Origin of the sequence: Planococcus beijingensis, from assembly GCF_016820615.1 — a bacterium.
Taxonomy (GTDB): Bacteria; Bacillota; Bacilli; order Bacillales_A; family Planococcaceae; genus Planococcus; species Planococcus notacanthi.
The window spans coordinates 284,827-400,169 of the sequence record NZ_JADHDZ010000001.1; the positions used below are offsets into that span (position 1 = coordinate 284,827).

Annotated in this window: 91 protein-coding genes and 2 pseudogenes; 83 read left to right on the plus strand and 10 right to left on the minus strand. The window is 44.3% G+C overall.

What is annotated here, in order from left to right; genetic code table 11:
- Window positions 1-169 precede the first annotated feature (169 nt).
- The 25 genes from prfA (at window position 170) to fabZ (ending at window position 22,221) form a co-directional block, all read left to right on the plus strand.
- Window positions 170-1,249 (plus strand): peptide chain release factor 1, encoded by a 1,080-nt coding sequence (gene prfA / locus IRE19_RS01430; RefSeq protein ID WP_191713548.1) that lies wholly within the window; start codon window positions 170-172, stop codon window positions 1,247-1,249.
- Window positions 1,236-2,093: a peptide chain release factor N(5)-glutamine methyltransferase gene (gene prmC / locus IRE19_RS01435; protein WP_203339058.1), complete on the plus strand. Its 858-nt coding sequence runs from the start codon at window positions 1,236-1,238 to the stop codon at window positions 2,091-2,093. The genes prfA and prmC overlap by 14 nt, the downstream gene beginning before the upstream one ends.
- A gap of 89 nt (window positions 2,094-2,182) precedes the next feature.
- On the plus strand, window positions 2,183-3,175 hold the full coding sequence (locus tag IRE19_RS01440; protein ID WP_203339059.1) for an L-threonylcarbamoyladenylate synthase: 993 nt from the start codon (window positions 2,183-2,185) through the stop codon (window positions 3,173-3,175).
- Between the two features lie 21 nt (window positions 3,176-3,196).
- A complete protein-coding gene (locus IRE19_RS01445; protein WP_203339060.1) occupies window positions 3,197-3,625 on the plus strand; it encodes a low molecular weight protein arginine phosphatase in 429 nt (142 codons plus the stop codon).
- Between the two features lie 150 nt (window positions 3,626-3,775).
- Window positions 3,776-4,213, plus strand: a complete 438-nt coding sequence (gene rpiB, locus IRE19_RS01450; RefSeq protein WP_191713552.1) for a ribose 5-phosphate isomerase B — start codon at window positions 3,776-3,778, stop codon at window positions 4,211-4,213.
- Between the two features lie 12 nt (window positions 4,214-4,225).
- Complete coding sequence (locus IRE19_RS01455; RefSeq protein ID WP_203339061.1) at window positions 4,226-4,810, plus strand: TIGR01440 family protein; 585 nt, start codon at window positions 4,226-4,228, stop codon at window positions 4,808-4,810.
- Entirely contained in the window at window positions 4,797-6,032 is a 1,236-nt protein-coding gene (gene glyA, locus IRE19_RS01460; RefSeq protein WP_191713554.1) for a serine hydroxymethyltransferase, read from the plus strand. Before IRE19_RS01455 ends, glyA begins: the two co-directional genes overlap by 14 nt.
- A gap of 111 nt (window positions 6,033-6,143) precedes the next feature.
- Window positions 6,144-8,318, plus strand: a complete 2,175-nt coding sequence (locus IRE19_RS01465) for an EAL domain-containing protein (protein ID WP_203339062.1) — start codon at window positions 6,144-6,146, stop codon at window positions 8,316-8,318.
- Between the two features lie 240 nt (window positions 8,319-8,558).
- Window positions 8,559-9,188: a uracil phosphoribosyltransferase gene (gene upp / locus IRE19_RS01470; protein WP_191713556.1), complete on the plus strand. Its 630-nt coding sequence runs from the start codon at window positions 8,559-8,561 to the stop codon at window positions 9,186-9,188.
- A gap of 19 nt (window positions 9,189-9,207) precedes the next feature.
- The gene (wecB, locus tag IRE19_RS01475; RefSeq protein WP_284700297.1) at window positions 9,208-10,326 is read left to right on the plus strand and encodes a non-hydrolyzing UDP-N-acetylglucosamine 2-epimerase; all 1,119 of its coding nucleotides are present in this window, start codon (window positions 9,208-9,210) and stop codon (window positions 10,324-10,326) included.
- 237 nt (window positions 10,327-10,563) lie between these two features.
- On the plus strand, window positions 10,564-10,785 hold the full coding sequence (locus tag IRE19_RS01480) for an AtpZ/AtpI family protein (protein ID WP_142827136.1): 222 nt from the start codon (window positions 10,564-10,566) through the stop codon (window positions 10,783-10,785).
- A gap of 3 nt (window positions 10,786-10,788) precedes the next feature.
- Window positions 10,789-11,160, plus strand: a complete 372-nt coding sequence (locus IRE19_RS01485; protein WP_191713557.1) for an ATP synthase subunit I — start codon at window positions 10,789-10,791, stop codon at window positions 11,158-11,160.
- 27 nt (window positions 11,161-11,187) lie between these two features.
- Entirely contained in the window at window positions 11,188-11,898 is a 711-nt protein-coding gene (gene atpB, locus IRE19_RS01490) for a F0F1 ATP synthase subunit A (protein ID WP_191713558.1), read from the plus strand.
- Between the two features lie 57 nt (window positions 11,899-11,955).
- Window positions 11,956-12,180: a F0F1 ATP synthase subunit C gene (gene atpE / locus IRE19_RS01495; RefSeq protein ID WP_006829234.1), complete on the plus strand. Its 225-nt coding sequence runs from the start codon at window positions 11,956-11,958 to the stop codon at window positions 12,178-12,180.
- 161 nt (window positions 12,181-12,341) lie between these two features.
- On the plus strand, window positions 12,342-12,863 hold the full coding sequence (gene atpF / locus IRE19_RS01500) for a F0F1 ATP synthase subunit B (RefSeq protein WP_191713559.1): 522 nt from the start codon (window positions 12,342-12,344) through the stop codon (window positions 12,861-12,863).
- Window positions 12,860-13,390: a F0F1 ATP synthase subunit delta gene (locus IRE19_RS01505; RefSeq protein ID WP_191713560.1), complete on the plus strand. Its 531-nt coding sequence runs from the start codon at window positions 12,860-12,862 to the stop codon at window positions 13,388-13,390. Before atpF ends, IRE19_RS01505 begins: the two co-directional genes overlap by 4 nt.
- A 27-nt stretch (window positions 13,391-13,417) precedes the next feature.
- On the plus strand, window positions 13,418-14,926 hold the full coding sequence (atpA, locus tag IRE19_RS01510) for a F0F1 ATP synthase subunit alpha (RefSeq protein ID WP_191713561.1): 1,509 nt from the start codon (window positions 13,418-13,420) through the stop codon (window positions 14,924-14,926).
- A 172-nt stretch (window positions 14,927-15,098) separates the two neighbouring features.
- Window positions 15,099-15,956: an ATP synthase F1 subunit gamma gene (gene atpG / locus IRE19_RS01515; RefSeq protein ID WP_191713562.1), complete on the plus strand. Its 858-nt coding sequence runs from the start codon at window positions 15,099-15,101 to the stop codon at window positions 15,954-15,956.
- Between the two features lie 107 nt (window positions 15,957-16,063).
- The gene (atpD, locus tag IRE19_RS01520; protein ID WP_191713563.1) at window positions 16,064-17,479 is read left to right on the plus strand and encodes a F0F1 ATP synthase subunit beta; all 1,416 of its coding nucleotides are present in this window, start codon (window positions 16,064-16,066) and stop codon (window positions 17,477-17,479) included.
- A 24-nt stretch (window positions 17,480-17,503) separates the two neighbouring features.
- Window positions 17,504-17,908: a F0F1 ATP synthase subunit epsilon gene (locus tag IRE19_RS01525; RefSeq protein ID WP_191713564.1), complete on the plus strand. Its 405-nt coding sequence runs from the start codon at window positions 17,504-17,506 to the stop codon at window positions 17,906-17,908.
- Window positions 17,909-18,325: 417 nt separating this feature from the next.
- Entirely contained in the window at window positions 18,326-18,559 is a 234-nt protein-coding gene (locus IRE19_RS01530; protein WP_203339063.1) for a DUF1146 family protein, read from the plus strand.
- 350 nt (window positions 18,560-18,909) lie between these two features.
- Entirely contained in the window at window positions 18,910-20,208 is a 1,299-nt protein-coding gene (gene murA, locus IRE19_RS01535) for a UDP-N-acetylglucosamine 1-carboxyvinyltransferase (protein ID WP_191713566.1), read from the plus strand.
- Between the two features lie 195 nt (window positions 20,209-20,403).
- Complete coding sequence (locus IRE19_RS01540) at window positions 20,404-21,438, plus strand: rod shape-determining protein (RefSeq protein WP_284700298.1); 1,035 nt, start codon at window positions 20,404-20,406, stop codon at window positions 21,436-21,438.
- A gap of 68 nt (window positions 21,439-21,506) precedes the next feature.
- Window positions 21,507-21,767: a DNA-directed RNA polymerase subunit beta gene (locus IRE19_RS01545; protein WP_191713568.1), complete on the plus strand. Its 261-nt coding sequence runs from the start codon at window positions 21,507-21,509 to the stop codon at window positions 21,765-21,767.
- Window positions 21,768-21,783: 16 nt separating this feature from the next.
- Window positions 21,784-22,221 (plus strand): 3-hydroxyacyl-ACP dehydratase FabZ, encoded by a 438-nt coding sequence (gene fabZ / locus IRE19_RS01550; RefSeq protein ID WP_191713569.1) that lies wholly within the window; start codon window positions 21,784-21,786, stop codon window positions 22,219-22,221.
- Window positions 22,222-22,336: 115 nt separating this feature from the next.
- Here fabZ and IRE19_RS01555 read toward each other — a convergent pair whose 3' ends face one another.
- Window positions 22,337-22,774, minus strand: coding sequence for a YwpF family protein (locus tag IRE19_RS01555; protein ID WP_191713570.1), 438 nt, complete (start codon window positions 22,772-22,774; stop codon window positions 22,337-22,339).
- 292 nt (window positions 22,775-23,066) lie between these two features.
- On the opposite strand from IRE19_RS01555, the gene IRE19_RS01560 reads away from it, so the two are divergent.
- Window positions 23,067-23,477: a single-stranded DNA-binding protein gene (locus tag IRE19_RS01560; RefSeq protein ID WP_203339065.1), complete on the plus strand. Its 411-nt coding sequence runs from the start codon at window positions 23,067-23,069 to the stop codon at window positions 23,475-23,477.
- Window positions 23,478-23,502: 25 nt separating this feature from the next.
- Window positions 23,503-23,646, plus strand: coding sequence for a hypothetical protein (locus IRE19_RS01565; RefSeq protein WP_191713572.1), 144 nt, complete (start codon window positions 23,503-23,505; stop codon window positions 23,644-23,646).
- Between the two features lie 480 nt (window positions 23,647-24,126).
- Here the strand turns inward: IRE19_RS01565 and IRE19_RS01570 are convergent, their stop codons facing one another.
- The gene (locus IRE19_RS01570) at window positions 24,127-26,850 is read right to left on the minus strand and encodes a DEAD/DEAH box helicase (RefSeq protein WP_203339066.1); all 2,724 of its coding nucleotides are present in this window, start codon (window positions 26,848-26,850) and stop codon (window positions 24,127-24,129) included.
- Window positions 26,847-28,379 carry a hypothetical protein gene (locus IRE19_RS01575; protein ID WP_203339067.1) on the minus strand — a complete coding sequence of 511 codons (1,533 nt, stop codon included), beginning with the start codon at window positions 28,377-28,379 and terminating at the stop codon, window positions 26,847-26,849. Before IRE19_RS01575 ends, IRE19_RS01570 begins: the two co-directional genes overlap by 4 nt.
- Before the next feature lie 197 nt (window positions 28,380-28,576).
- On the opposite strand from IRE19_RS01575, the gene IRE19_RS01580 reads away from it, so the two are divergent.
- The 16 genes from IRE19_RS01580 to IRE19_RS01655 all read left to right on the plus strand — a co-directional run bounded on the left by IRE19_RS01580 (window position 28,577) and on the right by IRE19_RS01655 (window position 46,984).
- Window positions 28,577-28,948, plus strand: coding sequence for a hypothetical protein (locus IRE19_RS01580; protein ID WP_203339068.1), 372 nt, complete (start codon window positions 28,577-28,579; stop codon window positions 28,946-28,948).
- Window positions 28,949-29,307: 359 nt separating this feature from the next.
- Window positions 29,308-29,778: a transcriptional regulator gene (locus IRE19_RS01585; RefSeq protein ID WP_203339069.1), complete on the plus strand. Its 471-nt coding sequence runs from the start codon at window positions 29,308-29,310 to the stop codon at window positions 29,776-29,778.
- Between the two features lie 508 nt (window positions 29,779-30,286).
- Window positions 30,287-31,111 carry a M55 family metallopeptidase gene (locus IRE19_RS01590; RefSeq protein ID WP_203339070.1) on the plus strand — a complete coding sequence of 275 codons (825 nt, stop codon included), beginning with the start codon at window positions 30,287-30,289 and terminating at the stop codon, window positions 31,109-31,111.
- 79 nt (window positions 31,112-31,190) lie between these two features.
- A complete protein-coding gene (locus IRE19_RS01595) occupies window positions 31,191-32,114 on the plus strand; it encodes a S66 peptidase family protein (RefSeq protein WP_203339071.1) in 924 nt (307 codons plus the stop codon).
- A 27-nt stretch (window positions 32,115-32,141) separates the two neighbouring features.
- On the plus strand, window positions 32,142-33,080 hold the full coding sequence (locus IRE19_RS01600) for a C40 family peptidase (protein ID WP_203339072.1): 939 nt from the start codon (window positions 32,142-32,144) through the stop codon (window positions 33,078-33,080).
- 151 nt (window positions 33,081-33,231) lie between these two features.
- Complete coding sequence (locus IRE19_RS01605; protein ID WP_225218304.1) at window positions 33,232-33,462, plus strand: DUF2187 family protein; 231 nt, start codon at window positions 33,232-33,234, stop codon at window positions 33,460-33,462.
- Between the two features lie 777 nt (window positions 33,463-34,239).
- Entirely contained in the window at window positions 34,240-34,932 is a 693-nt protein-coding gene (locus tag IRE19_RS01610; RefSeq protein WP_238943029.1) for a hypothetical protein, read from the plus strand.
- Window positions 34,925-36,223 carry an efflux RND transporter periplasmic adaptor subunit gene (locus IRE19_RS01615; RefSeq protein ID WP_203339073.1) on the plus strand — a complete coding sequence of 433 codons (1,299 nt, stop codon included), beginning with the start codon at window positions 34,925-34,927 and terminating at the stop codon, window positions 36,221-36,223. The genes IRE19_RS01610 and IRE19_RS01615 overlap by 8 nt, the downstream gene beginning before the upstream one ends.
- A 137-nt stretch (window positions 36,224-36,360) precedes the next feature.
- Window positions 36,361-36,630 (plus strand): YhdT family protein, encoded by a 270-nt coding sequence (locus tag IRE19_RS01620; RefSeq protein WP_203339680.1) that lies wholly within the window; start codon window positions 36,361-36,363, stop codon window positions 36,628-36,630.
- The gene (gene panF, locus IRE19_RS01625; RefSeq protein ID WP_203339074.1) at window positions 36,627-38,087 is read left to right on the plus strand and encodes a sodium/pantothenate symporter; all 1,461 of its coding nucleotides are present in this window, start codon (window positions 36,627-36,629) and stop codon (window positions 38,085-38,087) included. Before IRE19_RS01620 ends, panF begins: the two co-directional genes overlap by 4 nt.
- An 80-nt stretch (window positions 38,088-38,167) precedes the next feature.
- On the plus strand, window positions 38,168-39,082 hold the full coding sequence (locus IRE19_RS01630) for an EamA family transporter (protein ID WP_203339075.1): 915 nt from the start codon (window positions 38,168-38,170) through the stop codon (window positions 39,080-39,082).
- Between the two features lie 120 nt (window positions 39,083-39,202).
- A complete protein-coding gene (locus tag IRE19_RS01635) occupies window positions 39,203-40,816 on the plus strand; it encodes a M20/M25/M40 family metallo-hydrolase (protein WP_203339076.1) in 1,614 nt (537 codons plus the stop codon).
- Between the two features lie 793 nt (window positions 40,817-41,609).
- Window positions 41,610-42,566, plus strand: a complete 957-nt coding sequence (locus IRE19_RS01640) for a nuclease-related domain-containing protein (protein ID WP_203339077.1) — start codon at window positions 41,610-41,612, stop codon at window positions 42,564-42,566.
- A 407-nt stretch (window positions 42,567-42,973) separates the two neighbouring features.
- A complete protein-coding gene (locus tag IRE19_RS01645; protein ID WP_191713585.1) occupies window positions 42,974-44,065 on the plus strand; it encodes an amidohydrolase in 1,092 nt (363 codons plus the stop codon).
- Between the two features lie 196 nt (window positions 44,066-44,261).
- The gene (locus tag IRE19_RS01650) at window positions 44,262-45,680 is read left to right on the plus strand and encodes an alanine/glycine:cation symporter family protein (RefSeq protein WP_203339078.1); all 1,419 of its coding nucleotides are present in this window, start codon (window positions 44,262-44,264) and stop codon (window positions 45,678-45,680) included.
- Window positions 45,681-45,946: 266 nt separating this feature from the next.
- Window positions 45,947-46,984 (plus strand): C40 family peptidase, encoded by a 1,038-nt coding sequence (locus tag IRE19_RS01655; RefSeq protein ID WP_290187193.1) that lies wholly within the window; start codon window positions 45,947-45,949, stop codon window positions 46,982-46,984.
- A gap of 1,118 nt (window positions 46,985-48,102) precedes the next feature.
- Here the strand turns inward: IRE19_RS01655 and IRE19_RS01660 are convergent.
- Window positions 48,103-49,755, minus strand: coding sequence for a S8 family peptidase (locus tag IRE19_RS01660; protein WP_203339079.1), 1,653 nt, complete (start codon window positions 49,753-49,755; stop codon window positions 48,103-48,105).
- Window positions 49,756-49,833: 78 nt separating this feature from the next.
- Window positions 49,834-51,225, minus strand: coding sequence for an N-acetylmuramoyl-L-alanine amidase (locus IRE19_RS01665; RefSeq protein ID WP_203339080.1), 1,392 nt, complete (start codon window positions 51,223-51,225; stop codon window positions 49,834-49,836).
- 428 nt (window positions 51,226-51,653) lie between these two features.
- On the opposite strand from IRE19_RS01665, the gene IRE19_RS01670 reads away from it, so the two are divergent.
- The 5 genes from IRE19_RS01670 to csaB all read left to right on the plus strand — a co-directional run bounded on the left by IRE19_RS01670 (window position 51,654) and on the right by csaB (window position 59,070).
- Window positions 51,654-53,627 carry an S-layer homology domain-containing protein gene (locus tag IRE19_RS01670; protein WP_203339081.1) on the plus strand — a complete coding sequence of 658 codons (1,974 nt, stop codon included), beginning with the start codon at window positions 51,654-51,656 and terminating at the stop codon, window positions 53,625-53,627.
- A gap of 115 nt (window positions 53,628-53,742) precedes the next feature.
- A complete protein-coding gene (locus IRE19_RS01675) occupies window positions 53,743-54,480 on the plus strand; it encodes a WecB/TagA/CpsF family glycosyltransferase (RefSeq protein WP_203339082.1) in 738 nt (245 codons plus the stop codon).
- A complete protein-coding gene (locus tag IRE19_RS01680; protein WP_203339083.1) occupies window positions 54,477-56,036 on the plus strand; it encodes a putative polysaccharide biosynthesis protein in 1,560 nt (519 codons plus the stop codon). The genes IRE19_RS01675 and IRE19_RS01680 overlap by 4 nt, the downstream gene beginning before the upstream one ends.
- 47 nt (window positions 56,037-56,083) lie before the next feature.
- Complete coding sequence (locus tag IRE19_RS01685; protein ID WP_203339084.1) at window positions 56,084-57,952, plus strand: DUF5693 family protein; 1,869 nt, start codon at window positions 56,084-56,086, stop codon at window positions 57,950-57,952.
- The gene (gene csaB / locus IRE19_RS01690) at window positions 57,949-59,070 is read left to right on the plus strand and encodes a polysaccharide pyruvyl transferase CsaB (RefSeq protein WP_203339085.1); all 1,122 of its coding nucleotides are present in this window, start codon (window positions 57,949-57,951) and stop codon (window positions 59,068-59,070) included. Before IRE19_RS01685 ends, csaB begins: the two co-directional genes overlap by 4 nt.
- 505 nt (window positions 59,071-59,575) lie before the next feature.
- Here csaB and IRE19_RS01695 read toward each other — a convergent pair.
- Window positions 59,576-60,718 (minus strand): acyltransferase, encoded by a 1,143-nt coding sequence (locus tag IRE19_RS01695; protein ID WP_203339086.1) that lies wholly within the window; start codon window positions 60,716-60,718, stop codon window positions 59,576-59,578.
- A gap of 304 nt (window positions 60,719-61,022) precedes the next feature.
- On the opposite strand from IRE19_RS01695, the gene IRE19_RS01700 reads away from it, so the two are divergent.
- The 7 genes from IRE19_RS01700 to IRE19_RS01730 all read left to right on the plus strand — a co-directional run bounded on the left by IRE19_RS01700 (window position 61,023) and on the right by IRE19_RS01730 (window position 79,730).
- Entirely contained in the window at window positions 61,023-63,185 is a 2,163-nt protein-coding gene (locus tag IRE19_RS01700) for a 5'-nucleotidase C-terminal domain-containing protein (RefSeq protein ID WP_203339087.1), read from the plus strand.
- A 164-nt stretch (window positions 63,186-63,349) separates the two neighbouring features.
- The gene (locus IRE19_RS01705) at window positions 63,350-66,844 is read left to right on the plus strand and encodes a DUF8508 domain-containing protein (RefSeq protein WP_203339088.1); all 3,495 of its coding nucleotides are present in this window, start codon (window positions 63,350-63,352) and stop codon (window positions 66,842-66,844) included.
- A gap of 874 nt (window positions 66,845-67,718) precedes the next feature.
- Window positions 67,719-71,996, plus strand: a complete 4,278-nt coding sequence (locus tag IRE19_RS01710; protein ID WP_203339089.1) for a S8 family serine peptidase — start codon at window positions 67,719-67,721, stop codon at window positions 71,994-71,996.
- Window positions 71,997-72,707: 711 nt separating this feature from the next.
- Entirely contained in the window at window positions 72,708-76,367 is a 3,660-nt protein-coding gene (locus tag IRE19_RS01715; RefSeq protein WP_203339090.1) for a S8 family serine peptidase, read from the plus strand.
- A 252-nt stretch (window positions 76,368-76,619) separates the two neighbouring features.
- Window positions 76,620-77,225: a transposase gene (locus IRE19_RS01720; protein WP_203339091.1), complete on the plus strand. Its 606-nt coding sequence runs from the start codon at window positions 76,620-76,622 to the stop codon at window positions 77,223-77,225.
- Between the two features lie 25 nt (window positions 77,226-77,250).
- A complete protein-coding gene (locus tag IRE19_RS01725; RefSeq protein WP_203339092.1) occupies window positions 77,251-78,318 on the plus strand; it encodes a hypothetical protein in 1,068 nt (355 codons plus the stop codon).
- Window positions 78,319-78,560: 242 nt separating this feature from the next.
- On the plus strand, window positions 78,561-79,730 hold the full coding sequence (locus IRE19_RS01730; RefSeq protein ID WP_203339093.1) for a S1C family serine protease: 1,170 nt from the start codon (window positions 78,561-78,563) through the stop codon (window positions 79,728-79,730).
- 826 nt (window positions 79,731-80,556) lie between these two features.
- On the opposite strand, the gene IRE19_RS01735 is transcribed toward IRE19_RS01730, so the two are convergent.
- A complete protein-coding gene (locus tag IRE19_RS01735; protein WP_203339094.1) occupies window positions 80,557-81,303 on the minus strand; it encodes a C40 family peptidase in 747 nt (248 codons plus the stop codon).
- A gap of 520 nt (window positions 81,304-81,823) precedes the next feature.
- On the opposite strand from IRE19_RS01735, the gene IRE19_RS01740 reads away from it, so the two are divergent.
- Together IRE19_RS01740 and IRE19_RS01745 are read left to right on the plus strand one after the other, a co-directional pair.
- A complete protein-coding gene (locus IRE19_RS01740; RefSeq protein WP_203339095.1) occupies window positions 81,824-82,783 on the plus strand; it encodes a patatin-like phospholipase family protein in 960 nt (319 codons plus the stop codon).
- Between the two features lie 148 nt (window positions 82,784-82,931).
- Window positions 82,932-83,957: an acyltransferase gene (locus IRE19_RS01745; RefSeq protein WP_203339096.1), complete on the plus strand. Its 1,026-nt coding sequence runs from the start codon at window positions 82,932-82,934 to the stop codon at window positions 83,955-83,957.
- 103 nt (window positions 83,958-84,060) lie between these two features.
- Here IRE19_RS01745 and IRE19_RS01750 read toward each other — a convergent pair whose 3' ends face one another.
- On the minus strand, window positions 84,061-84,222 hold the full coding sequence (locus IRE19_RS01750) for a hypothetical protein (RefSeq protein WP_203339097.1): 162 nt from the start codon (window positions 84,220-84,222) through the stop codon (window positions 84,061-84,063).
- A 916-nt stretch (window positions 84,223-85,138) separates the two neighbouring features.
- On the opposite strand from IRE19_RS01750, the gene IRE19_RS01755 reads away from it, so the two are divergent.
- The 4 genes from IRE19_RS01755 to IRE19_RS01770 all read left to right on the plus strand — a co-directional run bounded on the left by IRE19_RS01755 (window position 85,139) and on the right by IRE19_RS01770 (window position 91,028).
- A complete protein-coding gene (locus IRE19_RS01755) occupies window positions 85,139-87,124 on the plus strand; it encodes a bifunctional 2',3'-cyclic-nucleotide 2'-phosphodiesterase/3'-nucleotidase (protein ID WP_203339098.1) in 1,986 nt (661 codons plus the stop codon).
- Between the two features lie 1,311 nt (window positions 87,125-88,435).
- Entirely contained in the window at window positions 88,436-89,398 is a 963-nt protein-coding gene (locus IRE19_RS01760; protein ID WP_203339099.1) for a GDP-mannose 4,6-dehydratase, read from the plus strand.
- A gap of 28 nt (window positions 89,399-89,426) precedes the next feature.
- Entirely contained in the window at window positions 89,427-90,587 is a 1,161-nt protein-coding gene (locus IRE19_RS01765) for a glycosyltransferase (protein ID WP_203339100.1), read from the plus strand.
- Window positions 90,588-90,788: 201 nt separating this feature from the next.
- On the plus strand, window positions 90,789-91,028 hold the full coding sequence (locus tag IRE19_RS01770) for a hypothetical protein (protein ID WP_203339101.1): 240 nt from the start codon (window positions 90,789-90,791) through the stop codon (window positions 91,026-91,028).
- Between the two features lie 602 nt (window positions 91,029-91,630).
- On the opposite strand, the gene IRE19_RS01775 is transcribed toward IRE19_RS01770, so the two are convergent.
- Together IRE19_RS01775 and IRE19_RS01780 are read right to left on the minus strand one after the other, a co-directional pair.
- Window positions 91,631-92,554 carry an LCP family glycopolymer transferase gene (locus tag IRE19_RS01775; protein WP_203339102.1) on the minus strand — a complete coding sequence of 308 codons (924 nt, stop codon included), beginning with the start codon at window positions 92,552-92,554 and terminating at the stop codon, window positions 91,631-91,633.
- A 15-nt stretch (window positions 92,555-92,569) separates the two neighbouring features.
- A complete protein-coding gene (locus IRE19_RS01780) occupies window positions 92,570-93,364 on the minus strand; it encodes an SGNH/GDSL hydrolase family protein (protein WP_203339103.1) in 795 nt (264 codons plus the stop codon).
- A 180-nt stretch (window positions 93,365-93,544) separates the two neighbouring features.
- On the opposite strand from IRE19_RS01780, the gene IRE19_RS01785 reads away from it, so the two are divergent.
- The 22 genes and pseudogenes from IRE19_RS01785 (at window position 93,545) to IRE19_RS01885 (ending at window position 115,288) form a co-directional block, all read left to right on the plus strand.
- On the plus strand, window positions 93,545-94,270 hold the full coding sequence (locus IRE19_RS01785; RefSeq protein WP_203339104.1) for a YveK family protein: 726 nt from the start codon (window positions 93,545-93,547) through the stop codon (window positions 94,268-94,270).
- A gap of 4 nt (window positions 94,271-94,274) precedes the next feature.
- Window positions 94,275-94,976, plus strand: coding sequence for a CpsD/CapB family tyrosine-protein kinase (locus IRE19_RS01790; RefSeq protein ID WP_203339105.1), 702 nt, complete (start codon window positions 94,275-94,277; stop codon window positions 94,974-94,976).
- Between the two features lie 49 nt (window positions 94,977-95,025).
- Window positions 95,026-95,793 carry a tyrosine-protein phosphatase gene (locus IRE19_RS01795; RefSeq protein ID WP_203339106.1) on the plus strand — a complete coding sequence of 256 codons (768 nt, stop codon included), beginning with the start codon at window positions 95,026-95,028 and terminating at the stop codon, window positions 95,791-95,793.
- A gap of 125 nt (window positions 95,794-95,918) precedes the next feature.
- Window positions 95,919-97,754, plus strand: coding sequence for a polysaccharide biosynthesis protein (locus IRE19_RS01800; RefSeq protein WP_203339107.1), 1,836 nt, complete (start codon window positions 95,919-95,921; stop codon window positions 97,752-97,754).
- 49 nt (window positions 97,755-97,803) lie between these two features.
- Window positions 97,804-98,484, plus strand: coding sequence for a PIG-L deacetylase family protein (locus tag IRE19_RS01805; RefSeq protein ID WP_203339108.1), 681 nt, complete (start codon window positions 97,804-97,806; stop codon window positions 98,482-98,484).
- A 19-nt stretch (window positions 98,485-98,503) separates the two neighbouring features.
- Entirely contained in the window at window positions 98,504-99,346 is an 843-nt protein-coding gene (locus IRE19_RS01810; RefSeq protein ID WP_203339109.1) for a formyltransferase family protein, read from the plus strand.
- A complete protein-coding gene (locus tag IRE19_RS01815) occupies window positions 99,339-99,938 on the plus strand; it encodes a sugar transferase (protein WP_203339110.1) in 600 nt (199 codons plus the stop codon). The genes IRE19_RS01810 and IRE19_RS01815 overlap by 8 nt, the downstream gene beginning before the upstream one ends.
- A gap of 1 nt (window position 99,939) precedes the next feature.
- On the plus strand, window positions 99,940-100,821 hold the full coding sequence (locus IRE19_RS01820; RefSeq protein WP_203339111.1) for an NAD-dependent epimerase/dehydratase family protein: 882 nt from the start codon (window positions 99,940-99,942) through the stop codon (window positions 100,819-100,821).
- On the plus strand, window positions 100,808-102,037 hold the full coding sequence (locus tag IRE19_RS01825; RefSeq protein ID WP_238943030.1) for a glycosyltransferase family 4 protein: 1,230 nt from the start codon (window positions 100,808-100,810) through the stop codon (window positions 102,035-102,037). The genes IRE19_RS01820 and IRE19_RS01825 overlap by 14 nt, the downstream gene beginning before the upstream one ends.
- 23 nt (window positions 102,038-102,060) lie before the next feature.
- Window positions 102,061-103,086, plus strand: a complete 1,026-nt coding sequence (locus IRE19_RS01830) for a polysaccharide biosynthesis protein (RefSeq protein WP_203339112.1) — start codon at window positions 102,061-102,063, stop codon at window positions 103,084-103,086.
- Window positions 103,083-104,195: a polysaccharide biosynthesis C-terminal domain-containing protein gene (locus IRE19_RS01835; protein WP_203339113.1), complete on the plus strand. Its 1,113-nt coding sequence runs from the start codon at window positions 103,083-103,085 to the stop codon at window positions 104,193-104,195. Before IRE19_RS01830 ends, IRE19_RS01835 begins: the two co-directional genes overlap by 4 nt.
- A 2-nt stretch (window positions 104,196-104,197) precedes the next feature.
- Window positions 104,198-105,322: a non-hydrolyzing UDP-N-acetylglucosamine 2-epimerase gene (wecB, locus tag IRE19_RS01840; protein WP_203339114.1), complete on the plus strand. Its 1,125-nt coding sequence runs from the start codon at window positions 104,198-104,200 to the stop codon at window positions 105,320-105,322.
- Between the two features lies 1 nt (window position 105,323).
- Entirely contained in the window at window positions 105,324-106,442 is a 1,119-nt protein-coding gene (locus tag IRE19_RS01845) for a glycosyltransferase family 4 protein (RefSeq protein ID WP_203339115.1), read from the plus strand.
- Window positions 106,443-106,507: 65 nt separating this feature from the next.
- A pseudogene (locus IRE19_RS18550) lies at window positions 106,508-106,789 on the plus strand (acyltransferase); the annotation flags it as partial.
- Window positions 106,790-106,819: 30 nt separating this feature from the next.
- Window positions 106,820-106,954: pseudogene (locus IRE19_RS18555) on the plus strand (DapH/DapD/GlmU-related protein); the annotation flags it as partial.
- A 35-nt stretch (window positions 106,955-106,989) separates the two neighbouring features.
- Window positions 106,990-108,180, plus strand: a complete 1,191-nt coding sequence (locus IRE19_RS01855) for a glycosyltransferase (RefSeq protein ID WP_203339116.1) — start codon at window positions 106,990-106,992, stop codon at window positions 108,178-108,180.
- 32 nt (window positions 108,181-108,212) lie between these two features.
- Entirely contained in the window at window positions 108,213-109,382 is a 1,170-nt protein-coding gene (locus tag IRE19_RS01860; RefSeq protein WP_203339117.1) for a glycosyltransferase, read from the plus strand.
- Entirely contained in the window at window positions 109,358-110,680 is a 1,323-nt protein-coding gene (locus IRE19_RS01865; RefSeq protein ID WP_203339118.1) for a hypothetical protein, read from the plus strand. Before IRE19_RS01860 ends, IRE19_RS01865 begins: the two co-directional genes overlap by 25 nt.
- Entirely contained in the window at window positions 110,677-111,894 is a 1,218-nt protein-coding gene (locus tag IRE19_RS01870) for a lipopolysaccharide biosynthesis protein (protein ID WP_203339119.1), read from the plus strand. Before IRE19_RS01865 ends, IRE19_RS01870 begins: the two co-directional genes overlap by 4 nt.
- A gap of 13 nt (window positions 111,895-111,907) precedes the next feature.
- Window positions 111,908-112,831: a glycosyltransferase family 2 protein gene (locus tag IRE19_RS01875; RefSeq protein WP_203339120.1), complete on the plus strand. Its 924-nt coding sequence runs from the start codon at window positions 111,908-111,910 to the stop codon at window positions 112,829-112,831.
- A gap of 74 nt (window positions 112,832-112,905) precedes the next feature.
- Window positions 112,906-114,282: a UDP-glucose dehydrogenase family protein gene (locus tag IRE19_RS01880; protein WP_203339121.1), complete on the plus strand. Its 1,377-nt coding sequence runs from the start codon at window positions 112,906-112,908 to the stop codon at window positions 114,280-114,282.
- A complete protein-coding gene (locus tag IRE19_RS01885; protein ID WP_203339122.1) occupies window positions 114,257-115,288 on the plus strand; it encodes an SDR family NAD(P)-dependent oxidoreductase in 1,032 nt (343 codons plus the stop codon). The genes IRE19_RS01880 and IRE19_RS01885 overlap by 26 nt, the downstream gene beginning before the upstream one ends.
- Window positions 115,289-115,343: the final 55 nt, after the last annotated feature.

Here is a 115,343-nt window from a genome sequence, read left to right on the forward strand (position 1 = left end):
ACCAGCTACGCTATCCTGTGGAGTCTCCGCTGGGTTGCTCCATATCTGAAATATACGGATGACAAAGTATAGCTGCTTATTAAAATCTTTAACCAATCAAGCGAACAGCAATGATGAAGTTTCAATCCAACACAAAAACAACACAAAATTAGAACTCGAGGTGACACCTATGTTTGATCGATTACAATCAGTAGAAGATAGATATGACCGTTTGAACGAATTGCTGAGCGATCCCGATATCGTCAGCGATACCAATAAACTGCGTGAGTATTCCAAGGAACAATCGGATCTGCAGGAAACGGTTGAAGCCTATCGTGAATACAAAGATTTGACAACTCAATTGGCTGAAGCAAAAGCCATGTTCGACGATAAGATGGACGCCGACATGCGCGAAATGGTCAAGGAAGAAGTCAGCGAATTGGAAGAACAGATTTCAGTGATTGAAGAGCGCCTTCATAAGCTGTTGATTCCGAAAGATCCCAATGATGATAAAAACGTTATTATGGAAATCCGTGGAGCAGCTGGCGGAGATGAAGCCGCGTTATTTGCAGGTGACCTTTACCGCATGTACACCCGTTTTGCCGAAACGAACGGCTGGAAAGTCCAAGTGCTGGATTCGAACCCGACCGGACTTGGCGGATTCAAGGAAATCGTCTTTATGATTACAGGGAAAGGCGCTTATTCGAAATTGAAATATGAAAACGGAGCACACCGTGTACAACGGGTGCCGGAAACAGAATCGGGCGGGCGGATCCACACCTCGACCGCAACGGTGGCTTGTTTGCCGGAAGTTGAAGAAGTGGAAATCGATATCCATGAGAATGATATCCGGACTGACACATATGCATCTTCAGGCGCCGGCGGACAATCGGTTAACACCACGATGTCAGCTGTCCGTTTGACGCACATTCCGACCAACACTGTGGTTACCTGCCAGGATGAAAAATCACAGATCAAAAACAAAGCCAGTGCCATGAAAGTATTGCGTGCACGCGTTTATGAAAAATTCCAGCAGGAAGCACAGGCTGAATATGACGCAGTCCGTAAATCTGCGGTTGGAACGGGCGACCGTTCTGAACGGATCCGGACATACAATTTCCCTCAAAACCGTGTCACCGATCACCGCATCGGATTGACGATCCAGAAGCTGGATCAGATTTTGCAAGGGAAAATGGATGAAATCATAGAGGCGTTGATTGTGGAAGAACAGTCAGCCCGCATGGAAAGCCTGAACAATGACCAAGCTTAAGTATGTTTATGAGGCCCTGAAGAGGGCTTCTTCTTTTTTACTGGAGAACGGCCGTGAAGAAGGAGCTGCACGCATCCTTCTTCAGCATGAACTGGACCTTTCGTATTCGGGCTTGATCGCTGCCATGCGCGATGAAATCAGTGAAGCTCAATTTAACCGGTTCTGGGCAAATGTGGAGCAGCATGCCAAAGGGGTTCCAGTGCAGCATTTGACGGGCAGTGAAGAATTTTATGGCAGAAACTTCCTGGTAAATCCGGATGTCTTGATTCCAAGGCCTGAAACAGAAGAACTAATAGAAGAAACGCTGCAGCTGATTGAACGCCATCTTTTCAAGGAAGAATTGGCGATCGCTGATATTGGTACAGGAAGCGGCATTATCGCCATCACGATGAAATGTGAGTTGCCAAATGCGCAGGTAACCGCCACCGATATTTCGCAGCCTGCACTGGAGACGGCAGCATTAAATGCCGAACGCCTTCATGCGGAAATCGATTTCCGGTTGGGTGATTTGACGGAACCGATCAAAGACCAGAAATGGGATGTCGTCTTATCGAATCCGCCTTATATCGGATATGAAGAAGCGCCGAGTTTGTCCGACAGTGTCCGCGATTTTGAGCCCCATAATGCTTTGTTCGCCGATCAGGAGGGTTTGGCTTTGTATGAAAAAATGGCTGAACAGTTGCCGAAGTTGATCAATAAACCAGGTATTATCGGATTCGAAATAGGTTATCAACAGGGACCGGCGGTCGAAAAGATGCTAAAAAGCGCTTTTCCGGACGCATTGGTCTATATTAAAGAAGATATCAACAAAAAGGATCGCATGGTTTTTGCGATTATCGAGTAAGTTATGCACAATTTGCGCACAACTAATAGGGAGTTATCCACTTTATGTGGATAGGACGATAAAAACCCTTAAAAATAGGAGTTGTTCTTGTGAAAACGGAAATTATTTCTGTGGATAAGAATGTGGATGAAAAAGAAAGTTATGAACAGGCTGTGGAAATCATTCGCAATGGTGAGGTTGTCGCGTTTCCGACTGAAACAGTTTACGGATTGGGAGCGGATGCGACCAATTGGGAAGCCGTCAATAAAATTTTTGAAGCAAAAGGCCGTCCAGCTGATAATCCATTGATTGTCCATGTTGATTCGAAAGAAACAGCATTGACATATGTGCAGGAAGTATCAGCAAAAGCGTTGCAATGCATGGATGCTTTTTGGCCCGGGGCCTTGACGCTGATCATGCAAGCAAAACCTGAAACCTTTGCCGGAAATGTTACAGCAAATCTTGAAACAGTCGGAGTCCGTGTGCCGAATCATCCGGTAGCGCTGAAGCTTTTGCAGGAACTGAAGCTGCCTTTGGCGGCACCGAGCGCCAATACAAGCGGAAAACCAAGTCCAACCTTGGCTGAGCATGTATACCATGACATGGATGGCAAAATTCCGCTGATTTTGGACGGGGGTCCCACGGAAATCGGCATCGAGTCCACTGTGCTGGATACGACTTGTGAGCCGCCGGTTATTCTGCGTCCAGGGAAAGTGTCGAAACAGGAGTTGGAGAATGTCATCGGAACGGTCCGTTTGTCTTCCGACAACAAAAATAACACGCCTAAATCCCCAGGGATGAAGTACATGCATTACGCGCCTGCAGCTCCATTGTATTTGATTGAAAATGAAGAAGGTTTAATTGAAAAAGCGATTGAATATGTCCGGGGAAAAGGGAAACGCGTAGCTGTCATCAGCAAAGAAGAATACCCTGAAGCTGATTTTAATTTTCCATTGTCCATGGCAACTCTTTACGCCAGCTTGCGCAAATGTGATTCAACAGATGCAGATCTGATTTTGGCATCGGTTGAAACCGGTGGAAAAATGGACGAAGCGTTAATGAACAGACTTGAAAAAGCTGCGGACCATAAATGGTTCAGCTGATTGTTTGAAAGGAGGTGCAGGATGAAGATTCTATTTGTCTGTACGGGCAATACATGCCGGAGCCCGATGGCTGAAGCCATCCTGTCAGCGAAAAAATTGCCTGGTATCGAAGTCCGTTCGGCGGGGATATTTGCTGGTGCCGCACCGCTGTCCAGGAATGCCCAATCTGTTTTATCTCAACAGCAAATTTCGTTTACTCATACGTCCAAGCCTCTGGAAGCGGGGGATATGCAATGGGCGGAATTGATTTTGACGATGACCAATTCGCATAAAATGACGCTTCTGCAGGCACAGCCTGAAGCAGCGACAAAACTTTATACATTGAAGGAATTCACCGAAGGTTCGGCAGAAGATATCAGTGACCCATACGGAGGGCCGCTGGAACTTTATGAAGAGACCTTTCATGAACTCAAAGAGCTGATTGATAAATTAATTGAAAAAATCACTTAACTGAAAAAGACAGGCGAGCCAGTGAGGGTTTGCCTGTCTTTTTTGCGTAAAAATGTTAGAATTAATTAAAAGCGTAATGCAATTCGGCACAATTCGACAAGAGCGCTTTTGCTGAACCATAAATTTGATTTTAAGAAAAGAGGGTTTACCATGAGAGTGGCAATTTCATCAGATCACGGCGGGAATAACCTGCGCAAAGAAATCGTTAACCTAATGAACGAAATTGGCATAGAATATCAGGATTTCGGTCCGCATACAGACGATTCAGTCGATTACCCGGATTATGCAAAACCGGTTGCTGACCGGGTGGCAAGCGGAGAATTTGACCGTGGGATTTTGATTTGCGGCACAGGCATCGGCATGTCCATCTCGGCAAATAAAGTCAAAGGCATTCGTTGCGCGCTTGTCCATGATGTATTCAGTGCAAAAGCGACAAGAGGGCATAACGATTCAAATATCCTGGCAATGGGGGAACGCGTAATTGGTCCGGGCCTTGCACGTGAAATCGCTCAAACTTGGCTGACAGAAGAATTTGAAGGCGGCAGACACGGAAAACGCATCCAAAAAATCACAGACCTCGAAAAATAAGGAGGAGTCGGCATGCAAACTTTATGGCAATTGCAACTGGAAGAGATTTTAAGCGAATTGGAGCAGCAGATCGAGTTCAGGAAAGGCCAAGTGTTTGTAGTCGGCTGTTCGACGTCAGAGGTAGCAGGAAAACGCATCGGAACAGGCGGCGGGTTGGATATTGCAGAAAGTCTGTTTGAACCTTTGGAGAAATTCGCGGCACGCCATCAGCTCTTTTTGGCGTTTCAAGGCTGTGAGCACATCAATCGCGCATTGACGGTCGAGCGGCAGGCTGCTGAAAAATATGGATGGGAACCGGTCTCGGTTATTCCAGTCGCCAAAGCTGGCGGTTCGATGAGTGCATATGCATTCAGCAATATGGCCGATCCGGTCGTAGTGGAAGAGGTCCAGGCCCATGCGGGAATCGATATCGGACAAACAATGATTGGCATGCATTTGAAAAGAGTTGCCGTTCCTCTGCGAACTTCTGTTAAACTAGTAGGTGAAGCGATTGTGGCATCCGCTACTACCCGGCCGAAATTGATCGGTGGGGCACGTGCGAGCTATGATCGTGAGCTTGTTCAATTACAGGAGGGATACACAGATGGAATTGATTAAGGCGCTAGACCCAGCAGTATATGAAGCGATGAATGCAGAAAAAGGAAGACAGGAAGCGAATATCGAATTGATCGCTTCTGAAAACTTTGTCTCACAAGCAGTTATGGATGCACAGGGATCAGTATTGACCAACAAATACGCGGAAGGCTATCCGGGCAAACGTTATTACGGTGGCTGCGAATTTGTGGATGTCGTTGAGAACATTGCACGCGACCGCCTGAAAGAAATTTTTGGCGCGGAACATGCGAACGTTCAACCCCATTCTGGATCACAAGCCAATATGGCTGTCTATACAGCAGTTTTGGAAAAAGGCGATACGATTCTTGGAATGAACCTGAACCATGGCGGGCATTTGACGCACGGCAGTAAAGTGAATTTCAGCGGTATGCAGTATAATTTTGTCGAGTACGGCGTTACAGAAGAAGAGCAATTGATCGATTATGAAGCAGTTCGCCAGGCAGCTTTGGAACACAAGCCGAAAATGGTTGTAGCTGGAGCAAGCGCTTATTCGCGTAAATTGGATTTTGCTAAATTCCGTGAAATCGCTGATGAAGTCGGAGCTTACCTGATGGTCGACATGGCACATATCGCGGGCCTTGTTGCTACTGGGGCTCATCCTAATCCTGTCCCTCATGCCCATTTCGTTACATCGACTACGCATAAAACACTTCGCGGTCCACGCGGCGGGTTGATTCTCTGCAATGAAGAATTTGCGAAAAAAATCGATAAAACCATTTTCCCTGGAATTCAAGGCGGTCCGCTTATGCACGTCATCGCAGCGAAAGCCGTTGCATTCGGTGAAGCGCAGCAACCTGAATTCAAAACCTATATTGAACAAGTCGTGAAAAATGCCAATGCACTTGCTGAAGGCCTGATTGCTGAAGGCGTTGACATCGTTTCCGGCGGCACAGACAATCATTTGCTGCTGCTCGACCTCCGCTCGTTGAATCTGACAGGCAAAGTCGCAGAGCATGTACTTGATGAAGTCGGTATTACAACAAACAAAAATACCATTCCATTTGATCCCGAAAGCCCATTTGTCACTTCGGGAATCCGTCTTGGGACTGCTGCCGTAACATCCCGTGGATTTAAAGAAGCGGAAATGAAAGAAATTGCTGCAATCATGGCAATGCTCCTGAAAAATCCGGAAGATGAATCCGTGAAAAAAGATGCTGCAGAACGTACAGCCAAATTGACTGCTGCGCATCCCTTATATAAATAATTAAATACTGCTGCCGGGTAAACTGCTTGGCAGCTTTATTTTTTCTGCATAATTTGGAGCAGATTTCTTTGCTTTATTAAAATACATAGCAACACAGGAGGGACGCGTCGTATGCACACGCATGAACTGAAGAGAGATAAAAAGGTAATCATGGAGTGGCTGCGCCGTCTCGGTGTTGAATTCCATACATCATTTCTGATCGTTAATTCGGAGATGGAAGACCAGCCCGTCGTTTATGCGAACGATGCCTTTTACAAAATGATCGGCTATAGCGAAGAGGAAACCCTGGGGCGGAATGGTCGTTTTCTGCATGGTGAAAAAACTGCAATGGAAGCGAAAGAGCAAATTCGGAAATGTGTGGATGCCAGTAAGAGCGGCATTGTGGAAATTGTGAATTACCGAAAAAACAGCACTCCTTTTTGGAATGAAATCACTGTGCAGCCTTTATCTTTTCCAGAAAAGGATTTCAAATTCACATTGATGCTCCAGCACGATATCACCGACCGCAAACGTGCAGAAGCCTTGATCAAGCTTCAAAAAGAGACATACACGGGAATCGAAAAAGGCTATATGCTCAGCGCGTTGCTGCAGAATATCTGCAATACCGCCGAATCGTTCTTTATTGATGGAGCGAAATGCACGGTATTGTTGATCGACGATACCGAACTTTATAAAATCGGTGCGGCCAGTTCCATGCCGAAAGGGTTCCAGGATGCCATCGACGGAACGGTGGTTGAGGAAGACATCGGTACTTGTGGTGCAGCATTCCACCGGCAAGAAGCAGTAATCGTGGATGATATGAGCACGGACTACTTGTGGCGAAATCATCAGCAATTAGTGAAAACCTATAACTTGGTGTCCAGCTGGTCAATTCCAATATTTAATGTTGAAGGAAGCGCCATCGGTACTTTCGGAATTTATTTCCCTTCGCCGTTGACGCCGCATGAAAAAGATTTGGCATTCATGGAAGAAGTGGCATCGATCGCTTCGCTGGCCATCAAATATTCCCGTCAGCACGAAGAGGTTTTGCGCTTGGCTTATACCGATGAAAATACGGATTTGCCCAACCGAAATTATTTCAGAACTGAAATCACGGAATTGCTGAAAGAAGGCAAAGAAGGTTTCGTGGCATTTTTGTCGACAGATGAATACGTCAAAGTGGTCGATCAATATGGCCACAGAGCAGGGGACACGATCCTGCGCGAAATCGGCAAACGATTGATGCTTTCGCAGAATTTGTCGGATAACCTGATTGCACGTTTTTCGGATTCTACGCTAGCCATGTACAGTGCGACGCCTTTCACAAAAATTCCGGATTACTTGGATCATCTGCTGAGCGGACTGGTGGAACCGATCAAAGTAGGGGATATGGAATTATTCCTGACGTTGAAAATGGGGGTAGCCATCGTAACGCCCAACCAGCAGGATTCCGAGGAGTTAATTCGTTGTGCAGATAGCGCATTGTCACAGGCGAAACTTCAGACCGGTGAGGCGATCTGTTATTTCGAAAGTGAGCATGATGAATTCATGATGAAGGATTTGCGCGTGGCGAATGAATTGACGGCAGCACTGAGACGCAATGAAGTCGGCGTCCATTTGCAGCCCAAAGTCGATTTGACAACCGGTGAAATCTTGAGTTTTGAAGCTCTGGCCCGTTGGACATCTCCTGAGCTTGGGACCATACCGCCGGACGTCTTTATTCCGGCAGCTGAAAAAAATGGCAAAATCCGCATGCTGGAGCAAAACGTCTTGAAGCAAGTGCTGCAATGGATGAAGAAAAGAACAGAGCAGGAGTTGAAGATTCGGCAAGTTGCCATCAACATCTCTGCAGATCATTTCTTCCATCATTCTTTCGTTCCGTATTTGATGGACATGACGGCCGAATACGGCATTGACCCGAAATGGATTCAATTGGAGATAACCGAGCGAATCGGTTTTGTAGATATCGAAACGGCCAATAAAGTCTTTAGGCATCTGAGGCACTGCGGGTTTACGACATCGATTGATGATTTTGGCACCGGCTATTCGTCGCTCAGCTATCTGCAGAAGCTGCCTGTTGAAGAATTGAAGATCGACCGTTCGTTTATTTCAACTATGCACGAACCGGGAACTTTGGCGATTATCCGGACTATCATTCAGCTTGCGGAGAACCTGAATATGCGCGCAGTGGCTGAAGGTGTGGAAACTGAGCAGGATCGCCAAACATTATTGGCGCTTGGCTGCAAGGTCGGTCAGGGTTATTTCTTCTACAAGCCGATGCCGCTCAATGAAGCGTATTTATTATAACAGAAGAAAAAACGTTTCAGAATTGCGGAAATGGGACACTTTTGAACCCGATGTTGAAATGCATTTAAATGGACAAATGAAACATCTGCTAAGCCGGGGAAATATTTCCCGGTTTTTTTCTTTGGAAAAATAAAGCATAGGCGAAATTAACTGAATAATACCAAAGCAGGATCTGGCCACTAGGGCAAAGAATTTTCTGTTATACTATTTAAGATAATGTTTGAAAAGGAGAGATAGGCCATGGGAAAAGTATACGTTTTTGATCATCCGCTGATTCAGCACAAAGTAACGTACATTCGTGACAAGTCTACAGGCACGAAAGAATTCCGCGAATTGGTTGACGAAATTGCCACATTGATGGCGTTTGAAATCACACGCGACTTGCCGCTAGAGGAAATCGACGTGGAAACGCCGGTCCAAATGGCGAAATCGAAAGTCCTTGCAGGGAAAAAATTGGGCGTTGTGCCGATTTTGCGCGCAGGAATCGGCATGGTCGATGGAATCCTGAAATTGATTCCGGCAGCTAAAGTCGGACATATCGGTTTGTACCGTGACCCGGTCACATTGCAGCCTGTCGAGTACTATTTGAAATTGCCATCCGATGTGCAGGAACGGGACTTCATCGTTGTAGATCCAATGCTTGCTACCGGAGGTTCTGCTATTGAAGCAGTCAACTCCATGAAAAAGCGTGGCGCTACGAAAATTCGTTTCATGTGCATCATCGCAGCTCCTGAAGGTGTGGAAGCACTGCAAGAAGCTCACCCGGATGTGGACATCTACATCGCAGCACTTGATGAGAAATTGAACGAAAAAGGATACATCGTTCCAGGTCTTGGAGACGCAGGAGACCGTCTATTTGGAACAAAATAAGAAAGTGAGGTAAACCAGCTTGACGAAAAAATGGAAAGTAATGACGATATTTGGTACGCGGCCCGAAGCCATTAAAATGGCGCCGCTTGTCTTGGAACTTCAAAAACATCCCGACACCATTGAACCGCTTGTGACAGTGACAGCGCAGCATCGGGAAATGTTGGATCAGGTGCTGGAGACTTTCCAGATCACGCCTGACTTCGATTTGAATATCATGAAAGACCGCCAGACATTGACCGATGTTACGATGCGTGCCATGCAGGGGCTTGATTCGGTTATGAAAGAAGCGAAGCCGGATATCGTGCTGGTGCATGGCGATACGACAACGACTTTTGCTGCCAGCCTTGCTGCTTTTTATAACCAGGTCGCCATAGGGCATGTGGAAGCCGGTTTGCGTACACACAATAAATATTCGCCATATCCTGAAGAAATGAACCGTCAGTTGACGGGTGTCATGGCGGATATTCATTTTTCGCCAACTGAAAAATCCGCTCAGAACCTGCTGGATGAAAACAAGAAGGCAGAAACCATCTACATTACAGGCAATACGGCAATCGATGCGCTTCAAACGACTGTTCGCGAAACTTACACACATCCGATCCTGGAGAAAATCGGCACAGACCGTATGATCTTGCTGACGGCGCACCGCCGTGAAAACTTAGGGCAGCCGATGCGAAATATGTTCCGCGCAATTAAACGGTTGATTGAAGAGCACGATGATATCCAAGTGGTTTACCCGGTTCACATGAATCCGGCTGTACGTGAAGTGGCGGATGAAGTACTGGGCCGTGACCCGCGCATCCATTTGATCGAACCGCTGGAAGTATTGGATTTTCATAACTTTGCGGCCCGTTCATTCTTTATTCTGACCGATTCAGGCGGAATTCAGGAAGAGGCGCCTTCACTTGGCAAGCCGGTTTTGGTTTTGCGTGATACCACTGAACGCCCTGAAGGCATCACCGCGGGAACATTGAAGCTCGCAGGCACTGACGAAGAGACGATTTATGGATTGGCTAAAGAATTGCTGACGGACGAATCTGCCTACAAGGCGATGTCCCAAGCATCCAATCCATACGGAGACGGCCAAGCATCTGCCCGGATCGTCGAAGCGCTGCATACGTATTTTTCAAAGCTGTAAATGGGATAGACCGTCAATTTCAAATTTTTCGGTAAAATTTGTCGACAATATGTCGAAAGGAAATCGCTTGTGAAGTTTTTCACTTCTACTAATTGACATGATTTTACCCCTATTGTATGCTTACAAAGGGTATGCATGAGAAGGTTTTCTTACATAGATTATGTGGTCTTGAAAGCCTGATGCGACGGCTCTTTTTAAGGGTTTAATGTCAAATCAACGAAGTTCGAGGGGGTTATCATGCGCCCAACAAAAAGTCCCTTACAAGCGATGGCAATTTATAGTGCCATCCTCTCACAACTTGTCGGGTCCGTGCTTATCGGCGTGTTCACAGGTATGTGGCTCGATGACAGGCTCGGAACCGCCCCGTTTTTCATGATCATCTGCCTATTCATAGGCATCACTGCCGGTGTTTGGGCAATGCTTCAGACTGTCCGCAAATTCGAATCAGGAGACAAGTAAAAAATGGAAGGACTTAGGGAGATATATACACGACTAAAAAAGATGATTTTTTTCATCTTGGCGTTCTGCGTTATTGGTTGGGGGTTTACCCCTTATCAAGAAGTGTTCGCGGGTCTCATAATCGGAACTTTGTTCGGCATTTACAACATGTGGATCCTGGTTCGGCGGATGGAGAAATTCGACCGTGCGGTGGCTGAAGGCTCGAAAGTTCGTTCGCTTGGAACGGCATTACGGTTTGCATCAGGTGTTGCAGCTGTGGCGATCGCCATTTTGTTCGCAGAGCACATTCACTTGGTCAGTACGGTAATTGGGTTGATGGTCCCTTACGCTCTGTTATTGGCAGAGCGGATTGTTTATCATGTGAAACACCATTAACAATGTGGAAAGAGAGGTGGAACAATCGTGGAACATGGCGCTCCTATGCTCGAGGTGTTCGGGATCTGGTTTAACCTATCGAACGTTATGATGCTAACTATAGCCGCTCTTATCGTTTTCCTTATTGCTTATATTTCTACACGGAAACTGCAGCTCAAACCAACGGGCATGCAGAACTTCATGGAATGGATCATGGATTTCGTTAAAGGAATAATCAACAGCAATATGGATTGGAAAGATGGTGGCCGATTCCATGTTCTTGGAATCACCCTGATTATGTTCATTTTTGTTTCGAACATGTTAGGCCTTCCATTTGCAATAGTTGTCAACGGAGATCTTTGGTGGAAATCGCCAACAGCTGACCCGACGGTAACGATGACATTGGCCGCAATGGTGCTAATCTTGAGCCATTATTATGGCATCAAGCTGAAAGGGCTCAAAGGATACGCCGGAGGCTATATCAAGCCAATGAAATTCTTATTCCCATTGAACATCATTGAGGAATTCGCAAATACGCTGACACTCGGTCTGCGTCTTTACGGTAACATCTATGCGGGGGAAATCCTGTTGACTTTGTTGGCAGGCCTCGCATCAGCAGGTGCATTTGGATTCGCATCAGCAATCGTGCCTATGATGGCATGGCAAGGATTCTCGATCTTTATCGGGGCAATCCAGGCGTTTATTTTCGTTATGTTAACGATGGTCTACATGTCGCACAAAGTTGCCGACGACCATTGAGTATAAACTGCTCGTAGAGCAAAAAAAAAACAACTATCCTGAGGAGGACACATCAAAATGACAGGTTCATTAGGTTTATTAGCAGCAGCAATCGCAGTAGGTTTAGCAGCACTAGGCGCAGGTATTGGTAACGGTCTTATCGTTTCAAAAACAGTTGAAGGTATCGCTCGCCAGCCAGAAGCTCGCGGAGTTCTACAAACAACTATGTTCATCGGGGTTGCATTGGTTGAGGCATTGCCGATCATCGCTGTAGTTATCGCGTTCATCGTTATGAACCAATAGTATTTAATAGTCACAAAGTTTAATGGTGGGGATGCTACTACATGATTTTCGCCATTTAAACTTGTATGCACCACCTTGCTTTTGAAAATTCATCTTACAGAGTAAAAGATCTTACTATAGAAGAAATTGTATTTTAGGCTCTTGAAGGGAGTGAAACAATCGTGTTTTTTGACCATCTTGTACTCGGTGCAACCGGGGAGTTTTTGAATATCGGAGACATTCTCGCTACACTTGTTATCTTCACCTTGCTGATGGTGCTTTTGAAGAAATTCGCATGGGGTCCTTTGATGGGCGTAATGCAGCAGCGTGAAGATTTGATCAAGAGTGAAATCGAAACTGCTGAAAACAGCCGTCTAGAATCACAAAAGTTGCTTGAAGAGCAGCGCAGCCTTCTTAAAGATGCGCGTACACAAGCACAGGAAATCGTTGAGAACGCTAAAAAGCAAGGCGAAGTTTCGCGTGAGGAAATCATTACGACTGCACGTGCTGAGTCTGGCCGCATGAAAGAAGCAGCGGTTCAGGAAATTGCCAACGAAAGAGATAAAGCTATTTCAGCGGTTCGTGAAGAAGTTGTGGCATTGTCATTGCTTGCTGCTACGAAAGTGCTTGGAAAAGAAATCTCTGAGGAAGACAACCGTCAGTTGATTAACGAAACGATTGCGAAGGCAGGCGAAGTTCAGTGAGTCTAGTTGCAGAACGCTACGCTTTAGCATTGTTTGAAGTCGCTCAGAAGCACGGATCGTCTTTGGATATTGAACATGATTTGCGTGAAGTGAAAAAAGTCTTCGAAATGACTCCGGAACTTTACAATTTGATCGTTTCACCAAAACTTTCTGCTGAGAAAAGAAGAAACTTGATCAATGAAGTATTTAACGAAGCAAATCCGTTTGTGGTGAATACGCTTCAATTGATGGCAGAACGCAAACGTCTGGACGAAGTCGGCTCTTTGGCTGATGAGTTCGTTGCTTTATCTAATGACGCACAAGGAATTGAAGATGCGAAAGTTTATTCTACACGTCCTTTGACGGAAGAAGAACGCGCATCCATCTCTTCCATTTTCGCTAAAAAAATCGGTAAACAATCTTTACGAATTGAAAACATCATCGATCCATCGTTGCTCGGCGGATTGCGTCTTCAAATCGGAAACCGTATTTATGACAGCAGCGTGAGCACGAAATTGGCACGTCTGCAGCGTCAACTAATCGGTTAATTATGAAATTATGAGAGGGTGACATACATGAGCATCAAAGCTGAAGAGATCAGCGGTCTGATCAAACAACAGATTGAAAATTATCAATCAGAGATGAAAGTTGACGACGTTGGTACAGTAATCACCATTGGTGATGGTATCGCGCGCGCTCATGGCCTCGACAACGTCATGGCTGGAGAACTTGTAGAGTTCTCAACTGGTGTCCTTGGTATGGCGCAAAACTTGGAAGCCAACAACGTTGGTATCATTATCCTTGGCCCGTACACAGACATTAAAGAAGGCGATGAAGTACGTCGGACTGGCCGTATTATGGAAGTACCGGTAGGACATGAACTTATCGGACGCGTAGTAAATCCACTTGGACAACCTGTTGACGGTCTTGGGCCGATCAACACGACAAAATCACGTCCAATTGAAAGCCCTGCACAAGGGGTTATGGCCCGTAAATCGGTTCATGAACCACTTCAAACAGGGATCAAAGCGATCGATGCACTTGTGCCGATCGGTCGTGGACAGCGTGAATTGATCATCGGTGACCGCCAGACAGGTAAAACTTCTGTAGCGATCGATACGATCTTGAACCAAGCTGACCAAGATATGATCTGTATCTATGTAGCTATCGGACAAAAAGAATCTACTGTACGTAACGTAGTAGAAACTTTCCGTAAAAACGGAGCACTTGATTACACAATCGTTGTAACAGCTTCTGCTTCACAGCCTGCTCCATTGCTGTTCCTTGCTCCTTATGCAGGTATCACAATGGCAGAGGAATTCATGTTTGAAGGCAAGCACGTGTTGATCGTCTATGATGATTTAACAAAACAAGCATCTGCTTACCGCGAACTTTCACTATTGCTTCGTCGTCCGCCAGGCCGTGAAGCTTATCCAGGGGATGTCTTCTACTTGCATTCACGCCTTCTTGAGCGTGCTGCGAAGTTGAACGAAACTCTAGGAGCAGGATCTATCACAGCATTGCCGTTCGTTGAAACGCAGGCTGGCGATATCTCTGCATACATTCCAACAAACGTTATCTCGATTACGGATGGCCAGATTTTCCTTCAATCGGATCTATTCTTCTCAGGTGTACGCCCAGCGATCAACGCCGGTCTTTCTGTATCACGTGTTGGTGGTTCAGCTCAGATCAAAGCAATGAAAAAAGTTGCGGGTACATTGCGTCTTGACTTGGCTTCTTTCCGTGAACTTGAGTCATTCTCTCAGTTCGGTTCTGACCTTGATGCGGCAACAGCTGCTAAGATCGAACGCGGAAAACGTACAGTTGAAGTCTTGAAGCAAGATTTGAACAATCCGATCAAAGTTGAAAAACAAGTTGTTATTTTCTATGCGTTGACTCGTGGATTCCTAGACGACATCGCTATCAACGACATTTCTCGCTTTGAAGCTGAATTGACAAGCTGGTTGGATTCGAACCACACAGAAATTTTGGATACTATTCGTACAACTCAAGGTTTACCTGCTGATGACGCATTCGGTGCAGCGATCAATGAATTCAAACGCACTTTCGCAAAATCAGAGTAAAGAGAAACTGTATTCAGTTAAGGTTTTTGCCTTACTGAATGCTGGTTGATCCAATCGGATTTTACCGGTCAGTCCATCTCCTGCATATCAATGCGGGAGACATACTGCCCGTTAAACCGGGGGAATCGCTGAGTCGAATATGAAGAAAAAATAATAGGGTGGTGAAATACCAGTGGCATCTTTACGCGATATAAAAACACGAATAACGTCAACCAAGAAAACGAGCCAGATTACACGAGCCATGCAAATGGTTTCGGCATCTAAACTAAGCCGTGCGGAAGTGAATGCGAAAGCATTCGTTCCCTACATGAATAAAATACAGGACGTGGTGGCATCCATCGCAGCCGGGTCTACGGACACCAGCAACCCGATGATGATTGCCCGCCCTGTAAAGAAAACAGCTTATTTAGTAATCACATCGGATCGTGGCCTTGTAGGCGGATATAACAGTAATATTCTTCGTACTGTCATGAGCAGAATCCGTGAACGGCATACATCCAATGACGACTTTGTTATCCTGAGCGTTGGCCGGAAAGGGAAGGAATTCTTTGCGAAGCAAGGAATGACGATTCTTGAAAGTGCAATTGCACTTCCGGACCATCCGACGTTTTCGGATATTAAAGAATTAACGCGCAAAGCTGTTGGTATGTTCGCAGATGGGACATATGATGAAGTTTATATGTACTATAATCACTTTGTTTCAGCTATTCAACAAGAAGTTACAGAGAAAAAAGTCTTACCGCTGACGGATATTCAACCGACCGGATCAACTGCATCTTACGAGTTCGATCCTTCAGCAGAAGCGATTTTGGAAGTTCTTCTTCCTCAATATGCGGAAAGCTTGATCTTTGGAGCCGTTCTTGATGGCAAAGCAAGTGAACATGCTGCATCCATGACAGCAATGAAGAGCGCGACTGATAATGCGTCTGATTTGATTAATGGACTGACACTTCAATACAACCGTGCACGCCAAGCAGCAATCACTCAGGAAATTACAGAGATTGTCGGCGGAGCAGCTGCACTGGAATAAAAAATAGCGGAAGTGCCCATACAAATGGGCGCGGAAGCCTACTGAAAAAAATACTGAAAACTTCCGTGATCGGAAGTTTTTAAAAAAGTAAGACAGGAGGGAACAGCATGAACACAGGACACGTTCTTCAGGTTATGGGACCGGTTGTAGATGTAAAGTTTGCTGATGGCCAACTTCCAGCTATCTACAACGCCCTAACTGTAAATATTGATCGTCCCGGACAAGCTCAAGTCGTTTTGACGCTTGAAGTGGCTCTTCACCTTGGTGACGATTCAGTCCGTACAATCGCGATGGAATCTACTGATGGACTGCAACGTGGTTCAGTAGTAACTGACTTGGGCAGAGCAATTTCTGTTCCAGTTGGAGATGTAACATTAGGCCGAGTATTTAACGTACTTGGTGAAATTATCGACTTAGGGGAAGAAATTCCTGCAACAGAGCGCCGTGATCCGATTCACCGCTTAGCACCTACGTTCGAGCATCTTTCCACAGAAGTTGAAATTCTTGAAACAGGTATCAAAGTTGTTGACTTGCTTGCCCCTTACATCAAAGGCGGTAAAATCGGTCTCTTCGGTGGTGCCGGTGTAGGTAAAACAGTTCTTATCCAGGAATTGATTAACAACATCGCTCAAGAACACGGTGGTTTATCCGTATTCGCTGGTGTTGGTGAACGTACGCGCGAAGGAAATGACTTGTACTTTGAGATGAGCGATTCTGGCGTTATCAAGAAAACGGCAATGGTTTTCGGCCAAATGAACGAGCCGCCTGGTGCACGTATGCGTGTTGCCTTGACTGGTTTGACTATGGCAGAATACTTCCGTGACGAACAAGGCGCGGACGTTCTTCTTTTCATCGACAACATCTTCCGCTTTACTCAAGCAGGGTCTGAAGTATCAGCACTTCTTGGCCGCATGCCATCAGCTGTTGGTTACCAACCGACACTTGCTACTGAAATGGGCCAATTGCAGGAACGTATCACAACTACAAGCACAGGTTCAGTAACGTCTATCCAAGCGATTTACGTACCAGCCGATGACTATACGGATCCGGCTCCGGCTACAACTTTCGCTCACTTGGATGCGACAACTAACCTTGAGCGTAAACTTTCTGAGATGGGTATTTACCCAGCGGTGGATCCTTTGGCTTCAACTTCTCGTGCATTGTCACCTGAAATTGTTGGCGAAGAACATTACAATATCTCACGTGAAGTTCAAGAAACGCTTCAACGCTACAGAGAATTACAAGATATCATTGCAATCCTTGGTATGGATGAGTTAAGCGATGAAGACAAGCTGACGGTTAACCGTGCACGCCGCGTCCAAAACTTCCTTTCTCAGAACTTCCACGTTGCTGAACAGTTCACAGGCCAAAAAGGTTCTTATGTTCCAGTTCAAGAAACGATCAAAGGATTCCGTGGAATTCTTGATGGAAACTATGACCACTTGCCAGAAGATGCTTTCCGTTTGGTCGGACGCATTGAAGATGTTATTGCAAAAGCAAAAAGCATGGGCGTAGAAGTCTAAAACCAGGGACCAGGAGGGAAAAAAATGAAGACCATTACAGTCAATATTGTCACTCCCGACGGCCCGGTATACGATTCAGAAGTATCTATGGTTATTGCAGTTACAGCAACAGGCGAAATGGGCGTTTTGCCCGGCCACATTCCGACAGTCGCTCCTCTTGGAATCGGTGCAGTCCGATTGAAAAAAGAGAACTCGACAGAATTGGTTGCTGTAAACGGTGGATTTCTTGAAATCCGCCCTGAAAAAGTGACCATTCTTGCACAATCGGCTGAACGCGCAACAGACATCGATCTGGCACGCGCTCAGGAATCCGCTAAACGTGCAGAAGCACTCTTACAGGCTAATAAAGATGAAATCGACTTTAAACGTGCAGAATTGGCGTTAAAACGTGCGATGAATCGTATCAACGTTTATGAGGGTAATGTTTAAATAAAAGCATAAGCGGCCGTGTAGATTCGACGGGGATAAGACGCACTGGCGAAGCGGCGTTCTTTGCCGTATAGCCAGGGTGGCTTGTGACCCTAGAATCTGGGCGCTGAAGCTGGACAATAAAGAAAAGCATAAGCGGCCGTTCGGCTCCTGCAGGATTTAAGCCTAAGGAGTTGGCCACTGAAGCTGGATATTTAAAAAAGTGTAGGCAAAAGCGGGCAGAAGGGCAATTGACTTTTGTCCGCTTTTTCTATTTCTTATAGATTGGATTTAGTTCTGTAGTTCTACAGAACGAGGATACTGAGATTTTCAAAAGCTGACAACTGATCAGCTAGGAAATTTCCTCGCATGGGTCATCAAGCGATTAACGGGATTCACATCACTGAATAACTGACATTTTATGAAAGGGTGCATCAGATGGAAACCATGATTGGGCAAACGGCTTTGATTTCAATCTTCAGCCACATATTCTTTACCGGTGTTGCTTTTTATGCGATGCGTGCTGTCATGTTCGAAAAATGGATTCATAAGCATCATGTACTTCAAGCACAAATTCTTTATATTTTTATTAGCATTGCAATCGGGACCATGGTATCTACTTTTTTCCTAAATATTTCATCTTGGTCGCGGCAATTGCCTTATCTTTTTTAAAATTGCCGTTTTGCCATGGCTTTGAACCTCACGGCTATGGCAAAACGGCAAATCTTTATTTCCAGGGAAATAAAATTTCGTATAAGGTTTAATGGTTCTAATGAGGGGAAAAGGTCTACTAGTTGATTTTTAAAACGTGACTTTTTTCCTTTAGCGGACATAAAAACGGAAAACTTTTCGAACAATGTATTGTCCCATGAGATGAATAGCACAAAATGAGAGTAAAGTTGCTTGTTTTTTACTAAAAAACAGGGTAGGATGAGTAAGGTTTTGTTTCTAAATAATGACATTGGACTTTAACGTATATGGGATACATATAGATGACTATTAAACACATGGAGGGCATATCAGTGGATCAAATTATTGTAAAAGGCGGCCAAAAATTAAAAGGGAAAGTACGGGTCGAGGGTGCTAAAAATGCAGTTCTTCCGGTATTAGCTGGAGCGCTATTGGCTTCAAAAGGAAAGAGCATCATTAAAGAGGTACCGAATTTAGCAGACGTCTACACGATTCAGGAGGTTTTGAGAAGTCTGAATGTGCAGGTTGAGTATTTTCCTGAAAAAAATGAAATGCTGATCGATTCTTCAGCAACATTATCAAGCGAAGCTCAATTCGAATATGTACGCAAAATGCGTGCTTCGATTTTGGTGATGGGACCAGTTCTTGCGCGTAATGGATTTGCTCGTGTAGCTTTGCCAGGCGGATGTGCAATAGGATCACGCCCGATTGACCAACACCTAAAAGGGTTTGAAGCAATGGGTGCAAGCATTACTTTCGGAAACGGCTTTGTGGAAGCTAAAACAACTGGACGTTTGCGCGGAGCAAAAATCTATTTGGATTTCCCAAGTGTCGGCGCAACTGAAAACATCATGATGGCTGCCGCTTTGGCAGAAGGTACTACATTAATCGAAAACGCTGCAAAAGAACCGGAAATTGTTGATGTTGCAAACTACATCAACGAAATGGGCGGCCGCGTAATCGGTGCTGGAACAGATACAATGCGCATTGAAGGTGTAGAAGAATTACATGGTGCAGAGCATTATATCATTCCTGACCGTGTGGAGGCCGGCACATTCATGGTTGCTGCTGCAATCACTGAAGGCGATGTAATCATTGAGAATGCCGTTCCTGAACATATGACGGCGTTGATCTCCAAAATGGGGGAAATGGGTGTAGACATTCAGGAGACAGAAGAAGGATTGCGCATCCGTGCAAACCGTCCACTTCGCTCGATCGACATCAAAACCATGCCGCATCCAGGCTTCCCGACGGACATGCAATCACAGATGATGTCATTGATGCTGACTGCCAAAGGCAACGGCATTTTGACAGAAACCGTTTTTGAAAATCGCTTTATGCACGTGGAAGAATTCCGCCGCATGAACGCAACGGTTAAAATCGAAGGGCGTTCTGTTATTATGGAAGGACCATCTGATCTGCAAGGTGCAGAAGTTGCAGCAACCGATTTGAGAGCTGCTGCTGCCTTGATTTTAGCTGGACTGGCTGCAGAGGGCATCACTCGTGTTAATGAACTTTATCATTTAGATCGCGGATACGTTAACTTCCACGGAAAATTGGCAGCATTGGGCGCTGATATTGAGCGCGTGTCAGTTGAACAGGCAGAAACGAAAGTCGAGCAATTGGTCTAATCTATTCTTCATAGGCTTGCGGCGCTGGTTTACAGCTCCGTAAGCCTTTTTAATTGCAGGAGCTGAATCCAGGGATTTTTGTCAATGAGATCCTGACTGTGATAAACTATTCAGTTAAGAGAATCATTTAATCAATACATATGCTGTAGAAAAATTAATTCAACAGGATAGATGGTAGAAAAGGAGTGCGGCTTGATGTTTTCTAAAGATATAGGAATTGATTTAGGGACAGCAAATGTCCTGATCTATGTAAAAGGCAAAGGAATCATCTTGAATGAACCTTCTGTAGTGGCGATGGACCGGAAGACGGAGGAAGTGCTGGCTGTCGGCACAGAAGCGCGCAAAATGATGGGCAGAACGCCAAAGCATATTGTGGCGGTCCGGCCATTGAAGGATGGCGTCATCCACAACTTTGACGTTACCGAAGCGATGCTGAAACATTTTATGCATATCCTAAAGCTGAAAGGGTTTATGACCAAACCGCGCATCTTAATTTGTTGTCCGACGAATATCACGAGCATTGAACAAAATGCTATTCGCGAAGTGGCCGAAAAGGCAGGCGGTAAAAAAGTCTATGTCGAAGTCGAGCCGAAAGTGGCAGCCATCGGAGCAGGCCTGGATATCTATCAGCCGAATGCCAGCATGGTCATCGATATCGGCGGCGGCACGACGGATGTCGCAGTATTATCTATGGGAGACATTGTCACAAGCGAAACGATAAAAACGGCTGGAGATTCATTTGATCGACAGATTATGAAATACGTCAAAGACCACCATAAGCTGTTGATCGGTGAAAAAACCGCGGAAAAAATTAAAGTTGAAGTTGGGACAGCGTTAAAACATACGGAAGCCAAAGAAATAGAAATCCGGGGGCGCGATATCCTGACTGGTTTTCCCCGGACGCTGAAGATCAACTCCATGGAGATTGGGGAAGCATTGAAAGAATCCGTCAATTCAATTGTTGAAGCGGCGCGGATGGTTTTGGAAAAGACCCCGCCGGAACTGGCTTCAGATATAATTGAAAGCGGAGCCGTTCTTACGGGCGGAGGTGCACTGCTTGATGGGTTAGATAAGCTGCTGGCTACCCGATTGCAGATTCCTGTGTCCATTGCAGAAAATCCATTGGAATGTGTCGCATTGGGAACTGGACTGATGCTGGAAGCAAAAGAAAACATTTTCCGGAAAAGCAAACAAAGACAAATAGCTGATGCCAAAAACCGGACATTTTAGTATAATGACTAGACATGAGCTTTGCCCGATAGCCGGGAATCCAGCAGAAAGAAAGGTTGACGGAGTGAATGGCTGAACTGAAAAAGAATTTTTCTCTTCGGAAAAAAGCCGATAAAGAAAAAGACACACAGGGCGCTGAAAAGACGTGGTGGGTGCAAATTCGTCTGTTTCCGATATGGCTCCGTATTCTCATTGTAATTGCTTTGGTTGCGTTAGCAGCCGTTCTAGGGGCAATGGTGGGATTTGGCGTCATTGGCGACGGAAAGCCTGCTGATGCGCTGAAATGGGAAACCTGGCAGCACATATTTGATATCATGAGCGGAAAGTGAAGAGGAGATGAATCGATTGTTGACAACAGAACAAATTCAAGCAATTTTACCACATCGTTACCCATTTTTGATGGTGGATCGAATTCTGGAAATTGAAGCCGGCAAGAAAGCGGTCGGCCTGAAAAACGTATCAGCGAATGAAGACTTTTTCAATGGCCATTTCCCGGGTTATCCGGTAATGCCCGGTGTCTTGATTGTGGAAGCATTGGCACAGGTTGGAGCTGCAGCTGTACTTCAGCTGGACGCCAATAAAGGCCGTTTGGCATTTTTCACCGGAATCGACAATTGCCGCTTTAAACGGCAGGTAGTTCCAGGCGATCAATTGCGTCTGGAAGTTGAATTGACAAAACTGCGCGGGTCAATGGGCAAAGGCCATGCAATTGCCACTGTCGACGGAGAACTTGCTTGCGAATGCGACATTTTGTTCGCATTGGGTCCAGTTGCTGAGAAATAATAGATCAATGAAAATAAAGAGCTGTTCCGAAAGTCAAACCTGACTTTCGGAACAGCTCTTTTACTATAGGCTTTGAAATTTATCCTGTTTTTCCGGACAGTGGGTATGAAGAAACTTATGACTTGGCTTCATCTTTTCGCAGGCCAGGGCGCGTACGCATGTCGGTTTCAAAGCGTTCCAACAATTCCTGTCCTTCAAGACCGTCTTCAAGCAGTTCTGAAAGAAGTGTTTCTGCGTATTTTCGGCGGGCCCGTTTCAATGTGCCTTTCATCAATACGGAGGCATGGTCCCCGATGATCTTCACTTTGCGGACAACCACTTCAAAAGGGGCAGGTTCGTTTCCGGGGTAGGAAATGACAACCTGTACATCGATTGTTTCCTCGGAATTCTTCAGTTTTTCAAAGATATCCAGGTGCTGAATGTCAACCAGCATTTCAAGGATCCATGAGCGGTCTTTGTTTTCCTGGTTGATGATGAGGCCGTCATGCACCGGATAATCGGTGACTTGATCGTCTTTTTCAATTCCCAATGACAGCATATTAAATGTTTTCATGCGGCAATGCCTCCAATACTAGCTTTGTTTCAGTATAGCATAAGCACGAATTGGCAAGCGAACGGAAAAAGAGGATGTAAAAAAACTGGAATACTATCAAAATCCAGTTTTGATTGGAGCTGTATTTGGATGAAAAGACGCTGAACCTTGCCATTCACAGGAAGAAAAAAAGTTTACTCATGCTTCAAAAATGAAATATGACAGCTCAAAAGCTGCTAAAAATAATTTTTCCGGTTTTGCAAAGAATTCAATCTTCTTAGTATGCTTCAAGTAAGCGAAAGGAGGTGAGAAAATGAACCAAGTCGGAATTGTAGGACGCTTAACCAAAGATCCAACCATGCGCGTATTGAATGAAGGGCGGGTACATACTTCCTTCATTGTCGCAGTTTCCCGGAACTATAAAAACCAGAAAGGAGAAACCGAAACAGATTACGTTCTTTGCTCAACATGGGGCAAGCCAGCCCATAATGTCTCGAAATACTGCATTAAAGGATCACTTGTCGCCGTTACGGGCCGTCTGCAGTCACGTTCGTATGATAAAGAAGACGGGACACGCATCTATGTGACAGAAGTCCTTGGCGACCAGATCCGCTTCCTCGACAGAAGAAAACCACAAGAAGAAACCGCCCCTCAGCAGGAATCACCGCAGTCTGATGCAGACTTCGATTTCCAACCGCCAGGGACGGAACAAGTAAACGTATAGCCATCAAAAAAGGAGGCACTTAGCGATGCCAAAGGATGTACAGCTGCAACTGGAAGTGCATATGGAGCAATTGATCCGATTGACCGCCTTGCTCCATCAGCGCTTGGCAGAGGCGGAGCGGGAACTAAGTGAACTGAAATCGATCTTCCGTTCCGTCCAAAAAGGGTAAAGTTTCACGTCTAAAAGGGGAATCCGGCCAGGTGGGGACCTGGCCGGATTATTTGAAATCATATTAAGTTATATGAATTGAACTAAAGAATTTACCTTTCAGTTCAATCAGGAGTGAAGAAATGAAGATAAGGTTCCAGGCGGACGCTTTCCGCGGACGAAGCTAGCGCAATGATGCAGGAACATATCTTTGACCCTTCGCAGCCTTCCACTCTTTCTTCTAATTGTCTTCAAAAAATTAATTGTCAGGATATGGAGCAAACCAGTGGAGACTCCCACGGGAGCAGCGCAGCGACATCTGAGAAATCCACTCGGGTGATTAGCCCGAGTTAGTTCGGCGCAAGCCCTTGCAGCTGACATCGCAACGTCCTGTCGCACCAGCTGTATGACCCGCATCCTGCGGGCCTGAAAGCGTAGCTGGTTTGCGGAATATCCATAAGAGAATCGTTATTGGTATAGATTATTAGGTTAATTTATCTAGTTATAGCGAATACGTGAACAATTCCTTCAAGTCGTTGTCTGACAGATCGGTCATCCACTGGCTGGACTGAATAAACTCTTCAGACATCGATTGCTTTTGCACCAGCAGGGAATCGATTTTCTCTTCGATTGTCCCGATGGTCACAAATTTATGGACATGGACAAATTGAGTCTGGCCAATGCGGTAAGCACGATCAGTCGCCTGGTTTTCAACAGCAGGGTTCCACCATCTGTCCGCGTGGAGAACGTGTGTCGCAGCCGTTAAGTTCAGGCCGGTGCCACCCGCCTTCAGCGATAGGATGAAGATCGGGAATTTGCCGGCTTGGAAAGAAGCCACCAGGGAATCACGCTGCTGTTTCGGCATACTGCCTGTCAAGAACGGCACTTCATGGCCATACAGCTCATTGATGGCCTGCTGCAATAGATGCCCCATACCGATGTATTGTGTAAAGATCAAACATTGTTCCCCGCGTTCCGCAATTTCCCCGGCCAAGGTCACAATGCGCTCCAGTTTTTGAGAACGGGGCAGAATTTCAGCAGCGTTCGTATACGGCTCTTTTAAATACAGAGACGGATGGTTACATAGCTGCTTCAATTTGCTGAGCATTTTCAACACCAGCCCTTTTTTCTCGAAACCTGTGAGCGTCTCCATTTTCTGCACCGTATCCTGGACGAGCCCTTCGTAAAGAGCGGCCTGTTCCGGTGTCAGTGGACAATATTCCAGCTGTTCCTGTTTTTCTGGCAAGTTCAGTTGAAGGTCCGGATCTTTCTTGGTCCGGCGCAGCAAGAACGGCTGAATCCGCTGACGCAATTTTTCTTTCGTTTCTTCAGAATTATCGCGTTCGATCGGAATCATGAAGTTTTCCTGGAACTGTTTAATGCGGTACAAGTAGCCTTTATTGATGAAATCGAAAATCGACCATAATTCAGACAGCCGGTTTTCAATCGGTGTTCCGGTTAAGGCGATATGATGGTCGCCTTTGAATTTCCGGATGGTCCGCGATTGTTTGGTATACATGTTTTTGATGTTCTGCGCTTCATCGAGTGTAATGCTTGACCAGTGCAGGCTCTGCATTTCCTCGTCGTCAGAAGATGCAATCCCGTATGTCGACAACACGACATCCGGTTTTTCCGCCGCTAAAAAGGCATTGAATTCCTCGCCTTTCGGACGGATGCTGCCATAATGGGTCACCACTTTCAAATCAGGCGCAAAGCGCTCCAATTCTTTTTGCCAGTTGCCAAGCACCGAAGTCGGGCAGACAATCAGCGATGGCTGATCCGGATTTTTTCCGTGGACATGCAGCAAATAAGTGATCAGCTGAACTGTCTTGCCGAGCCCCATATCATCCGCTAAGCAAAGGCCAAAGCCTTCTTCACGCATGAACACCAAATAATCGAAACCGATTTTCTGGTAAGGCCGCAGCTCCGTCAATAAATTGTTTGGCAGCGGTGTTTCCGGCAAATCACGTTTATCCAATAATTTATCAAGCAAGGTCTTTAAAGATCTATTCAAATGGAATTCCACAAGTGGATCCTCTTCATCCGCTGTTTCATCGAGCATGATTTCCGGTACGTTCTGGAACAACATGTCTTTGATCGTCCAGTCTGCATCTTCGGCTTCTTCGATCATTTTCCGCAGTTGCATCAACAAATTCGAGTCAACGCGCACCCATTCGTTCCCGATGCGAATAAACTCCTTGTTCTCGGAAACAAGACGCTGGAAATCCTGCATGCTCAGTTCATGGCCATTCAATGAAAACTGCCAGTCAAAATTGATGATTTGGTCAAGCCCGACGACCGACGCTTTCTTAATCGGCGAATTGACATTGGCTTTGACGCGGATCTTGGATTCCTGAACGGCTTTTAACCAAGACGGAATCGAGACTTCGACACCGAAAGCCTGAAGAATTTCCGCGTCGTTGCGCAGGAATTCAAGAATTTCGGCATCTGTCCATTCCGCATGATAGAAGCGGTCTTCGTCGAACCTGTCGACAGAAGGGCAGAGGCTTAAGAACAGCGATTGGCGTTTCTTGATGTCTTCTGCAAAGGGACGCCATTTCTCCGGCAATGCTTTGTCGATCGGTTCATCTGCTCGGCGCTTGGAAGGGGACCAGTATACACTGCCCCGTTTCGAACGCATGACCACTTTAAAGGACCAAAATTCATCGGCATCCGGCTCGCTCAGCTGGACAGCGACAACATAGTCATCGGCATCCGCCAAGCCTTCCCAGCCAGCTTCTTGGACAAAGCCTTGAATGTAAGGTAGTTGGCCAACCGATAAGCCTTTTTGGCGCAATTGATGGTGGATCGTATCGGCAAGGAATGTGCGGATTTCTTCATCGCCGTATGTATCGTTGATGGAAATCTCGCCACCGTCAACTGATACATGATCCCATAAAAGAGGATCGTTGAGAGAATCCGCTACTTTACCGGCAAGTTTCAGCCAAGCTTCGTCTTCCGCACGTTGTCCTGCAAATGTTACATAATGATGCGGTTCGCGCTGGAACAGCCGGACAAAATCAGCAGGCGTCACTATCAAATCCAAGCCATCTGTTTGTGCAGTCAATCCGAAAAAGCTGTCTTTGTCCAGAAAATACAAATATGGCTTCCAGATTTCCGGTGGAATCCGGTTGCCGGCTTCATTGGTCGCCTGGATGCGGAAAAGTTCTCCGCGGCTGATCGTTAAATAGTAGAGGCGGCTTCCTTCAGTTTGGAATTGATTCATATCAGATTTCCTTTCTCGATCTCTTCCTGGAGTGCACGCAGGCGTTTATTCTGTGTGCGGATTTCATTGATGTACGCAGTCCAGAACTCCATTTGACCACTTTTCTTGCAGGCAGCTTTCATCTTCTTCCAGATTCGGACGGCCTGCTTGTAGCTCGGACGATTGCGCTCTTCCAAATAAGCCAGCGCATAGCGGTGCAACAAAGGCAGCACGTAATCAGGCGCTGATGACTGCACTTCCTTCAGTCCACATTCCTCTGCAAAGTAAAGAGGAGAGTTATGCAGATGATGCAGTTCGGCCCATTGTTTGTATAAACGCTTTTCGATCAAATACGCCGAATAGGCGGGAAGGCCGTAATGGCCAAATTGTTTGAACAGATCTTCCCAGTCCAATTCACTCAATTCGATCTGTGAAAACAAGCGGCTCAGCGTCCGCACATATTGGTGGCGGTATTGCGTATACAGGCCTTCAAACAGGAAGGTTTTTACGTGCGGCTTAATTGCTGACAATATATTGGCCAGTGCCTGCGGATGATTTTCAGTTTCCGCAAGAACTGCCAGCTCAACCCAGTCATGGGCTTCATTCGGTGAAATTTTCTTGATATCAAGATCTTTCTTTAAACTGATCGCAAAAAAGGCTTTCAGCCGTTCATCGGGATTTTTCAAGGCAGCCAATTCTTCTTCGCGCAACCTGCTGGTGGTGAACAAATTGGTCCAGAACAGCTGATAAAGAGCAAAACGCTGCGAGAACGAACCGTCCTTCACTTCCATGAATTCACGGATGAGTGTCTTTAAGTATTCAAAAAAAGCATCCGCTTCAAATGTCCGGTGCTGGCCACGCAGCTGGCCAAGCAAGTCGCGCAATTCATGCAGTTCGTCATCGAACCAGGTCTTGAAGAACGAATGGTGCACCTCCTGGGTCCCGGAGATGAAGGTAGCCCAGACTTCCGTCAATGAAATGAAATGGGCATAAGTGCGATAAAGCACTTTCCATTCGCGTTCCAAAGGCACATACGACATCGCGTTTTTCAAACGGCCATCGTACATCTGCTCGAAATAAAAATAATTGCGGGTCGTGTAATCCGGAATCGCTTCGCGCCAGACGCTGCGGATCAGTTTTGTCCATTGCTCAGGAGAGCGCTTCTCGGACAATAAGGTCAGCTGCTTGTTCTCAGGCTCGCGCCATGACGCCACCCATTCGGATAACGAACCGATTTTTTGATAAAGGGCAAAAATAACTGCCAAACGGTGGCGGCACATTGTATCCTGCGGACAGGCACAGATGGCCGTCAGTTTATCGAAATTAAGAATGACTTTAACTGCATGCGCGTCTTTAACGACGGCTTCGAGCAACAAGCGCTCTTCGTTGAACGACTGAATCTGCACGCCGTCGTGGCGCACTAAAAAGACTGCTTTTCGAACCATTTCTTCATCCAACGCACGCGTCGGGAGAAGGGATTTGTCGATAGCAGCCATATAATTGTGAATCGTATCTTCGAATCTTTTCGCCAGGGATTGAACCGTAGCCATATGCATCGCCCCAAAATAGACTTTCCCTCTATTATACGACTTTCTAAGGACTCCGTAAACGATGAAGAAAAGTTAATCGGTTTTCGACTCGCAGAATCATTACTTTATTTTCTGATAATCCTTGTTTTATGTAAAGTAAATGGTATTATAAAAGTATAAAAGACCTAATTACAGCGTTTCGGATAGGAGAATGATAGTTGTTCAATTCGTTTGTTTTGGAAATCCCCGACTTACATTCCGTTTTGCAGCCGAAAGACGTGGCAGCATGGGAAGTAGTAGACGCGAGAGCGGACTTGGTGTTTGGCAAAATCAGTTGGCAAATTTCATCAGAAGGTGAATGTTACAGCGTTCACAACCCGCGATTGTTTCCGGACCATCTGGAGCAGGTGCAGGTCGATTTCAAAATGAACAGAATCATCTTTCATAGAAGGCAAATGGGAGATGAAGAATTTCACATGTTGATCGCTTATATTATGGACAAAATATCGATCTACATCAATCCGAACGAAATGCACTTCGTGGTTACTTCACCTCGGCATCGCCACCAACGGACACGTACCAAAAAATAACGAATTCAATTTCTAAAGTCCTTTGACTGTCTCTTCAGGCGGTTGGAGGGCTTTTTGCTGTGAGAGACGTTGATTTTGGGTAATGAAGCGGAGGAAAGAGTCGCTTGAGCTACTTTGAATTGGATGAGACCAACCCCCTTATTCCATTTCACACAGACATTTTAAATTCCGGTTTGAGAAGCAATTTTTTAGCCTTGGAATTATAAAAAAACAATGATTATATGTCGAATTTGTAACAAAATAATAAGCGTAAACGTCTATTATATAAGGAGGTTCTTATGCAATTCTATGTTCGAATAAAGGATTTTATGGTATGATATACGTAATCAGAATATTACAAAAAAATGGGGGTGAGTCAGATGTTGCATGTGAAGCTCATGAAGCCGTTCTACACGAAGAAAGAAGGGCATTTGGTGAAGTTCGTGTTTGCTTATCAGTACTTCTCTATCATGAAAGACGACGAGCTGTTCCATTTCATTCCTGTGGAAGGCAAGGAGATTATCGTCAACCTCAATACGTTCCAAGTTGAAAACCTCTCCGAAGTCTTCGTCTTCCAAAAAGGCAATCGCTTTATTCGCTTACCTCTCTATCAATTGTTGCTCGTGTCGGATATTCACAGACATCTTCAAGCGATCCTGCAGGAAGAAAGAGCGGAGTTGATCGAAGTGAATGAACAAACTCAAAAAGAAGCGGCCGATGCCATTTATTTCTTGGAACAGGAAAACTACAGCCGAATGATCGACGAGGCATTGAGTTCAGGGGACCGTGAAATGTTCGATGCATTGATTGCCCAACAGCGAGAATCACAACAATTATATGGAGGTTTGTAAAGTGAAATCAGCAGCCTATGGATAGTAGCGCCTTTCCGGATAAATGGGGAGGCGTTTTTGTATGGCAAAAAACTGCACATGAAAAGCTCTTTTCCGTTTGAATGGGAAAAGAGCTTTTAGGTTTCTGCGATATTCATAAGTCACCCCTTACATAAGTGTGTAGAAATTGATGAATAGCATAACTGCTGTCGATCCAGCGACTCCGATTGCAAGATCTCCCCAGCCGAGTTCCAGTACTTTGTCAAAATTCATAACGATCCGCTCCTTTTCGATTGGGTTGTGTAAGTGGAAGATCTTACAGGTAAGTTGCAGTGTTTGCTAACTTGTTTTTAGTATAAATGCATCATTCCTAATAAACATCGTACGAAATAACTAAAAATTCTAAAAAATAAAATAAAAAGGTTTTATTTGTCCCGTTTTGCACTAGAACAGCATTTGAACTTATGGGTTGATATTGGTACATTGATTGATAAAAGGCAGTGGAAGTCAGCCGAAAGGGGAATGCCAGATGAAATTTTATTTATCGATGGATATGGAAGGTGTTACAGCTTTGCCGGATTACACTTACGTCGATTCGGCAGAAGCCAATTACGAACGGGGGCGCCGCTTGATGACGGAAGATGCCAACGCCGTCATCCGCGGTGCAGTTGGTGCCGGCGCAACGTCATTTTTGGTCAACGACAGCCATTCGAAAATGAACAACCTCATTGCGGAGGAGCTGTGTGAAGAAGCGGATTTGATCAGTGGAGGCGTGAAAACGTATTCGATGGTCGAAGGGCTGGACAGCAGTTACACCGGTGCTTTTTTTGCCGGCTACCACGCACGCGCTGGACAAAAAGGCGTGATGGCCCATTCTATGATCTTTGCCATCCGATCGATGTGGATCAACGAAGTGGAAATCGGGGAACTGGGATTTAATGCGTACGTGGCGGGTTATCACGGGGTCCCGGTTTTATTGGTAGCGGGAGACGATTGTGCTTGCCGTGAAGCGGAGGCCTTGATCCCGAACGTTACGACAGCGGCAGTCAAAAAATCATTATCGCGTTCAGCCGTTCAGACATTGCACCCGAAAAAAGCCCATATACTTTTGCATGAACAAACCGTTCGTGCCATCGGGAATCGTGCCAATGTCAAACCGCTGGTGCCGCCGGAGTCGCCACTATTGAAAATCGAGTTCACCAATTATGGCGAAGCGGAACTGGCTGCCATGATGCCCGGCTGTCATTTGGAAGAAGGCACGACCATCGTCCATTTTCAGGCGAAAGATATTCTGGAAGCCTACCGGGCTATGCTGGTGATGGCCGAACTCGCCATGCAGGCGAAGTTTTGCTGAATCGTGAGTTGATAATGCTTGAGGCATTTCAGGTTATAATGGGAAAAGCATGAATACAGAAAAAGAGGAGTAGATCATTTTGCGGAAATTGCCAAAACGACTGAAAAAAGGGGATACGGTCGGCATCATTGCGCCTTCCAGTCCACCCAACCAAGAAAACCTGCAAAAAGCATTGCCGTTTTTGGAAGAACTGGGCTTAAAAATCAAACTGGGCAAATCAGTGGATGCGGCCCATGGCTATTTAGCCGGAACAGATGATGAACGTTTGGCTGACCTTCATGCCATGTTTGAGGATCCGGACGTGTCCGGCATCATCTGCGCGGGCGGCGGTTACGGCGCAGCACGTTACGCAGACCGGATCGATTACGCGATGATCATGGAAAATCCGAAAGTGTTCTGGGGATATTCCGACATCACTTTTTTACATACGGCGATCGGGGAATACGCCGAGATGGTGACGTTCCACGGTCCAATGTTGGCATCAGATGTCGGCAAACCGGAATTCCATGAACGCAGCGGCCGCATGTTCGGCCAGTTGTTCGAACCGTTTGAACTGCATTACACAGAAGAAGTGGCGCCGCTTGAAACTTTGGTCGGCGGAATTGCGCAAGGCGAATTGGTCGGCGGCAACTTGTCGCTGATCCGCAGCGCAATCGGCAGCAAGTTCGATTTGGATGTCAAAGGCAAGATTTTATTGATTGAAGACATTGACGAAGAGCCTTATGAAGTGGATGAAATCCTGAACCAATTGCGCATGGCCCGGAAATTCGAGGAAGCGGCAGGCATCGTCATCGGAGATTTCAAAAATGCCAGCCCTAAAAAGCGCAAGCCATCACTGACCTTGGATCAGGTATTCAACGATTACTTCGGCGACTTGAAGATTCCGGTAGTGAAAGGCTTTAAAATCGGCCATTGCGAACCGCATTTCTCTGTTCCGCTCGGCGCACTTGCACGGTTGGATGGCGACGCCAAAACCTTGACCATCCTTCCAGGAGTTGAATGAACGAACAATAGAAACGGAGTGAAGAGTTTGCTGCAGACAGAATCTACGACGTGGGTATGCAGTGTGCCGGTTGCAACTGTTTGGACGGCGCCGGAAAAAGCGCGTCCGGTCGACGCGGAAGGCATTGCAGAAAATCCCGATATCAATAAATGGCTCCAGGAAATGAGCCGTGAAGAAAATAAAGACCTGACCGACAGTGGCCGAATCCAAACACAACTTCTCTATGGGGAGCCTGTGGCAATCGAAGAAGTGGTGGACGGTTGGGCGAAAATTATCGCATTGTGGCAACCGTGCCGCAAAGACGAACGGGGCTATCCGGGGTGGGTCCCGCTGGCTCAACTGAAGGAAGTCGAAGCGCTGACCGAACTTGGCTATGCCCGTGTAACGGCAAATAAAGCCCAGCTATGGACAGAGGGCTTCACACCTTTAAAAGTTGTATCTTTTAATACCTTGCTGCCGGTGAAGGAACTCGGCGACTTCGTCCGATTGCAAACACCGGATGGCGACGCTTTGATCATGTCAGATGCGGTGGAAATTGTCGCCGCTTATAACCAGAGTCCAAAAGGGAGCGGCCTGGACATCGCCAAACTAGGCGCCGGATTTTTGGAACTGCCTTATTTATGGGGCGGCATGTCGAGCTACGGTTATGATTGTTCCGGTTTGACCTATAATTTAATGAAGGCAAATGGCGTCATCATTTCGCGCGATGCTGTTGACCAGGCGCTGGAAGGGCGGGAAATCGACCAGGCCGACCAGAATTCCTGGCATATCGGTGATTTGCTGTTCTTTGCCTATGAAGAAGGAAAAGGGAATCTCCACCACGTTGGGATTTACTATGGCAATGGATTGATGCTGCATTCCCCGACGCCGGGAAAATCGGTGGAAATCATTGAACTGGCCGGCACAAAACACGAAACGGAGTTATGCGCAGTCCGCCGATTCATGAAAATGGAAGACCATGACTAAAGAAGAGATATCCTCTCTATATTTTCCAAATAGCCTGCTGATACCGGCTTTGTGAATAAAATCATTTGGATCGGGTGTTGGCTAAGAGGTGAAATGGGTGGCGAAATGTGTTATAATGTATAGATAGTGTTTTAAAAAGAGAGGCGTGGTAATGATGGCATTCCAACCCCATGAAAAAGAAGTATCAGAATTCGTAGCAGCCCGCTACATTGGCGAATGGATTTCTTTCACTCGCAACGGCGTCGATGTTAACGGCACCATCTTTAAAATTATGGACAACTCGGTGATCGTTGAAATTTCACCAGAAGACGCAAAAGAAATTGGTGCGGCATCCAACATGACCGTAATTTCACATAAGAAATACCGTATTATTGAAGAATAATTCGATGAGAAAGAAGGCTGTTCGCCAAGAGCAGCCTTCTTTTTTTATGGTTTTTGAGTGATTCTGTAAGTAGCTTCGACCGCTCTGGAGTGGGTTTTCGCGATAAGCCAGGCAGAAAAGAGGGAGATTATAGCTTTATAGTGTCTCTATAAATCGCTCGGGCCGCTCTGGAATGGGTTCCCGCGATAAGCCAGGAAGAAAAGGGGGATATAATAGCTTTATAGTGTCTCTATAAGCCGCTTCGGCCGCTTTGGAGTGGGTTCCTACAATAAGCCAGGCAGCTGAAGATCGCTGCCAGTCTTATTGCTCCACCCACTCCGGGGGCGCGGCTCAGCTGGGGGATGGGGTGATACAAGCATCTGTTTTTGTATGGAATAAATAGGTAGGGAGAGGTTCTGGAAACGCTCGGCAGCGGTGGTGCACGCGCCTTTGCTTAGGATACATGAGGTTATATATGGTTTTTGTGCTTGTGCATGATGAGTTTAAGGTTCTACATGAGCTATTCGGGTTTCTACCGGAGTAAGTGATGCTTCTACCTTAATTAATTTCTTTTCTACATGAAGTTTCTTAGTTTCTACATGAATATCGTGGAATTGTGTGCGTGCCAGGCACGCACACAATTTCTCCCGCTTATTCGCTTCAACCAATTCCCTATGCCTTTCGGCTCAAACGTTTTAAATATTGTAAAATGTACCAGCTGATGCGTTCCAAAGAGGTTGGTTTTTTGGTAAAGTATAATGAAGCAGAACGTTAAATGCCTTGAAAGGACCAACGCGCATGATATCAGACTTTAAATTCTGGCACTTTTTCCCAAGACAAGGGCAACTCATACATAATTTACAAAACACCGAAATGCGCAATGTCAGTAAACGCATTGCTTGGATTATTGCGATCGGCTTGCTGGTTTTCGCTCTCGGGGAGATTTGGGGCATGAACACAGAATCGCTGACGCCGTTATTGGCAGCGGGCATGTGGGATGCGTATACATTGGCACGCTGGACTTCACTTGCCGGAACACTCCTGTGGGCAGGCTTCTATTTGGCCTTCCATCTTTACATCGCTGCTTTTTTATTCAGCAAAATGCTGAGGATGCCGTGGCGTGCAGCGCTTGTCATGCAAACTTATGTGACGGCTTTGCTGATCATTGAAAAAGGATTGATTTTCCTGCTGTTTGCCTTGACTGGCTTCACGATGTCCGTATCGATTTTTTCATTCGGACCGATTGCCTCGACGTTTCTGGACAACGAATTCTTAATTTATTTCTTCAACCAATTGACGTTATTCACGTCTTTGATCATTGCGATTCAGTACCGGTTTATTCGTAATTTCACGAAAATCAATCCAAAGCTGATTTTGCTTGGCTTGATTCTGCTTCATATTATTGCAGCGTTGATCGTAGCTTCATTTAGCCTGATTCCGGTGGACGATATGCTGAGAGGTTTTATGGAAGGGGGCAATCCGTTTGAATAGATTCTTTTTTGTAGGTTTGTCTATCGCGGTCATTGCCTTTTTGACGGCAAATACTTTACTGATGTTCGGTGAGAAAAGCATTTTGCCAAAAAGCGTCTATGTCGGCGAATACCAACAAACGTATGCGCGTACATACGACACCCATTTGTTCAAAGAAGCATTGACAGCACCTCAAGGGACTGTGGAAATCTATGTGCAGGACCACGAAGCGCTTCAGCAGTGGATGGTTAATGAAGGCGACAGCGTAACGGCCGGGTCGGAACTTGCCAGTTTGAACGAAGCGGAATCCGAGGAACAGCGCAAGGTTTGGGAAACACAAAAGACTGCTTTGGAAAGCCAGCGGACTGAAGTGCAAAGTTCACTCACCGCGCTTCAACAGGCGCGGGCTGCTCAAGGCGGACCTGTATCACAAGACAAAGCCGACAATTCCGAAATCACCAATGAAGACGATGAAACCATCAAGTTCGACGTGAATGTCTCTGTCGGTGTCGCGGTTCCACAAGATGGATCTTACGCGGCGGGCATAGCGCAGGCGGAACAGCAATTGGCTTCCATCGAATCCCAATTGGCGGTACTCGATGCCCAATTATCGCAAAGCCTGTCGAACCCGTCAGTCATCAGCCCGGTAGATGGAACGGTTTCAAAAATCAACCGGGATACAGAACCATTAAGCATTGAGATCTATTCGAATGAAAAAATATTTCTCAGCTATGTGCTGGCAGATGAATGGCCATTAGTTGAAGTTTCGGACCAAGTGGATATTGAAGGGCAAGGGATTGAAGGCATTGCGACTGGAACGGTTATCAGTGTTTCCGAGATGCCTGCTGAGGAGTCCAAATGGCTCGAGGCCTATCACCAATTAGATCCAAAAGAACAGACTAACCCGCTGGCCTATTACGAAATCCGGATTGCAGCGGATGCGCCGGTTGAAAGCAAGATGCCGTTTGGCAGCAACGTCAACACCGCTATCGCCTTGGAAACAGCGGAAGATGCTGTTGCCCTTCCGATAAACTGGCTCTTCGACTACGATGGCAGCGCCGGGAAAACCCATACCTTGAACATCAATGGCCGTCCGGATGTCCTGCCGGTCGCCACCAATTTTGAAGTAAGCGGCAAAGCCGTGCTGACTGAAGGACCGGAAGCGGGAATTCTGGTTCTCAATGAAGAAAAGCTTGAGAGCTTCACTGCACCGCCTAAAGTCTTCATGCCGTTTCCAAATCGTCAGCCGAATTTCGACTATGCCAAGAATACGAATTGGCGTGCGTATGTCGAATATGTACTGGCCCGATAAAATCGAGCAACTCGACCCGAAAGCAGCTGCTTTCGGGTTTTAAATTGGAAGAAAAGCGGACAAATGGGGTTAATCTGCAGCGGGCAATGGTGTACGATAGATGCAGATGAAAAAAGCGAATGAACGGAGTGTATGAAATGGAAGAAACGGATTGGCGATTTAAAGTTGCCCACCGGGAAGCAAAAATCGGCGTCAGCTTGGCGTTGTTCAATTTTGTCTGGTGGTTCGGCTTTGCGTACGGCATGGGCTCACGGCCGGTAGAGGAATACAGCTACGTCTTTGGCTTGCCGGATTGGTTTTTTTACAGCTGCGTTGTCGGATTTTTGGTGATTGCGGTTCTGGTGATCGTCATCGTGAAGTTCTTCTTTACAGATGTGCCATTTGAAGAAGAGGAGGACCTGCAATGAATTACGCAGTTTTAGTGCCGATGATCGTCTTTTTATTGATCATCTTCTTTATCGGCTACTGGGCAAGCCGGAAATTATCAACCACCTCCAACTTTGTCAGTGATTATTTCCTTGGCGGCCGTGAACTTGGCGGCTTTGTGCTGGCCATGACTATGGTCGCGACTTACGGCAGTGCTTCCAGTTTCCTGGGGGGACCGGGCACTGCTTACACGATGGGATTCGGTTGGGTATTGCTTGCCATGTCCCAAGTGGTCACCGGTTATTTTGTGCTGATGATTCTCGGCAAGAAATACGCCATTATGGCACGCCGCTACAAAGCAATTACAATGATCGATTTCCTGAAATCCCGTTATGACAGTTCAGCCGTTGTGCTGCTGTCGGCGCTCAGCATCATTATTTTCCTGTTTTCCGCTATGGCCGCTCAATGGATAGGCGGCGCTCGCCTGGTGGAATCACTGACTGGCTTATCGTATAACTCGGCTTTGTTTTTATTTGCGATCAGTGTGCTTGTCTACGTGACGATCGGCGGTTTCCGTGCCGTCGCCTTGACGGATGCTGTGCAGGGAGCGGTTATGCTGATCGGGACGCTGATCTTGCTGATTGCCGTCATCATTGCGGGCGGAGGCATTCCGAATATCGTCAATGACCTCATCAATGAAAACCCGAATTTGGTGACGCCGTACGGAGCAGAAGGCGATTTAAGTGCTGCCTATGTGTCGTCGTTCTGGATTCTGGTTGGTGTCGGCGTTGTCGGACTGCCGCAGATTGCAGTGCGGGCGATGTCTTATAAAAACTCGCGCTCGATGCACAGAGCGCTGATTATTGGAACGATTGTCACCGGTTTTATTATGCTGAACATGCATTTGATCGGCGTTTTTGCCCGTCCGGTTATGCCGGGCATCGAAATCGGCGATAAAGTTATTCCTCTCATTGCGTTGGAAACTTTGCCGCCTTGGGTCGCAGGCATCGTTCTTGCCGCACCGATGGCTGCCATCATGTCGACGGTCGATTCATTGTTGCTGCTGGTCAGTTCATCCATTGTCAAAGACGTCTACTTGAATTACATAAAGCCCGATGCTGCCATCAAAACGATCAAACGTGTATCATTTGGCGTCACCGGAATTTTGGGGGTAATCGTCTTTTTGCTTGCCTTAGATCCCCCTGATTTGCTGATTTTCCTGAATTTATTCGCATTCGGTGGGTTGGAAGCAGCCTTTATTTGGCCGATTGTGCTGGGCCTGTATTGGAAATGGGGCAATAAATACGGGGCGATCGCTTCGATGGCTACGGGCATCATCAGCTATATCAGCTTGCATTTCTACAACCTGGAAAACGGCAACCTGTTCGGCGTCCATACCGTGACTTTGCCGGTGCTGCTGTCGCTTGCAGCGTTTATCGCTTTCAGTTTGCTGATCGGCAGAAAAGCTTATAATTACAACACATCACCGATCAAATAAAGTTTTGGGCGTTTACAGATACCTGAAACAGGCGTAAAATACAGCCTTATATTCGGAAAGTTGAAAGAAGGTCTTCGCGAGTGAATCAGTGGAAAATTTATGGCATCCTGACAGCAGTTATGATTGTCTGGGGCTTTAACTTAGCCTCTGTTAAATACATGGTAGCGTTTGTGGATCCGGTCACATTGACAGCGTTTCGGATTTTGCTGGCAGGCATGTCGGTCATCGGTATCCTGGCGGGTTTCAAAATGCTGCGCTGGCCGGCTAAAAGCGACTGGAAATACATCTTTCTCGGTTCGCTTCTGAATGTCGTGGCCCACCATTATTTCCTGTCGAACGGGCTTAGTCTGACCACTGGCTCGAATGCCGGGTTGATTCTTGGGACAGGCCCGATGCTGACAGCGGTTTTGGTTTCGTTGATCATGAGAAATGTGCCGTCCAAATTGCAATGGCTGGGCGTTGTGATCGGGTTTGCGGGAGTGGCGGCGACCGTCCTGGTGGGAAATGGGGCGGCCACTGGCTTGAACATCGGGGATATTTTCGTCTTCCTGTCGATTCTGGCACAGGTGTTGAGCTATATCGTCATCGCCAATGCCGCGCGTTCGCTGGATCCGCGCTTGTTGACAGGCTATATGTTTATTGTGGGGGCCACGGTTCTGTTCATCATCTCGCTCATTCAGGAACCAGGTGAAATCCGAGCATTCGCTGCGGTGCCAACGTCGTTTTGGGTGGCATTCCTGTTCTCGGCCATGCTTGGAACAGCGGTCGGCCATATGCTCTATAATTATTCAATCGGTCAGGCGGGTCCGACTAAAGCCGCCATCTTCATGAACTTGAATACAGTATTTTCTCTCGTGGGAGCCAGTGTGATTTTGAATGAACAAATTACTGCCGGCCACTTATACGGACTTGTGCTGATTGTCATCGGAGTGTTGTTCGGCTCCGGTGCAGCAGAAGATTTATTGAAGAAACGCAAAAAACGGCTCTCACAATGAGCCGTTTTTTTTATGGAGGAGCATCTATGCTTTTTTCGCGCCCTCTTTTTATTTGCAGCCAAGTTCACTATAATAGAAGAAAGTTAGACAGCTATGAACAATCAGGGGAGTGAACAAGCCGTGGCCACATTATGGGGAACGCCAGAGAAATTACAGGATTTATTGTGTGAACTTGTCAGTTGGAAAAGCCTGACTTTGACAGATGGAGAAGTGGAGTTTGCCTATAAGTTGAAGGATAAGCTCATGGAGCTTCCGTATTTCCAAGAACATCCGGAATATATCGGATTGGGTGAAGTGAATTGGGAGCGCCAAAACGTAACAGCTCTCTACAAGCATCCGGAAGCCGTTGATACCATCGTCCTGCTCAGCCATTTCGACACCGTCCATACAGGAGAATACGGAGATCTGGAACCTTTGGCGTGCAGTCCTTATAAACTGGCAGAGGCCTTTAAGTTAATCCGCGACGAACTGGATGCGGATACGTTAAACGACCTTGATTCCGGCGAGTATCTTTTCGGCCGGGGCACCATGGATATGAAAGCGGGCTTAGCGCTGCACATGGCATTGATCGAAAAAGCCTCCATCGAAGAATGGCCGATCAATTTGCTGCTGATGACCGTACCGGATGAGGAAGTCAACTCGGCCGGCATGCGCTACGGTGTTTCCAAGCTGCTGGATCTTGAACGTGAACACGGACTTGAATTTATTCTGTTCCTGAACGGCGAACCTGTTTTTGCAATGAAACCCGGCGACAAGGCCCATTACCTCTACACGGGATCAATCGGAAAAATCATGCCATCGGCGCTGTTCTACGGCAAAGAAACGCATGTCGGTGAACCATTGTCAGGCATTACATCAAGCTACATCTCGACTTATCTGACACATCGCATGGAATGGAATCCGAATTTCAAGGAAGTCGTCTATGGCGAAACCACGCCTTTGCCGGTAACTCTGACGCAACGTGATTTAAAACTGTCTTATTCTGCGCAGACGCCTTATCGCACGGCTGCCATGTACAATGTCTTTATGATGGAACGTACGGCGGAAGAAGTTTTCGAGATTTTTGAGACCGTTGCCAATGAGGCGGCAGCACACTGCGAGCGCGACTACCACGCGATGTGCGAACGCGAAAACATCGAACCGGTCGGCAGTATCCGTGTCATGCGCTACGAAAAGCTGATGGAATATGCACTCCAAAAATTCGGCAATGACTACGTCACCGATTTGCTGCGTGATACGCTGATGCATCCTGAATGGGATGTGCGGGAAAAATCGATGCATGTCACCGACATCCTGCTCATCAACTGCCAGGAACTGACGCCAGCCATCGTGCTGATGTACGCGCCGCCTTACTACCCACCCGTCAATTCATCCGAAAACGAGCTGGTGAAGCTATGCGTCGCGCAAGTGACAGCCAACGCCAAAGAAAAATTCAACCTGGACATCGAACAAGTCCATTACTTCAACGGCATTTCAGACCTCAGCTACGTCAACTACAACGACCAAAGCGACGGCTGGATCACCTATGAAAACAACACACCTGTCTACGGCGATCCCTACAGCATTCCGTTCCAGGCAATGAAACAATTAACGGCGCCCGTTTTGAACGTCGGCCCTTACGGCAAAGACGCCCATAAACGCACCGAACGCCTCCATATCAAAAACACATTCGAAGAAATGCCTCTTCTCTTAGAAGAAATGATTCTCTCGATCCCTGTAAAAAGCCACCGTTGAGGTGGTTTTTTTTCTTTGGTTAAAAAAGATTGCAAAGTAGCAGTGAAAAATAAAAGTGGAAGAATATGAATCGCAAGCAAGCGGCTTTCATTGTTTTAATTCAAGGGCGGTTTTGTGGCTTTTCGCGCGCGAAAAGCGTGTTTTGGGGTTGGCATATGGGGTGTGGGTGGGGAGTCTGTGTTGTGGAGCGAGATGTTTAGGTAGGCGAGTGGATAGTACATGTAGGGGGATGGGATGCTCAGGTAGAAGTGGGGAAATGTGAGGTAAGGATGTGTGGTTCGTGTAGAGGAGCGAGATGTTCAGGTAGGCGAGTGGATAGTACATGTAGGGGGATGGGATATTCAGGTAGAGAGGGTGAAATGTGAGGTAGGGATGTCTGGTTCGTGTAGAGGAGCGAGATGTTTAAGTAAGCGAGTGGATAGTACATGTAAAGGAGCGAGATGCTTAGGTAGAGAGGATGAAAGCTGTGGTAGAGATGTGTGGTTCGTGTAGGGAAGCGAGATGTTCAGCTAGGCGATTGGATCGTTCATATAGGGGGATGAGATATTCAGGTAGAGAGGGTGAAATGTGAGGTAGGGATCTTTGATGCGTGTAGAAAAAGAGAATCTTCAGGTAAGAGGTTAAATAGCCCATGTAAGAAGACTAGAAGTTAATGTAGAAAACAAAAATCTTTACATAAACAGGGCTTCAAATCTCATATTTGGGCGCTATAGAAGGTTCAAATCTCTTATTTGGATATAAATGGTAATTATATGTATTATCTGCTAGACTAATGAAAAAAAGGAGAGATGTTATGATTATTAAATACCGTGAAAAGCCGATGAAAATTGAAGGGTATGAAGCTTTATTGAAAAGGATTTCACCGATGCACCCCAAACGGGCAACTGTTAAAAATAGCCTCAATAATGCCAAAGCGGGCTATGGTGAAGAAGAGCGTCTGGATGAGGCGCTGGAATTTTTTGATCCGCCTTATCCACACCGGATAATCCAAGATTTTTCATTAGGAGAGGGATTTAAAATCCAAGTGGACACAGTCGTGCTCACACAGAGTTGTGTATTTCTGCTGGAGATCAAAAACATCGCTGGCAAACTCGAGTTCAAGCAGAATCCGAGTGCGCTGCATTCGATTTCAGCAACCGGAGAAATTAAAAGCTACAAGAGCCCCATCACGCAAATGAACGAAACCGCGTTGCGCATGAGCAAATTTTTAAAAACTCTTGGATGTCCGTTGCCGGTGGCAAACGTGATCATCATCGCGCACCCCTCTCAAATTGTTGAAGGCGCACCGCCGAATGTCCGAGTTTTGGCTGCTGGGGAAGTCAACGTTCACTTATCGGAAATGAAATTGCCAGCACCGGTTCTTTCTATAGAAGAACTTCATCAGCTCGGAAGCCGCTTAGTGGTTATGCATAAAGAGTACCAACCTTTCCCGCTCGCCCCGAAATTTCAAATCGATCCTTCGGAAATCGAGACCGGCGTCTTTTGCCCCCGCTGCATACTTGGCAAGATGGAAAGAACGCAGCGTGCCTGGGAATGTGAAACATGCCGGCTCGTCAGCCAAGATGCCCATGCCGCTGCATTGCAGGACTGGTTCATGCTAATCAAATCCACTATCAATACAGCCGAATGCCGCGATTTCATTGGTCTGAAAAACCTGGATGCAGCGAAGCGATTCCTTGTCCGAAGTGGTTGCCAACCCGTGGGCGGCCGACGCTATCGCCAATATATCCGTCAACCTCAGGAAAAATGAAGTATGATCATTGAAGTTGTAAAACTTGATGTAGAAAACGGAGTTGTTCATGTAAAGGATCAACCCGTTCATGTAGACAAGCTAAAACGTCCTGTAGGAGTATGAACTTCATGTAGAACCCAACAAACTCCATGTAGAAAACGGAGTTGTTCATGTAAGGAATCGAATAGTTCATGTAGCCAAGCGGATACGTCTTGTAGAGGCTCGCACTTCATGTAAAACTCAAGAAACTTCATGTAGAAAATGGGTTACTTCATGTAAGGAATCGAATAGTTCATGTAGAAAAGCTAAAACTTCACATAAACCCCTAAAACATCATCGCCACAAACAAAATCTTCACCCAACGTATCTCCTCGTGTACAATCAAATTATCAACATGAACTTCTCAACCCAAAGGAGATAATTACATGGACATCGAACAGCAAATACTGGAATATTTTCAGCATTTTCATACACATCCGGAAGTGAGTTGGAAAGAAGTCGAGACGACGAAGAAACTGGCAGCGATTATGACAGAGCTTGGCATTCAGCACCATACGTTTCCGGATGTCACCGGTTTGATTGCTGAAATCGGCGAAGGACCTGAAGTGGTGGCAGTGCGTGCGGATATCGATGCGCTTTGGCAGGAAGTGGAAGGCAAGCTGCAGGCCAATCATTCTTGCGGACATGATGCCAATATGGCCATGGTGCTTGGTGCGCTGTTGCATCTGAAAAATGAAACACTGACGAAACGTATACGTTTTATTTTTCAGCCGGCAGAAGAGCTGGGCAACGGTTCGTTATCAATGATCGAGAGGGGAGCAGTCGATGGGGTATCTCATTTATATGGTGTGCACTTGCGCCCGATTGAGGAATTGCCGTTTGGCCAAGTGACACCTGCGCTTCATCACGGATCGGGGATTTTTCTGAGAGGAAAAGTTACTGGAGTGGATGCACACGGAGCTCGTCCACATCAAGGAAAAAATGCAATTGACGTCATTGCGGCGATTCACCAGTTCGTGAAATCAATTTATTTTTCGCCATTCGAGTCGTATTCAGCGAAGCTGACGCATATTGAAACGGGTGGAGACAGCTTAAATATTATTCCGGGAAGCGCTAAGTTTTCGATGGATGTCCGCTCCCAATCAAACGAATTAATGGCGGAACTTCAGCGCAAAATAGGTGAAGGTTTAACAGCAATCGCCAATCTGCATGATGTTGATATCTCTTTTGAGTGGACTGACTATACGCCAGCCGCTGAAGTGTCGGAAGTGGCGATGCAAATCGCTGATGCAGCTATCCGGGAAACCTTGGGCGATGAGGCAACAGCGCCGCCAGTCCATACAACAGGAGCAGACGATTTTCATTTTTATACAATCAAAAAACCGCAACTACATGCGGCGATGATTGGAATCGGAGCGGATCTCGCACCAGGGCTGCATCATCCGGACATGAATTTTAACCACGGGGCTCTTGCCATCGGTGCGCGGGTATTGGCCCATACATTGAAAACAACGTAAACGGTTATTTCCCGGGAAATAACTTAAAATACAAACAACTCTTATGTAAGAAAGTCGCGTGGTATGATGAAGCGAGCCGATATCCGAGACCCTCTCAACAGAGGGTCTCATTTTTCTATCCGCCAGGAAAAGGAAGTTTCTTTCCAGTGGAAACAGGGTATTGTTAATAAGTTTACTAATAAAGGAGGAGAACAGAATGGATGCTTTTTTAGATGGAATCACATGGTTCGTCGATAACGTCAATACTTTGCTCTGGACATACATATTAATTGCACTTCTATTGGGTCTTGGCCTTTATTTTACAATTCGCACCAAATTCGTCCAGGTTCGTCTATTCGGCGAAATGTTCCGTGTCATCACTGAGAAAAAAGATGGAGACAGCGGGGTATCCGCATTCCAGGCTTTTACAATCTCTACAGCCTCACGAGTAGGAACAGGAAACATCACCGGTGTCGCATTAGCGATCGCTATTGGAGGACCAGGTGCAGTTTTTTGGATGTGGATGGTCGCCATCATAGGAATGGCCACTGCCTTTATTGAAAGTACACTAGCGCAAGTTTATAAAGTGCGCGATGGTGAACAATTCCGTGGTGGGCCAGCCTACTATATGGAAAAGGCGTTGGGAACCCGCAAACTGGGAATCGTCTTTGCCATACTATTGACTTTGGCATTCGGCTTTATTTTTAACTCGGTCCAATCAAATACGATTGCCCAATCATTTGGAGATGTTTTCAATATCCCAGATTGGTCAGTAGGAGCCGCTCTTGTCCTATTGACGGCCGTCATCATTTTCGGTGGCGTTAAACGGATTGCGCGTGTTACTCAAGTCGTTGTTCCAATCATGGCTGTTGCCTATATTTTGGTAGCACTTTATATTGTGATCATGAACTTTACTGAAATTCCAGCGGTCTTCAGTTTGATTGTGAAGAGTGCATTTGGCTTAGAAGAAGCAGTAGGCGGCGGAATTGGTGCAGCCATCATGCAAGGCGTTCGCCGGGGCTTGTTCTCCAACGAAGCCGGTATGGGTTCTGTACCGAACGCAGCGGCATCTGCTAACGTCTCGCATCCAGCCAAACAAGGTCTTGTACAAAGTTTAGGTGTTTTCTTTGATACCATCATCATCTGTTCTGCGACAGCTTTCATCATTATCTTGGCAGACTTGTATTCGAACGGTGAACAAGAAGGGATTCTGTTGACTCAAGCTTCATTGGACGTCCACTTGGGCGATTGGGCTCCTTATTTCCTAGCGGTAGCAATCCTTTTCTTCGCTTACAGCTCAATTATCGGGAACTATTATTATGGGGAAACGAATATCGAATTCATCAATGCCCACAGTGCTTGGTTGCTGGCTTATCGTATCGGGGTATTGGGTATGGTAATGTTCGGTGCGTTGGCACAAGTTCAACTGGTTTGGAACATGGCTGATCTGTTCATGGGCTTCATGGCCATACTCAACTTGGTCGTTATCGCTCTCCTCGGAAAAATTGCTTTCAAAGTTTTGGAAGATTACACAAGCCAGCGCAAAGCGGGAAAAAATCCGGAATTCTTTGCTAAAAATATTCCAGGCTTGAAAAACACTGAGTGCTGGGGCGACAAAGAAAATCGCCACGAATAAATAAATAGCTTGAAAAAGACCTTTTTGCCTGATGGCAAAAAGGTCTTTTTTCGTCTATGGCGGTTCTTTTAAACTAGTTAAAATCTAGACATTTATATACCTGTAATATCCTAAAATTAAACATACAAATAGGCAATGTTACGTAACTGTAATATAACTGTAACATGATATGGGAGTTTTTACTGATACAATCAAAAATATACTAAATAAGTAACTAACGGTAGATGCTTGATCACCATCCCGAAATCCCACACAAGAGGTGCTATGTGAAGAAACGTCTAATGCTTATGATAATTGCTGTTCTTTTATTATCAGCCAACCCATTCAATGCCACCGAAGCCAATGCAGCAACACCCAATGAAATTACAACATATGCCAATAAATTTAAAGGAACACCTTACAAATTCGGAGGAACAACACCATCAGGATTCGATTGTTCCGGTTATCTACGCTACGTTTTCAACAACTTCGGCATTTCAATTCCAAGAACTGCCGCTGAACAATACAAAATTGGAACAGGCGTCAGCAAAAGCAATCTTAAAGAAGGCGATATGGTATTCTTTTCGGGTACATACAAAGCTGGAATCTCTCATGCCGGTATCTATGTCGGCAATGGCAACTTCATTTCTGCAACGAGCAGCGGTGTAACGGTTGCCAACTTAAACACCAATTCATACTGGGCTCCAAAATACACGGGTGCCCGCCGTTTGAGCGAAGTCAAAAATGTGGCGACACCGGTATCGAAACCTGTCGCAAAACCTGTAGCCAAAAAAGCTCTTCCAGTCGGCCAGTATTATGATGTAGCGACAGGCCACTGGGCAGTTAAAGAAATCAAAAGCTTGAGCACGCAAAGCATCATCACAGGATACGATGTCAGCTTGTTCAAACCGAACAATGACGTATCAAGAGCGGAAGCGGCAACGATCATCGCACGCGCATTAAAACTGAAGCCAGTCAAAAGCTCGGCTTTCAAAGATGTCCCTTCATCGCATTGGGCAGCCGGCAACATTAACGCAGTCATGAAAGCGGGAATCGTCCAAGGGCGTTCACCTGGCCATTACGCGCCAAACGCCAAAATCACCCGTGCAGAAATCAGTAAAATTTTGACTAATGCTTTTGCGCTAAAAGCTTCGAACTCTTCAACCTCTTTCAAAGATGTCAAAGGACATTGGGCTGAAGGATCAATCAACAGCGTAACCGCAAGCAATTTGGCGACTGGCTACAAAGACGGCACATTCAAGCCGAATGCCAACGCAACAAGAGCTGAATACGCAACATTTGTTCACAGAGCTATTAATAAATAATAGATGGTTTTAGTCGCAGACCCCCTCGGTTTTATCGAGGGGGTCTGCTTTTTTTGGTAGATAAGGTTTTTGTTTAGGGGGAAGGTTTGTGTGGAAGTGGGTGATTTGGAGGTGGGTGGGTGAGGGGTTGGTAGGGAAGTGAGATGTTCATGTAAGGGTAGCGCTAGTTCATGTAGCGCTCACGATAGATCATGTAGGATCCATGAACATGCAGGTAAACTGTTGGCATCCCGGTAGAGAAGCGAATAGTTCATGTAAAAGCGTCACTAGTTCATGTAGCGCCCGCAATACATCATGTAGAATCCACAAACATGCAGGTAAACTGTTGGCATCCCTGTAGAGAAGCGAGTAGTTCATGTAAGGGCGTCTCTAGTTCATGTAGCGCCAACAAAGCGTCATGTAGAATCTACAAACATGCAGGTAAGCCACCGTCATCCCTGTAGAGAATCGAATAGTTCATGTAAGAGCCACGCTAACTCATGTAGCCCCCGCAAAACATCATGTAGAATCCACAAAATTTGTTTACAGAGCTATCAATAAATAAAATATGGGTTGAATCGCAGATCCCCCTCGGTTTTATCGAGGGGGTCTGCTTTTTTGGTATATAAGGTTTTTGTTTAGGGGGAAGGTTTGTGTGGGAGAGGGTGATTTGGAGGTGGGTGGATGAGGGGCTGGTAAGGAAGTAAGATGTTGATGTAAGGGGAGCGATAGTTCATGTAGCGCTCACAATAGGTCGTGTAGGATCCATGAACATGCAGGTAAGCCACCGTCATCCCTGTAGAAAAGCGAGGTGTTCATGTAAGAGCCCCGCTAGTTCATGTAGCCTCAACAAAACATCCTGTAGAACCCACAAACATGCAGGTAAGCCACTGTTATCCCTGTAGAAAAGCGAGGTGTTCATGTAAGAGCCACGCTAGTTCATGTAGCCCCCGCAATAGATTATGTAGAACCCCCGAATACGCAGGTAAGCCACCGTCATCCCTGTAGAGAATCGAATAGTTCATGTAAGAGCCACGCTAACTCATGTAGCCCCCGCAAAACATCATGTAGAACCCCCGAAACCCCGAACCCCCAAATCAAAAAGCCGAACCGGCAAACCGGTTCGGCTTTACAATCAATCACTTCAAAGCGTTGCTCATAATCTCCGCGTTTTCGGCGCGGGTGATGGGATTTTTCGGGCGGAATGTGTTGTCTTTGTAGCCTTTGACGACATTGTTTGAATAGGCTGCTTGGATGGCGTCGTAGTAGTACATGGATTTGCGTACGTCTTTAAAGCCGGTTTGCTGAGTGCCGGATAGTTTGAAAGCGGCCTGGATGATGAGTGCCATGTCGCCACGTTTGATCGGATCGTTCGGGCGGAATGATTTGGCGCTGACCCCTTTGATGTAGCCGCGTTCATAAGCGCTGTTGATATAGCCGGCAGCATAAGAATCTTTTGGGACATCAGTGAAGCGGTGGTTTTTATTCGACTTATCGAGCTTTAACGCACGGCCGAGCATGGTTACGGCTTCAGCGCGGGTAATTGTGTCGTTCGGGCGGTATGTGCCGTCCGGGAACCCGTTGGTGAGGCCGCGGTCGAAAATGCTCTTGATGGGTGCTGTGTACCAGGCGTTGAGCTTCATGTCCGGATAGAGAGCAGCTTTGGTCTGGAGCGATTGGACCAGTCCGTTGCCGAACGTATTGTCGCGGCCTTTTACTCCCAGGTCCGTCGCTGAACGTTTCACGGTTTCGCGCAATTGTTTATTTGTCAGATGCGGATAGGCTTCCATGTATTGCGCAAAGGTGCCGGCTGCGAAAGGCGCAGCGACCGACGTTCCTTCAGAAACTGCATAATCTTCCTGAGTGGTGGTTTTGGCATCGACGAAGCTGCTCAAAATGTCTTCACCTGGCGCCACTAATTCCTGTGAAGCGCCGTAATTCGAGAAGTAAGACAGCTGGTTGAGTTTGGATACCGAACCGACAGCGATGACGGATGGAAAGCGTGCAGGGAACAGGACGTCATTGAAAACGCCGGTGCGCCGCTCGTTGCCCGAAGCCGCGACTACGACAATTCCAGCATCGTATGCTTTTTTTGTAATGTCGCGCAAGACTTTGTCGTCATTGATGGTGGTCAAACTCATATTGATGATGTCGACTTTCTGGTCGATGGCCCATTGGATACCGGCTACGACGCCTTCAAGTGTGCCGACTCCGTTGGCTGACAGGACTTTGACGGAATAAAGCTTAGCGTCGGGCGCAACGCCGACTGTGCCGATAGAATTATTCAGCGCTCCGATGACTCCGGCCACATGGGTGCCGTGTCCGTTGCTGTCTGTGTCATGGCGGGAGTTTTCAACTTTGGAGATGCCTCCAGCCACTTTCAAGTCAGGATGTTTGGCGTTGATTCCTGAGTCGATGATGGCGATTTTCACGCCTTTACCGGTGTATCCGAGCTTTGAAGCGGTATTGGCTTTGATGGCGCGGTAACCCCAGGTAGTGGTCTGTGCAGCGGCTCTGACTTCTGAATTCTCCTCTATGTATTCAATGGAAGATTCGTTGCTGGCTGACTGGATCATGCCTTCTTCGGGCAACGTGACTGACACTGCAGAAATGGAATCAAACTCCTCGTGGATTTCGGCTCCCATTTCTTCAAGCAATTTATAATCGATTTCTTCATTAAAAGAGATGATAACACGCTCTGATTCGTTTGATGTTTCGGCTGCAGCGGCGTGGGTGGCAGATAATCCGCTGAGAAGTATAGCGGATATTGCGATAGCGCTTAATTTGTTCAATAAATTTCCTCCTCTGGGCAATGTGCTTTCCATGTAGTATACAACAAAAAAACGGACTAAAAAGTCCGTTTGGAAAAATTAATTTTTTGCTTTCCAATTGTAATAATCTTCGATTCCTAAAGCAATTGCCGTAGCGGCACGATCTTTGTAAGTAGCGGTAGCTAATTTAGAAGCGTCGGATTTGTTGGTGATAAATCCTAATTCCACTAAAGCAGCTGGCAGCGGGTTCGTGCGGATGACCTGGAAGCCGTAGTTTTTAACGCCGCGGTTCTGGTGGTCCATCGCTTTATACAAGCGGTTTTGAACAAATGTCGCTAATTGCTTGCTGTCGTTGCCGACTGAAGCAGAATAGAAAGTTTCAGATCCGCTTGCTGCTGGAGTGGCTGCATTGGTATGGATGCTGAGGAAAGCATTCGATCCGCTGGCAACCCCTTTATCAACACGAGCACTCAATGAATGGAACACATCGGTAGTGCGGGTCATATAGACCTTGATGCCTTTTGCTTTCAATTTCGCTTCTACGCGTTTGGAAACATCCAAGTTGATATCGGATTCGCGTAAGCCGTTGCCAACTGCGCCCGGATCGTTGCCCCCGTGGCCAGGATCAAGTGTGATAAAGCGGTTGTTCGCTGAGACTGGAACTGCTTTTCCAAGATAGGCGGTGCTGACGTAACCTGTCATATTGCCGCTGATGCCGTATGCCCATGAACCGTTGTAGCCATAGACACGGAACGGTGCGCCGGCATTCAATTTTCCGATGGATGCAAACCCGGTGCCAGCTCCTTTGCGGACGTTCAAGTTGTTGACAGTAACGTTCAAATCAGCGAACGCTACGTTTTTATATGTAACTCTAAAGCTTGAATTCAATGCACGAGCCAGGAAAATAGCGAACTCTTCACGGATCAATTTGCTGCTCGGTGAATAGGTGCCTTTTCCAGTACCATTCGAAACACCTGCAGTAGCGATTTTATTGACTGCCGTGTACAGGCTGCCACTATTGTTGTTAGTTTTGATATCGGTAAAGTAAACATGGCCGGTTTTTTGGTAATTAAAAGCTCGGCTAAGTAAGAAGGCCATTTCGCCACGGGTCATCGTATCCTGGGGACGGAATTTCCCGTCTGAACCGCCAGTTATAATACCTTTTTCGTAAGCTGTTTGAATATAACCTGAGCTATAACGATCTGAATTGACATCTGGGAAAGAAGTTTTCCGTTTGTCGGCATCCAAATTCAAGGCACGGCCAATCAATGTAGCAGCTTGCTCGCGTGTTACAGCTTGTTTTGGACCAAACATAGTATCAGAGATGCCTTTAATGGTACCTCTATTGTATAAATACAGTATTTCCTCGTCTGAAGACGACACATCTTTAAACGGATTGCCTGCAGCGGATGCAGTATTTATACCTAGACTGGAAATCACAAGAACGGCAGCAATAAGAAACAGGGTAACTTTCGATAAAACAGTTTTCATTTAATTTTCATTTCCTCCTATTAATTTCTTTCTCTATGTTAGATATATTAGCAGAAATTTATTCAAATTAATGGGTATTTTTGATAAATGAGAAAATAGTATGGTTTAAAAGTATTATTTCTGTTCGGTGATTTTCAATCTAATACTAAATACCTATAAAGTTGATAAAGATATGAGAAATTTTAGAATATTATTGCGCAATTAAAAAAATAATAAAAATATGTCTTTCGTGAAGAATAGAGTTGATGATACAATTGAACCTGTTCATTGAATATTTATCCATAAATAAATGGTTAAATATAGATAATTAGCATTATAGTTTACCCGGTCAAAATGCTTTAAGGTAAGAACTGATTTATAAGGAGCACATGAGTTGCCTTATAAATAGTAAAATATTGCCGTAATTTACAAGAGGGGGATTTATCAAAATGAGAAAATTGCTGATAGGCTTCTTGGCTATGCTTATCGTACTTTCGACTCTTTCGTCAGAGACTGCAAAAGCAGCAGATGATTTGTCGGGACATGCATATGAAGCTGAAATGAGAGAATTAATGAAGTTAGGGATTATCCAAGGCTATAACGACGGCACGATTCGCCCTAATAAAGAAGTAACACGAGCAGAGTTCGCTAAAATGGTTGTGCAATCGTTCGAACTTGGCACACCCGTAACCAGCGCTTCTGCTGAAAACGGCGGATTTTCAGCAGCGGCTGTTGCAGCCACATCACACTTCAAGGATGTGGAGCCTGGAAAGTGGTACTTTAACCCAATCGCTGAAGCTGTAGAGGCAGGGATCATCAAAGGCTATCCGAACAATGTATTTAAGCCGAATGAATTGATCAACCGTGAACAAATGGCGACCATGGTTTCACGGGCCTTAACTGCAAAAGGCCTTGTTATTGATGTTTCAGAGACAAAAGCATTGGATTTTACGGATACTTCTACTATAAGAAATGAACATAGAGAAGGCGTTCGCATTCTTACGCATCTCGGAATCATTACAGGCAATAAAGACAATACTTTCAAACCGAAAGACAGTTCAAAAAGATGGATGGTGGCTTTGGTTATGCTGAGAGGCAGAGATGAAGTGTTCCCACCGAAAAACCTGGAGTTTCAGGCATCAACAGTCACAGCAGACAAAACGACGGTCGTGAAGCACTTTGAGACATTTGACCAAGCAAAAGACTATGCACAAAAGAATTCAAAAGTTCAGGCTGTTGAACGCAGCAATCAAATCGTCTGGATGAAGCAGGGGATTGCTGCAACGAACGCTTTTACCGAGATTTATCCAACGGAAAAGCTAAGTGCGGATACCAGCAGCAAATTCCGTCCGTATGTACCGGCCAACAGCGAATTGAAATTCCTGGACGCTACAGCGACGACCGTCAAAGTGGAACTGGCCGGAAAAACCGGTTACGTCAGTTCGAAAGTGGTCCGTTTGATTCCGCAGCCGATGTTGAAAGGGCAATCTTATTATGAAGTGGACAAAGGCAACTTGGTCCATAAACTTTTCAATCATTCGACTGGAAGCTACGTATCGACAGGAATCATCGGCAAAGCGCCGAAAGAATTCGTCAGCGGCATGAAGTATTACAGCTGGGACGGCGCAACATTCACAACGTCGGCTGGAGCGAAAGTTGTGGAAAGCCATCAGTATTTCAACAAGCTTCCGCTTCATTCAGCAAGCAGCTATACAGCAGAGGAGTTGGATAAATTCCTCAAAGATAAATTCCCTTACTACAATAAAACCCAGCAAGGCAAAGTCTGGACAAGCAGTCCGCTTGTCGGTTCAGGCAAGTTCTTTAAAGAAATGGAACAGAAACACAAAATCAATGCACTTTACCTGTTGTCCCACGCTATCCATGAAAGCGGCTGGGGAACCAGCAAAATTGCACAGGACAAACGGAATCTTTTCGGCTATGGAGCAGTAGATGGAGACGCTTATAACAAGGCGTATTCTTACGCCACATTCAGAGAGTCGATTGAAGATGCAGCCAAACGGATCAATTCAGGCTATTTGTCACCGACTGGCGGCTATTACAATGGACCCGTCCTCGGCCATAAAGGCATCGGCATGAACGTACGTTATGCATCTGACGCATTCTGGGGAGAGAAAATCGCGGGGCATATGTACCGGATCGATTCGTATCTTGGCAATAAAGATTTGAATCACTACGAGCTCGGCTATACGACAACAAGCCCGTTGAATTTCCGGAAAGATGCAAGCACAAACTTTGCTTCTATTTATACGTTGAAAACAACAGGAGTTCCTGTCATTCTCAATCAGCAAGTGAAGGCTGCCAATGGTGCAATGTGGCATGAAGTCGCTTCTGAAAACAATTCCTATGCGAAGGCTTACGTACACGGCGATTACATCAAATTGCTGCCGCTCGCTCAGAAATAAACTTTACACAATCTTAACGGAAGAACCCTGTATTCAAGCGGACATAGCTTGAACACAGGGTTCTTCTTTATGTTATACTAGCCTAAGATATTTTGCCTTGAAGAGGAGATTACCGATGACTTCGAAATTTGTTCATATACTGGGAGTGCCATTTATCAACACAACCCAGACAGCTTTTATCAACACTTTGCAAAGCCATATTGAAAGACAGGAAAAAACGTTTGTCGTGACAGCCAATCCGGAAATCGTCATGCATTCCCTGGAAGACAATCAATACAAACAAACTTTAGCGAAAGCCCAATACATAACAGCAGACGGCATCGGCATCGTCAAAGCTGCCGCAATCGTCGGCGAACCGTTGCCGGAACGCGTCAGCGGCTATGATTTAATGCTTGATTTGCTCGAGGCTGCAGACAAAAACCACTCCAGTATCTTTTTCCTGGGAGCTGCAGAAGAAGTGCTGCAGGCAACGGTCAAAAAAGCGAAAGAGAATTATCCGGGCATCCGGATCGCCGGCAGCCATAACGGCTTTTTTGATTGGAACGATCATGTTTTGCCGCAGCAGATCAAGAACGCGGCGCCGGACATCGTCTTTGTAGCGCTCGGTTTCCCGAGGCAGGAACAATGGATCGGTGCGCATATCGATGAATTCGACAAAGGTGTTTTCATTGGCATCGGCGGCAGTTTTGATGTCTTTTCCGGAAACGTCAAACGTGCGCCGGAACTTTGGCAGAAAATGAACCTGGAATGGTTCTACCGGTTGGTCAAACAGCCTTCCCGTTGGAAACGCATGCTGGTGCTGCCGAAATTCGCAGCGACGGTGATCGGGCGAAAGGCTTTACGTAAAGAATGAAGAATACTTTGCTGAAAAGTACCTTAATCTTATCTATCGCAGCTTTGCTGTCTAAAATACTGGGCAGTTTATTTCGGATTCCGCTCCAGAACATCGCCGGAGATGAAGTGCTCGGAATTTTCACCTTGGTGTATCCGGTCTATATGGTCGCTTTGACCTTGTCGGTCGCCGGAATTCCCATCGCCATCTCCAAACTGATTGCGGAAGCCCGTGCAAAAGACGATCAACAGCAAATCAAGAACGTCTTTTTCACTTCCGGCATTCTGGCCTTGCTGTTCGGAGTGGCCAGCTTCTTGATCCTCTACGGATTTTCTCACCAAATCGCAAATGTCCTTGGAGGCGAAACGACGCGTCTTGCGCTGATCACCGTTTCCTGTACCTTGCTTGTGGCGCCTTATATGGCGGTTTACCGTGGTTATTTCCAAGGGCATCAGGACATGACGCCCACCGCGGTATCGCAGGTCATTGAACAATTCATCCGCGTCGGCCTGATCCTGCTGGTCGCCATCTATATGGTGGACCGCCTTTACAGCGATGAGCAGATTGCGGGCGGCATCATGATCGGCTCCATCATCGGAGCGATCGGTTCGTTCATTTATCTCCGTATTCTGTACAACCGTTCATCTGTCAGAGTTGTAAAAGGGCTGTCTTATAAACTGGCGGACTTCAAATCAACCGCCAAAACGATCCTGAAGATTTCCATTCCGATTTGCATCGGTGCCATTACGATGGCTTTATTGAACCTGGTGGACTCGATCACCATTCCGACCGCATTGAAAATGCACGGAGAAGCTGCGGAAGACATCAATTCGCTGTACGGAATATACGGCAGGGGCCTGGCATTGGTCCAAATCGTTACGGTTTTTGCCAGTTCCGTCATCCTGCCATTGATTCCATCCATTTCAGCCAAATTGGCGCAGAACGATAAAATCGGCTCAGCTAAGCTGATCGACAACACGTTTTTCCTGACTTATCTCTTATCCGTTCCAGCCGCTGTCGGTTTGGTCGTTCTGACTTTGCCGATCAACTTGGGTTTGTTCACGGATCTGCAAGGCAGTACCGTACTCGCAATCGTGTCGTTCAGTTCGCTGTTCACTTCACTGACTGTACTTGGTACGGGCGTATTGCAGGGAATCAATAAAGCGCGGCTCGGCGCTTGGATCATCATCATCGGCGTCCTCATCAAATTGGTGCTGAACCTGGTGTTGGTCAATCGTTACGGATTGGAAGGAGCTGCGGTTTCAACAGCAGCGATTTACTTGATTTTATTCGTTTTAAACGCTCTAGCCATCCGCAAATACACGGGTTTCAGCTTTTTCCCGAAAAAAACAGGCCTCATCGTCTTTGCCTCACTTGTCATGGGGGCAGCCATTTGGCTGCCAAGTTACCTATTGGATTTTGAACAGCTGACCAGACTTTCAGCTTTATTGTATGTAGGAGCGGCAGTAGCAGCCGGCGGCGTCATCTACTTTGTCTTGCTGCTGGTGACAAAAGCAGTGGACCAAAGCGTATTGCAGCGCATTCCTGTCATAAATAAATTCATCGCCAAGAAATAACGCCTGTTATCCAGGCAAACCAAGAAAAGTTAAGGGTGTGTACTTACGTGAAGAAAGTTTTAATCGGAATCCTCCTGGCGGCATTGCTATTGACCATTCCTTCAGCATTTCAACGCATACAAATAGAAGAATCAAATAAAAAATACGAAACCATCGTACCCTTCAAGCTGACAACCAACTGGTTGATCGAGGATCCATCATTGACGTTGGACGGCATCTTGTCCGACTTCAAAAATACGGGCATCCAAAGCATCAGCCTTGAACCGGATACAATCAGCTCCTTGGAAAGAAAAGGGCTGATCACTGCTGTCAGCACGTCCCGTATGCGGGAACATTTGCTGTTGACTCAGCAGGATCCACTCGAAGCGCCTTTCGATAAAACGGGATTGTTTATCCATTCGAATGGCTCGTTTGATTTTGAAGAAACCACAGCCGGTTTTTTTGAAGAGAAATTTACGTTCACTGTAAATGATGAAGCGTACACCTATATCCCGGGCGCTGCTGATAAGATCCTTTCCGTACCGGTCGGCTATGACCCGGAAGTGATTGCTTCGATACAAGAAGCAGGGCTTATGGTTGTGCCGCGTCTGGGCGACTATTCAGATGAGGAACAGACTGAGCGGATGATCGAAGAACTTCTGTCGATTAAAGAACCCGGCGTTGAAAAAATCCTGTTCAGTGGGAATTACGCTCCAGCATATTCAAATCCTGAGCGCCTGAAGGAATTCGGCGAGCAGTTGAAAGAGGCTGGTTACGGCTTGATGAGCATTGAATTCGCCGGCCAAAAAGGCTTGAACCAGCTCGCTTATATCAATGACTTGAACCTCGTGCGTCTTCACAGTCTGGCTTTAGAAGATGGCAATGTCGCGGAAAGCGCGGATAAAATTGTCCGCGCAGCAAAAGAACGCAATATGCGCGCTTTTTTCATCAACATGACTCAGCCGGAATACAATCTGGCATTGACGGCATTGCAAGAGCTGCAGGCGGATGTCAATAACAACATGCCGGACAGCTTTGTGCGCGGTGAATCGCGTTCATTCGAAACGTATAGCGTACCGCTTTGGCAAACCGCCATGGCTCTGCTTGGTGCCATTGCGTTCCTGACACTGGCAGCTCAGTATGTCTTTAAAAACAACCGACTGACTTTATTGGCATTGATCGGCTCTGCACTGGCTGCTGTTATTTACTTGGTGACCGGCCAAAGCATGGTCTTGAAGGCATTCGCTTTAGCGGTTGCCGTGACGGCGCCGATCTGGGCAGTGCTGTTGAAAAAAGAACCACAGAAAAAATGGTACCTAATCCGCTCTTACGCACAGGCGCTGGGCATTGCGGCCATCGGCATCTGGCTGATTGTCGTGTTGCTGAACGGCAATCAATACTTGCTGGGCATTGATTTGTTCAGAGGGGTGTCGTTGATTTACATTATTCCGATTGCCTTTATTGCCATCTATGCCGTGTGGGGGAATATCAGAAAGCTCCTGACAATGAATGTGATTTACTGGCATATGGCGATCATTGCCCTTATAGCGGGGGTTATTTTGTATTACATGAGCCGTACAGGCAATGCCGGACAAGTTTCTGCAATTGAACTGCAGGTTCGCCTGATGCTGGAGCAGCTTCTTTACGTCAGACCACGTACAAAAGAATTCCTTATTGGCTTCCCGTTGTTCATCCTGGCACTCCATATGGTGAAGAGTTACCCGAAAGCCTATTATTTCCTGCTTATTCCAGGAGTCATCGGTTTCCTGTCCTTAGTGAATACATTTACTCATCTTCATATCCCGTTATTGATTTCTTTGCTCAGAAGTGGTTATAGTATAGTTTTCGGGTTTATAATAGGACTTGTCCTGATCTGGCTATATGAAACTGTGTGGAAGAAAATGATCACTATGATAAGAATGAGGTGGCAGGCGTGAGAATAGTGTTATCTGGATATTATGGTTTTGACAATGTGGGAGACGAAGCTATTCTCTATGCCATTATCCATTCATTGAAAGAGTACTATCCAAGAATTGAAATTATCGTACTATCCAATAAGCCGGAAAAAACGGCTGAAACCTATCGCGTCAAGGCCGTTAATAGATGGAGCCTGAAAGATGTGCGCGCAGCGATCAAATCTTCCGACGGGTTGATCAGCGGAGGCGGCAGCCTGTTGCAGGACGAAACCGGCCGCAAAAGCATCCCGTATTACGCGGGTGTCATGAAAATCGCACAACAGCTGAAAAAACCGGTATTCGTCTATGCGCAGGGCATGGGCCCAATCAGCAGCCGGCTCAACCAAATGATCGTCAAGCATGTGTTGAATTCAGTGAAGCTGCTGACGGTCCGCGACGAGCAGTCCCGACAGCTGCTGGAAAAAATAGGCGTCACTACGGAAATCCATCTGGTGCCCGATCCGGTTATGGGGCTCGAGGCAGACAACTTCGAAAGCATTTGGCTGCGCCAACAGAACTTCGAAAATAAAGTCATCAGCGTCTCGGTCCGCGACTGGAACAATGAAGCGTATGCTTTCGGTGAAATCGCAAAAGGGCTCGACGAGTTGGCGGCTAAAGGATACGAAGTTGTGTTTGTTCCGATGCACGGCAAACACGATTTCAAGACTTCCCAGCAAGTCCAAGACCTAATGAAAAACAAGGCGCATATCGCACCTCATGACAGCACGATTCAAGAGAAGATGGCCATCATTAAAGAGTCAGATGTGCTGTTCGGCATGCGCCTTCATGCCTTGATTTTCGCGGCTGTCAGCTATACGCCGTTTGTCGCTTTATCGTACGATCCGAAAATCGACTCATTCGCCAACATCGTCAGCCAGCCGGTCCTCGGCCACGTAGAAGCCAAGGACTGGAACCACGCTGACCTTGTCCAGGCAATCGAGCGCATTTTCACAAACTACCCGGACGAGCTGCAGAAAATCACCCAAGCAGCCGCACCGCTCCAAAAAAGTGCCAACCAAACCGCACGCACAGTCCTCGACGCCATCGAGGCACCAATCGCGAGCGCCGCACCATTGGCATACACTGAAAAACAAAAGTAAAGAACCGTTAAGTAAACAGGCTGTTCTCGAGGTTGTGAAACCTTGAGGATGGCTTTTTTTGTGTGGAATTGTGTGCGTGCCTGGCACGCAAACAATTCAAGCCTTTAAATTGAGGCTGTCGCTCAGCGAACAGCCGGCATGAAGAGCATAACGTTCTGACCAGGCGTAGCTCATACACAAAAATGGATTTCTTGCTCATTGAACCCGCCATTATGCTTCTCATCTTTCACGGAATTTCTGTAGGAAAGCAGGTACCTCCTGTAGAGAAGAAACTAGTTGAGGTAAAAGCATAGCCTTATTCCAGTAGAATCCTAACTAGATCATTTAGATCCACAAATTTATGCTACAGAATCACGATAAGCCGGGCGGCGTTCTCCGATTGCCCGGCTTAGTGTGGATACCCAATCCGAACTAGCCGCCGCGAGGTATCCTGGATGACTCCTTTCTCAAATCACTTGAAATTCAACTAAAAAAGGCATCCCTATTTAAGGGATGCCTAATCGATCTATGCTTTTACTTCTTTTGTTTGTTCAGGCTTTTTAAATAAACGGTTGCCTTGACCAAAAACGATCCAGCTGTACGGAACAAAGTCATAGAATAGGCGGACGATCAGCCAGCTGCTGAAGAACGTTACACCAAAAGTGATGAGTTGCCAGGAATGGAAGATCAATGGTTCGCCTCCTGGGAGCCAACGTCTCAGAAATAGTAGGAAGAACGGATGGATTAAGTACATGCCGAATGAGACAGCGCCAATTTCCGTTAAAACTCTCTTGAATTTTGGCACCTTCCATATTTCAATAAAATGAATAACAATGAAGATTACTGCAGCAGCAAAAAATGCATGAGTGCTCCAGGCGAATTCAAGCATCCGGTTACTGTAACTGCCTTGCTGTGTGCGAATCATGAACATCATCCCGACGTAGATGAAAATCATCGTGCCATAAGCGACAAAGATTCCGGCCAAAACAGGCCAGTTTTTTCGCCAATTGCGAATCCAGGCCGCAACCTGTTCATAATAAACGCCGAGGAATGCCCCAAAAAAGTAAAACATAAAGTAGGACAGAGCGATTGAATTCTTTGCGGTTACCTGGAAAATCTCTGAGTTCAGGATAACCCATGTCCACTGAATGACGATCCCAAGGATGATCGCATATTTGCGGACGAACTTGAACCGTTTAAACAAATACAGCAAAATTGGAAACATCAAGTAGAATTGAACACTGACAAAAACGAAGTACAGATGGGTATGCGCTTTGCCTGTCGCTAAAGCTGCCAAAAAGCTGGAAATCAATGTAGGGAAATCTACAAATGTGTCATATAGATTCAATTTCAATACATAATAAAATACGGAGAAGACAATGTAGGGAACCAGAATATACAATAGGCGCTTCTTATAGAATTTTTGAAACAGGTTCATAGTCAACTCGCGGTGGTAGTAAGTATAAAACAAGATAAAGCTGCTTAGAAAAATAAATGTGGGCGTGCCCAACTTTCCAGCAATATTGAAAAAGTTGTATAAAGCAAAGGAAAGCGAACTCGGATCGCTTCCGCCTACACCGGTAGAAGAAGAATGGACTGCAAACACCCCAAACAACGCAAGTGCCCGTGCATATTGAACTTCATTTAAATATTTTCTGGATAAATTCATCGTATCACCTGACCTTTTTAAATCTGAAGCTGTTGTGAGATAAGCACTTTTATTATCATAACATGTTTGTCCCTGTTGGAAGTATGTAAGCAAAATATGTATTTTGTAAATAAAGTAAAGGAATTGTTAAATTATTAGTAAAGTTCAAATTATTCTATTGTTGAAAGAAATACTGCATGATAAAATTAAGCTGAATAATTGCGCCTGTTTAAAGTAGTACATCATGCCTAACTTCGCTGACTTTAGGTAGGAAATCAGTCTGTCTATGGAGCAATTAGTCAAAAAAACTTAAGGATGGTGTCAAATGAAGGGGAAAATGTTTAAATCAGCAATTGCAGTGGCGTTGACGGCAAGTGTAGTTGGGGTTCAGTCACCTGGAACAGCACAAGCAGCAGAAGGGGATTTTGAACTGACGATCATGCACACGAACGACACGCACGCAAATTTGGATAAAGTGGCGAACCGAGTCACACTGGTCAACCAGATTCGTGCAGAAAAACCGAATAATCTATTGCTGGATGCAGGGGACGTTTTTTCTGGAACATTGTACTTTAATACCTTTGAAGGGCAAGCGGATTTGCCGTTCATGAATTTGATGAAATACGACGCCATGACTTTCGGTAACCATGAATTCGATTTAGGCTCGGGCGAAGAAGGCCATAAATCTCTTGGCGAGTTTGTAGGCGGCGCCGATTTCCCATTCGTTGCAGCGAACGTCGACTTTTCAGGTGATGGCATCATGGCCGGATATCAAGAAAAAGTATACACAGCTGAAGCCGAAAACGGTCAAATCTATAACGGTATCATTAAGGAAATTGACGGCGAAGAAGTCGGGATTTTCGGTTTGACGACTGCTGAAACCACATCCATCTCAAGTCCAGGAGCAATCACTTTCTCTGATTACATTGAAGCTGCTCAAGGGGCGGTTGATGCATTTGAAGCAGAAGGCGTCAATAAAATCGTTGCTTTGACACATATCGGATTTGACGACTCTGCTGAATTCGATAATGATCAGTTGTTGGCTGCTGCAGTTGAAGGCATCGATGTCATCGTTGGCGGTCACACGCACGTTAAGTTGGAGAAACCGTTCGTATTCGAAGGAAACACAGATCCGACAGTTATCGTACAAGCAAATGAATACAATAAATTCCTTGGCCAATTGGATGTAACGTTTAATGAAGAAGGTGTGATCACTTCACATACTGGCAAATTGCATGATGTCGGCGCTGAAGGAATCGTTGCAGATCCAGAAGCGGCTGAGCTTCTCAAAGATTACTCTGCAGAAGTGGAAGAAGTGAAAAACGAGTCAACAGGTGCTACGGCTGAAGTCTTCCTTAACGGTGGACGCAACGAAGGCGGCGTACGTGCTTCTGAAACCAATCTGGGCAACTTGATTACAGACGGCATGCTTGCCACAGCCAAAACGATTGATCCAAATACAGTGATCGCTGTCCAAAACGGCGGCGGGATCCGTGCATCCATCGAACAAGGCGATATCACAGTAGGTGAAGTATTGACGACAATGCCGTTCGGCAACGCTTTGGCGATCATGAACTTAAAAGGTTCAGAATTGAAAACAGCACTTGAGCACAGTGTCCGTTTGTTCCCGGCTGAAAATGGCGGATTCTTGCACGTGGCAGGACTCGAATTCTCATTTGATCCGGCAAAAGCAGCAGGATCACGTGTTACTTCAGTGAATGTGGTCAACGGCAATGTCAAAACACCACTTGATTTGAACAAATCATACAAAGTGGCAACCAACACGTTCACAGCTAAAGGCGGAGACGGCTTTGAATCATTCGGCGCAGCTTATAAAGCCGGCCGTGTCAGCGAGCCAGGAAACATCGATTATCAAATGTTCATCGACTATATTGCCGGTTTAAAAACAGTTGAACCAAAACTTGAAAACCGCATCAGTCCAGTAATTCCTTATACGGATGTTAATATGGAAAACTGGTCAGCTCCATACATCACCGATGTTTACAACCGAAAACTTATGACTGGTAAATCAAATACATCGTTTGCACCTCAAGAAACGTTGCCTCGTTGGCAGGCTGTACTTATCTTGAATCGCATGTTGGGCATAGAAATTGAAAATGCACCGGCTTCACCGTTTACGGATACGAAAAATCTTCCGGGAACTTTAGCGAAACAAATAGATGCAGCATATGCAGCAGGCATAATCAACGGTGTCAGTGAAACGAAATTCAATCCAAGAGCAAACATCTCACGTGCTCATTTTGCTTTGATTTTAAAACGTGTCTATGAAAATGTAAATGGCGAATACAAAGTGACTGATTTTGCGGATTACAGCGATTACGGCAAATACGATAAAGAAGCAATTACAATGCTGGATAAGCTGGGAATCGTTGAAGGCTATAATGGCAAATTCAGACCTGGTGCATTCACTTCTCGTGCAGAAACAGCAAAAATGATTTCGATTTTTGCTCCTTATGTACAAAAATAAAAAACAATAATGGCATCTTTGCTGCCGGCGATACCTGCAGCAAAGCTGTTTTTTTATGAATGTATGGATAAAGTTTAGAAAAATTCTATTTCTATTTATATTCCGCAATAGTTTACACGTACAGCGTAATAGAAGTGATATTTCATTGATTAGGAGTGAAGAACTTGTCCAAGCATGCAGTCAGTAAGATTTTTCTAAGCCTCATTTTGGCTTTATCGGCAATGCTGCCCTATATGGCGGTTACAGCAGACGCGGCAGAGCCGATTACGGTTGCTGAAGCGATTGCCAATAATTCCGGTGCGGCCACAGTAAAAGGCTTTATCGTGGGTGTCGCGGTTAGTGGAACAAATTATGACCAGGAAGCACCATTTACAAGCGCTACCAATGTAGGGCTGGCCGATTCTCCGGATGAAACCGATCCGGCAAAAATCCTTCCGGTTCAATTGCCGACAGGGGCAACACGTGCTGGAGTGAATTTGGTCGACAATCCGGCTAACTTTAAAGCTGAAGTTACGATTACGGGAACGTTGGGTGCCTATTTCCAAGTGCCAGGACTTCGCTCGGCTTCCGCTTTCACCATTCTATCCGAAGGTGAAGCACCACCTGAAGCGGCTGTCGTCGCTTCATTGGCAGAAGCACGCACGATGCCAGGCCAACTGATCCAAGTTGAAGCTACAGTCACAACAGGGACAGGATTCTGGGGTGGGAATGCCTTTTACGTTCAAGACGATACGGCTGGACTGTATGTCTACACATCAAGTGCAACCGTTGCACCGGGGGACACGGTCCGTTTGACGGGCACAGTTTCTGAATACAGCGGCGAACTTCAATTGCAGCCGAACACAGTGGAAGTTCTTTCTTCCAACAACGAACTGCCTGCGGTTCAAACCGTTGCGCCAACTGGTGTCAATGAAGAGACACAAGGCGAGCGCATCGAACTGCAAAACGTTGCGATTACCGGCCTTAAATCAGTGAACGATTTCGGTACGTTTGAGTTTTCGGCGATTGCTGAAAACGGCGAAGCGGTCACGATCCGCAACGACAACCGCAACGGATTCACTTTCGAGCAATTTACGAAACAATACAAAGAAGGCGATTTGATTCATGTAAACGGAATCGCTTCGAAATTCAACGACTCTTACCAAGTGAAAACGCTTGGCTTTGACAGTTTTGAACTTGTCAATAAACCGGCTGTTTATGCCGATACATTCCCAGGTGTCGTTTCTGAAGGCACAAAAATCACATTAGCATCCGGATGGGAAGATGCAACAATCCATTACACGCTTGACGGCTCGACACCGACTGCTGCAAGCACGGAATACACAGCACCAATCGAACTGACTAAAGATACAGCAATCAAAGCCATCGCAATTGCTGACGAAACGTCAGAGATTTTCACGTTCGAATACACCGTCCTGAAAACAGGGGACTTGAAAATCCGTGATATCCAAGGCGAAGGCCATTACTCGGATTACCAAGGAGTCGCTGTCAATGAAATCGTTGGCGTCGTGACGCATCTCTACAACTCTGCAAACTTCGTCATCCAAGACACCAACCCGGATGAAGATTTGACGACTTCAGAAGCCATCATGGTCAACAAAGCTTCAAGCGGCCTGAACGTCGGTGACGTGGTCACAATCAGCGGAACCGTGGAAGAACATTTCCAGGAAGGCTATTCCGACATGAAAGTCAACGACCTGCCGATCACGCGCATCCGTGCAACTGACGCAGTGAAGACAGGAACTGCGCCACTTCCTGAACCGATTCTTATCGGTAAAGACGTATTCCCACCAACTAAGATTATCGACAATGACGGATTGACTGAGTTTAATCCAGAAGAAGATGGCATTGATTTCTGGGAATCGCTTGAACTTATGCGCGTTGGCGTAGCAGACGCACAAATCGTCGGACCGCAGAGCTACGGCGAAGTGATCGTCGTTTCCAAAAATGCGACCAATAACGATTTCCATAAACAAGGCGGCGTGTTGATTGCAGAAGACGATTACAACCCGGAACGCATTGCTTTCGGCATCGATAATGAAAACTATATCGCGAAGTCCGGTGATTCATTTGCCGGAACTCCTGTAGGCGTCCTTGGTTTCGGCTTCGGGAACTACAAAATTTGGGCTGAAGAAAGCGATCTTACAGAACTTGTAGACGGCGGGACGAAGCCGGAACAAACATGGATTTCTAAAGAAGAAGATGAACTGACAGTGGCGGCTTATAATGTAGAGAACTTCTCTGCAGATCCGAACCACACGTCCAACGCGAAAGCACAGCGCATCGCAGAGTCATTCGTCAAAGACCTGAACTCACCGGACATCATCGTCATGGTGGAAGTACAGGACAACGACGGCCCGATTACTTCAGGGAACAGTGACGCAACGGCAAGCTACGAGCGCCTGATCAACGGCATCAAAGCTGCAGGCGGTCCGACTTATGCCTGGACGGACATTGCGCCTGAATACAATAAAGACGGCGGAGAGCCAGGCGGAAATATCCGCGTCGGCTATTTGTACAACCCTGAACGCGTCACCCTTTCAGAAGGAACAAAAGGTACAGCAACGGAAGACAATTCATGGATCGACGGCGAATTGGCCTTGAATCCGGGACGCGTTCAGCCGATCGCTATGCCGAACACACGCAAACCGATCGCTGCACAATTCGAATTCCAAGGTGAACAAGTTGTCGTGATCGGCGCCCACCTGAACTCAAAAGGCGGAGACCAGCCGCTATTCGGCAAGAACCAACCGCCATTCCTGGGCTCAGTCGATGAGCGCATCGAATTGGCAACAGCCATCAACGGCTTTATTGAAGAAGGACTTGCACAAGATCCAGACTTGAACGTCATCGTTGCAGGCGACATGAACGATTTCGAATTCACACCGGCACTTGCGGCATTGAAAGGCGATATTTTAACGAATAAAGTCGAAGATGTGCCACTGGAAGACCGTTATTCGTATTATTACCAAGGGAATTCACAGGTGCTTGACCACCTCTTGGTGACAAACAATATGGCAGGCCGCACGGAACTGGACATGGTCCACATCAACTCCATGTTCATGGAACAGCATGGCCGCGCATCGGATCACGATCCATTGCTTGCGCAAATCGCATTTGAAAAGGAACAAGTTCCGGGTGAACAACAAGCCGACCCTGATTTCACTGGAGAGCAGGCAGTCATCACTGCAGGCGAACCGGATGAAAGCGGAGAATTGGCGATTACCTTCACGGAAGGAACAGTTGCAGAACTGCTGGAAAGTGGAAAAGACTTGCTGATCGACATGCCGACAGCCGATTTGACACTATCAGCAGAAAATCTTCAGCAACTGGCAAAAGCAGCAGGAGAAGGATTTGTACTGGATGTGGCAGTTGACGACGCAACAGAAGTCGACAAACGCCCAACCTTAACAAACCAAATCGACTTGTCACTCACTGACGCAGCAGGCACCAACTTGCCTGTGAAATTCACGTCACCGGTAACACTGGCATTCGACACCACAAGCGACATCAAAGTCCAGTTCGGCGCACGTGAAGACAACAAAGGCAAATGGAAAATCATCCAAGGCCAACTCGACGGCAACACATTCACACTCAGCGTCAACGAGCTGGGGAACTACACTGTCGTCACCAACAAAGGCCAAGCCAAGAAGAAATAGACTCCATATGTGCAGCCAAACCCATGCAATCGGGTTTGGCTGTTTTTTATGTGTTTGAATTGCAAGCGTGCCTGGAATTGTGTGTGTGCCTGACACACACACAATTCAATAAGGCGCTTCGACGGTTCTGGAGGGGACTCCCGCCATAAGCCGGACAGCTCCGCTTGGTGTGGGGAAGATGCATATTTCTATTTTTGTTTGGAATAGATAGGGGATGTGGGGTTCTCGAAATGCTTGGCAGCGATGGTGCACGCGCCTTTGCTTGGGATTAAAGAGATTACTTGTGAGTTTTGTCAATGTACAGGATGAGTTTGGGGTTCTACCGTACAAAGATGATGACTCTACCTTCACTAGTTGCTTCTCTACATGATGTTTCTACTTTTCTACATGAATTCCGTAGAAATGAGATGGGACATGCTCAATGGGTAAGAATTCCATCACTGTGTGAGTTATGCTTTTAAAACAAGTGAAGCATGAGTAAAGATGCGGATTGTGCAGGTAAAAGAGCAATCAGGTCAGGTAGGGAGATGACATATTCAAGTAGCCACTCCAAAAGTGAAGGTAGAAACACAATTTGTTTATATAGAAGCGATCCATCACTCACTACAAATCAGAAACAAAGATCGCTCCACTGAATTGTGTGCGTGCCAGGCACGCACACAATTCAAACACTCCATTACAAAAAAAATTTTTTTAATTCGAGAAACTAAATAATATCAAGCTATATCTAGCAAATTCCTCTTAAATCAGCCTCTTTAACATGAAATAAACCCCATTTAATATTTGCAACATTGAAAAATTATGGTAAATTTAAGTTGTTGTGCAATTGTAAAGATTCTCTACAATTGCGAATCAGAATAAAGGGGGAAACACATTGACGAAGCTCAAACCGTTTTTATTGCTGGCGATGGTCTTTATGATGACATTCAGCTCAGCTGTCTTTGGCCTGACCGGGGTCTCAGCTGCAACGAACTCATCGAACGTACCTAGTACAGAGTCGAAAAAAGGGGAATTGAACATCCCTGAAAAATTCGTGAATCCGGAAGACCCGGATAAAAAAGTACGTGTGATCATCGAGCTTGATAAAGCACCGGCGATTGAAAGCGCTACTGAAAAGGGCGTTTTATACAAAAATCTTCCTGACAAACAAAAAGAGACATTGGAAGCAGCAGTTGTGACGGGCCAGGAATCCGTGCAAGTATCGATTGCTTCCGTATCTCCGCGCATTACATATCTTGAAAACTTCACTACGGTATTCAACGGATTCTCCGCAGAAGTGGAAGCGGGCGAAGTTGGAGACATCGCGAACTTGAGCGGCGTCAAATCAGTCTACGAAGCGACTGAATACCAGCGCCCTGAAGTTCAACCGGAAATGAAATATTCCAAAGAATTGGTCCAGGCTCAACAAGCATGGACAGATTATGGCTATAAAGGCGAAGGCCTGGTTGTAGGTGTCATTGACACAGGAATCGACCCTAGCCACAAAGACATGGTGTTGACGGACAACCAAACAGGCGACATCACAAAATCCGATGTAGCAGCGTTATTGGCTGACAAATCCATCGACAAAGGTAAATTTTTCACAGCTAAAGTGCCTTTTGGCTACAACTATATGGATGGCAACAACGAAATCCTTGACCTAGGACCGGAAGCTTCTATGCACGGCATGCACGTTGCCGGAACAGTAGGGGCGAACGGCAATGAAGAAAATGGCGGCATCAAAGGCGTTGCTCCGGAAGCGCAATTATTGGCGCTGAAAGTATTCGGCAACGACCCGCTTTACCCGTCGACTTATGGCGATATCTACATCAAAGCGATCGATGATTCGATCAAACTGGGTGCAGACGTCATCAATATGTCCCTTGGATCCACTGCAGGATTTGTAGATTCTTCAAATCCGGAACAAAAAGCAGTTGAAAGAGCGACAAACAACGGTATCCTGGTTTCCATTTCAGCAGGTAACTCCGATATGTTCGGTTCGGGCTATGCTGCCCCGCGCGCCGATAACCAGGATTACGGTTTGACAGGATCACCAAGCACATCAATTGATTCATTTGGTGTGGCATCGTTTGAAAATGATAAAATTACTGCGAAAAGCTTTAATTACCAAGTAGACGGGACGCAAACTGGCCAAGCCATCTATTCGCTAGCCAATGACGCTGACCCGGAAAACTTGCCGAATCCCAATTACGAAGTCGTGGATGTCGGACTTGGAAAACCAGCTGAATATGCAGGCAAGAACGTTGCCGGTAAGTTTGCATTGGTTTCCCGCGGCGAAATCGGTTTTGTTGAAAAAGGCTTGGCTGCACAGGCAGCTGGCGCGATCGGCGTCATCGTCTATAACAACGCAACCGGCACGATCAGCATGGCATCAGATCCAGCTATCAAAATTCCGTACATGTCCGCTTTACAAGCAGACGGTCTGGCAATGAAAGCACAATTGGATGCAGGCAAAAAGGTGACTGTATCTTTTGATGGCGATTATCTTGATATTCAAAACCCAAGTGCTGGTGAAATGAGTGACTTCACTTCTTGGGGTCCGACACCGAACCTTGATTTCAAACCTGAAATCACAGCTCCGGGCGGCAACATCTTCTCGACTTTGAACAACGATGAATACGGCTTGATGAGCGGAACGTCTATGGCGGCTCCTCACGTTTCAGGCGGTACGGCATTGATGTTCCAGCGCATTGAAGAGCTTGGCCTAAAAGGGCGTGAGCGCGTTCAATTCGCGAAAAACCTGATGATGAACACAGCAGATCCAGTCCAATTCGCAAAAGGCGAATATGTCTCTCCACGCCGCCAAGGTGCTGGCTTGATGCAATTGCATGATGCGCTTTCAACAGACGTGATGCTGACGAATAAAGCAACAGGCGACGCGAAAGTGGCGCTGAAAGAAATCGTCGGCGATAAATTCACCTTCACCTTGCAAGCTGAAAACTTCTCTAAAGAAGCAGCGAACTACAACGTGGATGTAAACGTCCAAACGGATAAATCAGAAAAAGAAGTAGTAGCAGGAAAAGCAACAGATACGGATATCACCAATCCGAACGTCCGTGGTTCAGCGGTCGTAACAGACAAAGTGGCCATCACGGCTCCTGAAACAATCACGGTTCCAGCAAACGGAACAAAAGAAATCAAAGTAACAGTCGATGTTTCTGCACTTAAAGGAACACCTGAATACGCAGCGTTCAAAAACGGTTTCTTCGTGGACGGGTTTGTCACGTTGACTGACACCAATGAAGCTGTAACTGGCAACACGGAATTGGTCGTTCCTTACTACGGCTTTAACGGCGGATGGGACGATGCCAGCATCTTCGACGAATTTGCATGGGATGCCGATTCTTACTACGGCATTACACTATTGGCGGATGACGAAGGAAATGATATCACAGGCGGCACACATGCCGGCAAATACGTTCCTGAACGTTTCGCATTTTCACCGAATGCCGACGGCTTGCAGGACATGGCAGTGCCTGTCTATTCATTGATCCGCAACGCCAAAGAATTTGAAGTAAACGTTCTGGATGCAGCGGGCAAGAAATTGCGCACGATCCGTACCGCTTCAAGTTTGACTAAGCATTACTCAGCAACGGAGCCTTACACATTCAACCCGCTTAACGGCTGGGACGGAATGATCGACGGCAAACCGGCGAAAGACGGAAAGTACCAGATCCAGCTTCGCGCAGTCATTGATTACCCGAATGCACAATGGCAGTCGATCAGTTTCCCAATTATCGTGGATACGGTAGCTCCGGAAGCAGCAGCCAAATATGACGCACAAACCAAAACAGTGACTGTCACAAAATTTGCGGATAACGCATCAGGCGCTGGCGCAGACCGTTGGGAAGTATTCGTCAACGGTAAAGAAGTCACGGAAAACGCGGCTACGCCAGCCAACGAATCATTAGCGCCAACAACCACTTCATACAAAGTGGAAGCACCTGTCAAAACGGGCGACAAAGTAACAGCGGTCTTCTATGACATCGCTGGCAATAAAAAAGAAGTCAACCTGACAGCAGGTTCAAAAAATGAAACAACAGCACCGGTCATCTTCTTTACTTCACCGGAAACACTGGAAACATACGATACGAAAGAAGTGGTTGTCGCTGGCCGTGTAGAAGACGATTCGAAAATCGTTTCCTTGACAGTCAATGGCGTCAAAGCGAAAGAATTTGACGGTACCAACTTCAAACACACGGTTTCATTGAAAGACGGCTCTCAGTACGTAACGGTCAAAGCAGTGGATGAGTTCGGCAATGAAATGGAGCTTCGCCGCCAGATCCTGGTGGATACAACTCCGGCTGCCATTTCAATCGTCAACGCACCGAAAACGGTAGGTGCCAATGTAACTGAAGCGGAAGTAACCTTGAGAATCAAAGACAATATGGATGAAATTTATGCGTACGTAAACGGCAGCGAAGTCTTCAAAAAAGACATGTCCGAGCCATACGGCAAAGCAAGCTTCACCAAAGACATCAAAGTCAAAGTGCCAGTCAAGAAAATCGGTGCCAACCAATACGAAGTGACAGTTACAGATGCAGGTGGACATGTCTCTGAAAAGACATTTACGATCACGAAAGCATCGAAAGTGACATTCACAGACATCAAATCGCATTGGGCGAAAACCCAAATCGAAGCACTCGCTTCACAAGGCATCATCAAAGGCAAGACCGATACCTTGTTTGCACCAAAAGCGGAACTGACACGTGCAGAATTCGCAGCGCTCTTGGCACGTACACTTGAATTGCCGCTGAAAGACTACGAAGGCAAATTCAAAGACGCGGGCCCAGGCAAAACATGGGCATCCAAAGAAATCGAAGCCGCAGCTCGCGCGGGCATCGTTCAAGGATTGCCAGGCAACAAGTTCGACCCGAAAGCACCGATTTCCCGCCAAGACACAGCCGTCATGATCATGCGCGCTGTGAAATACCAGGAAGCATCCCTGCTTGAAGGCTTAAACACGAAACACAAATTCACAGACAGCGCGAAAATCTCTAAATACGCAGCTGAAGCTGTATCACAAGCATATGCACTAGAACTTATCACAGGTCGCCAAGGCAACGTCTTCGATCCGCAAGCAAAAATCACACGAGCAGAAACAGCAGTAGTCCTCTACCGCTCACTCGAAAAGATGGAGCTTCTGGATTAACAGAATCGTCACAAAAACAGGCAAGCAATCAGCGTTTTGATTGCTTGTTTTTTTTATGTGCGAAATTGTGTAGAAATTGTGTGCGTGCCTGGCACGCACACAATTTCTACCTGAACAAGTTGCTCTCTTACCTGTATAATCCACTTCTCTACCTACACTCCTCTGTACTTTAAAAGTTCAAACCCATGGCTGGAAGCTGTTCGCATGGCGAACAGCCGGGCATAAGCAGCAATGCGTTCTATTGAAGCTTAGCTCACACCAACGATCGATCTTTCAACCACTATGAATGCTATTTTGTCTCATATTATTCCAGTATTGATGTAGAAATGAAGAAACTGCATGTAGAGAAGTGGCTAGTTAAGGTAGAAGCATCGCCTAACTCCGGTAGAAACCCAAATAGTTCATGTAGAACTCAAACTCATCCAGTATAACCTCAAAACCCACATGTAACCTTTTCAATTCCAAGCGAGCGAAGCGCCTTATAGAATTGTGTGCGTGCCAGGCACGCACACAATTCCCGCACAATTCACTCCACTAAAAAAAGGAAAAAACCAGAGCCGCATAAAACCCAAACTACCTAAAAAATTCGAAGGGAATTAACAAATAAGATAGCTTTGGAACCATGGACTTTTGGTTGATTAACTGGAAAAATGAAGTTGACTTAATTATTTGATAATTTAGATAAGAAATCCAGTTAAAGGAGGAATAGATATGAAGAAAGTGTTAATCAGACTGGCGATTTTATTATTAATGGTCAGCAGCTTGGGTGGCTTCAACAACGCGCAAGTTGCGGCGGCGCCGGAACCGGATTCGGAAGTCAAGCTTGCCCAGACGCTGCTGAAGCCGGAATCGCCGAAAGAGAATATCAGGGTCATCATCGAACTGCAGGAAGAGCCGACCATTGAAACGGCGACGGCAAAGGGTGTGCTCTACAAAGAGCTGCCCGAAAACCAGAAACAGCAGATCGAAGCGTCAGCTATAGCCAAGCAGGAAACGGCGCAGGCAGCCATCACGGACGTGGCGCCGAAAATTGATTTTCTTCAAACCTTCACGGCTGTCTTCAACGGTTTTTCTGCGGAAGTCGAGGCAGGACAGGTAGCGAAAATTGCCGAGCTGCCGAACGTCAAAGCCGTATACGAAGCGACCGAGTACAAGCGGCCGGACATCAAACCGACCATGAAATACTCCAAAGAGCTCGTTCAGGCGCAGCAGGCTTGGCGTGATTACGGCTTTAAAGGAGAAGGCATGGTCGTCGGCGTCATCGATACGGGAATCGACCCAACGCATCAGGACATGGTGCTGACCAATAACACCACGGCTGCGTTGACGCAGGCGGAAGTGGAATCATTTGTCTCGAACAGTGAAATTGAAGAAGGCAAATTCTTTACGCCGAAAGTGCCGTTCGGCTACAACTACATGGACGCCAACACGGAAATCAGAGACATCGCACCAAACGCATCGATGCACGGCATGCACGTGGCGGGTACGATCGGCGCCAATGGCAATGAAACAAACGGCGGGCTGAAAGGCGTTGCGCCGGAAACGCAATTGCTGGCTTTGAAAGTCTTCGGCAATGACGCCAATTCGGCTTCGACGTTCGGCGATATCTACATCAAAGCGATCGACGACTCCATTAAATTGGGGGCGGACGTCATCAATATGTCACTCGGGGCAACGGCTGGATTCGTCGACACGTCGAGCCCTGAGCAGCAGGCGGTGGAACGCGCCACCAATAACGGCATCCTGGTCGCCATTTCTGCAGGAAATGAAGACTTGCGGGGATCGGGATTCCTGGCACCGTTTGCAGAAAACCAGGATTACGGCCTGGTCGGAAATCCGGGCATCTCCATTGATTCATTGGGCGTCGCTTCATTTGAAAACAGCGTCATCACCACTGACAGCTTTGTTTATCAAGTAGACGGTACCGAAGCAGGGCGGGCACTTTACTTGCTGGCAAATGGAGCCGAGCCGGAAAACCTGCCGGCCAAATCACATGAAGTGGTCTATGCCGGCCTTGGCCAGCCCGCGGATTTTGAAGGGAAAGACGTCAAAGGCAAATTCGCCTTGATTGCCCGCGGCACCATTTCGTTCGCGGAGAAAGGGCTTGCGGCACAAGACGCGGGTGCGGCAGGCGTCATCATCTACAACAACACCACCGGACCGGTCAATATGGAAGCCGATGCGTTTATCACTATTCCGTTCATGTCGACGCTTCAGGCGGATGGACTGGCCATGAAAGCGGCATTGGATGCTAAGAAAAAAGTAACCGTCGTCTTTGACGGCAAAAACTTGGAAATGGCGAACCCGAATGCCGGCAAGATGAGTGACTTCACCTCTTGGGGGCCGACGCCGAACTTGGATTTCAAACCGGAAATCACCGCCCCAGGCGGCAACATCTTCTCGACGTTCAATGACAATGAATACGGTCTGATGAGCGGTACATCGATGGCTGCGCCACATGTGGCAGGGGGATCGGCGCTGATGTTCCAGCGCATCGAAGAACTTGATTTAGAGGGCAGGGACCGCGTGGAATTTGCAAAAACCCTGCTGATGAACACGGCCAATCCGGTGGAATTGGTGGCGGGCCAATTTGTGTCGCCGCGCCGCCAAGGAGCAGGGCTGATGCAATTGCATGACGCGCTGTCCACAGACGTCATGCTGACAGACCAGCGCACGGGAGAGGCCAAAGTCGCGTTGAAGGAAATCCGGAATAACCGGATGACCTTCACACTGGAGGCCATGAACTTCTCGGATACAGCGGCGACTTACGCCGTGGACGTCAATGCCCAAACCGATTACGTCACAAAGCATCCGGAACGCAAAATCGACATCACCGACCCGAACCGCTCCGGCTCGAACGTCGTCACGGACCTGGTTAACATCACCGCACCCGAAACCGTGACAGTGCCGGCGAACGGCACAGCGGAAATCGAAGTGATGATCGATGCCGCGGCGTTGCAGGGACGCCCTGAATTCGCGGCGTTCACCAATGGATTTTTCATTGACGGCTTTATTACCCTAAACGATGGCAATGAAGAAGCGAGCGGCAATACGCCACTTGTTGTGCCGTACTTCGGCTTTAACGGCGGATGGGACGATGCACCGATTTTCGATGATGTGGCATGGGATGCCGGAACGTTTTACGGAACGACATTCCTGACCGATGAATTCGGCCTGATCATCAACGGCGGCAGCCACCAGCAAGGCTTCGTGCCCGAACGCTTCGCCTTTTCACCGAATGGCGACGGCAGTCGGGAGTCGGTCATTCCGGTATTTTCCCTACTGCGGAACGCCAAACAATTGGAAGTGAACGTGCTGGATGAAAGCGGCAAGAAATTGCGGACCTTGCAGACCGGCAAAAACCTGATCAAGAATTTCTCGGAAGTCTTCCCGTATTATTACGATCCGCTCAATGAATGGAACGGGGAAGTGCTCGGCGAACCGGTGGCGGACGGCAAGTACCAGATTGAGATGCGCGCCGTCATTGATTATCCGGATGCGGAATGGCAAACCTTAACGATGCCGATTCTGGTCGACACCGTGTCTCCGGCAGCAGTCGCAGCACTCAATAAAGAAACCAAAACAGTGACGGTATCGAGCTTTGCGGATAACGCAGCAGGCAGTGGACCTGACCGTTGGGAAGTATTCCATAACGGCGTCGAGCTGACCGAAGACCAGGAAACCTTTGAAGACGAATCACTGGCTCCAGGCACCAAAAGTTATGTCGTGCCGGTCGACATCAAGGAAGGCGACGTCCTGAAAGCCGTTTTCCATGACACAGCTGGCAATAGAACGGAAGTTCCATTGACCGGTGCAGCGGCCGATACCGATAAACCGGCCATTAGCCTCATCTATCCGGGATTGTTTGAAGTATCGAACACCCGTCAAGTCGGCGTCTTCGGCATCATTGAAGACAGCTCACGCATTGTTTCCGTAACAGTCAACGGCGAAAAAGCCGATCGCTTTGACGGCTTCTTCTTCGATCATACCTTGATGCTCGACGATGGCCGCCACGACATTTTCGTCCAAGCCATCGACGAATCCGGCAATAACCTTGAAATACGCAGCCAAGTACTGGTCGACACGCAGCCGGCTGCCATCGAACTGCTCGATGTGCCGGAAACCATAGCGGGCGAAGACAGCGCTGAAGTGACGTTCAACGTGATAGACAATATGGACGCCATCAAGGTCTACCTGACCGACAGCGAAGTCTACAGCCACGACATGACAGAGCCTTACGGCGAAGCAGCATTCAACGAAGACATTACCATCACCGTCCCTGTCAGCAAACCCGGCGAAAACGACTTTACCTTGAAAGTGGTGGACGCAGCGGGACATATCACGGAAGAGAGCTTCACCATCACAAAGTAAAGCATGAACAAAAGCCGGGGGAAATCCTCCCGGCTTTTTGTTTGCGTGCCTGGCACGCAAACAATTCAAACACAATTCAAAAAAAACTTTTGAAGCCAGAATCCGGCAATTTTCACGGTTTTTAATGGCGAAAACCCATTTTTGACCTCTTTATCCATCCTTAAATATAAGTTGTTCCCTTTTTGCAATAATTGACGGGGATTGATGTTCTTTCTATTATAGAAAAAAGGTTCAAAGGAGGAGTGTGATAAAGTGGGAAGAAACCGGCGCATTTGGAATCCGGATGCATATGAACACGTCGTCATGAGAGGCAATAACAGGCAGGCGATTTTTCAAGAAGAAGCAGATAAAGCCGCTTTCTTCAGAATATTGACCTATGTCCATACTAAACATCCTTTTACGATTCTGGCGTATTGCCTGATGACCAACCATTATCATATGTTGCTGCGGTCGCCCGAAGTGCCGTTGGGAAAAGTGATGGCCCTTATCAACAAACGGTACAGTGATTATTACAAGAAGAAATACAATTATAGCGGTTACTTTTACGAAAACCGCTACTACTCCGGCAAAGCCATCACGCATAAAAGCATTCTTGCCATCAGCCGCTACATCCACAGGAACCCCATTAATACTACTGAGCCGATGGTGAAAGATATGAGAGAATATCGGTACAGCTCCTATCGGTACTATGCAGATTCTCTCTTTTCCCCATATGAATTCCTCGATTTAACGTATCTGCCCACCATTTTGCCGCTCCCTCATTCCAGTTGCCTTGCAGGTTATTTGTTGTACTGCGAACAGGCGGATCTTGAATTGAGCGAGAATTGTTTGGGTGCCTGGCACCCAAACAATATATAATAGAAGAAAAAAGGGGGGAAACCCTATGCAAAAGAAACTCCCTGGAATTTTGAGCGGTTGCCTGATAATCATCGGCGTTTGCGTATTGCTGGTGATCGGGGTGATCGTTTGGATCTATCTCAATTATGCTAAAGATTCACATGCTGAATCACAGGCCGAAGACCAGGAAATGAAGGCATTTATCGAAGAGAAATATGGCATGGAAGCCAAAATCATCGATGAAACCGAAGCGAATTTTGTAGACGGACATAGCTATCAAATGGCTTTTGAAGGCCAGCAAGACTTAGTATTCACCGTCACCGAACATGTGGACAATTATGCCACCATTTACCGCGACGACTATCAAGTTGTCCTCGCCACCCATGAAACGCAGCAACAAATTGAAGACCTGTTGCCGCAGCTGGAAAAACTCGGATTCACAGCCCCTTCAGAAGGGAAAATGGTCGAACATCTCTTGAAGGAAATCACAACAGGGGACAAGGTCCGCTTTCTCACACTGGACAGCGCATACAGTTACGAAACACACGAAACGGCTGAAATTGAAGCGCTGACGGAACTTCTCGGACTCGTGAGAGAAAACAATTTGGATATCCAAGTGATCCGGATAGCGAGCCGGCAAGACAATTCCGCTACAGGAATGGACTTGCGTGAAATGGATGGCATTCAAAGTGCCGAACAAGTAGAGGCATACCTCACCAAGAGACTCCTCAGTGAATTGGGTCCGGCAAGCGACCGCATGCAAGCCAAATGGCAGGACGCGGCTGCTCAAGCAGAAACCGGGCGTTTCCGCTTTTATGACCAGTGGCAAGACCAATGGATCAGCTGCCAGGAAGTGAATGACACCGGAGACTGCACCAATTTATTGGCAACCGTCACTTTCGAACCGGGCCAGCTTAGCCAAAAGAACCTTCAACTCGAAGAGGACCTGGACGCCCTTTTCGGTTTCTTCGACAGCATCACGCCTAAACTGACCACCGTCGACTTGGTGCTGGTCGATCCGGAGCGGGAAGGCGACCCGGTGCGCTTCTTTTTGGCGGAACGCGCCAACTACGACTCCACGGAACAATTGATCAAGGATCTGGTGAAAGACTGAAAAGCCGGGAGGAATTCTCCTGGCTTTTTTCTCGTGGAATTGTTTGTGAATTGTTTGGGTGCCTGGCACCCAAACAATTCGCCAGATGGTTATAATAGAAGGAAAAGAGGGTAAAGCCGTTGAAAAGGAAAAGGTCTGTAACAAATCCAATTTTTAATTCAACAAAATGCTATTTGAATGAAACTATCAGTCAATCTGTCCGTCTATACTAAAACCACAATGAAAAAAGTGAGTTGATTGCAATGACCCGACAACCATCACAGAAGATGAAGAACACCAATCGAATCATCGCCGCCTTGTCGATCGTCTTGCTGCTGGTGATCGGCCTCGGTGCTTATTTGCTGTTGGGCTCAGAAGATCCGTTTCCCGAAACTGCAACACAACAGCCGGTTGAACCCTTAGAAACGAGCCAGCAGATCCCTGAAGCCGAAATTGAGCTTGCTTCCATGATCGCCAACGCTAAAACGCATGTTTACACGCTCTACACGGATCTTGAGCAAGGTTCCGGCTTCCTGATCAACAACCAAGGCGACATCCTGACCAATGCACACGTAGTGCTGGATGCGTCCTACGTGACTGTGAAAAACAGCGACGGCCAGGAATTCAATGGCAACATCATCGGCATCTCCGAGACACAGGATCTCGCTCTTGTGCGCGTCACCGAACTGGCCGGCAAAGAGCCTCTGGAAATTGAAATGGAACCTGTCGATATCGGCACACCCGTTGTCGCCATCGGCAGCCCGGGCGACCAAAGCAATACAGCCACGACCGGTGAAATCACCGCAACCGATCTCGACTTCATGGACCAATTCGAATACACAGGCCTCTATGAAATGAGTGCAGAAATATCCCAGGGCTCCAGCGGCGGGCCACTCATTGCCGCCGACACCGGCAAGATCCTTGGCATCAACTCGATCATCCTTGAGGAAAAACCGGGCTCCGGCTACACCATCCCCATCTACAGCGTCTGGGACCAGCTGACCGAGTGGGTTGAAAACCCGACGCTTCCAGAAGGAGAGGAAGTCGTCCTGCAGGATGTCAAAGATGCCTATTTTGCGGAAGACTTGCTCGAGAACTTCATTGCCGCCTATTACGAAATCATTCCCTATACGCTGAACGACGCGGAATCCACCTACTACTTGTCGTTTGTTCTGCCAGGCAGTGAAGCACAAGAAGAATCCGCCGAGCTGATCGAAGAAAACGCAAACCTGGACCGCATCTACGACACCGTCGAGCCAACCATCACCGCCATCGAAATCAATGAAGACAGCGCAACCGTCGAGGCCGAAGCCGACTTCACCTACCACGACAAAACAAGCGGCGAATCGGCAACAGTGTCACACGAAGGCATCTACACAGTCGTTATTGATGAGTACGGAGATTATCAAATCGAGGATATTGTAAGCGAATAAAATAAAAGCAGGCTCACTTCGTGGGCCTGCTTTTTTATATTTTAAATGGTGCGGGAATTGTGTATGTGCCTGGCACGCGCACAATTATAAATCGCTTCGGCCGCTCTGGAGGGGACTCCCGCAATAAGCCGGGCAGCTGAAAAACGCTGCCAGTCTTATTGCTCCACCCGCTCCGGTGACGCGGCTCAGCTTGGTGTGTGGAGGATACAAGCATTTTTTTATTTGTGAAGGAGATAGATGGAGTGGGGTTTTGGAAACGCTCCGCAGCGGTAGGGCACGCGCTCTCGCTCTCGCTTGAGAAGTGAGGGAGTCTACATGAAGGTTTCGTGTTTCTACATGAAAAGTTGGCAGTCCTACCTTCATATGTCACATTTCTATCGAAAAGAAGTGATGCTTATACCTCATCCGTTTGCTTCTCTACATGCAGTTTCTACGTTTCTACACGGATTTCGTGCAAATAGGAGGCCAAATAAGGTATCCAGTGGGTGAGATCTATCACTCGGTGTGAGCCATTTTCTGTTAGAAAGTGTCGCTCCCTATCCCAGGCTGTTCGCTGCGAACAGCTTCCATTACACGGGCTTGAACTTGATAAAACAGCTGGAATTCAGGTAAGGATGGAGAAAGTGCAGGTAAAGGAGCAACCAGTTCAGGTAGAAGGATGACTTATCCTTATAACGGCTCCAATAGTTCAGGTAGGAATTGTATGCGTGCCAGGCACGCGCACAATTCCCACGCAATTCCTCAACAAAAAACCAAATAAAAAAGGGGACCTGCGAATATCTGCTATCAGCAGACATTCGGGTCACCCTTTGAGATACCTATTTGATTAGAAGCGCTTGTAGCTGTGGAATTTCTTGCCCCAGTATGGATCGTTCATGCTTTTGACTTCTGCTTTCGCTCCGCCTGCGTGTACGAACTGGTTGTTGCCGATGTAAATCCCTACGTGAGAGATTCCAGCGCGGTACGTGTTAGCAAAGAATACCAAGTCGCCTGGTTGTGGGTTGCTGACTTTGTAAGTTTCAGCGTACTGTGAAGTCGTTGTGCGTGATACGTTTTTGCCTGCTTTTTTGAATGCGTATTGAACAAATCCGCTGCAATCAAATCCTGAAGTCGTCGTGCCGCCGAATTTGTATGGAATGCCTTTAAGTGCAAGTGCTGCTGAAACGACTGAAGAGGAAGAAGCTGTTTTCACAGAAGCTTTCTTAACAGTTGTTTTAGTAAGCAATGTGCTTAGAACCCATCCTGATTTACCGTTGACTTTCACTTTGTACCAAGTCGCTTTGCCGACTTTCTTTTGGTGAGTCGCTGTTGCGATTGATCCTTTTTTAGCCATTGTAACGACTTTGTATTTTGTTCCTGCATCCGCACGAACGTTTGAGTTGTATTTCATTTTGAATGTGCCTGATTTGGCAGTTGCTTTGCTTGCGGCAACTTGCTCTACAGTAGCAGTTTCAGAAGTTTCATATGATGAAGATACGTTGTTTTGTGTAGTTTGTGCTGCTTGTACGTCCGTGGTTGAGTTAGCAAATAGCAATGATCCGGCTGCAAGTAAAGTAAAGACTAGTTTTTTCATTGTTGTTGGTTCCTCCAGTTTTTATTATCCAAGTATATGAATTAATAATATTTTGCTCTGCCATTTACTATATAGACAGAACGGTTTAAAAACAACGTCAATTCAATTGCAGTTATATTACAGTTGTATAACAAAAAGAATTCAGCCTTAAAAACCCTTATATATCAAGGTTTAAAGCAGACGAAAAAAATGAAAAAAAGGTTTATTTCTTTGAAAATCGGGTTTTTATTTAAAAAAGCAGGCTCTTTGTTACGTTAAATCTCCTAATAAATCCAAATTTTAAAATCCTGCCAGCTTTATTTTACCTATGCAAAGCGAAAAAACTACAAAGCTATTTTAGACAAAGCTGGCAATATTAGTTCAAGGTAAATGTGGCGCAATTTTTTATTAAAAAAATAAAATGCTATCTAAATTATAAGAAAACTTAGGTTACGATAATTTCTATTCAGCCAATTTTGACAGAAACCAGTAAACTTCTTACAATTAAAATAATTAGAAAATTTCGAAAGTGGGTGTGGAAATGAGGAAAATTCTTGCCATTGATGGTGGGGGAGTCCGGGGCATCATCCCGGCGATGGTGCTGGCAGAAATCGAAGAACAGACCGGCAAGCCGATTGCCGAACTGTTTGATCTGGTTGTCGGAACATCCACTGGCGGAATCCTGGCGCTTGGATTGGTCGCACCGGATAGAAAAATAGAAACACAACCACGTTATACCGCAACGCAGCTTCTGCAATTTTATTTAGAAGAATCCCATGAAATCTTCGATAAATCGCTGTTCTTCAAAATCACCCGCGGCATTTTCACGCGGCGCTACCACGCACGGGCACTGGAAAAAGCATTGAAAAAATACTTTGGGCATGCCATGCTGTCTGAGGCATTAGTGAACGTAGTGGTTCCGAGCTACGAAATCCATGGGCGCTATACGGCTTTCTTCAAGAGCGGGGATATCCGGACGAAGAAAATCGAAAGAGACGTGCTCATGAGGGATGTCGCGCGTGCGGGAAGCGCCGCGCCGACTTATTTTGTGCCGAAGAAAATCAAAGAATACCCCGACTCGACGTTTATCGACGGTGCCGTGTTCGCCAACAACCCGGCAATGTGCGCCTACGCCGAAGCCAAAGAACTTTTTCCGGACGAGGATTTGCTGGTGGTATCGCTTGGAACGGGAAATCCACAGCTCAGCATCGATTTCGAGCGCTTCAGAACCTGGGGGCTGCTCGGCTGGGCGCGTCCGCTCTGGTACATCCTCATGGACGGCAGCTCAGACGTCGTCGATTACCAACTGGATTTCGTCCTGCCCGAACGGGACGAGGCAAAGCGCTATTACCGCTTCCAGATCGAGCTTCTGCAGCCGGGCACCGAACAACTCGATGACGGCTCCGAACAAAACCTCAACGCCCTCGTCGGACTCGGCCAACAGCTGCTGGACGAACGCCGTCAAGAAATCGATATCCTGTGCCGTCAGTTGATGCAATAACGCTTGTCATACACTTGTAATCAATTCGTATTGGATTGCAGCCTCAAAACGCGCTAAACTGATGAAGGAAATCAAAGAGAATTGAATTGTGTGGGTGCCTGGCACCCACACAATAACATACACCTATACATAAAAAGGAGTTGCCCACATGGCCAGAAGATACGACTATATGGATTGGCTGCGGGTCTTGTCGATTTTCGTGGTCGTCGGCATCCATGTAGTATCAAAAATCATCAACACCACCACCACCGACGACTGGATCTGGCATTTCGCCAATATGTTCGATGCCGGCCTGCGTTGGTGCGTGCCGGTATTCTTCATGCTCAGCGGCGCGTTGCTGCTGACGCGCGACAAAGAAGAAAGCGTCAGTGAATTCCTCAAAAAGCGCTTGTCGAAAGTCGTCATTCCGCTCATCTTCTGGAGTTTCATCTACACGCTTTACAACATCTACGAACTAGAGGAATCCTATACCGCCTACGAGATCCTCGTCCAGTTCCTGACCGACGACATCTATTACCATTTGTGGTTCCTCTACACCATCACCGGCCTGTACATCATGGCGCCGTTCCTGAAACTGCTGGTCGTCCACATGGACAAGAAAACCTTCCAGGCCTTCCTGTTGTTCTGGATCATCTTTTCCTGCTTCCTGCCGTTTCTGCCGAAGTTCTTTGAATTTGAACTCGCTTTAACGCCTGGTTTATTCGAACCCTACATCGGCTACTTCCTGCTCGGCGCGTACCTGGTGCTCTACCCCGTACCGAAAAAATATTTGCTGCCGCTCGGCGCACTTGCCATCGCCAGCTACTTCGTGACGCTATGGGGGACCTATTACCTGAACGCCGGATTGCCCGCAGACGAATTCGATGACTTCTTCTACGAGCATTACCGCCCGAACGCCTTGTTCATCACGCTGTTCATCTTCATCGGTTTCCAGCACATGAGCAAAAAAATCAAACCGAATGCCTTGATCACCCGGATCAGCACCGCCACATTCGGCATTTACGTCATCCACCCGCTCATCCAGATTTACCTGAATAAATTCTTCGGGCTCAATGAAACTACCTTCAATCCCATCATCAGCGTACCGCTCGTCTGGCTGCTGATATTCATCATCTCATTCGGCATCATCCTGGCCATGCAAAAACTACCGGTAGTCAACCGGCTCGTGCCATAGAAAAAACAAACCCGCCTTCTCCCGAGAAGGCGGGTTTGCTGTGCTGGTAGATTATGCGGGAATTGAGTGAGAATTGTGTGCGTGCCTGGCACGCACACAATAATTAGAAAGAAGTTTGCATAAAATAAAAGTAGATATAAACATAGAACAGCAAGATCGCCACCAATAAAACCGTCGATCCCACAATCCATTTCTCATTCTTTTGCCGGGTCCCATAGACGATGCCGGCGATTGCTGCGAACAAAAGAAGAATACTCAGGAACATGTCCAGCCCTCCTCATCAGCTAACTAGCTTTGGCTCCAGTATAGCACGCAAGAAGTCGCGCATTCCTACCTGAAGAATTGGGCATTCTACCTCAACAACTTGAGTTTCTTCTATAAGAAAGGGCATGCTGCTACCTAACATACTCGCTTCTCTACAGGAAGTTTTCGCGTTTCTACATGAATCCAATAAAACCCCGCTAAAAAAGGCTGTTCGCCACGCGAACAGCTTCCATCCAAGCTCTTGAACTTTCATAGAACAGCTCCAATGCAAGTAAGAAAGGAGAATGTGCAGGTAAAGGAGCAACTAGTGCATGTATAGAATCGAATAGTCAGCGTAGAAAGATGACATGTTCAGGTAGCCGCCCCAAAAGTCGTGGTAGAAACACGATTTGTTCATATAGAAGCGTTCCGCCCATGGCTCACGATCACTCACCAAAACAAAACCAGGAGTGATCCGCTGCGCTCCTCCGAAATGCCCGCTTTTCGCAGACGAAAAGCAATAAGTTCAAAATCACCACTATATAAGATGTCCTTCTATACACTTCTGTCATTTCACCATTTCATCATAAAATTGCCACAATGATAACATTTTACCTCTCACTTTCTACTATATGAAATACCCTAAAGAAAGAGCAGAAGGCGGCGACTCCAGCGGGATAGCGAAGTGCCGAAATCCACTCGGGCCCCGAGCCCGAGTTAGTTCGGCGCAAGCCCGCAGGAAAGCGTCCGCCTGAAGCGATTTCTCCACCCCCATACCACTTAAAGACAACCATTTAAGAACCCAATCACCCTACATAAAAATTTACATTCCCCACACCAAACTTTAACAATAATTAGGTCTCCTCACACATTCCATTTCGGCAACCGAAAGGTATACTGGAATTGACCCGCAATTCTAACTACAAGGAGATGGACAGATGACAATTCAGAAAAAGCTTACAGCCGTAACCGCAGCATCCGTTTTAGCCATGAGCAGCTTATTGGCTGCAGTACCTGCGCTCGCAGCACCAGATGCACCTGCTAAAGGGCAAGGGAACGGCAACGGCTGGGGCAAAGGCGGCAATCCCAAGAACGCGCAGGAAGTTTCGCTGCAGATTCTCGGTACCTCCGACCTTCATACCAATTTCGTCAACTATGACTATTACCAGGACAAAATCTCCAACGCACTCGGCCTCGCCAAAACCGGCGTCTTGATCGAGCAGGCCCGTGAAGAAAACAGCAACACACTGCTGTTCGACAACGGCGACCTGATCCAAGGAACCCCGTTCGGCGGCTACAAAGTCACACAAGATCCGCTCGATGAAGACGAACTGCACCCGGCATACGCTGCGCTCGAATCACTCGATTTCGATGCCTCGACGCTCGGCAACCATGAATTCAACTTCGGCCTCGATTACCTGGACAACGCACTCGAAGAAGCGCCGTTCCCGGTACTCAACGCCAACGTCTATGATGCCGAAACCGGCGAAAACCGCTACACCCCTTACACCATCATCGACAAAAAAGTCGTTGACAGCAAAGGCCGCAAACACACCATCCAAGTCGGCGTCATCGGCGTCGTGGCTCCGCAAATCATGAAATGGGACCGCGCCAACCTGGACGGCAAAGTCGTCGCTGAAGACGCCGTCGAATCCGTTGAGAAATTCCTGCCGGAAGTCGAAAAAGCAGGCGCTGACGTGGTCGTCGTCCTGTCGCATTCCGGGATGGGTGACGAAACACACGAAGTAGGGGAAGAAGACATTACCTATCAGCTGACGGAAGTGGAAGGCGTTGACGCCATCATCACTGGCCACAACCATGACCTGTTCCCAGGCTCGTATTCAGAATTAGCCAACGTCGACCAGGAAAACGGCCTGATCAACGGCACACCTGTGGTGATGCCTGGTAAATTCGGCAGCCATTTGGGCGTCATTGACCTGACACTCGTGAAAAAAGGCAACGAATGGGACATCTCTAACGAAAAAGCAGAACTGCGCGCCATTGATTCCACCACAGACGAAGTCGCGGAACAAGTTGTTGAAGCTGTCAAAGAAACACACGAAGGAACCATCGAATACGTCCGAAGCCCGGTCGGCGAAACCACCGCACCGATCAACAGCTATTTCTCATTGGTAAAAGATGATCCATCGATCCAGATCGTCAACAACGCCCAAAGCTGGTATGTGGACCAGAAGAGAGCGGGCACAGCCAATGCGGACTTGCCACTGTTGTCAGCAGCAGCACCATTTAAAGCTGGCGGACGCAACGGCGGCGATTATTACACCAACATCGCAACCGGCCAAATCGCCATCAAAAACGTCGCGGATCTGTATGTCTTCGACAACACCGTCTTCGCCTTGAAACTGACAGGAGCGGACTTGAAAGAATGGCTGGAGATGTCAGCCGGCCAATTCCTGCAAATCGATCCAGCAGCAACCGGCGAGCAGCAGCTCATCAACCCGGATTTCCGCACCTACAACTTTGATGTCATCGATGGCGTAACCTACGAAATCGACATCACACAGCCAGCCAAATACGATGCAGACGGCAACACCGTCAACGAAACAGCAAGCCGCATCAAGAACCTGTCTTACCAAGGCGCAGCCGTAGCAGCTGACCAGGAATTCCTGGTCGTCACAAACAACTACCGCGCAAGCGGCAACTTCCCAGGCGTCCGGAACGCAACGGAAACCATCGACTATGCCTACGAAAACCGCCAAGTGATCCAGGATTACATGGTCCAAGTCGGCACAATCGATCCGTCAGCAGACAACAACTGGTCATTCACACCAATCACAGGCGACCCGAACCTTGTCTTCGAAACCTCAGCAGCAGCCCAGAGCCTGATCCCCGCAGACAGCGGCATCAGCTACCTCGAAGCAGCAGCCAACGGTTTTGCCAAATACGGTTTGACTATCAAATAGTTTGAGAATTGTGTGGGTGCCTGGCACCCACACAATTTTTTATTTCTGCCGAATTTTATAAACGCTCCGTCCTCTCCGTTGCCGCGGCTCAGCTTGGAGTGTAGAAGATAGTAGACCACACATTGTTTGTGGAGTAGGTAAGGTGTGTGAAGTTCTGGCCACGCTCGACAGCGATGGTGCACGCGTCGTCGCTTGGTATGATGTAGTTACATGTAGTTTTTAGGATTCTACATGGTTTTATCCCGCTTTTACCGGAGTAAGGTGATGCCTCTACCTTAACAAGTTGCTTCTCTACATGAAGTTTCTGTGTTTCTACAAGAATTTCGGTAAATAGGAGAGAAAATAGTGAACTCAAAGTGAAAAAGATCAATCACTGTGTGTGAGAGACACTTTGTAAGAACATGTTGATTCTTATACCAGGCTGTTCGCCACGCGAACAGCTTCCATTCAAGGTCTTGAACTTTTAGAGAACAAGCCGAATTCAGGTAAGGATAGAGATTGTGCATGTAAAGGAACAACTAGTTTATGTATAAACTCAAACTAGTAAGGTAGCTACGCCAAATGTTCATGTAAGACCCCTAAAAAGGAAGATAGAACTACGAATTCTGCATGTAACAGCATCTAACTCCTCCCTCACTATTTTCCACAATCCAAAAACCAAGAGCGATCCGCTACGCTCCTCCAATATGCCCGCTTTTCGCCAGCGAAAAGCATAAGACCAACTCATTTCTTCTTCACCTCTAGAATTGCAGATAACAGTGATGCCATACCTCACGCAGTATACAAAAGAGAGGCCCTATAGAGAAAGAGCGAAAGGTGGCGACTCCTGCGGGAATAGCGCGAGACGGAGCCACTGGACTAAGCGCAGCGAGGGAAGCGGCAGAGTCCGTGCCCGCGGAAAGCGTCCACCTGTAGCGATTTCTTAATCCCTCGCCCATTACTCCAACTGCACTTGACCTTCATACTCCCACCACTCGCTCCTAATCCATAAGCACTAAACCCCTCTACAACACCATAAATTTATCCTTCGAACAAGTTAATTAACATTAAATATTTTCCAATTATATAAATAGTCATGACTATTTTCAGAAAAACTGTATCGAAAGACTGGTAATTTTTATAAATAGTAATGCAATTTATCCATTTACGGGGTATAATAATTAAATATTTAGAAAACAGAATCTTTTAACCTAGTTTTAACATTACCCTCCTAGGATTAAGAGTATTCCTGGTACAAAAGGAGTGGAGGACTAGTCTATAGTGCTCAATAACTCCATTTAACAAACATTCCAGCAAGGGAGGTGAAGGGCTATGAGCGCCAAGACCATACTTGTCACTGGGGGCCATGGATTTATCGGGTCGAACATGATCCGTTATTATTTGAACAAATACCCCGACTACCAATTGATCAACATCGACTACAACACCGTCGCTGCCCATCCGGAGAACATCGATTGCCCGGAACAATCAGCCCGCTACGCCTTTCATCGCGTAGATATCCGGAATGCCTATGCCATCAACCACATATTCGAGCAATACGATATAACCGACGTCCTCCATTTCGCAGCAGAAACGCGCGATGCCAACCGTGTCGGCGAAATCCGTCTCTATGAACAAACCAATGTGCTCGGACTGGAGAACCTGTTGCAGGCAGCGCAAAACGCTTGGATGGAAAACAGCCATCAGCCGAAAGCAGAATACGCGGCATCCCGTTTCCACCATATTTCACTGGCGCACAACGAAAACAACAACCTCTACAGCATCAGCAAAGCCAATGCAGATGAACTGATAGAAAGATTCCACGAGAAGACCGGTCTCAACATCGTCACCACCGCCAGCCCGGAAGCATTCGGGCCGATGCAGCAGGAAGACGAAATGATTCCAAGGATGATCCTTAACGCGCTTAACAATGAATCGCTGCTCTCCACTAAAGCCAGCGACAAGACACGCGACTGGCTATTCATCGCAGACTTATGCGAAGCGATTGATACCGTCTTCCACCTAGGAGACGCCGGGCAATTTTATGAAATCGGTTTTAATATCCGTGTCACAGACAATGCGCTTGCCGACCAGATCCAAGCCATGCTTGAAGACAATTTCCCGGGAAATAAAACATCTCTCAAAGATAAATTGCTCCACTCCAAAGAGGCTTTCATCTCACAGCCACAAGTTCTTGGTTTCGCACCATTCACGTTATTCGAAAACGGTCTGCGCACAACGCTCGACTGGTATTTAAAAAAATACAATCAAGCAGAATTCCTGAAGAACAGCTAGATCTAATTCCGACAGATGAGGTGACCGCATGATTAACTTTAGCAATAATCATTTCTTTCAATTAACCAAACAGACCCGTTCAATCAAATCGATTGCGTTGATACATAAGAACATGAAGCCCGGTGGGGTGGAGATGCTGGTGGTCCGGATGGCCAAATGGCTTAGCGACCACGATTACAACGTCACCTTGTTCTTGTACAGCAGTGGCGGTCCTTTGCTGCGCCAGTTGGAGACGCTCGAAAACGTCACCATTGTAGTGGATGAAGATCCGAGTGATCCTTCCGTTAACGTGTGGCTGGCGACGAAGATGCTGAGCAAACGTTTTGACGAAACATTCGATTTGGTCTATTCATTCGGTCCGATGTCGTTCTTGCTGTCTTATCTCGTACCTGCGAAAAAACGCATGTCCGGCGTCTACCATCCGGAAAGCTACAAACAGGAAAGCGTGAGCAGCGTCGTCAAGTTCCTCAAGCTGATTGATCCGAAATACTACAAAAAGCTGATGTTCATGAATCCTTCCATCAAACAGTTGACTGAAGAAGCAATCGGGGAGCGTGTAAACGATACCATTTTTCCGATGCCGCTGGACTTCTGTTCGGAAGCGAAAACCTTGGGCAACTTTAATTCGCGCCGCATCGTCTCTATTGGTCAGCTGTCCCATTTCCGTACCTATAATTACTACATGATCGACATCATGGAAAAGCTGATCCAAATCGATCCGGAATTCACTTACCACATATACGGTACAGGGCAAGGAGAAGACGATCTGCGCAATAAAATCGCCAGCTCTCCGGCGCGTGACCACATCTTTATGCACGGCGCTTTCACTTTTGAAGACAAAAAGCGCGCATTGCAGAATACCTTCTGTTTTGTCGGCATGGGCGTCTCGCTGATTGAAGCAGCTGGCTGCGGCATACCGGCCATCGCCGCTAAAATCAATGATTCCCTTGGGTTAACCGAGGGCTTTCTCCATCAATTGCCGCCTTATGAAAGCGGAGATACATTCAAAGAAAACAGCAACTTGTTAAGTGTAGAAGTACAAATTAAAAAGCTGCTGTCGAGCCAAAAGGAATACAAGAAAATCTCCAGATGTGACCGCGTGAAAGCGGGGGAGTTTGAAAGCAATCAAGTGATGGAAAAATTCATCAGAGAAGCAGAAACCAAACCCTATATGATGCGGCTGCACTAAGCCAAATAGGGGAATACACCCTCAACAATAGACAGAAATTTTTAACTATGAACTTTTTTATTGGGAACATCATAAATTTATAGAAAAAAACATGCCAAATAGACTAGTAATGTAGGTAGATAGAAGTTATAATAAAAATACAAGTAAGGGGAAGTTACGCAAGACCTACTACAATCCATTGGGAAGTGAGATGAAGGGCTTATGATGGAATTTGACGCTTATAGAGAAAAAGTAGAGCGCAAGCACAACAAAGCTTTGGTGGAACTGATGAAAGACCTTTATGTCGAAAATGATTTAGGCCCATCGGTAAGTGCTAAACAATTAGGAATGCCGAGACAAGCCTTCATGCATTTTGTTCATAAATACGACTTGAAGAAGCTAAAGTTCGGCGAATATAAAAAAAAAATGATGATTTTCCAGGCTCGCCAGACAGCCCAGTGAACTAAATCAATCATTCCAGCCCGCTCCTGAACGTTAGGAGCGGGTTTTTGTGTGGGTAAAATAAAAAAGTAAATGATAAGAAGAGAGTGGAAGAAATCGCTTCAGGCGGACGCTTTCCGCGGGCACGGACTCTGCCGCTTCCCTCGCTGCGCTCAGTCCAGTGGCTCCGTCTCGTGCTGTTCCCGCAGGAGTCGCCGCCTTGCGCTCTTTCTTTAAGTATTTTCTCTTGGTAGGTGTGAGGAATAAGTGTATGAAGGCAATATGACAGCGAGTTGGTTTCAATATTGAAGAATATTTGAGGTTCCTCTAGAGGACTTGGGAATTTTTTTATTTTTTCACTCCAAGCGAAGGCGCGTGCACCACCGCTGCCGAGCGATTCCAGAACCACTCATTCACTTCTTCATCACACACAAAACAGATTCTTTGTATTCCACAACCACCAAGCTGAGGCGCGTACAGGGAGGGGACGGAGCAATAAGACTGCCAGCGTTCTTCAGCTGGCTGGCTTATTGTGGGAGTCAACTCCAAAGCGACCGAAGCGGCTTATAAAAACCGACAAAACAAAAGAGCGCAGCCCCGAAACGGGACTGCGCTCTCCAACTTTACATCTCCAAATGCTCTTTCAACGTCGCCTGAATCTCTGCCAACTCGGCATCATCCATCATATAATACCAAATCCCATTAATCGTTTCGCCTCTGCCGTCTTCCACAATCATTTGGTCGACTGTGCCGATTGCATCGCGGTAATTCGATTGGATATCCATCATCTCGTCGAACGTCATATTCGTGCGGACGTTATCGCCGAGTGCCGTAAAGATATCCTTATAATTCAACAAGCTGTTAACCGAAGCGCCTTCTTTCATGATCGCTTGGATCACTTGCTTCTGGCGGTTCTGGCGGCCGAAGTCGCCTTCCGGATCCTGCTTGCGCATTCTCACGTAACCCAATGCTTCATCGCCATTCAATTGAATCGTGCCTGCAGGGTAATCATCGAAAGCCATCGTGTTGGTGACTTCCACACCGCCGACTGCATCGACAATGTCCTTGAAGCCTTCCATGTTCACTTGCATCACATAGTCAATCGGAATATCCAATAAGTTTTCCACTGTATCCAATGACATTTCAATGCCACCGAAAGCATAAGCGTGGTTAATCTTATCCGTTGTGCCGCGTCCGACAATTTCCGTATACGTGTCACGTGGGATGGAGACCATCTTCGTCGATTTCTCTGCTGGATTAATGGTCATCACAACCACTGTATCTGAACGTCCACGATCGTCTTCACGTTCATCCACACCCAGCAGCAAGACAGAAAACGGATCTTGTTCGGTTAACGAAAGTTCCTGATCCGTCGCGCGTTTTTCTGAAGCTTCGCGGTCGATCGGTTCGTGCATTTCATCAAGTGTATTAGTGAAACTGTTATATACCGTAAACAAGTAAATGCCAAGACCGATAACAATCAATCCCAGAATCCCGACAACCCACGGCCATTTTTTCTTCTTGTTTCTTTTCTCTCTTCTGCCCATCAAAAATTGCCCCTTTTATTCAGCGATAAAATACGCTTCAAGTTCTTCTGCCCATAATTCTGCGCCTTTGTCGTTTGGAAGTCCATCTTCAGTCAAAAAATCTTTCAACTCTTCGTTGTCTGTATCCGGCCATGCGGACCAGTGGTCGATATAAGCATAGTCGTAGATGGCTGCAAATTCTTCCAACGCAGAAACCTGTGCCAAATAATAGCCAGCCCCATAAATCGGCTGCGGAGGATGAAGCACTACGATAGCATCTTCCACTTCAGCAGTAACAGCTGTATTGAACTCACCGATATGTTCACGTTCCTGCTCGATTGCAATGCGGTCATTATTCATCAACGTCATCGGCTCAAGCAAAACGATGTCATAGCCAGCAGACAAATCGACCTTGCCGCCGATCAATGCTTCAGATGTTCCTGTTAATGGAAGAATGTCCACTTCGATAAAATCTTCGTAACTCGTTTCCAGTGATCTCTTCAAGCGTTCTGCATATCCTGGATTTCCAGAATCCAGTGCAGCTGAACCGGCTATCAAGAGCTGCACAGTTTCGCCTTCATCACTGCGCTCTATCAGCAAGTCCTGTACTTCTTTATCGGCATTTGCTGATAAATCCTTAACGTTCACAGAAATGTCACTAACTGGTTTCTCTTTTTTGGTTGTTTCTTTTTTCTCACTCGTCTGCGCTACAGCTTCTTCTGGTTGTTCCAATACGTTTTCCAGTTTATTTTGCCAAGTTAAGTAGCTAAATACTAGTGCAATTACACAAATAATGACAGCAAGTACAGCTCCAATTTTATACAATTTCATGGAATGCTCCTTTCAAAAAACACCTTTTCATACAAATAAAGATAGCATAAATCATTCTAATAGCCTATAAAACATTTTAAAATTGGAAGTTCTTTCGACTCTTACCTATGCTATACTATTTTAAGTTGTTTATGAATCAAAAATGATAAGAAATTGAAAATAAAAGGAGATATTCACTACATGGAAGAAACCATCAGTTTAAAAGACCTCTTTAAAACCCTGAAAAAACGGGCTGGGTTGATCGCACTTATGACCATTTTAGCTATTACCATTGCAGGAGTTGTGTCATTTTTAGTCCTGACACCGATGTATCAGACTTCTACGCAAATCTTGGTTAACCAGGAAGCTTCAGAAGCTGCCCAATTGACGAACCAGAATATCCAAACCGATCTGCAATTGATCAATACATATTCCGTCATTATCAAAAGCCCGGCTATCTTAGATGAAGTATCAAGCCAATTGGACCTTGATATGTCAGTCGAGCAGCTCAACAACAAAATCACTGTCGCGACTGCTGAAAACTCACAAGTTGTTAACGTGACGGTGCAGGACGAAGATCCTGCACTGGCAGTCGACATCGCCAACACAACAGCTAAAGTATTCGAAAGTGAAATCGTTGACTTGATGAGCGTCGATAACGTCTCGATCTTGTCTCCAGCTGTATTGAAAGAAAATCCATCACCGGTTGCACCAAATCCGATGCTGAACATGGCAATTGCCGCAGTCATCGGTTTGATGCTTGGAGTTGGGATTGCCTTCCTGCTTGAGTACTTGGATACATCGATTAAAACAGAACAGGACATCGAAGAAATCCTGGGTATTCCTTTGCTTGGCATTATCTCTCCTATTAAAGAAGAAGCAAAATTAGATGAACCAACTACCTCATCCAGAAGAAAGGCGGTGTAACGCAATGGCTAGAAAGAAAAAAGTCTTGCAGGAAACTGCGCGTAAACTCATCGCATTCACGACACCCCGCTCATTTGTAGCAGAGCAATTCCGTACATTGCGTACCAATATTAACTTTTCATCACCGGATTCAGAAATCCGTACGATGGTCGTTACATCTGCAGCGCCATCTGAAGGGAAATCGACAACGTCGGCAAACCTGGCTGTTGTTTTTGCACAAGAAGGCAAGAAAGTCTTGCTTGTAGACGGTGATATGCGCAAACCGACGACTCATTACACATTCCGTATGGGGAACACAGTTGGCTTATCAAGTGTATTGACACGCCAAAACTCCATTCAGGAAGTGGTTCGCCCGACAGCAGTCGAACGTTTGGATCTGATGACTTGCGGCCCGATTCCGCCAAACCCAGCGGAGCTGTTAGCTTCCAAGTCAATGACAGCTTTAATCGAGCAGCTTAAAGAAATTTATGACCTGATCATCTTTGATGCACCGCCCGTGCTTTCTGTAACGGATGGCCAAATCCTAGCAAATAAATGTGAAGGCACGATCCTTGTTGTCAGCTCAGGCAACACGGAGAAAGAGATGGCATTGAAAGCGAAAGAAGCCATTGAATCTTCCAACAGCCGCCTAATTGGTGCGGTATTGAATAACTTTGCTCTGGCAAAAGACAGCTACTATTATCAATATTACGGAACTACAGAGTAAAAAGGATTTCCTTTTTACTTTTTTTTAAGCGTCAAAGGAGGACTCAACAATGATCGACACACACGCCCATATACTGCCCGGACTTGATGACGGTGCAGAAACCATGGAACAAACCAAACGGTTGCTGGAAAAAGCAGTCGAAGAACAACTGACTGGCATTATCGCCACCCCCCATGCTTTTCACCCAAATTTCCAAACAAACTTAGCTGCTCTAAAAAAACAATTGGAGCTGGTCAACAGCTATATTGCGCAAGAACAGCTGCCTCTTAAAATATACAGCGGGCAGGAATGCCGGCTGTCTGATAAGTTGCCTGAACGATTAGCGGCTGGTGAAGCTTTGACGATGGCAGGTTCCAGGTACGTTTTGCTTGAATTGCCATCGTCTGGGATTCCAGCCTATACAGTTCCGGTCATCCAGCAATTGATCACCAACAATTACGTACCGATTATTGCCCATGCAGAGCGCAATCAAGGCATCATCGAAAAACCCGAACGATTGAAGAAGCTCTTGCTTCACGGTGCAATGGCACAAGTGACAGCGGGGTCAGTTGCTGGCAGCTTTGGCAAAGCGATTCAGCGTACCGCCATGAGCCTGATCGATGCGAATCTGATTCATGTATACGGCTCGGATGTACATAGTCTGGACAAGCGTCCATTCTTGTTCAATGAAGGATTGGATTACCTGGAGAAAAAGAACCAGCATGACATGGTTGATATCTTCCTGGAAAACAACGAACGCATTCTATTGGATGAACATTTACATGTTTTAGAGCCGGAAGACATCCGTAAAGGGAAATGGTGGAATATATTTGCTTAATAAATAATAAAAAAGTATGTTTTTGTTTATGAAATCCTATCTTTTCCAGTCTATAGATGTTAGAATTAGTAAGATTTTAACGCATATATGCATAAAGTAATGGATATCGAAAGGATTGACCCCTATTGTCTTTGAAAAACCGCGTTTCTTTATTACTGATAGTCGACTCATTAATAGTCTTCTTTTCTATTTTCGTCGGGTACTATGTACTTTATCCCTATGAGGATCTCGTGCAAAACAAGTTTCTTTTAGCTAGCGCGCTGACCATTTTCATCGCACACCATGCCTTGGCCATGTATTACGGCCTGTATCGGAAAGTTTGGGAGTATGCCTCAATCGGCGAATTGACTTCCATTTTTAAAGCGGTGACTTGGTCTATTATTGCTATTGCTGTTGTGCAATATCTCAATAGAGGAGACGTTCTCTTCAGGGCGTTAGCAATTACTTGGATGCTGCACCTCATCTTAATCGGCGGTTCGCGTTTGTCGTGGAGACTGCTTCGTGATAAAGCAATCAAGCACCAAGGATCGGAACTAAAGCGCACATTGATCGTTGGGGCCGGCAAAGCAGGCAGTTTAGTGGCACGCCAATTGCTGGCGAATCCTGAAAATGGCTTATTGCCGGTATTGTATGTGGATGATGACAAAAACAAACAAGGCCTTGATATTTACGGCGTCCGAGTCGTTCATGGCAGCACGCAAGACGTTGCGGATATTGCCAAAGACAATCTGATCGATACAATCATCATCGCCATTCCTTCACTTGGCAAGCAGGAAACTGCGGAGTTGATCAAGACTTGTATGGATTCGGGAATCCGTACACAGACGATTCCAATGATTGAAGACCTGATGACTGGTAAAGTATCGGTGACGGATATTCAAGATGTTAAAATTGAGGATTTGTTGGGCCGCGATGAAGTTAAATTGGATATGGACAAGATTGCAGATCAATTAACCAGTAAAACGATTCTTGTCACAGGTGCAGGAGGCTCTATCGGTTCAGAGATATCTCGACAAATCGCACGCTTCGGTCCGAAGAAGCTCTTGCTTTTAGGTCACGGAGAAAACTCGATTTACTTAATTGACATGGAATTGCGCCAAAAGGTGGCTCCTGATACAGAGATTATTCCAATCATCGCTGATGTACAGGACCGTGAACGCATCATGGACATCATGAATACTTATAAACCGGATGTTGTCTACCATGCAGCAGCGCATAAGCATGTGCCATTGATGGAAGGAAATCCGATGGAAGCGGTCAAGAACAATGTCTATGGTACGAAAAATGTTGCAGAAGCTGCTCATTTGACTGGAGTAGGCAATTTCGTAATGGTCTCGACGGATAAAGCAGTAAATCCGCCGAACGTTATGGGCGCAACAAAACGCTTTGCAGAAATGATTGTCCAAAATCTTGCGAAACGAAGCGAAACGAAATTCGCAGCAGTACGCTTCGGTAATGTTCTTGGATCTCGTGGATCAGTTATTCCTTTGTTTAAGAAACAAATCGCTGCAGGCGGTCCGATAACTGTAACGGATCCTCGTATGACTCGTTATTTCATGACGATTCCAGAAGCTTCTAGACTTGTTATTCAGGCTGGAACATTAGCTGAAGGCGGGGAAGTGTTTGTTTTGGATATGGGTGAGCCTGTAAAGATTGTTGATCTGGCACAAAACTTGATCCGCTTATCCGGTTATTCAGAAGGGGAAATCGGCATTAACTTTTCTGGGATTCGTCCTGGAGAGAAGTTGTTTGAGGAACTGCTTAACGAAAATGAGATTCAAACTGAACAGGTATTTCCAAAGATTTATATTGGGAAGGCGAATCCGGTTAGTGAGGGTGAGTTGACTTATCTTTTGGAGAAGCTGCCTGATATGCGGAATGATGAGGTTAAGGAAGTTTTGGTTGGGTTGGCTAATCGGAAGAATGTAGAAATGCCGAAACTTATGGCTCAGAATAGTTAGGTTCATAAATTTGAATATTACATACAAAAATAAATAAGTAGGGTGAAAAATGTCTTATCTAATTGTAGTAGCACATCCAGATGATGAAGTATTAGGTGCAGGAGGCACAATATATTCTTTGGCTAAACGTGGTGAAGAAGTAAATGTGTGTATTTTGTGTTCTGAAGTTGAAGTAAGAAATTTTAGGCCGACTACTGAAGAATTGAATAGTGATATCCATGAAGCAAATAAATTAATTGGAGTCAAAGAAATATATTTAGGCGGATTTCCTAATATTGCTCTAAATACCGTAAGACAACTAGATTTAGTGCAGTATATTGAAAAAATTATGATGGAAACGAAAGCCCACACATTGATTACACATCATCCAGGGGACTTAAATAATGATCATCATCATGTGTCAATAGCTTGCCAAGCAGCGTCAAGACTTTTCCAAAGGCGTAATGATGTCGTTCAATTGAAAGAACTTTTATTTATGGAAATCCCTTCATCTACAGAATGGGCTCTTAACAGTTCATTAAATTCGTTCACACCGAATTTATATTTTGAGATTGGTGAAGATGGTATTGATAGAAAAATTGAGTCATTATGGAAATATCGCGGTGTGATGAGAGATTACCCGCACCCGAGAAGTAACGAGAATATTAAGAGCTTAGCCACCTATAGAGGAAGTCAATCAGGACTTATATATGCAGAAGCATTTGAAAATGTATTTAGAAGAGTATTTTAATAGCTAGGAGGTTTTCACTGTGAAAGTAGCTTTTGCAACATGTGTAGAACTTGGGAAAAGTTGTATTGAAGAAATTTACAGATTGAATGGCAACTTAGATTTATTGATTACTCTTAAAGATGAAAAAGCTGCAAAAAAATCAGGCAGAGTTTATTTGGATGAGTTTGCAAATAAGGGGAATATTCCTCTTATAAAGATTGAAAATATAAATGATATCGAAGTAATAGAAGAGTTAAAACGTTTAGAAATAGAATGGTTGTTTATAATCGGATGGTCTCAAATAGCTAAGAAAGAATTGTTGGATACGCCGAAACAAGGTTGTATTGGGATGCATCCCACCTTATTGCCAGTAGGAAGAGGAAGGGCCGCTGTTCCGTGGGCAATCCTAAAGGGCTTGGATAAAACAGGTGTTACCGCCTTTAAGATTGATGAAGGTGTTGATACAGGTCCGATAATTGATCAAGTAGAAATTCCATTGCTCAAAGATGAAACGGCTACTACTTTATATAAAAAAGTAGATAATGCACATGTCGTTTTAATGAAGCAAGTATGGAATGCCTTAAAGGAGAACACGCTATCCTTTACCGTACAGGACAATTCAGTAGCAAGTTATTGGGAAGGGCGAAAGCCGGAGGATGGAGAAATTTCGGCTGAGATGACTATGTCTGAAGCGAATGCATTAATACGAGCTGTTACAAAACCTTATCCTGGTAGTTTTTATCGAAATAACCACTATGAATATCGTATTTGGAAAGCTCAATTTTCACTAGATGAACCTAAGGCTGAACTTTATATTACTTTAAAAGATGGATATTTAATTCCTGTCATATTCGATAAAGAGGAAGTATTAGAAAATGCTTAAATTACAGTTGTTGATTAAAAGAATAGTAGACTTTGTAGCTTCACTATTAATATTAATCGGGTTATCTCCGTTTTTAATAGCAATAGCTTTTGTTATAAAAACTACTTCTGAAGGGCCTGTAATTTTTAAGCAACAACGTCCAGGACTCAATAAGCAGATTTTTGAAGTCTATAAATTCCGTACTATGAAGCCGGGATCTGAGACCATGATTGCCGGAAAAGAAGTATTGTCGGATGATGATAGAATAACTGGAATAGGAAAATATTTAAGACGATTCAAAGTAGATGAACTCCCGCAAATCTTAAATGTCTTAAGAGGCGAGATGAGTCTTGTTGGTCCTAGACCTCAAAGAATAGATTATCTCGATCAATACTCTAAAGAAGAACTAAAGAGATTTGATATGCTACCAGGTTTAACAGGACTTGCCCAAGTCAGTGGAAATATCTATTTAAATGTAGAAGAAAGAACTCAAAAGGACTTAGAATATGTGAAAAATTATAGTCTACTATTGGATTTAAATATCGTCCTTAAAACAATAGGAGTTGTATTATTTGGTGAAGATAAGTTTCAAAGCAAACATAAGGGTGAATAATATGAGAGTTCTTATTACAGGTAAGAGCAGCTATGCAGGTAAAGAATTTATAAAAAGAATGCAGGCAAAAAAGAGTGATTTAGTCATTGATGCAATTTCAGTAAGAGATAATGAGTGGAAGTCGCTGGATTTTTCGATATACGATGCAATTTATCATGTAGCTGCTATCGTTCATTTAAAAGAAAAGCCTTCGATGGAACAAGAATATTACAGAGTGAATAGTGATTTAACTTTTGAAATTGCAAAGAAAGCAAAACGTGAAGGTGTTAAATCCTTTGTTTTCCTGAGTTCAATAGCTGTATATGGAATCCTAGGACAGATAGGTAAAGATATTGTGATTTCAAAAGAAACACAAGAAAACCCTAAAACTTTTAATGGTAAAAGTAAACTTGCTGCTGAAAAGCTATTAATGCCTTTACAAAGTGAAGAATTTAATGTTGCTATTTTAAGAATTCCTCTAATTTATGGATGTAATTGCCCTGGAAACTACAACTCTTTAAGTAAACTTGCTAGAGTAACTCCTATTTTTCCGAATTTGAATAATAAGAGAAGCATGGTTTTTATTGATCATCTTTCAGATATAGTGGAATTCATCATTAAAGATAAAAGATATGGTACCTTTCTTGTTAACAATCCAGAGAATTTCAATACACTTTACTTAGTGAAGGAAATAGCGAAAAATCATGATAAAAAAATATTCCATTCAAGTATTCTTTCGATAATCTTAAAGTTGTTTGGAAACAGATTTTCTGTAACACAGAAATTATTTGGAACTGTCTATTATAAACTAGAAGATACAAAGATAAAAGATTTTGCATTTGAGGATATAAGTTTTGAAAAAACCATAGCTTTATCTGAAGGAATAGTAGGTGGTCAAGATTAAAAAAGATGTTGCAATTTTATGCCAATATTTTTACCCCGAACATGTTTCATCAGCAACTCTCCCCACTGAACTGGCGTTAGGATTAAAAGAAAAAGGACTCGATGTAAGTGTGATATGTGGTTACCCTCAAGAATACATTGACGGTAAAGAACCAAACTTAAGTATCAAAGAGGACTTAAAAGGAGTCACAATCAATAGGGTTAAATATACGACTTTTAATAGTAAATCTAAATTCGGTCGCATCTTCAACTTTTTTTCTTTATTTATGTCCATGACTACTAAGTTCTTTTATTTGAAAAATTTTAAAGAAATTATTGTTTATTCTAATCCGCCAATTTTGCCGTTAATTCCTTATGCTTTAAAAAAAATATTTGGAACTAATTTTATATTTGTAGCTTTCGATGTTTATCCAGATAATGCATTGAAAATGGATGGTATAAAAGAAAATGGATTTATACATCGTCTTATGAACTTCATTAATAAGCGAGTTTACTCCAATGCTTCGGAAGTAGTTCTCTTAGGTAATGAAATGAAAGATTATGTAATAGAAAACAAGATAGCTGTAAAGGAAAGTAACCTTAAAGTTATACCGAATTGGTTCTCAAATGAACATGCTTTGGAAAATAAAGAAGTAACAAATAGACAATTTAAAGAAATAAAAAGTAAATATCAATTTATCGTTTTATATTCAGGCAATATGGGTTCTTTTCAAGATATTGAGACTATTTTAAAAGGTATTTTAAGATTTAAAAATCATAAAAATATTTGTTTCATATTCTCAGGCCATGGCAACAAAGCTGAGTACGTAAAGGAATTTTTCCAAAGTAATGAGGTACTCAACTCGGAAGTGTTCGGCTTTTTGAAAGGCCAAGATTACGTCGATATCTTATCCATCGCTGATTTATGTTTAGTAAGCCTAGAATCTGGAATAGAAGGTTTAGGAGTTCCAAGTAAAACATATGGATATTTAGCAGCAGCAAAACCTGTTTTGGCAATAATGAGCAGTCAAACAGATATTTCTAGAGATTTAATAGAATTCGAGTGTGGAGTAAATATTCAACAGGATGATATAGAAGGATTCGAATTATCAATTAACAATTACTATGAAAATTCATCACTTAAGTTGAAACACTCGATGAATGCAAGAAAGCTTTATAAATCAAAGTATACTAAAGAAATAAATATCGAAAAGTATTATGAGTTAATAAAAATATAATCTAAAGAAAAGAAGTGAATAGTATGTTTAAAAATAAAACATTATTAATTACAGGTGGCACGGGATCTTTTGGAAATGCTGTATTGAACAGATTTTTAGATACTGATATTAAAGAAATTCGTATCTTCTCTAGAGATGAAAAGAAACAAGAAGATATTCGTAAGCGTCTTAACAATCCTAAAGTAAAATATTATATTGGTGATGTAAGAGATGTTAACAGCCTAAATACAGTAATGAATAATGTGGATTATGTCTTCCATGCTGCAGCTCTTAAGCAAGTTCCTTCATGTGAATTTTTTCCCATGGAAGCTGTAAAAACCAATGTTTTAGGAACCGAAAACGTTTTGAATGCAGCAATTCAAAACAATGTGAAAAAAGTAATCTGTCTTTCAACAGACAAAGCTGTATATCCAATCAATGCAATGGGTATTTCAAAGGCTATGATGGAAAAAGTAACTGTAGCAAAATCTCGTACTGTAGATGTTAATGACACTAATATTACAGGTACTCGCTATGGAAATGTGATGGCTTCACGTGGATCAGTTATTCCACTATTTATCGACCAAATTAAAGCTGGAAAACCTTTGACAATTACTGACCCTGCAATGACACGTTATTTAATGTCATTAGAAGATGCGGTGGAATTAGTTTTATTCGCATTTAAAAACTCTGACCAAGGTGATATTTTCGTGCAGAAAGCTCCTGCTTCTACAATTGGAGAACTTGCTCAAGCACTTAAAGAACTGTTCAAAGTTGATAATCCAATTGAAGTAATAGGTACTCGTCATGGTGAAAAATTGTATGAAACTCTCCTGACAAGAGAAGAAATGGCAGTCGCTACAGATATGGGTGGCTATTACCGTATTCCAGCTGACAACCGTGACTTGAACTACAACAAGTTCTTTACTGAGGGCGAAGAAGAAATTACAGAGGGCTGGGAATACAACTCCCATAATACGCACCGTTTAAGCATGCAGGAAATTAAAGACCTATTACTTACACTAGACGTTGTTCAAGAAGAACTGGCAAAAATGGGTGTTACGCAATGACTAAAATTTTAGTGACAGGTGCCAATGGATTTGTCGGTAAAAACTTAGTAGCTGAATTAAGAAATCAGGGCCATGAAGAGTTGTATCTATTTAATAGAGAAAACTCTTCTGAGGATCTTGAAAAGTTCACGAAAGACTGTGATTTTGTCTTTCATTTAGCAGGCGTTAACCGGCCCCTAAATGACAGTGAATTCATGGAGGGAAACCATGGGTTAACGTCTCAATTGCTTCAGCTTCTGGAGAAGAATGAAAATAAAGCGCCAGTATTAATTACTTCTTCTATCCAGGCTGAAAAAGATAATTCTTATGGTAGAAGCAAGAAAGCTGGAGAAGATGAATTGTTTGCTTATGCTAAGCAAACAGGTGCAAACGTGTTTGTCTATAGATTGCCGAACTTGTTTGGTAAATGGAGCAAGCCTAATTATAATACCGTAGTTGCCACATATTGTTATAACGTAGCTAGAAATTTAGATATCCAGGTTAACAATCCTGCAGCTCTATTGGAACTGGCCTACATTGATGATGTACTTGAAGAATTTATGCGTGCTTTAGAAGGAAATCCAACTATCCAAGAAAATCTATGTGTTGTACCGGTTACTCATAAGATTGAGTTGGGAGAACTAGCAGATCAGATTAAAAGCTTTAAAGAAAGTAGAAAGTCTTTAGCTGTACCAACAATGAACGATGAGATGACGAAAAAGTTATATAGTACATATCTTAGCTTCTTACCAGAAGACAACTTTTCTTACGATTTAAAGATGAATGTCGACAATCGTGGATCCTTCACAGAATTCTTGCGCACGCCAGACCGCGGTCAAGTCTCGGTTAATATTTCTAAACCTGGAATTACAAAAGGAAATCATTGGCACCACACAAAAAATGAGAAGTTCCTCGTGGTAAGCGGTAGCGGTCTAATCAGATTTAGAAATATCGATTCAGAAGAGATTATCGAATACTACGTGAATGGCGATATATTGCAGGTGGTTGATATTCCAACAGGTTATACACATTCAATCGTGAACGTAGGAGAAACAGATTTAGTTACAGTAATGTGGGTGAACGAAAGCTTTGATCCAGAGAAGCCGGACACTCATTATTTGGAGGTATGAGGATGAAAAAATTAAAAGTAATGACTGTAGTAGGAACAAGACCTGAAATCATCAGACTTTCTGCAGTTATTAATAAATTAGAAGAATCAAATGCGATAGAACATATACTTGTACATACAGGACAGAACTATGACTATGAATTAAATGAAGTATTCTTCGAAGATTTCAATTTGAGAAAACCAGATTATTTCTTAAACGCAGCAAATGGTACAGCAGTCGAAACAATTGGTAATATCCTAGTTAAAATCGATCCGATTTTAGAAGAGGTTAAACCAGAAGCTCTACTTGTTCTTGGAGATACAAACAGTTGCCTGTGTGCGATTGCAGCTAAAAGAAGACAAATTCCAATCTTCCATATGGAAGCAGGAAATCGCTGCTTTGACCAACGTGTTCCAGAAGAAACAAATCGAAAGATTGTCGATCATACTGCAGATATCAATCTTACCTATAGTGATATTGCTAGAGAATATCTCTTAAGAGAAGGACTTCCTGCAGATCGTATTATTAAAACTGGTAGCCCGATGTTTGAAGTTCTTAATTCAAGAAAAGACGATATTGAGAAATCAAATATAGTCGAGAAATTAAATCTTGAGGAAGAAAAATATTTTGTGGTATCGGCACATCGTGAAGAAAACATTAGTTCTGAAAAGAACTTCATGGACCTTTGTGAAAGTTTAAATGCGATTGCAGATAAATACGGCATGCCAGTAATTATGAGTACTCATCCCAGAACTCAAAAAATGATAGATATTAAAGGTATCAAATTTAATTCATTGATTAAAACAATGAAGCCTTTAGGATTTAATGATTATGTGAAACTTCAGGTGAAAGCAAAAGCAGTTCTAAGTGACAGCGGTACTATAAGTGAAGAGTCTTCCATTCTAGAATTTAGAGCACTTAATATTAGACAAGCTCATGAAAGACCTGAAGCTATGGAAGAGACTTCAGTTATGATGGTAGGGGTAGAAAAACAAAGAATTTTACAAGGGTTAGAAATTTTAGATGCTCAACTATATGGCACTTTAAAGAAAGTCAGTGATTACAGTATGGAAAATGTATCAGAAAAAGTATTGAGAATAATACTTTCTTATACTGACTATATTAATAGAACAGTGTGGAGGAAGTAACATGAAGGTATTAATGGCAGCACCATATGATGCTAAAGGAAGGTTTAAAGGAGGCATTATGTATGTCGCAAATTCAATTTATCTGGAGTTAGAAAAACAAAAAAATAAAGAAATTGAAATAGTTAAGTTTGAAACTTGTAGAATTGAGCGCAGTAACAGTTCGACTTCTAAAATAAACACTGAGAATATTAAGAATTTTCAGCGTTTAAGAAAAGATTTAATTACAGAAATTAATAATAGTAAAGCTGAAGTTTTATATTATCATAGTTCAATTCGGTTAGCTTTATTTAAAGATATATTAGCTTTAAGAAGAGCGAAAGTTAAAACAAATATTAAAACAATTTTACATATTCATTTTGCAGAATACGAAAAAATTATGTTTTCTAATGAAACATTAAATAAAATTATAATTGATATGCTGAATAAATATGTAGATAAAGTAGTGTTTTTATCCAAAACAACCGCAAAAGAATTTGTAGAAAAAGGATTAGTGAAAAAGAAAGTAAAAGTTATATATAATTTTCATAACTTAAATTATTCAACAGAACAAATTAATCAAAAAGTTATAGAAACTAAAGAGAAAGAAAAGTTAGATTTAATTTTTATGGGATCTATAGACGAACGCAAAGGAATATTTGATATATTAAAATCAATAGAAAAAATAAACGGCAGTATAAACTTACACGTTTGTGGGTCTTTCAATGACAAAAATGCTGAAAAACAATTTAATATTTTCAAAGAAAAATATACAGATAAAGTAAAATTTTATGGATATATTAATGAGACGAAGAAAAAGGAATTGCTATATAAATCAGATGTACTCATTCTCCCATCTTATAGCGAAGGGTTACCGATTGTCATAATGGAAGCATTTGGAGCAGCTTGTTCTATAATTACGACGAACGTAGGTGCTATACCAGAAATTTTTGATGAAAAATGTGGCTATATAGTTGAACCAGGGAACATAAAAAAAATACAAAGTACAATTAAAGAATTAGTAGACAATAGAAAAAAATGTTCTGAACAAATGTTAAACAACTATAAATATGGTAAAAAATATACTATTGATATTTTTTCGGAGAACTTAATAAATGTATGTATCGAGGTGAAATCATGCTGAAATTAAAACATTTTAAATATACTTTTTATATAATGTATAATTTTATTAGATTACCTTTAGAAGCCATGGTTACTTCAGGAAAAATTAAATACGGTAAAGTTCAGTTGATAAGGCCGAAAGTAAAAATAATAGTAGAAGGAAAAGAATCAAAGCTAAGAATCGAAAAAGCAAATATTCTCTCAGAAACCCTCCTCCATGTTGAAGGAGGGAATATAGAAATTGGGAAAAATGTATTTATAAACAGAAATTGTAATATTGTATCTCATAAGTATATAAAAATTGAGGATAATTGTACAATTGGACCCAATGTATGTATATATGATCATGATCACTCAACTAAATTAGGGGATGAACAGTATATTCTTTCTTCTATTAATATTGGAAGAAATGTCTGGATTGGAGCAAACGTGACAATACTAAAAGGAGTTTCGATTGGTGATGATGCCGTTATTGGAGCAGGTAGTGTTGTAACAAAAGATATCCAAGCTAAAACAATTAATGTAGGAAATCCTGCTAGAAAGCTTAAACAGATTGAAAGGTAGGAAAAATGATGAAGAAAAATGTAGGCTTGCTTATACCATCTATCAACGAAGGTGGCGCTGAAAGAGTCGTTTCCCGATTATCTCATATTCTATCGGAAAAATATAATATATTTGTAATTGTTTTTGAGGATACATATATGAAGTATGATTTAAAGGGAACGCTACTTAATCTAGGGGTTAAAGCCGAACCTGGCATAAATGTAAAAAAAGCAACTTTGCCTTTCAGACGAGCCTATAAATTAAAAAAAATTAAACGAGAATTTAAATTAGATGTGGTTATTAGTTTTATGGATAGTCCGAATTTAGTGAATGTTTTCTCGGATATTAAAGACTGTAAAACGATAATTTCAATTAGAAATTATGACTATAATACGACGTCAAAAATTATGAGAAAAATGATGAAAAGTGTATATTCTAAGGCAGATTATATAATTCCAGTGTCAAAAGTTATTGAAAAAGATTTGATTGAAAATTATGAGATAACTTCTAAAAAAATCAAAACAATTTACAACCCCTACAATATCTTAGAAATCGAAAAATTAAAAGTAGAGGAAATTAAAGAGGAATATTCTTCATTTTTTGAAGATGGGTTCTTTTATGTAAGCGTAGGAAGAAATATGTATCAAAAAGGATATTGGCATCTAATAAAATCATTTAAAGTTGTTCAAGAGAAAATCCCCGAAGCTAAATTGGTTATTGTTGGAAGAGATGAAATGGATGGAAAAGCCGCAAAACTTGTTAAAGAATTAGATATTGAAAAAAATGTACTCTTTACAGGTTCACAGGAAAACCCATTTAGTTTTATTAATAAAAGTGACGTATATGTTTTATCCTCATTATTCGAAGGGTTTCCCAATGGAATGGCAGAGGCCATGGTATGTGGGTGTCCAATAATAGCAGTTGACTGCAATTCTGGTCCAAGGGAAATATTGAATACTAATATCGATTTTTCTACAAAATCTAGTTTAACAGAGTTGACAGATTATGGAGTATTAGTGCCCCCTTTTGATATGAAGGAAAACTGGGATTCAGAAGTTTTAGAAGAAAGCGAAGTGAACTTAGCTAAAGCCATGATTCTGTTAAAAGAAAATAAAGATTTAAGAGAGTATTACAAAGAGAAATCTTTAGAAAGAGCAAAAGATTTTGATTATGAAACTTGTAAAAATAAGTTCAGTGAAGTTATTGAGCAAAATTAGCATGGTAGAACACATTTTAATGGAGGTAAAAGATGAAAAAAGCAGTTCTTATTACCGCCAGATCCGGATTTCCAAATGGTTACGGAGCAGCGAGTATTTTGCGTAAATACGGCAAAGGTTTTATGAAGTTAGGATATGATTCAGTGATTTTATTACTAAGGCCATCTGAATACAAAGAAGATAAGAAATCACTTAATACTATAAGTGACGGAAACTTTGAAGGTATTGAGTATGAATACATGTCTAAAACAAGCTTTACCAGTAGTAATGTAATAATGAGACATATACTTTATCTCATTTCTTTATGTAGAACTATTAAATACATTTTTTTAAACAAAAATGAAATTGATAGAGTGTTTTTTTATTCGCCGGATTTTCTAATTTCTACATTTCTTATTCAAATAACATGTAAATATTTAAAAATCGATATAGTTGGTATAAAAACAGAGTCAAGTTTTTCAGACACGCAAAGAACCAAATTCTTTCTGTGGAAAGCAAAAGAGAAAATTATATATAAACATTTCTCTTCAATGATTGTCATTACTAATTACTTGGAAGAGCAGGTTCGTTCTTTTGGATATCCTAAAAATATAGAAGTTCTCCCAATTGTAGTGGAGGAAGATATGTATAAAAATTTAATTCATTTAAGAGACAAAAAATCTTTAATATATATGGGGACACTTAACTATAAAAAAGAATTGACTAATTTAATAGAAGCTATTGGTATTGTTAAGAAAAAGTATTCTAATGCAATATTGTATGTTATTGGAGATTTTGTAGAAAAAAAATTAGAAGCCGATATTAAAAACTTGGTATCTAAATTAGATTTAAAAGATAATATTGTATGGCTGGGTAAAGTTCATGCTTCAGAAATTCCAAATAAACTTAGTCAAGGAGGGATTATGCTACTCCCACGTATTGCTGAGGAGTATTCTAAGGCTGGGTTCCCAATCAAATTAGGAGAGTATTTATTGTCAGGATCTCCTACAGTTGTTACTAAAACAGGTGATATTGTAGAGTATTTGACAGACAACCTTAATGCTTTCTTAGTTGAACCAAATAAACCAATTTTATTTGGGGAGAAAATAATAGAAGTGATTGATAATTACGAAGAAGCATTGCAAGTGGGATTAAAAGGACAAAAGTTAGCAATCGAAAAATTTGGTGTAGAAAATATATGCAAAGTGATGTTGGAATGTTAGGTATGAAAAGAAATAAAGTCTTAATAAAAGTAATTAATTTATATTTGATAATGACGATTATATATTATTTCTTTGGAAGATATGATTGGACTATTCCTTCCAATCTAAAGCTATTTATATATTTAGTGTTGCTATTATTAGCGCTAAATATTGGTTATAATTTTAAATACCGATTTGCTATCTCTCACAGAAATAACCATCTTTATAATAGTGTTGGTTTTATGAAAAAAGAAAGAAAAGTTTTTTTGATAAGTTGCTTCTCAATTATCGTATTCCAAATTGCTTGGGTAATTACAGTCTTAGGAAGCTTTGATATAAGTAATATCTTTTCTTCATTAGGAGAAAATTATTATGAGCGTTTATCGTTTACGACCGAAGAATCAGTTTTCATAATGCAATTAAGAACTATTCTTTGGGGTCTTACACTTTTTGCTTATCCAATTGGTTTTATTTATTTTAACAAGCTAACAAAAGTAGAAAAAATAATTTTTTTAACTACTATTACTATTGATATTCTCGCTTCTTTAAATATGGGTGTAAGCAAACCTATAGGAGATATAGTAATTATTTTAATTTTATCTTTATTAGTTAAAAAGGGAGAAAATAAAAAAACAAATAATTTATTTAGTAATATTAAATTATTTAGGAACATTGCTGTGTTAGTAATATCATTTATTATAATATTTGGGGTAATTCAGCAAATAAGAGATGATTCTACTGATACACAAGCTTCTACATTTGAGAATCCTTACAGCAAATTTGCAGATCTTAGAGCAAATACAATATTTGATATTATGTTTTTAAAAAACGATACAATTTTAAAGGTCGTAGATCGGATGGGGGCCTATATTTCTCATGGTTATACTGGGTTAGCTTTTGCCTTAGAACTTCCTTTTGAAAACACCTACGGTATTGGTTTTTCAAGAGCACTTATAGAATACACAGAGCAATACACGAGTATAAGTGTAAATGAAAATACATATATGGAGCGCATAGAAGTAGAATATGGGTGGCCTAATGGGGTTTATTGGCCTACTGCTTATACTTGGTTTGCATCTGCATTTTCTTTTTGGCTACTTCCTTTTATTATGTTTTTTTTAGGATATATAATAAAACGTGTTGAGCTAAGGTATAGAGAATATGGCGATATATATAGTTTAGCCTTACTATCTCAACTTTTCATTTTAGCAATTTATCTTCCTGGAAATGCACAGATTTTTCAATCAAGAGCAGCTCTTTTTGGTACACTCCTTTTAATATTCTTGTATATATATACAGGAAGGAAGTATGAAAAATGAGCGGGGTTAAAGGGAAAGTTAGTTTTCAGTATATTATAGTATTAGGTGGTAGCGTAATAGCTTTAGGATGTGGGTTTATAGTTAGTATTTCAGCCACTCACATTATGGATCCATTAGAATTTGGTTTTTATAAAGCTTTTATTGTAGCATTACAAATGTTTGCTACACTCTCGCATTTGGGATTACATTATACATTTGGCAGACAATTTGCATTAGTTAGTACAAATTCAGAAAAGAAAAATTTAAACTCTGCTGGATTAATAATCTTTTTTATCATCTCACTATTGGTATTTATTGGTGTATATTCTATTGCAACCATAAATGATATTTTATTTAGTAATGAATTCCCAGAGTATATCCTTTTAGCTTCGATTTTTGTCTTTGTATTATTGTTTCAATACTTTTCACAGCAAAGATTACAAGGCGAAAACAAAATGATGAAATACACTCTTTTGACAGTGATTCCACAAGTTTTAATGGCTGTATTTTTTATTATAATGCTACTGTTAGAAAATAGCATAGAAGCCTATCTTACGATATTTGTATATATAATTTTTAATTCTATTACTTTGTTTTTTATGTTTGATTATGGCATGAAAATTCGAATTTTCGACAATATCAAAATTATCTTATCTGAAAATAAATCTTATGGATTACAATTATATATAGGTTCTTTATTAAGCGTAACGGCAGCACAATTACTTAGTTTATTAATAGCTGGAACTTCAGGATTAGAAAACTATGCTTTGTATTCTTTAGGACTTAGTTTTGCTGCTCCGATGACATTTGTCGCTTCAACTTTAGGTACTGTTCAATTTAAGAAAAACGTTGATGCTAGAATGATAGAAAAAAAAGAAATTTTCATTACACTATCTATAAGTTTACTGGCAAACCTATTTTATTTTATTTTATTAAATTACTTCGTTATCAATTTGATAGGATATGAATATGTAAAAGCAATTTCTTATACAAATATTTTATTGGTATATTATACCATGATGGGTCTAGGAGATTACTTTAATAAGTTTGTTAGTGCTAAAGGCAACGGAACTAGATTAAGGAATGCTGCCATAGTCTCAGGCCTAGTATTAATTACTTCTGCAGCAATATTAATTCCATTATTTAATATAGAGGGTTTAATTGGTGCTCAGATATTGGGAGCTTCAGTTTATTTAATAGGAATGATTATAGCCTATAAAAAGACTATAAATTGAGGAGTGTCATATATTGAGTAAGGTAAGTATTTTTACCCCCACCTATAATAGAATGCACGTTATTCATCGAGTTTATGAAAGTCTTATATCACAAACAATATTAGATTTTGAATGGATTGTTATAGATGATGGATCTGAAGACAATACAGAAAGTTTAATTAATGAATGGAAGAAAGATGCCCCTTTTCCAATTCATTATTATAAAAAAAATAATGGTGGTAAGATATCAGCAATTATATTCGGTTTAAAAAAAGCTAAATATGACTGGTTTTTAATAGCAGATAGTGATGATAGGTTTGAAAATAATACAATTGAAATATTTTTAACCAGTTATAATGAAATTTCTAAGGAAAAAAAGAATCTTATAAGTGGAGTATCCTGTTTGTGTAAAGACTCTATAACTAAAGAAATTGTTGGAAATAAATATCCTTCTTCTCCAATGATTTCTGATTCTATTGAAATTAGCTATAAGTACAATGTTTACGGAGAAAAATGGGGGATTTTAAAAACTAGTGTGATGAAAGAGTTCTTCTTTGAAAATTTTCCAAATGAAGTTAAATTTATAACTGAAGATTATTTTTGGTTTCAAATTGCTAAGAAATACAAAACTATTTTCATCAATGAACCGTTAAGAACATATTATCGTGGAACAAGCGATTCATTAAGTAGTCCTTTTACTACAGAAAGACATCCAAGAGGAATTTATTTATCGGAAGAAATGATTTTAAAAACCACACAACATTATCATCATTTAAAACCACTTGTAGTTTTCAAAAGTTTACTAAGGTTATCATATGCTGCGAGCAAAGCTAGAATTAGCTTAAGAAGTGCTTTGGAGAAAAAAGAAAACTCACTCAAATTGTTAATTTTTATCACTTGGCCTCTTGGCAAATTATTGAAAAGAGTTAGAGAACTACAATATAAAAGAAATAGTTGATATATCTATATATGATTAAGATGCCTTGATTTATGTCGTTTGCAATATGTCTATTATTAGGAGAAGATAAACCTATGCAAAAAATAGCAGTAGCCGGTACAGGATACGTTGGTTTAGTGGCAGGAGTTTGCTTTGCTGAAAGAGGACATCAGGTAGTATGTGTGGATATTGATGAGAGCAAAGTAAACTTGATGAAATTAGGAGTGTCACCAATATATGAAACAAGTTTAGAAGAATTAATGAAGAAGAACTACGAAGCAGGGAGACTTAAGTACACTACCGATTATAGTTCAGCTTATAAAGATGCAGATGCAATTTTTATAGGTGTAGGAACTCCTGAGAATGAAGATGGATCTGCGAACCTTTCATACATAGCAACTGTCGCTCGACAAATTGCTGAAAATATCGAAAAAGATTGTTTAGTTGTTGTAAAGTCTACAGTTCCAGTTGGCACAAATGATAAGGTAGAACAGTTTATTCATGATTTTTTGATTAACGATGTTAGAGTCGAAGTGGCTTCAAACCCTGAATTTTTAGCGCAGGGGTCTGCAGTACATGATACTTTGAATGCAAAACGTATCATTATTGGTACTGAAAGCGAATGGGCAGAAAATCTTTTGCAGAAAATTTATGAGCCATTTAAATTACCAATCGTGTCAGTAAATAGAAAGTCTGCAGAAATGATTAAATATGCTTCAAATGACTTCTTGGCATTGAAAATTTCTTATATGAACGATATAGCAAATCTTTGTGAGCTAGTTGGGGCAGATGTTCAGGATGTAGCTAAAGGAATGAGCTTTGACGATCGGATCGGCAGCAAATTCTTAAATGCAGGTATCGGTTATGGTGGATCTTGTTTCCCTAAAGATACGAAGGCTCTTGAATATTTGGCCACTCAAAATGGCTACGATTTGAAGACAGTCAAAGCTGCGATTGATGTAAACAAAGATCAAAAGACTTTGATGTATAAAAAAGCTAGTAAACGCCTAATTACATTTAATGGTCTTAAGGTTGCTATTTTAGGCCTTACTTTCAAGCCTGGAACAGATGACTTAAGAGAAGCTCCATCTTTGGAAAATGTTCCATTGTTGTTAAACCAGGGTGCTGATATCTATGCCTACGATCCAATTGGTTCAGAAAACTTTGCTAAAGTCTTTCCTGAGGGCAAGAATGGTAAAGGCAACATTAAATACGTATCAAGTGTTGAAGATGCTTTAGAAGATGCAAACGTATGCTTCATTTTTACTGAGTGGGGAGAAGTTAAAGCTGTTGATGCAAAAGTTTATAAAAAATTGATGAGAACTCCATTGGTCTACGATGGTCGTAATCTTCACAGTGTTGAAGAGATGGAACAAGCTGGAGTAGAATACTATTCAGTTGGTAGAGCTCCTGCAAACCAAGATGCACTTAAGGAGTTGAGAAAACTTGAGTTACAAGCCTCTAGACTCTAATAAAGTATATTTTATTACTGGTGCAGCTGGATTTATTGGTTATTACCTTTCAAAACGGTTATTGGAATTGGGTTGTCATGTAGTCGGTATCGATAACCTCAATGATTACTATGATGTAAATTTAAAGCATGATCGCTTAAGCGAGTTAGAATCAAATGAGAAGTTCATATTTATTAAAGGTGATATTTCTGATAAAGAACTAGTTACTAATCTCTTTGAAAAATATAAACCAAATATCGTTGTGAACTTGGCAGCACAAGCTGGCGTTCGGTATTCGATTGAAAATCCGGATGTTTATATTCAAAGCAATGTCATTGGGTTTTATAACATCTTGGAAGCATGCCGTCATTATCCAGTTGATCATTTGTTGTATGCTTCTTCAAGTTCTGTATACGGAGCCAACAAGAAAGTACCTTTCGAGGAAACTGACTTTGTGGATAATCCAGTTTCTTTGTATGCATCGACGAAGAAGTCCAATGAATTAATGGCTCATACGTACAGTCATCTTTACAAAATTCCCGCAACAGGACTTCGATTCTTTACAGTTTATGGACCAATGGGACGTCCCGATATGGCTTACTTTGGATTTACAGATAAATTGTTTGCAGATGAAGAAATCAAAATCTTTAATAACGGAGATTTTAAAAATGACTTATACCGTGACTTTACGTATGTAGACGATATTATAGAAGGTATTCAACGTTTACTTTCTAACCAGCCAAGTGAAACAGGCGAGGTTCCACATAAAGTCTTTAATATCGGTAACAGCAGTCCTGAAAAACTGATGGTATTTATTGAGACGCTTGAGAAATGCCTAAGTAAAAGTCTTGGTAGAACCATAGAATTTAAGAAGAAGTTCGAACCGATCAAACCAGGCGATGTTCCTGCGACCTATGCTTCTACAAAATTATTAGAAGAAGCAATTGGATTTAAACCGAAAACCTCTATTGAAGAAGGACTTCAGCAATTTACGGATTGGTACTGTGAGTATTATAAAAAGGCATAATTTTTTTCGATAAGCAGTTCAATTTTTTTACAAAAAAATAAGACTAATTAGTAAG

Coding starts and splice junctions, on each gene's coding strand:
- prfA (WP_191713548.1), top strand. CDS start 170: ATGTTTGATCGATTACAATCAGTAGAAGATAGATATGACCGTTTGAAC.
- prmC (WP_203339058.1), top strand. CDS start 1,236: ATGACCAAGCTTAAGTATGTTTATGAGGCCCTGAAGAGGGCTTCTTCT.
- IRE19_RS01445 (WP_203339060.1), top strand. CDS start 3,197: ATGAAGATTCTATTTGTCTGTACGGGCAATACATGCCGGAGCCCGATG.
- rpiB (WP_191713552.1), top strand. CDS start 3,776: ATGAGAGTGGCAATTTCATCAGATCACGGCGGGAATAACCTGCGCAAA.
- IRE19_RS01455 (WP_203339061.1), top strand. CDS start 4,226: ATGCAAACTTTATGGCAATTGCAACTGGAAGAGATTTTAAGCGAATTG.
- glyA (WP_191713554.1), top strand. CDS start 4,797: ATGGAATTGATTAAGGCGCTAGACCCAGCAGTATATGAAGCGATGAAT.
- IRE19_RS01465 (WP_203339062.1), top strand. CDS start 6,144: ATGCACACGCATGAACTGAAGAGAGATAAAAAGGTAATCATGGAGTGG.
- upp (WP_191713556.1), top strand. CDS start 8,559: ATGGGAAAAGTATACGTTTTTGATCATCCGCTGATTCAGCACAAAGTA.
- IRE19_RS01480 (WP_142827136.1), top strand. CDS start 10,564: ATGCGCCCAACAAAAAGTCCCTTACAAGCGATGGCAATTTATAGTGCC.
- IRE19_RS01485 (WP_191713557.1), top strand. CDS start 10,789: ATGGAAGGACTTAGGGAGATATATACACGACTAAAAAAGATGATTTTT.
- atpE (WP_006829234.1), top strand. CDS start 11,956: ATGACAGGTTCATTAGGTTTATTAGCAGCAGCAATCGCAGTAGGTTTA.
- atpA (WP_191713561.1), top strand. CDS start 13,418: ATGAGCATCAAAGCTGAAGAGATCAGCGGTCTGATCAAACAACAGATT.
- atpD (WP_191713563.1), top strand. CDS start 16,064: ATGAACACAGGACACGTTCTTCAGGTTATGGGACCGGTTGTAGATGTA.
- IRE19_RS01525 (WP_191713564.1), top strand. CDS start 17,504: ATGAAGACCATTACAGTCAATATTGTCACTCCCGACGGCCCGGTATAC.
- IRE19_RS01530 (WP_203339063.1), top strand. CDS start 18,326: ATGGAAACCATGATTGGGCAAACGGCTTTGATTTCAATCTTCAGCCAC.
- IRE19_RS01540 (WP_284700298.1), top strand. CDS start 20,404: ATGTTTTCTAAAGATATAGGAATTGATTTAGGGACAGCAAATGTCCTG.
- IRE19_RS01545 (WP_191713568.1), top strand. CDS start 21,507: ATGGCTGAACTGAAAAAGAATTTTTCTCTTCGGAAAAAAGCCGATAAA.
- IRE19_RS01555 (WP_191713570.1), bottom strand. CDS start 22,774: ATGAAAACATTTAATATGCTGTCATTGGGAATTGAAAAAGACGATCAA.
- IRE19_RS01560 (WP_203339065.1), top strand. CDS start 23,067: ATGAACCAAGTCGGAATTGTAGGACGCTTAACCAAAGATCCAACCATG.
- IRE19_RS01565 (WP_191713572.1), top strand. CDS start 23,503: ATGCCAAAGGATGTACAGCTGCAACTGGAAGTGCATATGGAGCAATTG.
- IRE19_RS01570 (WP_203339066.1), bottom strand. CDS start 26,850: ATGAATCAATTCCAAACTGAAGGAAGCCGCCTCTACTATTTAACGATC.
- IRE19_RS01575 (WP_203339067.1), bottom strand. CDS start 28,379: ATGGCTACGGTTCAATCCCTGGCGAAAAGATTCGAAGATACGATTCAC.
- IRE19_RS01585 (WP_203339069.1), top strand. CDS start 29,308: ATGTTGCATGTGAAGCTCATGAAGCCGTTCTACACGAAGAAAGAAGGG.
- IRE19_RS01590 (WP_203339070.1), top strand. CDS start 30,287: ATGAAATTTTATTTATCGATGGATATGGAAGGTGTTACAGCTTTGCCG.
- IRE19_RS01605 (WP_225218304.1), top strand. CDS start 33,232: ATGATGGCATTCCAACCCCATGAAAAAGAAGTATCAGAATTCGTAGCA.
- IRE19_RS01610 (WP_238943029.1), top strand. CDS start 34,240: ATGATATCAGACTTTAAATTCTGGCACTTTTTCCCAAGACAAGGGCAA.
- IRE19_RS01620 (WP_203339680.1), top strand. CDS start 36,361: ATGGAAGAAACGGATTGGCGATTTAAAGTTGCCCACCGGGAAGCAAAA.
- panF (WP_203339074.1), top strand. CDS start 36,627: ATGAATTACGCAGTTTTAGTGCCGATGATCGTCTTTTTATTGATCATC.
- IRE19_RS01640 (WP_203339077.1), top strand. CDS start 41,610: ATGATTATTAAATACCGTGAAAAGCCGATGAAAATTGAAGGGTATGAA.
- IRE19_RS01645 (WP_191713585.1), top strand. CDS start 42,974: ATGGACATCGAACAGCAAATACTGGAATATTTTCAGCATTTTCATACA.
- IRE19_RS01650 (WP_203339078.1), top strand. CDS start 44,262: ATGGATGCTTTTTTAGATGGAATCACATGGTTCGTCGATAACGTCAAT.
- IRE19_RS01665 (WP_203339080.1), bottom strand. CDS start 51,225: ATGAAAACTGTTTTATCGAAAGTTACCCTGTTTCTTATTGCTGCCGTT.
- IRE19_RS01670 (WP_203339081.1), top strand. CDS start 51,654: ATGAGAAAATTGCTGATAGGCTTCTTGGCTATGCTTATCGTACTTTCG.
- IRE19_RS01675 (WP_203339082.1), top strand. CDS start 53,743: ATGACTTCGAAATTTGTTCATATACTGGGAGTGCCATTTATCAACACA.
- IRE19_RS01680 (WP_203339083.1), top strand. CDS start 54,477: ATGAAGAATACTTTGCTGAAAAGTACCTTAATCTTATCTATCGCAGCT.
- IRE19_RS01695 (WP_203339086.1), bottom strand. CDS start 60,718: ATGAATTTATCCAGAAAATATTTAAATGAAGTTCAATATGCACGGGCA.
- IRE19_RS01700 (WP_203339087.1), top strand. CDS start 61,023: ATGAAGGGGAAAATGTTTAAATCAGCAATTGCAGTGGCGTTGACGGCA.
- IRE19_RS01715 (WP_203339090.1), top strand. CDS start 72,708: ATGAAGAAAGTGTTAATCAGACTGGCGATTTTATTATTAATGGTCAGC.
- IRE19_RS01725 (WP_203339092.1), top strand. CDS start 77,251: ATGCAAAAGAAACTCCCTGGAATTTTGAGCGGTTGCCTGATAATCATC.
- IRE19_RS01730 (WP_203339093.1), top strand. CDS start 78,561: ATGACCCGACAACCATCACAGAAGATGAAGAACACCAATCGAATCATC.
- IRE19_RS01735 (WP_203339094.1), bottom strand. CDS start 81,303: ATGAAAAAACTAGTCTTTACTTTACTTGCAGCCGGATCATTGCTATTT.
- IRE19_RS01740 (WP_203339095.1), top strand. CDS start 81,824: ATGAGGAAAATTCTTGCCATTGATGGTGGGGGAGTCCGGGGCATCATC.
- IRE19_RS01745 (WP_203339096.1), top strand. CDS start 82,932: ATGGCCAGAAGATACGACTATATGGATTGGCTGCGGGTCTTGTCGATT.
- IRE19_RS01750 (WP_203339097.1), bottom strand. CDS start 84,222: ATGTTCCTGAGTATTCTTCTTTTGTTCGCAGCAATCGCCGGCATCGTC.
- IRE19_RS01755 (WP_203339098.1), top strand. CDS start 85,139: ATGACAATTCAGAAAAAGCTTACAGCCGTAACCGCAGCATCCGTTTTA.
- IRE19_RS01760 (WP_203339099.1), top strand. CDS start 88,436: ATGAGCGCCAAGACCATACTTGTCACTGGGGGCCATGGATTTATCGGG.
- IRE19_RS01765 (WP_203339100.1), top strand. CDS start 89,427: ATGATTAACTTTAGCAATAATCATTTCTTTCAATTAACCAAACAGACC.
- IRE19_RS01770 (WP_203339101.1), top strand. CDS start 90,789: ATGATGGAATTTGACGCTTATAGAGAAAAAGTAGAGCGCAAGCACAAC.
- IRE19_RS01775 (WP_203339102.1), bottom strand. CDS start 92,554: ATGGGCAGAAGAGAGAAAAGAAACAAGAAGAAAAAATGGCCGTGGGTT.
- IRE19_RS01780 (WP_203339103.1), bottom strand. CDS start 93,364: ATGAAATTGTATAAAATTGGAGCTGTACTTGCTGTCATTATTTGTGTA.
- IRE19_RS01785 (WP_203339104.1), top strand. CDS start 93,545: ATGGAAGAAACCATCAGTTTAAAAGACCTCTTTAAAACCCTGAAAAAA.
- IRE19_RS01790 (WP_203339105.1), top strand. CDS start 94,275: ATGGCTAGAAAGAAAAAAGTCTTGCAGGAAACTGCGCGTAAACTCATC.
- IRE19_RS01795 (WP_203339106.1), top strand. CDS start 95,026: ATGATCGACACACACGCCCATATACTGCCCGGACTTGATGACGGTGCA.
- IRE19_RS01805 (WP_203339108.1), top strand. CDS start 97,804: ATGTCTTATCTAATTGTAGTAGCACATCCAGATGATGAAGTATTAGGT.
- IRE19_RS01815 (WP_203339110.1), top strand. CDS start 99,339: ATGCTTAAATTACAGTTGTTGATTAAAAGAATAGTAGACTTTGTAGCT.
- IRE19_RS01820 (WP_203339111.1), top strand. CDS start 99,940: ATGAGAGTTCTTATTACAGGTAAGAGCAGCTATGCAGGTAAAGAATTT.
- IRE19_RS01830 (WP_203339112.1), top strand. CDS start 102,061: ATGTTTAAAAATAAAACATTATTAATTACAGGTGGCACGGGATCTTTT.
- IRE19_RS01835 (WP_203339113.1), top strand. CDS start 103,083: ATGACTAAAATTTTAGTGACAGGTGCCAATGGATTTGTCGGTAAAAAC.
- wecB (WP_203339114.1), top strand. CDS start 104,198: ATGAAAAAATTAAAAGTAATGACTGTAGTAGGAACAAGACCTGAAATC.
- IRE19_RS01845 (WP_203339115.1), top strand. CDS start 105,324: ATGAAGGTATTAATGGCAGCACCATATGATGCTAAAGGAAGGTTTAAA.
- IRE19_RS01855 (WP_203339116.1), top strand. CDS start 106,990: ATGATGAAGAAAAATGTAGGCTTGCTTATACCATCTATCAACGAAGGT.
- IRE19_RS01860 (WP_203339117.1), top strand. CDS start 108,213: ATGAAAAAAGCAGTTCTTATTACCGCCAGATCCGGATTTCCAAATGGT.
- IRE19_RS01865 (WP_203339118.1), top strand. CDS start 109,358: ATGCAAAGTGATGTTGGAATGTTAGGTATGAAAAGAAATAAAGTCTTA.
- IRE19_RS01870 (WP_203339119.1), top strand. CDS start 110,677: ATGAGCGGGGTTAAAGGGAAAGTTAGTTTTCAGTATATTATAGTATTA.
- IRE19_RS01880 (WP_203339121.1), top strand. CDS start 112,906: ATGCAAAAAATAGCAGTAGCCGGTACAGGATACGTTGGTTTAGTGGCA.